The 93,033-nt window shown below is 69.4% G+C and carries 91 protein-coding genes and 13 pseudogenes; 55 read left to right on the top strand and 49 right to left on the bottom strand.

Features of this window, described 5'->3' with window-relative positions; translation table 11 throughout:
* Nucleotides 1-137 precede the first annotated feature (137 nt).
* Both PH203_RS45535 and PH203_RS45530 read right to left on the bottom strand, forming a co-directional pair.
* Nucleotides 138-395, bottom strand: coding sequence for a helix-turn-helix domain-containing protein (locus tag PH203_RS45535; protein ID WP_289928398.1), 258 nt, complete (start codon nucleotides 393-395; stop codon nucleotides 138-140).
* Nucleotides 396-438: 43 nt separating this feature from the next.
* Entirely contained in the window at nucleotides 439-702 is a 264-nt protein-coding gene (locus PH203_RS45530; RefSeq protein WP_289928397.1) for a GlsB/YeaQ/YmgE family stress response membrane protein, read from the bottom strand.
* A gap of 1,070 nt (nucleotides 703-1,772) precedes the next feature.
* Here PH203_RS45530 and PH203_RS45525 point away from each other — a divergent pair.
* Together PH203_RS45525 and PH203_RS45520 are read left to right on the top strand one after the other, a co-directional pair.
* On the top strand, nucleotides 1,773-2,126 hold the full coding sequence (locus PH203_RS45525) for a hypothetical protein (RefSeq protein WP_289928396.1): 354 nt from the start codon (nucleotides 1,773-1,775) through the stop codon (nucleotides 2,124-2,126).
* Entirely contained in the window at nucleotides 2,123-4,027 is a 1,905-nt protein-coding gene (locus tag PH203_RS45520; protein WP_289928395.1) for a hypothetical protein, read from the top strand. Before PH203_RS45525 ends, PH203_RS45520 begins: the two co-directional genes overlap by 4 nt.
* A gap of 145 nt (nucleotides 4,028-4,172) precedes the next feature.
* Here PH203_RS45520 and PH203_RS45515 read toward each other — a convergent pair whose 3' ends face one another.
* From PH203_RS45515 to PH203_RS45500, 4 genes are all read right to left on the bottom strand, one after another.
* Complete coding sequence (locus PH203_RS45515) at nucleotides 4,173-4,631, bottom strand: hypothetical protein (RefSeq protein WP_289928394.1); 459 nt, start codon at nucleotides 4,629-4,631, stop codon at nucleotides 4,173-4,175.
* 117 nt (nucleotides 4,632-4,748) lie between these two features.
* On the bottom strand, nucleotides 4,749-5,138 hold the full coding sequence (locus tag PH203_RS45510; RefSeq protein WP_289928405.1) for a RidA family protein: 390 nt from the start codon (nucleotides 5,136-5,138) through the stop codon (nucleotides 4,749-4,751).
* Nucleotides 5,139-5,158: 20 nt separating this feature from the next.
* On the bottom strand, nucleotides 5,159-5,326 hold the full coding sequence (locus PH203_RS45505) for a hypothetical protein (protein ID WP_289928393.1): 168 nt from the start codon (nucleotides 5,324-5,326) through the stop codon (nucleotides 5,159-5,161).
* A 460-nt stretch (nucleotides 5,327-5,786) separates the two neighbouring features.
* A protein-coding gene (locus PH203_RS45500) for an IS3 family transposase (protein WP_289928392.1) occupies nucleotides 5,787-6,967 on the bottom strand; the annotation gives its coding sequence in 2 pieces (ribosomal slippage) (nucleotides 5,787-6,703 and nucleotides 6,703-6,967; 1,182 coding nt in all).
* A 194-nt stretch (nucleotides 6,968-7,161) separates the two neighbouring features.
* On the opposite strand from PH203_RS45500, the gene PH203_RS45495 reads away from it, so the two are divergent.
* Nucleotides 7,162-7,635, top strand: coding sequence for a DUF6058 family natural product biosynthesis protein (locus tag PH203_RS45495; RefSeq protein WP_289928391.1), 474 nt, complete (start codon nucleotides 7,162-7,164; stop codon nucleotides 7,633-7,635).
* A 509-nt stretch (nucleotides 7,636-8,144) separates the two neighbouring features.
* Complete coding sequence (locus tag PH203_RS45490; RefSeq protein ID WP_289928390.1) at nucleotides 8,145-8,468, top strand: hypothetical protein; 324 nt, start codon at nucleotides 8,145-8,147, stop codon at nucleotides 8,466-8,468.
* A gap of 14 nt (nucleotides 8,469-8,482) precedes the next feature.
* Here PH203_RS45490 and PH203_RS45485 read toward each other — a convergent pair whose 3' ends face one another.
* Complete coding sequence (locus PH203_RS45485) at nucleotides 8,483-8,854, bottom strand: pyridoxamine 5'-phosphate oxidase family protein (RefSeq protein ID WP_289928388.1); 372 nt, start codon at nucleotides 8,852-8,854, stop codon at nucleotides 8,483-8,485.
* A 295-nt stretch (nucleotides 8,855-9,149) separates the two neighbouring features.
* On the opposite strand from PH203_RS45485, the gene PH203_RS45480 reads away from it, so the two are divergent.
* Both PH203_RS45480 and PH203_RS45475 read left to right on the top strand, forming a co-directional pair.
* Nucleotides 9,150-9,362, top strand: coding sequence for a hypothetical protein (locus PH203_RS45480; RefSeq protein ID WP_289928387.1), 213 nt, complete (start codon nucleotides 9,150-9,152; stop codon nucleotides 9,360-9,362).
* 282 nt (nucleotides 9,363-9,644) lie between these two features.
* A complete protein-coding gene (locus PH203_RS45475; protein ID WP_289928386.1) occupies nucleotides 9,645-10,022 on the top strand; it encodes an STAS domain-containing protein in 378 nt (125 codons plus the stop codon).
* A gap of 45 nt (nucleotides 10,023-10,067) precedes the next feature.
* Here the strand turns inward: PH203_RS45475 and PH203_RS45470 are convergent, their stop codons facing one another.
* The 3 genes from PH203_RS45470 to PH203_RS45460 form a co-directional block, all read right to left on the bottom strand.
* Nucleotides 10,068-10,484, bottom strand: coding sequence for an STAS domain-containing protein (locus tag PH203_RS45470; RefSeq protein ID WP_289928385.1), 417 nt, complete (start codon nucleotides 10,482-10,484; stop codon nucleotides 10,068-10,070).
* Nucleotides 10,485-10,608: 124 nt separating this feature from the next.
* On the bottom strand, nucleotides 10,609-11,037 hold the full coding sequence (locus tag PH203_RS45465; protein ID WP_289928383.1) for an Hsp20/alpha crystallin family protein: 429 nt from the start codon (nucleotides 11,035-11,037) through the stop codon (nucleotides 10,609-10,611).
* 285 nt (nucleotides 11,038-11,322) lie between these two features.
* A complete protein-coding gene (locus tag PH203_RS45460; protein WP_289928381.1) occupies nucleotides 11,323-11,679 on the bottom strand; it encodes a hypothetical protein in 357 nt (118 codons plus the stop codon).
* Between the two features lie 384 nt (nucleotides 11,680-12,063).
* On the opposite strand from PH203_RS45460, the pseudogene PH203_RS45455 reads away from it, so the two are divergent.
* A pseudogene (locus PH203_RS45455) lies at nucleotides 12,064-12,480 on the top strand (phosphoribosyltransferase); the annotation flags it as partial.
* Nucleotides 12,481-12,789: 309 nt separating this feature from the next.
* On the opposite strand, the gene PH203_RS45450 reads toward PH203_RS45455, so the two are convergent.
* The gene (locus tag PH203_RS45450) at nucleotides 12,790-13,368 is read right to left on the bottom strand and encodes a winged helix-turn-helix domain-containing protein (protein ID WP_289928379.1); all 579 of its coding nucleotides are present in this window, start codon (nucleotides 13,366-13,368) and stop codon (nucleotides 12,790-12,792) included.
* 733 nt (nucleotides 13,369-14,101) lie between these two features.
* Between PH203_RS45450 and PH203_RS45445 the strand changes: the two genes are divergently transcribed.
* Nucleotides 14,102-14,992 carry an ISAs1 family transposase gene (locus tag PH203_RS45445; RefSeq protein ID WP_289928378.1) on the top strand — a complete coding sequence of 297 codons (891 nt, stop codon included), beginning with the start codon at nucleotides 14,102-14,104 and terminating at the stop codon, nucleotides 14,990-14,992.
* A 190-nt stretch (nucleotides 14,993-15,182) separates the two neighbouring features.
* On the opposite strand, the gene PH203_RS45440 is transcribed toward PH203_RS45445, so the two are convergent.
* The gene (locus PH203_RS45440) at nucleotides 15,183-15,986 is read right to left on the bottom strand and encodes an SDR family oxidoreductase (protein ID WP_289928376.1); all 804 of its coding nucleotides are present in this window, start codon (nucleotides 15,984-15,986) and stop codon (nucleotides 15,183-15,185) included.
* An 82-nt stretch (nucleotides 15,987-16,068) separates the two neighbouring features.
* On the opposite strand from PH203_RS45440, the gene PH203_RS45435 reads away from it, so the two are divergent.
* From PH203_RS45435 to PH203_RS45390, 10 genes are all read left to right on the top strand, one after another.
* On the top strand, nucleotides 16,069-16,656 hold the full coding sequence (locus PH203_RS45435) for a TetR/AcrR family transcriptional regulator (RefSeq protein ID WP_289928375.1): 588 nt from the start codon (nucleotides 16,069-16,071) through the stop codon (nucleotides 16,654-16,656).
* Between the two features lie 141 nt (nucleotides 16,657-16,797).
* Nucleotides 16,798-18,195: an alpha/beta hydrolase gene (locus PH203_RS45430; RefSeq protein ID WP_289928374.1), complete on the top strand. Its 1,398-nt coding sequence runs from the start codon at nucleotides 16,798-16,800 to the stop codon at nucleotides 18,193-18,195.
* A gap of 6 nt (nucleotides 18,196-18,201) precedes the next feature.
* Nucleotides 18,202-18,942: a GAF and ANTAR domain-containing protein gene (locus tag PH203_RS45425; RefSeq protein WP_289928373.1), complete on the top strand. Its 741-nt coding sequence runs from the start codon at nucleotides 18,202-18,204 to the stop codon at nucleotides 18,940-18,942.
* 65 nt (nucleotides 18,943-19,007) lie between these two features.
* On the top strand, nucleotides 19,008-19,736 hold the full coding sequence (locus tag PH203_RS45420) for an ANTAR domain-containing protein (RefSeq protein WP_289928372.1): 729 nt from the start codon (nucleotides 19,008-19,010) through the stop codon (nucleotides 19,734-19,736).
* Between the two features lie 185 nt (nucleotides 19,737-19,921).
* Nucleotides 19,922-20,419 (top strand): hypothetical protein, encoded by a 498-nt coding sequence (locus PH203_RS45415; RefSeq protein ID WP_289928371.1) that lies wholly within the window; start codon nucleotides 19,922-19,924, stop codon nucleotides 20,417-20,419.
* Between the two features lie 158 nt (nucleotides 20,420-20,577).
* Entirely contained in the window at nucleotides 20,578-20,868 is a 291-nt protein-coding gene (locus tag PH203_RS45410) for a hypothetical protein (RefSeq protein WP_289928370.1), read from the top strand.
* Nucleotides 20,869-21,231: 363 nt separating this feature from the next.
* Entirely contained in the window at nucleotides 21,232-21,777 is a 546-nt protein-coding gene (locus PH203_RS45405) for a hypothetical protein (protein ID WP_289928369.1), read from the top strand.
* A 276-nt stretch (nucleotides 21,778-22,053) separates the two neighbouring features.
* Nucleotides 22,054-22,278 (top strand): DUF2180 family protein, encoded by a 225-nt coding sequence (locus tag PH203_RS45400; RefSeq protein WP_289928367.1) that lies wholly within the window; start codon nucleotides 22,054-22,056, stop codon nucleotides 22,276-22,278.
* A 92-nt stretch (nucleotides 22,279-22,370) separates the two neighbouring features.
* Nucleotides 22,371-23,513 (top strand): site-2 protease family protein, encoded by a 1,143-nt coding sequence (locus tag PH203_RS45395; protein WP_289928365.1) that lies wholly within the window; start codon nucleotides 22,371-22,373, stop codon nucleotides 23,511-23,513.
* A 17-nt stretch (nucleotides 23,514-23,530) separates the two neighbouring features.
* Nucleotides 23,531-23,992 carry an OsmC family protein gene (locus PH203_RS45390; protein WP_289928364.1) on the top strand — a complete coding sequence of 154 codons (462 nt, stop codon included), beginning with the start codon at nucleotides 23,531-23,533 and terminating at the stop codon, nucleotides 23,990-23,992.
* Nucleotides 23,993-24,150: 158 nt separating this feature from the next.
* Here the strand turns inward: PH203_RS45390 and PH203_RS45385 are convergent, their stop codons facing one another.
* Together PH203_RS45385 and PH203_RS45380 are read right to left on the bottom strand one after the other, a co-directional pair.
* Nucleotides 24,151-24,654 (bottom strand): sulfurtransferase TusA family protein, encoded by a 504-nt coding sequence (locus PH203_RS45385; RefSeq protein ID WP_289928363.1) that lies wholly within the window; start codon nucleotides 24,652-24,654, stop codon nucleotides 24,151-24,153.
* 195 nt (nucleotides 24,655-24,849) lie between these two features.
* Nucleotides 24,850-25,032, bottom strand: a pseudogene (locus PH203_RS45380) (DUF1918 domain-containing protein); the annotation flags it as partial.
* Between the two features lie 214 nt (nucleotides 25,033-25,246).
* Here PH203_RS45380 and PH203_RS45375 point away from each other — a divergent pair.
* Nucleotides 25,247-25,921 carry a CBS domain-containing protein gene (locus PH203_RS45375; protein WP_289928362.1) on the top strand — a complete coding sequence of 225 codons (675 nt, stop codon included), beginning with the start codon at nucleotides 25,247-25,249 and terminating at the stop codon, nucleotides 25,919-25,921.
* Between the two features lie 315 nt (nucleotides 25,922-26,236).
* Nucleotides 26,237-26,398: pseudogene (locus PH203_RS45370) on the top strand (RtcB family protein); the annotation flags it as partial.
* Nucleotides 26,399-26,596: 198 nt separating this feature from the next.
* Here PH203_RS45370 and PH203_RS45365 read toward each other — a convergent pair.
* Nucleotides 26,597-27,397, bottom strand: coding sequence for a trypsin-like peptidase domain-containing protein (locus PH203_RS45365; RefSeq protein ID WP_289928358.1), 801 nt, complete (start codon nucleotides 27,395-27,397; stop codon nucleotides 26,597-26,599).
* A gap of 1,228 nt (nucleotides 27,398-28,625) precedes the next feature.
* Here PH203_RS45365 and PH203_RS45360 point away from each other — a divergent pair.
* A complete protein-coding gene (locus PH203_RS45360) occupies nucleotides 28,626-29,042 on the top strand; it encodes a CBS domain-containing protein (RefSeq protein ID WP_289928357.1) in 417 nt (138 codons plus the stop codon).
* Nucleotides 29,043-29,574: 532 nt separating this feature from the next.
* On the opposite strand, the gene PH203_RS45355 is transcribed toward PH203_RS45360, so the two are convergent.
* Together PH203_RS45355 and PH203_RS45350 are read right to left on the bottom strand one after the other, a co-directional pair.
* The gene (locus PH203_RS45355; RefSeq protein WP_289928355.1) at nucleotides 29,575-30,450 is read right to left on the bottom strand and encodes a universal stress protein; all 876 of its coding nucleotides are present in this window, start codon (nucleotides 30,448-30,450) and stop codon (nucleotides 29,575-29,577) included.
* A 68-nt stretch (nucleotides 30,451-30,518) separates the two neighbouring features.
* Entirely contained in the window at nucleotides 30,519-31,064 is a 546-nt protein-coding gene (locus tag PH203_RS45350) for a hypothetical protein (protein WP_354671320.1), read from the bottom strand.
* Between PH203_RS45350 and PH203_RS45345 the strand changes: the two genes are divergently transcribed.
* Nucleotides 30,987-31,280, top strand: coding sequence for a hypothetical protein (locus PH203_RS45345; protein ID WP_289928352.1), 294 nt, complete (start codon nucleotides 30,987-30,989; stop codon nucleotides 31,278-31,280). The genes PH203_RS45350 and PH203_RS45345 overlap by 78 nt on opposite strands.
* A 78-nt stretch (nucleotides 31,281-31,358) precedes the next feature.
* Here the strand turns inward: PH203_RS45345 and PH203_RS45340 are convergent, their stop codons facing one another.
* On the bottom strand, nucleotides 31,359-32,696 hold the full coding sequence (locus PH203_RS45340) for a phosphoribosyltransferase (RefSeq protein ID WP_289928351.1): 1,338 nt from the start codon (nucleotides 32,694-32,696) through the stop codon (nucleotides 31,359-31,361).
* Nucleotides 32,697-33,281: 585 nt separating this feature from the next.
* On the opposite strand from PH203_RS45340, the gene PH203_RS45335 reads away from it, so the two are divergent.
* Entirely contained in the window at nucleotides 33,282-33,530 is a 249-nt protein-coding gene (locus PH203_RS45335; RefSeq protein ID WP_289928349.1) for a hypothetical protein, read from the top strand.
* A 29-nt stretch (nucleotides 33,531-33,559) separates the two neighbouring features.
* A complete protein-coding gene (locus PH203_RS45330; RefSeq protein ID WP_289928348.1) occupies nucleotides 33,560-34,549 on the top strand; it encodes a CapA family protein in 990 nt (329 codons plus the stop codon).
* A 72-nt stretch (nucleotides 34,550-34,621) separates the two neighbouring features.
* Here the strand turns inward: PH203_RS45330 and PH203_RS45325 are convergent, their stop codons facing one another.
* Both PH203_RS45325 and PH203_RS45320 read right to left on the bottom strand, forming a co-directional pair.
* Nucleotides 34,622-35,293, bottom strand: coding sequence for a phosphoribosyltransferase family protein (locus PH203_RS45325; RefSeq protein WP_289928347.1), 672 nt, complete (start codon nucleotides 35,291-35,293; stop codon nucleotides 34,622-34,624).
* A 210-nt stretch (nucleotides 35,294-35,503) separates the two neighbouring features.
* Complete coding sequence (locus PH203_RS45320; protein ID WP_289928346.1) at nucleotides 35,504-36,592, bottom strand: hypothetical protein; 1,089 nt, start codon at nucleotides 36,590-36,592, stop codon at nucleotides 35,504-35,506.
* 289 nt (nucleotides 36,593-36,881) lie between these two features.
* On the opposite strand from PH203_RS45320, the gene PH203_RS45315 reads away from it, so the two are divergent.
* Complete coding sequence (locus tag PH203_RS45315) at nucleotides 36,882-37,259, top strand: STAS domain-containing protein (RefSeq protein ID WP_289928345.1); 378 nt, start codon at nucleotides 36,882-36,884, stop codon at nucleotides 37,257-37,259.
* A gap of 329 nt (nucleotides 37,260-37,588) precedes the next feature.
* Nucleotides 37,589-37,879, top strand: a complete 291-nt coding sequence (locus tag PH203_RS45310) for a hypothetical protein (RefSeq protein ID WP_289928344.1) — start codon at nucleotides 37,589-37,591, stop codon at nucleotides 37,877-37,879.
* Between the two features lie 407 nt (nucleotides 37,880-38,286).
* Here the strand turns inward: PH203_RS45310 and PH203_RS45305 are convergent, their stop codons facing one another.
* From PH203_RS45305 to PH203_RS45290, 4 genes are all read right to left on the bottom strand, one after another.
* A complete protein-coding gene (locus PH203_RS45305) occupies nucleotides 38,287-39,123 on the bottom strand; it encodes an FAD/NAD(P)-binding protein (RefSeq protein WP_289928343.1) in 837 nt (278 codons plus the stop codon).
* Between the two features lie 132 nt (nucleotides 39,124-39,255).
* On the bottom strand, nucleotides 39,256-39,957 hold the full coding sequence (locus tag PH203_RS45300) for a CBS domain-containing protein (RefSeq protein ID WP_289928342.1): 702 nt from the start codon (nucleotides 39,955-39,957) through the stop codon (nucleotides 39,256-39,258).
* Complete coding sequence (locus tag PH203_RS45295) at nucleotides 39,954-40,943, bottom strand: universal stress protein (protein WP_289928340.1); 990 nt, start codon at nucleotides 40,941-40,943, stop codon at nucleotides 39,954-39,956. The genes PH203_RS45300 and PH203_RS45295 overlap by 4 nt, the downstream gene beginning before the upstream one ends.
* Nucleotides 40,940-42,436, bottom strand: a complete 1,497-nt coding sequence (locus PH203_RS45290; protein ID WP_354671319.1) for a GNAT family N-acetyltransferase — start codon at nucleotides 42,434-42,436, stop codon at nucleotides 40,940-40,942. Before PH203_RS45290 ends, PH203_RS45295 begins: the two co-directional genes overlap by 4 nt.
* A gap of 399 nt (nucleotides 42,437-42,835) precedes the next feature.
* On the opposite strand from PH203_RS45290, the gene PH203_RS45285 reads away from it, so the two are divergent.
* From PH203_RS45285 to PH203_RS45275, 3 genes are read left to right on the top strand one after another with little or no spacing between them, the layout of a single operon-like run.
* Nucleotides 42,836-44,146, top strand: coding sequence for an ABC transporter substrate-binding protein (locus tag PH203_RS45285; RefSeq protein WP_289928339.1), 1,311 nt, complete (start codon nucleotides 42,836-42,838; stop codon nucleotides 44,144-44,146).
* Entirely contained in the window at nucleotides 44,143-45,087 is a 945-nt protein-coding gene (locus PH203_RS45280; protein WP_289928338.1) for a sugar ABC transporter permease, read from the top strand. The genes PH203_RS45285 and PH203_RS45280 overlap by 4 nt, the downstream gene beginning before the upstream one ends.
* Before the next feature lie 11 nt (nucleotides 45,088-45,098).
* Nucleotides 45,099-45,920, top strand: a complete 822-nt coding sequence (locus PH203_RS45275; protein WP_289928337.1) for a carbohydrate ABC transporter permease — start codon at nucleotides 45,099-45,101, stop codon at nucleotides 45,918-45,920.
* Nucleotides 45,921-46,129: 209 nt separating this feature from the next.
* On the opposite strand, the gene PH203_RS45270 is transcribed toward PH203_RS45275, so the two are convergent.
* Nucleotides 46,130-46,459, bottom strand: a complete 330-nt coding sequence (locus PH203_RS45270) for a hypothetical protein (protein WP_289928336.1) — start codon at nucleotides 46,457-46,459, stop codon at nucleotides 46,130-46,132.
* Between the two features lie 1,141 nt (nucleotides 46,460-47,600).
* Nucleotides 47,601-48,764, bottom strand: coding sequence for a serine hydrolase domain-containing protein (locus PH203_RS45265; protein WP_289928334.1), 1,164 nt, complete (start codon nucleotides 48,762-48,764; stop codon nucleotides 47,601-47,603).
* A 120-nt stretch (nucleotides 48,765-48,884) separates the two neighbouring features.
* Between PH203_RS45265 and PH203_RS45260 the strand changes: the two genes are divergently transcribed.
* Together PH203_RS45260 and PH203_RS45255 are read left to right on the top strand one after the other, a co-directional pair.
* A complete protein-coding gene (locus PH203_RS45260; protein ID WP_289928333.1) occupies nucleotides 48,885-49,340 on the top strand; it encodes a hypothetical protein in 456 nt (151 codons plus the stop codon).
* A 108-nt stretch (nucleotides 49,341-49,448) separates the two neighbouring features.
* Nucleotides 49,449-49,727: a hypothetical protein gene (locus tag PH203_RS45255; protein ID WP_289928331.1), complete on the top strand. Its 279-nt coding sequence runs from the start codon at nucleotides 49,449-49,451 to the stop codon at nucleotides 49,725-49,727.
* 371 nt (nucleotides 49,728-50,098) lie between these two features.
* On the opposite strand, the gene PH203_RS45250 is transcribed toward PH203_RS45255, so the two are convergent.
* Together PH203_RS45250 and PH203_RS45245 are read right to left on the bottom strand one after the other, a co-directional pair.
* Nucleotides 50,099-50,320 (bottom strand): hypothetical protein, encoded by a 222-nt coding sequence (locus PH203_RS45250; RefSeq protein WP_289928329.1) that lies wholly within the window; start codon nucleotides 50,318-50,320, stop codon nucleotides 50,099-50,101.
* Between the two features lie 117 nt (nucleotides 50,321-50,437).
* The gene (locus PH203_RS45245; protein ID WP_289928328.1) at nucleotides 50,438-51,379 is read right to left on the bottom strand and encodes an aromatic alcohol reductase; all 942 of its coding nucleotides are present in this window, start codon (nucleotides 51,377-51,379) and stop codon (nucleotides 50,438-50,440) included.
* Between the two features lie 15 nt (nucleotides 51,380-51,394).
* Here PH203_RS45245 and PH203_RS45240 point away from each other — a divergent pair, with 15 nt between their 5' ends.
* From PH203_RS45240 to PH203_RS45220, 5 genes and pseudogenes are all read left to right on the top strand, one after another.
* Nucleotides 51,395-51,880, top strand: a complete 486-nt coding sequence (locus tag PH203_RS45240) for a MerR family transcriptional regulator (protein WP_289928327.1) — start codon at nucleotides 51,395-51,397, stop codon at nucleotides 51,878-51,880.
* Nucleotides 51,881-52,338: 458 nt separating this feature from the next.
* Complete coding sequence (locus PH203_RS45235; protein ID WP_289928326.1) at nucleotides 52,339-52,944, top strand: lytic polysaccharide monooxygenase; 606 nt, start codon at nucleotides 52,339-52,341, stop codon at nucleotides 52,942-52,944.
* A 635-nt stretch (nucleotides 52,945-53,579) separates the two neighbouring features.
* Nucleotides 53,580-54,351 (top strand): annotated as a pseudogene (locus PH203_RS45230) (sulfite exporter TauE/SafE family protein); the annotation flags it as partial.
* Between the two features lie 120 nt (nucleotides 54,352-54,471).
* A complete protein-coding gene (locus PH203_RS45225) occupies nucleotides 54,472-54,915 on the top strand; it encodes a MarR family transcriptional regulator (RefSeq protein ID WP_289928403.1) in 444 nt (147 codons plus the stop codon).
* Nucleotides 54,916-54,949: 34 nt separating this feature from the next.
* On the top strand, nucleotides 54,950-55,435 hold the full coding sequence (locus PH203_RS45220) for an aspartate carbamoyltransferase (RefSeq protein WP_289928325.1): 486 nt from the start codon (nucleotides 54,950-54,952) through the stop codon (nucleotides 55,433-55,435).
* Between the two features lie 189 nt (nucleotides 55,436-55,624).
* Here PH203_RS45220 and PH203_RS45215 read toward each other — a convergent pair whose 3' ends face one another.
* From PH203_RS45215 to PH203_RS45205, 3 genes and pseudogenes are all read right to left on the bottom strand, one after another.
* On the bottom strand, nucleotides 55,625-55,972 hold the full coding sequence (locus PH203_RS45215) for a hypothetical protein (RefSeq protein ID WP_289928324.1): 348 nt from the start codon (nucleotides 55,970-55,972) through the stop codon (nucleotides 55,625-55,627).
* A gap of 38 nt (nucleotides 55,973-56,010) precedes the next feature.
* Nucleotides 56,011-56,412 (bottom strand): annotated as a pseudogene (locus tag PH203_RS45210) (transposase); the annotation flags it as partial.
* 75 nt (nucleotides 56,413-56,487) lie between these two features.
* Entirely contained in the window at nucleotides 56,488-57,465 is a 978-nt protein-coding gene (locus PH203_RS45205; protein ID WP_289928323.1) for a pentalenene synthase, read from the bottom strand.
* Nucleotides 57,466-58,286: 821 nt separating this feature from the next.
* On the opposite strand from PH203_RS45205, the pseudogene PH203_RS45200 reads away from it, so the two are divergent.
* The 3 genes and pseudogenes from PH203_RS45200 to PH203_RS45190 all read left to right on the top strand — a co-directional run.
* Nucleotides 58,287-58,802: pseudogene (locus tag PH203_RS45200) on the top strand (transposase); the annotation flags it as partial.
* Nucleotides 58,803-58,854: 52 nt separating this feature from the next.
* Nucleotides 58,855-59,175 (top strand): hypothetical protein, encoded by a 321-nt coding sequence (locus tag PH203_RS45195; protein WP_043665274.1) that lies wholly within the window; start codon nucleotides 58,855-58,857, stop codon nucleotides 59,173-59,175.
* A 17-nt stretch (nucleotides 59,176-59,192) separates the two neighbouring features.
* Nucleotides 59,193-59,934 (top strand): annotated as a pseudogene (locus tag PH203_RS45190) (transposase).
* Between the two features lie 188 nt (nucleotides 59,935-60,122).
* Here PH203_RS45190 and PH203_RS45185 read toward each other — a convergent pair.
* Nucleotides 60,123-61,292 carry an AraC family transcriptional regulator gene (locus tag PH203_RS45185; protein WP_289928401.1) on the bottom strand — a complete coding sequence of 390 codons (1,170 nt, stop codon included), beginning with the start codon at nucleotides 61,290-61,292 and terminating at the stop codon, nucleotides 60,123-60,125.
* 13 nt (nucleotides 61,293-61,305) lie between these two features.
* Between PH203_RS45185 and PH203_RS45180 the strand changes: the two genes are divergently transcribed.
* Complete coding sequence (locus PH203_RS45180; protein WP_289928321.1) at nucleotides 61,306-61,698, top strand: ester cyclase; 393 nt, start codon at nucleotides 61,306-61,308, stop codon at nucleotides 61,696-61,698.
* Nucleotides 61,699-61,724: 26 nt separating this feature from the next.
* Here PH203_RS45180 and PH203_RS45175 read toward each other — a convergent pair.
* Nucleotides 61,725-61,888, bottom strand: a pseudogene (locus PH203_RS45175) (IS481 family transposase); the annotation flags it as partial.
* Nucleotides 61,889-62,228: 340 nt separating this feature from the next.
* Here PH203_RS45175 and PH203_RS45170 point away from each other — a divergent pair.
* Complete coding sequence (locus tag PH203_RS45170; RefSeq protein ID WP_289928319.1) at nucleotides 62,229-62,384, top strand: hypothetical protein; 156 nt, start codon at nucleotides 62,229-62,231, stop codon at nucleotides 62,382-62,384.
* A 121-nt stretch (nucleotides 62,385-62,505) separates the two neighbouring features.
* Here the strand turns inward: PH203_RS45170 and PH203_RS45165 are convergent, their stop codons facing one another.
* From PH203_RS45165 to PH203_RS45135, 6 genes and pseudogenes are all read right to left on the bottom strand, one after another.
* Nucleotides 62,506-63,345, bottom strand: a complete 840-nt coding sequence (locus PH203_RS45165; protein WP_289928317.1) for a helix-turn-helix transcriptional regulator — start codon at nucleotides 63,343-63,345, stop codon at nucleotides 62,506-62,508.
* A gap of 467 nt (nucleotides 63,346-63,812) precedes the next feature.
* A complete protein-coding gene (locus PH203_RS45160) occupies nucleotides 63,813-64,745 on the bottom strand; it encodes an SDR family oxidoreductase (RefSeq protein ID WP_289928316.1) in 933 nt (310 codons plus the stop codon).
* An 85-nt stretch (nucleotides 64,746-64,830) separates the two neighbouring features.
* A complete protein-coding gene (locus tag PH203_RS45155; protein ID WP_289928315.1) occupies nucleotides 64,831-65,352 on the bottom strand; it encodes a zinc-binding dehydrogenase in 522 nt (173 codons plus the stop codon).
* Nucleotides 65,280-65,753 (bottom strand): annotated as a pseudogene (locus PH203_RS45150) (carboxylesterase family protein); the annotation flags it as partial. The pseudogene PH203_RS45150 and the gene PH203_RS45155, both read right to left, overlap by 73 nt.
* 304 nt (nucleotides 65,754-66,057) lie before the next feature.
* Entirely contained in the window at nucleotides 66,058-67,470 is a 1,413-nt protein-coding gene (locus PH203_RS45140; protein ID WP_289928313.1) for an amidohydrolase family protein, read from the bottom strand.
* 216 nt (nucleotides 67,471-67,686) lie between these two features.
* Complete coding sequence (locus PH203_RS45135; protein WP_289928312.1) at nucleotides 67,687-69,939, bottom strand: xanthine dehydrogenase family protein molybdopterin-binding subunit; 2,253 nt, start codon at nucleotides 69,937-69,939, stop codon at nucleotides 67,687-67,689.
* A 161-nt stretch (nucleotides 69,940-70,100) separates the two neighbouring features.
* Here PH203_RS45135 and PH203_RS45130 point away from each other — a divergent pair, with 161 nt between their 5' ends.
* Nucleotides 70,101-71,309, top strand: a complete 1,209-nt coding sequence (locus PH203_RS45130) for an RNA-guided endonuclease TnpB family protein (RefSeq protein WP_289928311.1) — start codon at nucleotides 70,101-70,103, stop codon at nucleotides 71,307-71,309.
* Between the two features lie 14 nt (nucleotides 71,310-71,323).
* Here the strand turns inward: PH203_RS45130 and PH203_RS45125 are convergent, their stop codons facing one another.
* From PH203_RS45125 to PH203_RS45110, 4 genes are all read right to left on the bottom strand, one after another.
* Nucleotides 71,324-72,457, bottom strand: a complete 1,134-nt coding sequence (locus tag PH203_RS45125) for an XdhC family protein (RefSeq protein WP_289928310.1) — start codon at nucleotides 72,455-72,457, stop codon at nucleotides 71,324-71,326.
* A 51-nt stretch (nucleotides 72,458-72,508) separates the two neighbouring features.
* Complete coding sequence (locus PH203_RS45120; protein WP_289928308.1) at nucleotides 72,509-73,483, bottom strand: xanthine dehydrogenase family protein subunit M; 975 nt, start codon at nucleotides 73,481-73,483, stop codon at nucleotides 72,509-72,511.
* A complete protein-coding gene (locus PH203_RS45115) occupies nucleotides 73,483-74,100 on the bottom strand; it encodes a 2Fe-2S iron-sulfur cluster-binding protein (protein ID WP_289928305.1) in 618 nt (205 codons plus the stop codon). The genes PH203_RS45120 and PH203_RS45115 overlap by 1 nt, the downstream gene beginning before the upstream one ends.
* 375 nt (nucleotides 74,101-74,475) lie before the next feature.
* Nucleotides 74,476-75,393 carry a LysR family transcriptional regulator gene (locus PH203_RS45110; protein ID WP_289928304.1) on the bottom strand — a complete coding sequence of 306 codons (918 nt, stop codon included), beginning with the start codon at nucleotides 75,391-75,393 and terminating at the stop codon, nucleotides 74,476-74,478.
* A gap of 179 nt (nucleotides 75,394-75,572) precedes the next feature.
* On the opposite strand from PH203_RS45110, the gene PH203_RS45105 reads away from it, so the two are divergent.
* The 5 genes and pseudogenes from PH203_RS45105 to PH203_RS45085 all read left to right on the top strand — a co-directional run.
* Nucleotides 75,573-76,172 (top strand): 2Fe-2S iron-sulfur cluster-binding protein, encoded by a 600-nt coding sequence (locus PH203_RS45105; RefSeq protein WP_289928303.1) that lies wholly within the window; start codon nucleotides 75,573-75,575, stop codon nucleotides 76,170-76,172.
* Complete coding sequence (locus tag PH203_RS45100; RefSeq protein WP_289928302.1) at nucleotides 76,172-77,158, top strand: xanthine dehydrogenase family protein subunit M; 987 nt, start codon at nucleotides 76,172-76,174, stop codon at nucleotides 77,156-77,158. Before PH203_RS45105 ends, PH203_RS45100 begins: the two co-directional genes overlap by 1 nt.
* The gene (locus PH203_RS45095; RefSeq protein WP_289928301.1) at nucleotides 77,155-79,335 is read left to right on the top strand and encodes a xanthine dehydrogenase family protein molybdopterin-binding subunit; all 2,181 of its coding nucleotides are present in this window, start codon (nucleotides 77,155-77,157) and stop codon (nucleotides 79,333-79,335) included. The genes PH203_RS45100 and PH203_RS45095 overlap by 4 nt, the downstream gene beginning before the upstream one ends.
* Nucleotides 79,332-80,450 (top strand): XdhC family protein, encoded by a 1,119-nt coding sequence (locus PH203_RS45090; protein ID WP_289928299.1) that lies wholly within the window; start codon nucleotides 79,332-79,334, stop codon nucleotides 80,448-80,450. Before PH203_RS45095 ends, PH203_RS45090 begins: the two co-directional genes overlap by 4 nt.
* A 2-nt stretch (nucleotides 80,451-80,452) precedes the next feature.
* Nucleotides 80,453-80,749: pseudogene (locus PH203_RS45085) on the top strand (radical SAM protein); the annotation flags it as partial.
* Nucleotides 80,750-80,825: 76 nt separating this feature from the next.
* Here the strand turns inward: PH203_RS45085 and PH203_RS45080 are convergent.
* The gene (locus PH203_RS45080) at nucleotides 80,826-81,743 is read right to left on the bottom strand and encodes a cyclase family protein (RefSeq protein ID WP_289928298.1); all 918 of its coding nucleotides are present in this window, start codon (nucleotides 81,741-81,743) and stop codon (nucleotides 80,826-80,828) included.
* A gap of 90 nt (nucleotides 81,744-81,833) precedes the next feature.
* Nucleotides 81,834-82,115, bottom strand: coding sequence for a hypothetical protein (locus PH203_RS45075; RefSeq protein ID WP_289928296.1), 282 nt, complete (start codon nucleotides 82,113-82,115; stop codon nucleotides 81,834-81,836).
* Nucleotides 82,116-82,470: 355 nt separating this feature from the next.
* Between PH203_RS45075 and PH203_RS45070 the strand changes: the two genes are divergently transcribed.
* The gene (locus tag PH203_RS45070; RefSeq protein WP_289928294.1) at nucleotides 82,471-82,818 is read left to right on the top strand and encodes a hypothetical protein; all 348 of its coding nucleotides are present in this window, start codon (nucleotides 82,471-82,473) and stop codon (nucleotides 82,816-82,818) included.
* Nucleotides 82,819-83,351: 533 nt separating this feature from the next.
* Nucleotides 83,352-84,553: pseudogene (locus PH203_RS45065) on the top strand (IS110 family transposase).
* Here PH203_RS45065 and PH203_RS45060 read toward each other — a convergent pair.
* The 4 genes and pseudogenes from PH203_RS45060 to PH203_RS45045 form a co-directional block, all read right to left on the bottom strand.
* A complete protein-coding gene (locus PH203_RS45060) occupies nucleotides 84,546-85,037 on the bottom strand; it encodes a hypothetical protein (RefSeq protein WP_289928293.1) in 492 nt (163 codons plus the stop codon). The pseudogene PH203_RS45065 and the gene PH203_RS45060 sit on opposite strands and share 8 nt — an antisense overlap.
* Nucleotides 85,038-85,165: 128 nt before the next feature.
* Complete coding sequence (locus PH203_RS45055; RefSeq protein ID WP_289928292.1) at nucleotides 85,166-87,175, bottom strand: S9 family peptidase; 2,010 nt, start codon at nucleotides 87,173-87,175, stop codon at nucleotides 85,166-85,168.
* A 187-nt stretch (nucleotides 87,176-87,362) separates the two neighbouring features.
* Nucleotides 87,363-87,509 carry a hypothetical protein gene (locus PH203_RS45050; RefSeq protein ID WP_289928291.1) on the bottom strand — a complete coding sequence of 49 codons (147 nt, stop codon included), beginning with the start codon at nucleotides 87,507-87,509 and terminating at the stop codon, nucleotides 87,363-87,365.
* Nucleotides 87,510-87,572: 63 nt separating this feature from the next.
* A pseudogene (locus tag PH203_RS45045) lies at nucleotides 87,573-87,774 on the bottom strand (IS5/IS1182 family transposase); the annotation flags it as partial.
* 346 nt (nucleotides 87,775-88,120) lie between these two features.
* Here PH203_RS45045 and PH203_RS45040 point away from each other — a divergent pair.
* From PH203_RS45040 to PH203_RS45015, 6 genes and pseudogenes are all read left to right on the top strand, one after another.
* Nucleotides 88,121-88,744 carry a TetR/AcrR family transcriptional regulator gene (locus PH203_RS45040; RefSeq protein ID WP_289928290.1) on the top strand — a complete coding sequence of 208 codons (624 nt, stop codon included), beginning with the start codon at nucleotides 88,121-88,123 and terminating at the stop codon, nucleotides 88,742-88,744.
* An 82-nt stretch (nucleotides 88,745-88,826) separates the two neighbouring features.
* Nucleotides 88,827-90,164: an FAD-binding protein gene (locus PH203_RS45035; RefSeq protein ID WP_289928288.1), complete on the top strand. Its 1,338-nt coding sequence runs from the start codon at nucleotides 88,827-88,829 to the stop codon at nucleotides 90,162-90,164.
* 88 nt (nucleotides 90,165-90,252) lie between these two features.
* Nucleotides 90,253-91,650: a carotenoid oxygenase family protein gene (locus PH203_RS45030; protein WP_289928287.1), complete on the top strand. Its 1,398-nt coding sequence runs from the start codon at nucleotides 90,253-90,255 to the stop codon at nucleotides 91,648-91,650.
* A gap of 251 nt (nucleotides 91,651-91,901) precedes the next feature.
* Nucleotides 91,902-92,142, top strand: a pseudogene (locus PH203_RS45025) (IS110 family transposase); the annotation flags it as partial.
* A 55-nt stretch (nucleotides 92,143-92,197) separates the two neighbouring features.
* Entirely contained in the window at nucleotides 92,198-92,437 is a 240-nt protein-coding gene (locus PH203_RS45020) for a LysR substrate-binding domain-containing protein (protein WP_289928285.1), read from the top strand.
* A 66-nt stretch (nucleotides 92,438-92,503) separates the two neighbouring features.
* Complete coding sequence (locus PH203_RS45015) at nucleotides 92,504-92,746, top strand: hypothetical protein (RefSeq protein ID WP_289928283.1); 243 nt, start codon at nucleotides 92,504-92,506, stop codon at nucleotides 92,744-92,746.
* Nucleotides 92,747-93,033: the final 287 nt, after the last annotated feature.

Genomic DNA, 93,033 nt, shown 5'->3' with positions numbered 1-93,033 from the left:
CGAGGCCATCTCCTCAGGTGTCACACCATTTCCAACGACACTCACGCAGCATGAGACACGCATGCACGAGTGAAGATGACCAAGCCCTAATAGCCCCACGCAGGACCGGATCCGCGCCGAAGACCAGGGCGGATACCTCACCCAGGGAGGCCATCACTCCCTTGTCGGGGTCCTGAGCCCGCAGTTGTTCGGCGGTCCAGGACGTGCTCGTCGACCGCCGCGCGCAGCCCCTGCTTGGAGCCGAAGTGCCGGGTCACCAGCGCAGGTGAGAGCCCGGCCGCGGCGGCCACGGCCCGGGGCGAGGTCGCCTCGAAGCCGCGCTCGGCGAACAGTTCCAGCGCCGCCTGGCGCAGCCGCGCTCGTCCGGTCAGATCACTCTTCGCCACCGCCCGCATGGCCGCAGCGCATCCATGTCGCCCCGGAGCGGCCGACAGCGGATCAGCGGCGGGCCTTGACCCGGTCCAGCGCGGCCACCCCCACAGCCGCCAGTCCGATCTGGATAGCCATCTCGATCCAGTCGATGCCCCTGGTGTCGGCGACGTCGAACGCGGCTGCGATCCCCGTGCCCGCGAACGCGGCGGCGATGCCCACGAGGATCGTCCACAGCACGCCGATGCGCTGGCGCCCGGGTACGACGAGGCGGCCCAGCACCCCGATGACGATACCGATCACGATGGCGCTGATGATGCCCGAGATCTCCACGACGGCCTCCCCTTGCCGTATCCCTTTGCCTCAGGTGTGTCCAGGATAGGACGGTGCACGCGCTTCCGTCTCCCTCCGTCGGGGCGCGGGGAACTACTCCAGGCTCTCTTCGAGTTCGTCAAGGGCGCGGCGCGGCCAGGCGACACGGTCGCGCAGTCGCCGTTCGGTGTCGTCCGCCGCTCCGACCGCCACCAGGCCGGGCGTGCTGTTCTCCCGCTCGATGTGGCAGACCTCGTCGAGGGAGGTGATGTCCGATCTGGGCGGGTCATAACCGGCTCGGTCGGCTCCGCCACGGTCCAGGGGACTGCGTCACTGCCGTGCCGCTCGCCGAAGCCCCGCAGCAGCATGATATCGAGGCATTCCGCGCCGTCGAGGCGGTGGCCGACCGACGCGCTCGTACGCCAACTGCTCTCACGGCATGACCACCGGCGGACGGCGCCGAGGTACGCACCGCCTCAGCGGCGTCTGCGGCGCGGTGCCTTCAGTTCTTCGAATCGGGGTGTCCCCTTGCCGGACCCTTTGCCAGGCTCTGCGCCAGCTCCTCCCCGACTTGCCCTACTCCGGCTGTCCGGGGGGTCTCGGCGGGAAGTCATTCCCGGTCATGGCACCAGCGTGCGCCTATCTGGGCTCAGTCCGCATGGCGGACCGTCGCCCACCGGCAGGGTGCCCACGCCGAGGTGCAGGCGGGGCCAGGAAGCGATCCCGCGCAGCGGCTCCCCCCGCACTCTGTGACCGCAGCCAAGTCCGAACCCGCCCGCTGTGCACGCAAGACGTCCGGGCGAGACCGACTCCCTCAGCCGCAGCTGCCCTCGCCAGCATGATGCCGCTCGGCACCGCGTCTTCGGGAGCGTGGGCCCCAGAGGGTCCACCAGGCCAGGCGCTGTCCGCGGCTGCCTCGGCCCCACCGGTGAATTCGGCGGCTGACAAAGGCCGTTCGGCCCCTGCCGCTGTCGAGCGGCAGCTCCGATGCTGATGGACAGCCTCTGAACGCGGCACACATCGACGTACTGCGCTCATCGCGCCCGGCGGTGCAGGTCGGTCCCGGCGCAGCCCCTGGAGCTGATCGCGACATGGAACCCAACCGAGACACCGCCCTGCACCCCACAGACGCCGAGCAACGACTGATCGGCCACCTCAACAAGGGAGCAGAAGCCGATCTGGGCACGGGCCCCGCGGACAGTACGAACATGTCCCTGGGCACCGTGCGGGCAGAAGTCCTCAGGGCGCTGCTTGCCGGCGGCCGAGCGGAGTGGAAGGCCAGCCACGGTGTCTATGTCCGCGGTGCCCGCGTCGTCGGCAGGCTCGACCTGTCCGGCGTCCGGCTCGATCGCCCCATGCGCTTCTGCGGCTGTGTGTTCACCGACACCATCGTGCTGTCCACGCCCGCCTCGACCATCCGGTCGAGTTCCTCGACTGCCGGATGACCTCACTGCTCGCCGAGCGTATGGAGGCCCAGGCCGACGTCGTTCTTCGACACGTGCGCATGGACGGCGTGCTGAACCTCGGCGAGGCGGAGCTGGCACGGGACCTGCGGTGCACCGACACCGAGATCCAGCCGATCGCCGGAGTGGCGCTCGACGGCGTCGGCATGCAGGTCCGGGGCACGGTCTTCCTGGACGGGGGGTTCCGTGCTGAGGGAGAGGTCCGGTTCACATCGGCCCATGTGCACGGAAATCTCGACCTGCGCGGCGCCACGCTCCACCACCCGGAAGGGACCAGTCTTCAGGCCCGCCGCCTCCTGCTGGACGGCGATCTGCTGTGCGAAGGGGACTTCACCTCGCAGGGCGAGATCTGCGTCCAGTGGGCCCAGTTGCACACGTTGCGCGCGACCGGCGCCGCGTTCTCCAATCCCGACGGCCTGGCGCTGCGCGGCGACGCGGTGCGCTGCCGGGCGGGCCTCTACCTGGACCGGGGCTTTCGCTCCACGGGCCAGGTCCGGCTCGTCGGCGCGGAGATCGACGGCGAACTGTGCTGCACCAAGGGCGTCTTCGAGAACCCGGAGGGCCGGGCGCTCGACGCGACCCGCTTCCACGCGGACGACGCCTATCTCGACCGCGGCTTCACCGCCCACGGCGAGGTGCGCCTCGCAGGCGGCAAACTGGAGCGCCAACTGTGCTGCTCCCAGGGGGTCTTCGACAACCCCGGCGGCTACGCCCTGGACGCCGACGGGCTGATCTGCGACGGGGATGTCTTCCTCAACGACAAGTTCCACTCGACCGGCTCCGTGCGCCTGATCGGCGCCACCGTCAAACGCGAACTCAACTGCACCGGAGCGATCTTCGAGGACCGCGATGGAGGAGCCCTGAAAGCCAACGGACTGGCCGTCCACGGCAATGTGTACCTCGACCACGGATTCCGCGCGAGCGGCGAAGTCCGGCTGGTGCGCTGCGTCATCGACGGTGAACTCATGTGCAGCGGCAGCGCCTTCGACAATCCCGGTGCCCGGGCCCTGGACATCAGCAGCGGCACGATCCGCGGTGACGTCCTACTGGACCACGAGTTCCGCTCCGTGGGGCTGGTGCGCATGCGGGGCACCCAGATCAGCCGGAACCTCACCTTCGACGGCGGCCGACTGCATGGCATGTCGGATGCTCTGGACGCGTCCGGCATGCGCGTCGGCGGGCGTCTGCTCTGGCTGCCGGCAGGCAGGCCGAGCGGCGGAGTCGATCTCTCGTATGCCTGCGTCGAACGCCTCGTGGACCGGCCGGAGAGCTGGCCGAAGGAGGGCGTCCGGCTGACCGGATTCTCCTACCGCGCACTGGAGTCGGCCACGCCGGTCGACGAGCGCCTCGACTGGCTCGACCGCACCGACGAGTACTCCCCGCAGAGCTATCAGCAGCTTGCCGCCGCCTTACGTTCGTCCGGCAAGGAGATGGACGCCCGAGCGGTGGCGATCCACGCCGAGCGCGCGAAGCGGAAGCGCGGCAAGCTCTCCTGGCCGGCCCGCATCTGGAACGGGTTCCTGGAGTACTCGGTGGCCTACGGGTACAAGCTGCACCGGCCGCTCATCTGGCTGATCGTGATCGGCACGGCCAACTCCTTCATCTACAACTGGGCCGACGACAGAGGAATCATGGAACCCGTCGGCCGTGGCGAGGTGAGCGGCTCGTGCCCGGAGAACTACCCCTGCTTCAAGGCACCGGCATATGGGTTCGAGACCTTGCTCCCCGTGGTCAACCTCCGCCAGGTCGCCAACTGGCTGCCCAGGGCGGACTCGGGCTGGGGAACCACGCTCATGTTCTGGACCTGGATCTGCATCCTGATCGGCTGGGTCCTGGGCATTGCGTTCACCGCGGGCGTGGGCCGCCTGTTCACGAAGGACTGAGAATGTCCATGTCTCCCAGCCCCGTCAGGTCTCGGGCTGCTGGATGACCTGTGCAAGGTGGAGCGATTCGCTCAGCTCCTCGACCAGTCAGGGCGGACATGACGAAGAAGTTGAGGACGCCGAGAGCGCCGGAGACGGTCAGCAGTCAGGCACAGGCGGCGAGACCCCGGTCGCTCCCTCCGGCGTACCTTCCCCCCTCGTCCGGACTTCGGTGACCCGGGGCTTTCCGTCTCACTGATGTCCGGGATGGCCCACAGGTTCCCGCTGATCGATGGGTGGCTGCCGTGGCGCGGACGACGACGGCAGCCCGGGGCCGACGCGTCAAAGGGTCGTACGCCAGCAGCCGCACCTGGTGAGCGAGGGTCAGCAACGTGCCGACGGCCACCCGATCCCTCTCCGACAGCGGCGCGGGCACCATCTCCTGCGTGGGGGTCACCACGATCAGCTCCCGCACCGCCCGGCCGAACGCCACGGGCACCCCGGCGCCCGCGCACACCAGCCCCGGCGCCCTGCCGGGCGTCCGCTCCAGCTGTGCCCGCAGTTCGCCCTCCACCAGCTTCAGCGTCCTCGAAGTCAGGTCGGCATGGCCGACCGCCGTACTCATTTCTTCGTCCGCCTCCTCGCCGTACAGCGTTCTCGTCGTCCCGTCCCTCCTCGCGCTGGACGGTCCCGCCTGCTCCGCCCGTCAGCAGAACCGCTATGCCGAGCCCACGGACGGGGTTCAGGCGTGCAGGCGGGACCGCCGGGTCAGTGAAGCGAGTACGCCCGACCGGCGACAAGGGCCGAACGGCCCTGGCGCCGCGGTGTTCGGCGTACCCTCCACGGAGATCGTTGGGAGAAGGACCGCTGCGGTGTCGACGCTTTCAGCTGCACCGCGCGGCTCACGGCTGATCCGTAGGTGAGCGTGGGGGTGCCACGCCGCGGCGATGACCTCGTTTTCGACAAGCCAGTTGCTGTCCAGCGTGGAGACGACGATTGCGGTCGTCGGGACGCGTCGGTCACCGAGTGCGGCCGTGCGGGCAGCGGCCAACGCCGCTGCGTAGGCGGGGTCTCGCAGGTAGCTGGTCAGGCGCACGATGTTGTCCACGCTCATGTCGGCCGAGGCGAGGATTACGCGGATGTTCGCCCAGATCAGATCGAGTTGCTCTTCCAGGCCGGCCCCGGCTTCCTGGCCGGGTCGAGTCCCATGGTGCCGGCGACGAACAGCAGCCGTCCGGCGCCTCGGACCTCAATGGCGTGCACGTAGTCGTCAGTGGCTGTGTAGACGCCTTCAGTGAGGTTGTGGGACACGAGTTCCATCGGACGCCTCGCTCTGTGGACGAATGTCATGGCTGCGGACCGATCCTTGTCCACCCGAGGGCGCAGGGGAAGCGGATTACGAAGGACCTTACGGTTCATCAGATCGCTGCGGCCTGTTGTCCGTTGGCCAGGGCCGGACGAGACGGCAGGGGTCGGTGCCGATGATGATGCCGTTGCAGGGGAGCCCGGCCGACGCTCGCGGTGCACAGTCTCCGATCGGTGAACGTCTGGTCCGGCGTCCAGCCGTCCGGGGCTTCCGGAGGCGCCGACGATGCTGCCCATCCCGGCATGCCCAGAGTGTGGGGGTATCTCGGGCGTCCTGGTGCATTCGATGGTTCGGCGAGTGCCGAACCATCCGACCAAGGGCGTGCGGAATCTGTGCGAGAGAACCCCGCTCTCGTGACGCCGGAGGACCACTGAGGGGCCTCGCGTTTTCCGGACAGGCATCTGACTGCCTATTTCACGCGGCGATTCGCAACTTCTCGTACTCGGCGTGAACTTCGCGTGGAGGTCGGTAACCCACCGCCGAGTGAAGGCGTTTGCGATTGTACCAGAACTCGATGTAGCGAGTGATGTCTTGTCGCGCCGCCTCTCTGGTCAGGTAAGTCACCCTGGATACACGCTCATTCTTCAGGGCGCCGAAAAATGATTCGGCCATCGCATTGTCGAAACAGATTCCGGTCCGGCCGGCGGATCTTCGGAGCCCGACCCGTCCGAGTGTCTTCCCGAACTCGACTGACATGTAGTTACTTCCGCGGTCGGAATGAAATATCGCGCCCGTGGCGAGCTTCCTGTTCCGTGCCGCGTTACGTATGGCTCTGGAGATCAGAGGAGTCTGGTAATGGTCGTCCATCGCGTAACCGATCACTTCCTTCGTGCAGCAGTCGATGACCGTCGCGAGATACAGCCAGCCCTCCCCGGTCGCGATGTAAGTGATGTCGCCGACGAGCTTTTCGCCAGGCGCGTTTGCGGTGAAGTCGCGGCCCACGAGGTCTGACACCTGGGCGGCCGCCGCCCTGGTGAGGCCGAATCTCTTCGGTCGCGGCTGGCAGGGCTCAAGTTCCAGCTCGCGCATGAGACGGCGGACCAGTTCCACGCCGGCGCCGATGCCCCAGCGGTCCAGCTGGGCCTGGATACGCCGGTGCCCATAGGTGCTGTCGGACATCTCGAAGGCCTTCTTGATGAGCAGTTTCAGTTCCTCGCGCCGTTGCGCGGTCGCGGATTCCGGACGAGATCGCCAGTCGTAGTAGCCGGATTTGGAGACGCCGAGCCGGCTGCACATGAACTCGACGCTGTATGCGCACTCCGCAGTGTCGAGCCGCATCTCGTCGATGAACTCGTACTTGCTCGCTACCGGGGCTCCTTGGCGAAGTACGCTGCGGCTTTTTTCAGGAAGGTAACTTCCATCTCCAGCTCGCGGTTGCGTCGTTCGAGTTCTTTGAGGCGTGCCCGCTCGTTCACCGTCAGTTCCGTGTCGGGAGCTGGTTCCTGCTGCTTCTGATGCTTCTTCACCCAGCCGCGCAGCGTCTCCGGGTTCAGTTCGAGGTCCCGGGCAACCTCAGAGATCGTCTTGCTCGACCTCAACGCGATCTGGACGGCTTCCTCACGGAACTCCGGTGAGTACTTACTGGGTGGCGCCACTTCTCCCTCATTTCCTTCTCAGGACGACCCTATTGGGTCCCTGTCCGGAAACCTCTGGGCACCCCACCACCCCATGCCGGAGACAGACCTGAAGCAGCAGCTCGCAGGACGATTCCGCGAAGTCAACGGCGACCATCCGATGACCGATGCCGACGACGCGTACGTCAGCGCGCAGTCGTTGCCCTGGACGAACTGTGCACAAGGGCCGCGACAGCGATGCGGTCCGCCGGCTGATGCTGGGGCAGCAGCTGCCGCTTCCGGGATATCTGCGCTCCGACGGCGCTGAGATGGTTCCGGCCGACCTGTTCGCCCTCGCCGACGAAGCTGGCGGCGTGGACAGGCTCGAAGCGTGGTTCACCGCCCACTGGGCCGACCCGACCGCCGGGACGGCGGAGTGGAATGCATATCTCAGCGGGCAGTACGTATGTCTGCACTCAGTGACCCCGGCCGCCATTCAACGCCAGGATCACCTGACGACCGCGATCAGCGCCGCGGCGAACGAGCCGGATGCCGGTTCGGCGGAGTGGTTCGAGCCGCTACACGCCCTTGTCGACGAACTCGACGCGCTGGAACCGGCGTTCACCGCCTACGACCGTCTCCGGTTCGACGGGCCCACCTCCCGGGACACCTGCATCACTGCGATGCGTGCCCGCTTCCCACGCCCGTGACTTGCGCCATGGCCCATGGGCGCACACCGGCTGCGATCGTTCGCGCCACGCGGGCTTCGGGCGTTCGACGCGGTAGCCGTGCTCGAAGCGGGCTCCGACGCGGGCAAAGGCGACGCGGTGGAACACGTTCACGGCCCGCCTGCGGCGGCCACCTTGCCGGGCCGGTTCCGGACACGGCGGAGCTTCGACGGCCCGGCGATCGCCCCGGGTGGTCGGCAGGGCCTCCACGGCCTCGCGCCCTGCCGCGCTCTCGCCCCCGAGCACTTCACCAACCGCCTTGGCAAGGAACGTCGCCCGACGCCTGGTCTCCCAACTCGCGGCTCTCGGGACGGACTTCACCATCACCTCACGCAAGCCGACCACGTGAGCTGCACCGACGCACACCACCACAGGTGCTTTCAAGAGAGAGCCCCCGCACCGGGGTTACCGGCGCGGCCACGCGGAGAAGCTCGGGCAAGGAGGCAATACGCGCCTGGCTCGCTCGGGGGGCGGCAGTGGAGATCATGGTCGTGCGGACGCGTGTCCTCGCGGAGGATCCGGAGCGGGTGTGGCTGGCGGTCAGCGGAACGCTCGGCCCGACGACCGGGCCCCGCCTGCGCCAGGAGCTGCGCGCCCGCGCCGACGGGAAGCGCCGCGCGTTCTTCCTCGACCTGACAGAGCTCCGCTGTGGCGACGGACTCCAAGACGACGCCGTTCGGCAGCTGTTCACGCTCGGCCCCGAGGCGCGGTTTCATCTCATCGGCGCCGCCGACGAGATCCGCACGAGCGTCGCGAACGACCCACGTTTCACATTTCACTCCACCCTGGAGTCGGCTTGGGGCCTGTGGCGGTGACGTCCCCGACCGCTTCACCGGGGGTCGGCGGGTGGCGGCACGCGCCGTCCGGTGACGTGCTCGATGCGGATCACGATGAAGTGGCCGCGTATGGAGGGGACCCGCGACTGGGTGTCCGGCGCTGGGCCGAGGACGGCGAGCGGATCGTCGGTGAGGTGCGCGCGTCCGAGGGCCTGGACGGACCAGCCGGTGTGCCGGCGGGGGCCGATGTCGTCGGCCTCGAAGGCCACGACCGTGTCGCTGACCGCGGCCGCGAGGCCGTCTCCCGGTTCGACGCGGATGAACAGCCGGCCGTCCTGCAGGGCGAAGTTCACCGGCCGGATCGCGGGCAGCGCGCGATCGGTGTAGGCGATGCGGCCGACGCTGACCGTGGAGAGCGGAGGCACTCGCCACGCCGCAGCACCTGCGCCCTGGGGGTGTCCAGCTGCACCCCGTCGTCGAGGCCGCCGAGGTCGCCGAGGTTCATGGCATCCAGGCTGGACTGGGGTGTCCCGCAGCGGGAGGGGACACAGGGGTCCACGGCCATGGGCCCAACGTGCCCTCTTCCGGCAGCCCGCATGCGCCAGCCGGCTGGCCAGATCCCGTGGCGGTGCGTCGGAGTGCGCCCGCATTGAGCGACGGAGCCGGCGCCCCGGCACTGGGTCTGAGGGAGCGCGAGGGGCGGTCGAGGGAGGCTGGGCCATGGCGGTGCCGGACACGGGCGGACGGGACGAGGGCGCGCAGGTGCTGACGGGCTACGCCGAGGGTGAGGTGCTGGGGCAGCCGGTGTCGCTGCCGCACACCGAGGAGGACCGGGCGGCGGGGACGGTGGAGCGGGAGCTGGCCGTGGCGAGGGAGAGCGGCCGGTTCGAGGGCGAGGGGTGGCGGGTGCGCGCGGATGGCGAGCGGTTCTGACCTTCGCCGCCGTCGGCAACATCACCGGACGGGTCCTGCACCACGGCGAGACCTGCCACCTGCTCGACCGCCCGGGCACCATCGGCATTGCCAAGAAAGTACGTTGAAAACCATTCAAATGAGGGAATCGCCTCCGTAGAAATCACTTCACCGCAGCACGGGCGGCGCGCCGGGACCGTAGGCTTGTCGCCTGCCGCCACCCCAGTCCCCGGTGGCCCGCACCGTCGTCGCCGCTCCCCAGGGGGAAGCTTCAGGGAGCCCGGCTCATCAGGGGACACCGCCGTGCAGCAGGGGACCGCATGGCCCGTCGGGCACATCGAGACCCGCCAGGCTCACGCACTCACCGTGATCGAGTTCCACGGCGAAGTGGACATCGCCGCCGCCCTCCACATCCTGCCGGAACTGGACGACGCGACCGCGCCTCCCGGACAGACCGTGGTCATCGACCTCACTCCCGTGGAGTTCTTCGACTGCTCCGGGCTCAGGCTGCTGTGCCATGCCGAGCGACGGGTCACCGAGCGCGGCGGACGGCTGCGGCTGGTCTGCCCGCACCCGCTGATCCGGAGGATCCTGCGCGCGGGCGGCCTCCTCGGACGCTTCACTCCCCTCGCCACACTCGCGGACGCCCTGGCATCCGCCGAGCCGAAGACCGTCAACTGAGGCGGAGTCAAGAACTTCCCGGCGTACGGAACCGCTCCCAGCACCTCAAACCCGCCGTGTCAGTGAGGCGGGATGTGCCGCCCGCTGCACCACGCCCGTCGCCTCGCCGGCATAGTCCGGCATGGCGGTGTGCAGGGTGACGTTGCGGCCGAGACCGACGAGGTGGAGCAGGCGGCGTTGGAGAGGGTTGGTGACCACGATGGCCAGGGTGTGGCGGCAGGCGTCGAGCCGACCGGCCGTCCGCAGCAGGGCGTTCAGACCACTACCGTCGATGAACGTGACCGGGCGCAGGTCGACCACGACATCGGTCTCCGCGCCCGGACCGCCGCTGGTGTCGTCGAGGAAGTCGCTGCCGGGTGGCGCGGCGAGCACGTCGATCTCGCCGCCGAGTTCGATGAACTGCCGTCGGCCGTCCCAACGGCGGTGGATGGCGAAGGACGGGCAAGCCGTCTGCTCGGGCATCGTTCTCTCCGTTGCCTGGGGCCACTGGGGCTGTTGCCACAAGGCCATGCGAAAGCGCGGGCGCGGCCGACGCGCGGGGAGTAGGAGAAGGCCGCGCACCGGCGGTCGTTCGCACTGTTCGGGACTACTCGGCGCGGCTGACCTCGACGTGGGTGACCGGGGACTTCTCCGCGACGGTGAGGGGCACGGTGATGGTGAGGATGCCGTCCTTGTACTCGGCCTTGGCCTCGTTCTCCTTTGCGCCCTGCGGCAGACGGACGGAGCGGGCGAAAGAGCCGTAACGGAACTCACTGTGGTGCCGTTGCCTGGTCTCCTCGCTGCGCTCGGCGCGCAGGCTGAGCACACCGTGCTGGATGTCGATCTCAATGTCCTTGTCGACGTCCAGGCCGGGCAGCTCCGCGCGCAGGCAGTACGCCGCTTCGCTGAGCTGCTCCTCGACCCGGATGCCGTGCACCCCGATTCCCCGCCTGGCGGGGAATCGGGCCAGACCGGTCTCGAACCAGTCGACGAGGTCAGGGAACAACGGCGGGCGTCGTTCGAGTATGCCGGGCATGTCGACTCCCTTCCTGAACACGCCGCGTGGGTACCGCTTCGGCGCACCGGGCGGCGGGATCGCTGTGTGGACTCTGTCCTTCAAGTCCTGGCATATCGGGTACCGGGTGGCGTGCGGGAGGGGCCGATCGTCCCTGCCGCAGGACCGTCCAGGCGCTGGCGCGGATCAGCTCCGGTGCGGGTGATGGTGCGGGTGATGGTGCTGGTCCGGCGTCGTTCCGCATGCTCGCCTCCCGAAGTCACGCACTGGCAGCGGACGGATGCGGAACACCGTCCGCATCGGCGATCACAGCGGAATGTCCCGCCCCTCGGCCGACGGGCGGGAGATCGGGAGGACAGCGGCAGGGAACGGTCGGCCCTCGATGGCTTCATACGGGGCCGCTGCCGACCTCACGGTCAGCCGTCGTCCCTCGCCGGGAAGAGCCGGTGCAGGCAGAACGTCGCGTACGACGCCGAACGGCAGGCCGTGCCGGTCGGCGAGCATGCGCGCCAGGCGCAGCAAGCTGAGGCTGCCGGCGTCGAGGGCGGGGACGTGCCGCAGGTCGACCAGGACGGCCGTACCCTCCGGGCGGATTGCGGCGTGCAGCATACGGCCCAGGTGAGGTTCGGCGGCCGGGCCGATCTCCTGGCGTACCTCGATCATCAGGTACCCGGCGTAGCGGCGGACCGCAACCGGCGACGGATCCGGGCCGCGATCAGCAGCTCGGACCGCCCATGGCCGGGACAGCAGCACCTGCGGGCAGTAAGACCGCAACGCCGCCCACGGGCGAAGAGAAAAGGGAACGCTCCACGTCATGGTGCCCCCCTGAGCACGACCGGAGAAGTGAAACCGCCGTGGTGCGAACGTGAACACACAGTCTTCCCTCGTGCACGGTCGAGCGGCAGGGGCCGATGGTCCTGTCCCCAGGTTGAACACCCCTGCCGAAACTCCACACCGTGTGTTGCATTGGAGGAACAGGAGCGACTCTCTGCTGCGGTGCGGCAGGCAGGGCCACCGCACCATGGAGGTGTGTCGGGGAGGCGGCGGATGCGTTTCGACGACCGCAGGGCGGCCCGACGACGGCTGGCCTGGCGCGCGGAGTGCCTGCGCGGCCAGGACGTAGTAGTGCTGGGGCTGCCACGGGGCGCGGAGTGCCGGTGGCGTATGAAGTGGTCCAGGCGCTCAACGCACCGCTGGACGTGCTCGTGGTACGCAAGCTGGGCGTGCCCTGGCAGCCGGAGCTGGGCTTCGGTGCCATCGGCGAGGACGGGCTACGCGTCCTCAACGACGATGTGATCAAGGAAACCTCCCCTGGGCCCTGCCGAGTTGGCTGCCGTGGAGCAGCCCGAGCGGGCCGAACTCGACCGGCAAGGGGCCCGCTACCGTCAGGGGCGGGTTCGCGTCCCGGTCGCCGGGCGCACCGTGGTCGTCGTGTACGACGGACCGGCCACCGGTGCCACTGCAAGACGGGCCGGTTGGGTCCCCGCGGAAGGCCGCCCGGCCTCGGTCGTGGGGGTGGGCGGGCGGCATGCTGGAAGCAGAAGGACCAGGAGGCCGTCATGCCCGGGATCCCGCCCGATCCCGCCCTGCACGCCTGGCTGGACCGCTGGGTGGCGGCAGGGCTGCTCGATGCCGGTCAGGCGGAGCGGATCGAGGCCGCAGAACAGACGCATCCCCTGAAGCACCCCGAGCACGCCCAGGGTTCCGGCGTGCCGCCCTCGGAACGCGGACGCGTGTCGCTGGTCGTCGAGGCGCTGGCCTACCTGGGCGCGGTCATGGCGGTCGTCGCGGAATTCCTGGCCGTGCACCGGTTGTGGCCCAGCATCCCGGCCGGGGCGCAGGCCGCCTTCGCCGCGGTGGCCGCCGCGGCGCTCTTACCCGCGGCCAGACCTCCTTCTTCCACAGCTCGACTGCGTCGTCATCGCGCTCGGTCGCGCGACGCGCGGGCTGTTGCCACGACCAGCCGTGCCGCTTGAGCAGTCGCCACGCGCCCTCCACCGTGTACGAGATGTGGAAAAGCCGACCGATCAGCTTCTTGACCCGCGCCAAGGTCCACCGCTGGTCAGCCCAGCCGTGTGCGAGCGGTCCACGCTCCAACTCCCTTTCCAGCCTGGCGACCTGGACATCGCTGAGCCTCGGACGACCGGGCGACCCCTTCCAGGCGACACCAGCCGCCCCACCCTCACGCCACTGCCGCCGCCACCGCTCCACCGATCTTTCAGACACCCGCAGAGTGGCGGCGATGACCTGGTTCCTGTCCCCGGCTTCGAACCGAGCCACAGCGTCCAGCCGTACCCGCTCCCCGGCTGCCCTCTGTGCGTCGGTCAAGCCGCCGCCCTGCGCGTACCTCACAGTGACAGCAGTACAGCGCAGCGAGCTCAACGCTCAGCCGAACGACCCGACATCACCCAATCAAGTTCAGTAGCCTGATCCAGGGAGGGGCCGCTTCCCGCGACCCCTCCAATGGCCATTTCCAGGGGGCGCCGCGTCAGCTCGCGAGGAGCGAGTTGATTACACCAGCGACATAGGAGTGACCGGCGTCAGAAAGCAGTACATCATCGGTGCCGGCGGAGCCGGGAGCGGGAGAGTTTCCCAGTAGCTGAAGGAATTAGAGAAGATCCAGGAGTTACGTCCGAGATTCCAACAGATCGCCTGCCGCCGCGGCAACAAGATCGCCATGATCGCGATCGCCCGGAAACTCCTCACCCGCCCTGGCATCTGCTCATCCAACACGAAGCCGACCAGCAGGGCATCCGCCTCAGCCGGGAGCCAGCACCGAACCCATGACAGTCGCACTTCCGTCCCGAGGGGGTTGCCGACCCCGGGTGCGCTCGCGTCTACGCATGAGCCGGCCCCGCCGCGCTCGACAACCTGAATGAGCAGCCCGGCCCCCGGACCAGGGTCATGGCGCCAGCCCGACAGGCGGTGCACGGAGCCGAATGGGTGTGTGTGAGACCTTCACGCCCGACCTGTCTCCGGGGACTACCACCAACCCCACCGGTCAAAGCAGAACCAGCCACTGCCCGACACCAGCCTCAAGCACGCCGGGCCAGGCACTCGTCTGCCCTTGACAAGCCTGTCCCTCATGGCTGCGGAAACGACAGTACGGCGGCTGCTGGGCCGCATCGATGGTGACGCGTTGGACCAGGTGGTGGGCCGCTGGCTGGCCGACAGGCGCGCCAGCACCGACGGCCGATTGCGCGCAGTGGCGGTCGACGGCAAGAGCCTGCGCGGAGCGGCCAAGACCAAGGGGCGGAAGATCCACCTGCTCGCCGCCTGCGACCACGCCCGCGGCCTGGTCCTGGCCCGGCTCGACGTGGGCGAGAAGACCAACGAGATCACCGGCTTCCAGCCGCTGCTGGAGACCCTCGCCGACCTGACGGGCGTGGTCGTGACCAGTGACACGATGCACACCCAGCGCGAGCACGCGGCATACCTGCTCGGCCGCGATGCGCACTACATCGTGATCGTGAAAGGGAACCAGAAGAAGCTCCACAAGCAGCTCAAGTCTCTTCCGTGGAAGCAGATTCCGCTGCAGGAACGCACCCGCGACGCCGGGCACGGTCGGCGCGAGATCCGCCGGATCAAGGTGTGCGCGGTGAACAACCTGCTCTTCCCCGGGGCTCGCCAAGCCGTCCAGCTCAAGCGCCGCCGAGTGGACCGCAAGACCGGCAAGATCAGCATCAAGACCGTCTGCGCGGTCACCAGCCTCACTGCCGAGCAAGCCGCACCCGCCGACCTCGCGAGCTTGATCCGCGACCACTGGAGAGTCGAGGCGCTGCACCATGTCAGGGATGTCACGTTCGCCGAGGATGCTTCGCAGCTGCGGACGGGTGCCGCGCCTTGCGCCATGCCCACCTGGCGCAACCTCGCCGTCGGAACCCTCCTCCTGGCCGGCAGGACGAACATCGCCTCCGCGTTGCGGCACAACGCCCGCGACGCCCGCCGACCGCTCGCCCTGCTCGGGCTCACATGATCAGGAACTGGGCGTCACGACACTTGACCGAAGCCCTGGCCCGCGCGCGGGCGATCACTGATCGGCAATTCCCCCGGCTGTGCACACGGGGACGGATGTCGTTGTCGACGCGTTCGGGAAGCACTTCAGGGTCCCGCTTCGTGGTCAGTGTCGATGAGTTCGGGAGTCACTACGGCGTTCCCGTCCATCGTCATGCCCCCTCGGCGGTGAGCCGGCCGATGGCCCGGATGACCTGCCGCCGGGTGGCCAGGCGGCGGGCGAGGAAGGCCATCACCCGGTTCATGCGGCCTGCGATGACGCTGGGCGGCGGGTTCCTGCGGTCCAGGGCGGCCAGCGCGGTGCGGACGACGTCGACGGGCGAGGCGAGCCTGGTCCCTCCGGCGGCCTGCGTGGTGCCCACGACGTCGAAGAACTCGGTCCGGGTCGCGCCGGGGGACAGGGCCAGCACGCGCAGACCGGTACCGCGTGACTCCTCCCACAGAGCCTCGGTGAGGCTGAGCACGAACGCCTTGGTCGCCCCGTAGAGCGCCATGCGCGGGTTGGGCTGGTAGGCGGCCATGCTCGCCACGTTGACCAGTACCCCGCGGCCCGCCGCACGCAGTTGGTCGATGAAGGCGCGACTGATGTCGGCCACCGCGGTCACGTCGACCGCGATCTCCTGGCGCAGCCGTACCGGATCCGCCTGGTGGAAGGGGCCGAAGGTGGCGAACCCGGCATTGTTGATCACGCTCGTGACGTGCAGGCCGAGCCGGCCCACCTGCGTGGCCAGCGCCTGCCCGGGGTGGTCCGTGGCCAGGTCCATCTCCACCACGTGCACCTGGACTTGGTGCTGATCGCGCAGCTCGGTGGCCAGCTTCTCCAGGCGTTCCCTGCGGCGGGCGACCAGCACCAGGTCGGAGCCGCGGGCGGCGAGCTGGCGGGCGAACTCGGCGCCGAGGCCCGCGCTGGCACCGGTGATCAGTGTGGTCTGTGTGTGGTAGTCGACGGCTGGCATGATCGCCCTTCTTTCAGTCGCTGTCTTCCTGGCAGTTAATGCCAAGTGGGCGGTCGCTGTCCAGAGGGGTAGCCTGACGTCCATGACGACCTTGTGGGAGCGTTCGCGGCAGGTCGCCGTCCAGGCGATCCTCGATACGGCGGTTCGTCTGTTCGCCGAGCAGGGCTACGAGCAGACGACGATCGCGCAGATCGCGCGGGAGGCGGGGATCTCGCAGCGCTCCCTGTTCCGCTACTTCGGTACCAAGGAGGACCTGGTCTGCGGCGACCAGGAGGCGCTGGGCAAGCTGCTGAAACGGACCGTCGAGCAGCAACCGGCCGAGATGTCCGCCTGGGATGCCCTGCGCGCCGGATTCGAGGTCATTCTGACCGCCAACCACCCCCCTGAGCGGGCGCTGGAGCTGTCCCGCCTCATCTTCGACACCCCTTCACTGCATGCCCGCTACATCGAGAAGCGACTGCGCTGGCAGGCCGAACTCGTCCCCGTCATCCGGGCGCGGCTGGGCAACGGCCCCGGCCGCCCGGCCCCCGACACGCAGGCCAAGGCGATCGTCGCGACGGTCCTCGCCTGCGTCGACACGGCAACCGAACTCTGGGCCGGACATGACGGACGGCTCGACCTGGCAGACCTCTACGACCAGTGCCTCGCGGCGGTGCGGGGCCACGGCTGAGGCCGTATCCCCGGCACGCCTTCGGGCAGGGCCGAAGGCCTCTTGCGGCAGCCCGGTCGGCCTCTCAACGATGCGGTCACTTGCCCACTACCGTGCCTCACGAACCCCCTGGGCATGTCACCAGGAAGCGGAGGGGACGCCATGCACGCCGACACTGCCACCACGGTCACGACGGACGACGGCGCCCGCCTCCACACCATCACCGCCGGGGATCCGGACGCGCGCCTCACGGTGGTGCTGTGTCACGGCTACATGCTCGACCGCACGACCTGGCACCTCCAGCTCCCCGCCCTCGGCCAGGCCGCCCGGCTGGTGCTCTACGACCAGCGCGGCCACGGACGCTCCACCCTCGGCACCTCCCCGGTCACCACTGACCGCCTCGGTGAAGATCTCCACCAGGTCCTGGCGGCTACCGCCTCGCACGGTCCAGTGGTGCTCGTCGGCCACTCCATGGGCGGCATGGCCGTCATGGCCCTGGCCGCCACCCACCCTGACCTCTTCGGTACCCGCGTCACCGGAGCCGCCCTGCTGTCCACCTCCGCCGGACAGCTGAACGGCACCCCCATGGGGTTGCCGCCCGCCGCTGCCCGGCTCCTGCATCTCGCGCTCGCCGTCGGCCTGCCGCGGCTCGCCCGTCTGCCCCGGGCTGTGGACACGGTGCGCCGCCGCACCGGACCATTCGCCTTCCGCGTCACCCGCCCGCTGCTGTACCGGGCCCCGGTCGACCCGGCCGCCGCCCAGGTCACGATCCGGGCCATGTCCCGGGTACCGATCACGACGGTGGCCGCCTGCTATCCGGCCCTGATGGCCCACGACCAGCTCGCCGCCCTGCCCGCACTCGGCCGCTGCCCGGTCCTCGTAGCGGTCGGCACGAGCGACCAGATCACCCCCGTCGCCCACAGCGCCTCCCTCGCCAGCCGGATCCCCTCCGCCGAACTCGTCGTCGTGCCCCGGGCCTCGCATCTGCTGCCTCTGGAACGCCCGCACGAGGTCAACAAGCTGCTCCTGGCTCTCGTGTCCCGCAGCACGGCTGCGCTCACACCCGGCGCGGCGGCGCACACACGCTCCACTCCCGGAGACGCTCAGCCCCCGCCACCCGTACGCCGCCCAGGCCACGTATCCGCCGAAGAGCCGCACGTCACCGCACTCCCCCACCCCTACGCAGTCTGTCCGCTCTGGCTCCGCCCATCGTCGGACGACTGGGTTCCGCACTCTGGCGTGGTGCCCGTCCGTCCACGGGACGGGTCCTGTCCGGCATTCGCGGTATGCCGTTCTACGACTCTGTCGCCCCCCGTACTCACCCCGGGTGTGGTCGGCGCTGGTCACCGCAGGGTGCGGAGTTCCTCCGTCCGTTCGGTCTGGACCCTCGCAGGCACTAGGGTCCTGCCCGTGCGACGAACACGCAGTCCTGTGCACGGCGGCGGCCGAAATGCCTCCCCCAAAGATGCACAGGCCAGTCATCAGTGGGCAAGGTTCGCCTTGATCCCCTCATTCCGGCGGTCGGCCGCACGGCTGCCGGTCCCTCCCGAAGCGAGGTGAACCCCCATGCCCGAGCAGTCACGTGAGGACCGGCTGGCCGCCGCGTTCGTCGAGCTGGCCGACACTCTGGTCGGCGACTTCGACATCATCGCGTTCCTGCACACCCTCGCCGACCACTGTGTCGACCTGCTCGACGTCACCGCCGCCGGCGTCATGCTGGCCACCCCGCAGGGCGACATCCTCGACGCCGCCGCCTCCGACGAACGTACCCGCGCGCTGGAGACCGACAGCATCGACTGGAACGAAGGCCCCTGCCTGGACTGCTTCCGCACCGGAAAGGCGATCTCCGACATCCCCCTGACCCACCCGCACGCGCGCACCCACTGGCCCCGCTTCGCCCACAAGGCCCAGGAGCTCGGCTTCGCCTCCGTCGCCGCGGCTCCCCTGCGGCTGCGCGAGCAGACCATCGGCGCGCTCAACCTCTTCCGCGCCACCCCCGACCCTCTGGAACCCGCTCAGCTGCGCCTGGGCCAGGCACTGGCCGACATCGCCACCATCGGCATCCTGCAACAGCGCGCGGTGCACGAACAGACCGTCGTGTCGGGCCAGCTGCAGACCGCCTTGGACTCCCGGATCATCGTCGAGCAGGCCAAGGGCGCCCTCGCCCACATGCGCTCCATCAGCGCGGACGAAGCCTTCGATCAGCTTCGCCGGTACGCCCGCCACCACCGGCGCCGGTTGACCGACGTGGCCCGCGAGGTGATGGACGGCAGTACTGAGGCACCGCTGCCCGCGCCGGAACAGTGACCACCGCGGCGCCCACGCCGAGCACACTGACGAAAGCCCCCGGCGTGGGGAAGAGGGGAGGAATCATGGTCAGCTCGCAGATGTCCCAGCTCCTGCACGACCTCACCACCAAGCGTGACTCCGGGCTGACTCTGCCGTCCGCCCGGCTGCGGGCCTGCGCCATGGTGCTGGGGCTGGACGGCCTCGCCGTGTCCCTGACACAGCCGGGCGACTCCACCGAACTGCTGCGGCACACCGGAGAACGCGCCGCCCAGCTGGAGGACATCCAGTTCACCCAGGGCCAGGGTCCCGGCCTGGAGGCCGCCCGTACCGGCCTGCCGGTCACCGAACCCGACCTCACCACCAACCACTCCGCCCGCTGGCCCGGCCTCGTCCCCGAACTCCTCGCCCTGGGCGTACGCGCCGTCTTCGCCTACCCCCTCGCCCTGGGCACCGTCCGCCTGGGCGTCCTCACCGGCCACCGCACCACGGCCGGCGCCCTCTCCGGCGAACAGGACGCCGACGCCCGCGCCCTGGCCCAGAGACTGACCCTGATGCTCCTCGACAGGGCCGCCTCCCCCCACGACCCCACCGTCTGGCTGACCGAGACCAGCCACCTGCACCGCGCCGAGGTCCACCAGGCCACCGGCATGGTCGCCAAACAGCTCGACGTCAGCCCCGCCGAGGCCCTCGTCCGCATCCGCGCCCACTCCTTCCACACCGGCCGACCGCTGCTGGAGACCGCCCGCGCCATCCTCGCCCGCGAACTGTTCCTGACCGCCAACCACCCGCCCGCAGGCGACAACCGGCCCTGACCTTTTCTCCTGTAGGCGGCGCCTGCGCGAACCGCCGTTCCCTGCCCGCCGCATGTCCCTGTGGCCGCCGAACGGCCCTCTGAGCAGGGCTCGTTGGCCCGCCGTCGCGGCAACCCCGGTGTGATGTTCTGGATGGTGAGGGTATGTCCGCGTTCCCCTTCACGAAGGGAAGGAGGAAGAACGTCATGATCGCACCCCGTACCTTCCACCGGGTCACCATGATCTCCGCGGTGCTGTCCATCGGGCTGCTCGCACCAGCGACTCTGACCGGCGACACGGCGGACGCGACGTCCACCGCTACGACCGCCGCCGCTCCCGGCCGCAGCGGCAGCCCGACCTCCACCGTCGACCGGGTCGCCGATTTCTACGGCACCTACATCGACGTCCTGTACGACTCCGGCCACGGGCGGCTCACCAGCGCCTTGCGCGCCCATTACCTGACCACGGACCTGCAGCGCAGCCTGGCTCGCTGGGAGGCCGTCCATCACCGGGACGGTGTGCTGCGCGCAAAGGGCGTGCCGACCGCGTGGTCCGTCGTCTACAACGACAGCGGCATGGGCCACTGCTGGAGCCGGGTCACCCTGACCTGGCAGGACCCGGGCAACCGGACCCATCGCACGCACCTGATGGTCCAGTCCGACCTGGCGACCATGCTCATCTCCGGCATCAAGACCGACAAGTAACCGTTCCCCCGTCACCGGCCGGGCCGATCGGTCCGATGACAGTCCGGTCGGCCCCTGTCGTCACGTGCGCCGAGCGCGCACGATGACGACACGCCCCGTCGTGCGAGGGCACGGCGCTCCGCGTGTGCCTCAGGGAGGACGACCTGGAGGTGGTCATCGTGAGCACGGTTCCCTGGCGCCGGTCGCACAGGCGACCACTGACCGTTCTGGACCTGCCGTGTGCGGAGCGCACGGTGGGAGTGGAGGCGGCCCTGAAGCTGCCGACCGTGATGATGCTCGTGGTGGAGGACACCTGCACGCAGATCGCCCGCGAGGACTGGCGGCGGCGCGAACCACCCCGTTGGCGCCCGCAGGCGCGCCATCGGTGGCACGCCGAGGGACGGCGACTGCACGCCAAGACGGCCCGGCTGAAGGAACTCGCCGCGCAGTGCCTGGACACCCCGGACTGACCGAACCCCGGCCGGACTTGTCCGATACGCCCCCTGTCCATGCCGGTACGCTGCCTCTACGGAGCGGTGCCCCAGCCCCCGGCACTCACAGGGCCTGCCTCCGGGCACGCGGTGTGGCCGTGCACGGCTGGTCCACATGCCTTCCCTCCCTCGGTCGATGCCACAGGACCTGCGGCGCCGGGGAGCTGGGACGACAGCGCCTCAGGACCCGGCCGCTTCGCCGGTCGCAGTGGGGGGACAGACCCTTCTCGGATGCGGCGTGCAATCCCCCGTCGCGCCGCGCCCGGGGAGGCCGGCTCCCTCTTCTTCGGCATCACCGCTACCCCCGTGCGGAGGAGTTCCTCCCATGATCGTCCTCGTGGGATGCGCCAGCGCACACGGCTGCACCCGCGCGGCGCGGAACGCATCGCCGCCAAACTCACCGCACACGGCCTGGCCACCGACACCCAGGTCCTGCAACTGCGGCACGACCCCGCCGCCTACACCGCGTGCGTCCTCGGCAACGCCCTCCACCGCGCCGCCTGGCTGCTGCACGCCGACGTCCACGTCCGCCGCAACCTTGCCGCGCTCGCCCAGTATCCCCTGAGGCCGTTCGGCACCGGCATCGCCCACGTCACCGGCCGCACGTCCCGCGCGGGCGCCATCGAACCCCGCCGGCTTCCCCACTACCGCCAGACCCTCACCTCGCAGGACCACCACCTGCTCGCCGGCGCTGTCGGGCCCAGCCACTACGGGCCGGTCTCACGGCTCGTTTTCCGCGCACTGGACGGCCGGTATGGCGACTACCGGGACTGGAAGGACATCGACACCTGGGCCGAATCCATCGCCCAGCACCTGACAACCGCCCAGGGCGCCGCCCCGAACGAGCCCCACGAAGATCGCGGAGCGCCTCCGGGCGCGCCTGGATGACCCTGGCCCGACGGCACGCGCCACGCTGTCCATCGAGCACACGACAGCGCAACGGGAGCCCTGCCATGGGCTGATCCCCCGTCGGTCACTCCGACGACAGACAGGACGGCTGGGAGCCACCCGGCACTCAACAGCCTTGACGCTTCCGCGTGTTGTGCGCGCCATACCACGGCCGGTCGGCCCCGGGAAAGAGCCGAGTGGCCCTGCCCGGGCCGCGGCTCCGCATCCGACGATGACAGTGGAGGAGATTGCTGGACGCGTCGGGGGAGGCATGTCATGCACTGCTACGACTGCGCGCTTGAGGACACGGCGACGCCCGCGATCGCTGTATGCGCCCGTTGCGGATGCGGCGTGTGTCTGCGGCACGCAAGCGTCTTGGGGCAACTGGTGCGGCACAGCGTCGGCATGGGCCCGAGTTGCGGACGAAAGCCTGCACGGAGAGTGACGTGCCGGACGTGTCACGAGGCCGAGGCGTTCGACCATGTGCGACGCGTCGGTTGAGCCGAGAGCGATGTCGGCACAGAGGAGGGCGCCCGGCCAAGTCGTCGAGCCGGACTCCGACTTGGGCCGGGCGCTGCAAGGTGAGGTGTCCGGTGAAGGAGACGCTGCCCCTGGGGCGGATCGCAGGCATCCGTGTCGGCCTGCACTGGAGTGTGCTGGTCATCCTCGGCCCGATAGTCCTGATCGCCCTGCTCGTGAGCGGCCACTCTCCCCAGACTCCCCCCGACCATCCCTCTTGGGCCTACTGGGTCCTCGGACTGGTGGCGGCGGTGACGTACGTTGCCTCGCTGCTGGCCCATGAACTCGCCCACGCAGTCGTCGCACGCCGCAACGGCGTGAAGGTCGACGGCATCACCCTGTGGATGCTCGGCGGTGTCGCACGGCTGCACAGCGAGGCCCGCACGCCAGGAGCGGAGCTGCGCATCGCCGCGGTGGGGCCGCTGACCAGCGCGCTCGTCGGCGGGCTGTGCACCGGCCTGGCCCTGTGGCTGGACAGCCTGCACGCCACGGAGCTGATGGTCGAGGCGGTCGCCTGGCTGGCCGCCATCAACATCATGCTGACCGTGTTCAACGCCCTGCCCGCCGCTCCGCTGGACGGCGAACGGCTGCTGCGCGCCGTCCTGTGGCACCGTACCGGCGATCGGCTCCGCGCCACGCGCGGAGCCGCGGCCGCGGGCCGGGTCCTGGGATGGTTCCTGATCGTGACAGGGGTCGCGGTGATGATCGTCGCCGGTGAACTGTCCGGGCTGTGGCCCGCCCTGATCGGCTGGTTCCTGATCAACACCGCGACCGCCGAGGAACGCCGAGCCGAACTGCGCGGTGTCCTGGACGAGATCCCCGTCAGCCGCGTGATGACCCGCGCCCCGGTCACCGTCCCGGCCACGATGACGATCGCGTCCTTCCTCGCCGAGGGCCCCTTCGGCCACTACCACCACTCCGCCTTCCCCGTCCTGGCCCCGGACAGCACGGCTGCCGGTCTCGTCACCGTCCGCCACGTCAACCGCTCCCCCTTTCAGGCACGTTCCACCACCACGATCGGCGACGTGATGCGTCCGCTGCCGGACGTGACCACAGCAGGCCCCGACGACCTCGTCGTGGATCTGCTGCCGCGCCTGGAGGCGAGCCCGGACCGCCGGGCCCTGGTCCTCGACGACGGCCATCTCATGGGCATCGTCACCCTCGCCGACATCACCCGCACCCTGACCTGGCTCACCACCACCCGGCCCAAACCCTGACCCGCAGGAGGTACGACATGACAACGGCCTCGCCGGCTCGCATCCCCCGCACCCTGACTCCTGACCGAGCCATCGCCGAGCCACCCGGCCGGATCGAGGCCACCCACATCGCGGACCGGGCCTTCGCCCTCTTCGTCCGCGACCACGAGCTCACCGTCGACCAGCCCGTCGAGACCGGCGGCGACAACGACGGCCCCACACCGGTGGAACTGTTCGTCGCCTCCCTCACCGCCTGCGTCGCCTCCGACGCGACCCGCTTCCTCCAACTCCTCAACCAGCCGTACGAGCATCTGCGCGTCAAGGCCGACTTCGCCCTGGCCGACGAAACGGCACCCCGCATCACCACCATCCACATCCGCATCCTGCCGCCCGCGCCCCTCACCCCCGTCCTCCAACAGGGCCTGCACGCGGTGGTCGGTCGCTGCGCCGTCCACAACACCCTGCACATGCCGCCCGAGGTCACCGTCGAGTTCGGCTGACGAACGTCAGATGTCACGGGGACGCCCCCAGCGGTCGTACCCCGTGCGGCCCCTGGTAGAAGGGCTGTCCGGCCCTGTCGACAGAGCCGGACACACAGGAAGCTGGTGGAAAACGCGGTCAGGCAAGGGGTACGACGATGAGCCGCCGACACGGACTGCTACTCCCGCGGGGCCGCGAGCACGCGTCGAGCGGGTCGGCCCGACCACCGTGTATCCGGACCGTACGCACGCCGCGCGCAGGCCGAGAAGGGCCTGCTCCAGCCGGTCAGCGTGGGGGTGAATCGCCGGGTCAGCGCGCGCACGCCGGGACCCTGGAAGTAGACCGACACCCGGCCGCCCTCCAGTGCCGCGGCGAGCGCGAACCCCAAAGGCGAGAGCAACTCCTCCAGACCGTCCCGGGAGATGACCAGGGCCAGGCTGAAACCGGGCCGTGCGGTCCGGTGGCGCTGGAGCCGGTAGCGGACGGCGCCTTCGTCGCAGACCGAGGAGAGGATCTCGGTACCCGTCGAACGGCACCAGGCCCGCAGGTCGCGGTCGATGAACTCGGCGTCGTCCGTACGCAGTTCGAATACGTCGCCGTCCATCCGCTCCAGCGCGTCGGCGGTACGGCCGACGATGTATGTGGTGATGGTCTTGCCCCGTACATCGAGGCTCTGCGGCATGGGACACCTCCGCAACAGGCTACGGCTGTCACTGGCTCCACGTGCTGTTCGCGCGCCTGGTGACCTCCACCACCGATGGCGCGGGCATCTCGCGCCGGAGGTGGCCAGGGCACGCCGGGGATTTCACCCATGTCGATGGGCCTGGCTTTCTGTCACTTCTGTCGCCTCCGCGACCGGTCCCCCGTGCCCGTGTTCGACATGGCGGATATGTGCGTCGGGTCCAGGGAAGACGAGCGTCACCTCGTGCGTGTCCGACCAGCGCACGTCGTAGGGAGGCGTTCCGTCCTCGTGATGCAGTCTCACGATCTCCCCGTCGCGCTTGGTGACGCCCTTGGTCGGGCTTTCGACGATGAGTTGATCGCCCAGTTGAGCTCGTATGATCGCCGCCCTTCCCTAGGAGTGCTGCTGTACCCAACGTGGCATGCGCGGCGGACCGCCGCATGGGCTCGAGAATCCCGGTCCGAGGGCCGAACGGCCCCCTGTCCGTGGCAACCGGCCCCGAACAGGTCCTGAACGGCTCACTCGGAAGCGATCAGGCCTTGACACGCTTGCCATGTGACCACCATCGGCTGTCCTCGGAAGGGAGGTCGACATGCGCCACCGTACGATCGCGGACCTGATGACTCACGATGTGATCCGGGCCCGCCGCGACATGCCGTTCAAGGAGATCGTCAAGTTGCTGGCGGAAAACGACGTCACCGCCGTACCCGTGGTGGACGAGCTGGGCCATCCGCTGGGCGTGGTGTCCGAGGCCGACCTGCTGCGCAAGTGCTGCGCCCAGGCCGACCCGTCCGGGCACGCACCGATTCCTCACCTGGAGGCGTGGGAGCAGGCCAAGGCCGAGGGCACCAGGGCCGAGGAGCTGATGTCGTCTCCGGCCGTGTGCGCGCGTCCGGAGTGGACCGCGGCCGAGGCGGCTCGCCTCATGGCGGACCGGAACGTCAAGCGGCTGCCCGTGGTGGACGAGGCGGACCGGCTCCAGGGCATCGTCAGCCGCGCAGACCTGCTCCGGATCTTCCTGCGCCGGGACGACGCCATCCGCGACGAGATCCACCGGGACGTACTGCAACAGACGCTTGGCCTCGCTCCCGCGGAGGTGACGGCCGAGGTGCGTGAGGGACAGGTGACGCTCGGGGGATCCGTCGAGGCCAAGAGCCTGATCCCCGTCATCGAGCGGCTGTGCCGGGGTGTCGACGGCGTGGTCTCGGTCTCCGAGCACATCGCGTTCCGGGCCGCCGACGCCCGGAGTTCACACACCGAAACCTGAGCTTCGCGGTTCGGGGCGCCCTCGCCCGCCACATGGGCCGACCGCCGAGTGAGCGCGTCGCCCGGGCGCGGGCGCACTCATGTCCTCGATGTCACGCTCGGCGGCATCCACCAGCCGCCGGCCGAGGTCGGGCAGGACCCTGCCCGCCACGAGTTCCGCCCTGCCGCTTCGCCAGGGAGGCCGAGGAGCGGCCGCTGCGGATCGGATGAAGGGAGGTTGGAAGGGGAGAAAGTGCGTGGTGCCGACTGAGAACGACGGACGGCTACTTGCCGCCGTGCGTGAGGAGATCATGCACCGGGGGCACGTCCGTTCGGCCAGCTGGTGTTCATGCCCGGCACCATGGGCACCGCCTCGTACGTCATGACCGGCATCGCCAGCAGCACCGCCTTCGGCTCCCTCTGGCACAGTGCGGGCCGCCTCTGGAGCCGGCATCACGCGGTGCGCGAGGTCACCGTCCGGCAGTTGCAGGGGAGCTGACCTGCGCGGGCGTCGCGGTGCGTCGGCCAGCTGACACAGCGCCATCGAGGGCGCTCCGGAGGCGTACCAGGACGTCGACGCCGTCGTCCGGGCCGGCGAACACGACAACCTGGCAGCCCACCTGATTCCGCTGGGTGTGCTCACCGGCTGAAGGACAGCCAAAAGCCGTTACCCGGCTACCACTCCGCCCCGCCCCGGTTACTCGTTCATCAACCCCTGGGCGATGTGGAAGGCGTTGTCGATCGGGGTGGCGAAGCCGATGCCGATGCTCCCGGGCTGCTGGCCGATGTAGCCGCCGCCGGTGGTGGCGATCGCGGTGGCGATGCCGACCACCCGGCCCTGGCTGTCAGCGAGCGGGCCACCGGAGTTGCCCGGGTTGATCGCCGCGTCGGTCTGAATCGCGTCCTTGAGGGAGAGCCCCGGCTGCGCGGACTCGTCCTGGCCTGGCAGTTCCTCGGGCGACTTGTCACCGCTCATGTCGATGTCGCGGTGCAGGGCCGAGACCACGCCGGTGCTGACCGATCCGCGCAGCCCGAGCGGGCTGCCGACCGCCACCACCGCGTCCCCGACGTGCAGACTGTCGGCGGAGCCGAGCGCGGCCGGCCGCACCCCGAAGACACCGTCGGTCTTGACGACCGCGATGTCCGCGGCCACCGAACCTCCGAGAAAGCGCGCCATGCGGGTACGGTCGTTGTCGAACGTCACGCTGATCGTTCCGCCCTGCTCGGCCGCGTCCTCGACGACGTGGTTGCTGGTCATGATGGTGCCGTCCGCTGCCACGATCAGACCGGATCCGACCTCTGTTCCGCTGCTCGTGGCGACGGTGATCGACACCACGCTGGGCCTGATCGCCGCAGCGGCCTTGGCCAGCGGCTGCGTCGGTGTGCTCCTCGCCCCGGACGGGCTGGGCGCCGCCGGCACGGTGGCCTTGCCACCGTCGTCATCGAGGGCCAGGGCGAGCGCCGCACCCCCGCTGGCCGCCAGTACCAGCGCGCCCACCGCGCCCACGATCATGATCGCGCGGCGCCGACGGCCTGGTGAGGGGACGGCGACAGGCGACGGGACCTCACCTGTGGCCTGCGCCCTGCCATCCACCCCAATGCCGTGCGCGGCACCTTCCCACGCTGAAGGACCAGAGTGGATCGGTCGCTGCGGTGGCTCTTCCATGTCCGGCCTCCAGGGTGGTCGCCCGAAGCAAACAGATACCGGGCCCGCAGGCCGCACGCGGATCACCTGCGACGACGGTGCGCCGCCCGTCGGCCCGCCAGGACCCGGCACGGGGCGGGTGGCTGACCGACCCGCTCCCCTTCCCAAGAGGCCGCTTCGGTGGCCTGCGCCGGTCCCCCACGCCGACGCCGCCCGCGAGGCGTACCACGCCCATCCCGGCCGCCACGTTGTACGGCCAAGAAGGACATCGACGGCAAGGCCCTATGCGGGAGGAACCTCATCGCCGCTCGTCTCGCGGGCTCGCCTTCACCCTCGCACCATGGGTGGCGCCGCAGCAGAGGCCGAACGGCTCACTGGCCGATCCGAACGGCCCAACTCCCGCGCTGTCGTACGCCGGTTGACCGGCCTGGCCGCAGGCCACCTGTGCCAAAGGCCCGCCGCACTCCACCCGCACAGCTTCTGGCAGACCCTCGGCGGCAGAGAGCAACGTGGCGTTGATCAAGCATCCTTGATGAGGGAGAAGCCGACGAAGGCCAATTCCGTCAAGAGGGGTTCACACAGCGGGGCCCGAGGCGAGGACGGCTGGTGGGCTGCGGCGATCAACTCCACTCTGTGCCCTGTCAACCGTGTACGCCACCACCCCACCTCGTCGGCGACCAAGTCCCCTCCGCACGAGGGCCGTTCGCCCTCCGAAAGGGACCGAACGGCCCTGCCGGGCGACCACACCGCGCCGCATGGTTGACAGTGAACCCGCGAGGCGGCCGTACGAACCTCCGCGCTCTCACTCACAGTTCGCACGCGACACGCATCCGGTGGGCCCGTGGAAACACGACAGACCGGAACGTGACCTCCGCCTCGCGGGTCCGCGCCGAGGCTGCGCTCGGCGCGGACCGTCGTCATGGCGGTCAAGCGGGAGCAGGACGTCCCACCTGCTCGGCGCCGGGCTCCGCTCGACCGAGGGAAGGCGGCCGGCGAACACGCCCGTCGGCGGGGCCCGGCGCCTTCAAGGCGGCGGACCGTACATCTATGCCCGGGAGGGGTCATACAGGTCCGCCACGCCATGTCCTCGCCGCCCGTCATTGTGCCGGTGATGGCCTCGGCCCAGGAAGCGGCATCCACCATGCGGGAGTTGAACGTCGGGTCCGTCTGCGTCATCGCCGACGACCAGCTGGTGGGCGTGGTGACCGATCGCGACCTGGCGATCCGGATCCTCGCTCGCGGCAGGCCGGCACAGGTGCGTATCGACACGGTGATGACCACGAACCCCACGGCGGTCGATGCCGACGCCGACATCATGGCCGCCTACCGGATCATGCGCGACCAGCAGATCCGGCGCGTCCCCGTAGTCTCCGAAGGACGTCTGGTGGGCGTCGTCACATTCGACGACCTGTTCTGGCTGTCCACGCAGGGCCTGAGTAACCTGGTCGGCGTCATCGACCGCTCACGGGACCTCGTCGCGCCCTTCCGAGTCGATTGAGCAGCCCCGTCCGGGCCCGATCTCCCACACGCTCCCCGCCCCACGGCAACGACTCCGCGGACCCCGCAACCGCTGATCGCGGACGGCCGCGCAGCACTTGAGCCGACGTGAGCACGTACGCTCACCCTCACATGCCTGCCCGGCCGCAGCCGGACTGACCGGGTTCCTCGGTTCTTCCGGACCACGCTCAGGGCCCGTTCGGCCCCTGGTGGTCGAACGCCAGCCCATGTCCCCTGGCAAGAAAGAGGGGAGGATGCCATGAACTGGCCCACCGCCGTAGTCATCATCGCTGCGCTCTTCGCCTTCGCGGCCATCGTCAGCTCGTTCTTCGCCAGCCGAGCAAAGAAGTAGGAGGACCGGCGCACGCAGTATGACCAGGTGCCGGGCAGAGTACCGAACGCTATCTGTCGTCGCTTCCGGCAAGACCGGTATCCGGGCGCGGCCCGACCCGCCGCAGCCTCGGGCGCCCCGGAGCGTGTCCCGCACAGACCCCGAAGTCCGCGCGGTCCCGGTTATCCGCAAGCGGCAGGGATCAGCTCCGCGGAACGACGGCCACCGGGCAGTGGGCGTGCTGCACAACGGCGTGCGTGACTCGGCCCAGCGTACGGCCCACGTGGTGCGCGGGCCTGCGTACGCCCACCACGACGAGGTCGGCGTGCCTGGACGCCGCGACCAGTTCTCCGGCCGGCGACGGAACCCTCACTACCTCTTCGGACACCTCCAGGTCCGGGAACTCCTCCCGGACGGAGCCGAGCAGGCGGGTGCTCGCCGCGGCCTTCGCCTCCATGTTCCTGCGCACCACGTCCGGCATGGGCGCCATGGTCTCGAAGTACTGGAAGTAGGTCCACGCGCTGAGCAGCCGCAACGACGCCTTCCGCCGCCTGGCGGTCCGCCCGGCGAAACTCACCGCCCCGCGGTCTCCCTCGTCCCGCACGCCCACCACGACCACCCCGCCCGACGGCCGCCGCGTGCCCCGCACGACGACGACGGGGCATCCCGCCCGTCCGGCCACGGTCAGCCCGACCGAGCCCAACAACAGCGCGGAGAAACCACCCAGCCCCCGCGAGCCGACGACGATCGTCACCGCGGCGTCCTCGGCATGCGGTACCGCCGACACGGCCGCCCGCAGCAGGGCGTCGGCCGCGGGCTCCCGGCCGACCTCCGTGGTGACCGTCAGGCCGGGCGCCCCGCCGGAGGCCGTGGCCGCCGCCTCGGCCAGCAGGGCCCCGGCCGCCTCGCGGACCCGCCGCCTGGTGTCGGCCGACAGCCGCTCGGCCAGGTCGAGGTCGACGGCACACACGATATGCAAGGGCTGATTCCGCAAGGCGGCCTCCTGCGCCGCCCACAGCACCGCACCCGCCGCTCCGTCCGAGCCGTCCGTCCCCACCACCATCGGTCCCTCGGACATACCTCACCACCTCTTCCCGACATCGAGTGGAACCCACCGTCACAGTCCCGGCCCGGCAGCGGAAGGTCTCACGACGCCTCCGGGTCGGTGTACCGCAACAGCACCCCTACTCCGTCCTCCAGCGGCAGTTCCTCCCTCTCCACGACCACCAGCTCCGCGCCGGTGCGGACCAGGGCGCGGATCAAGGCAGCGCCGGGCGGTATCTCCTGGAAGCCGAGGACACCGAAGGACTCCAGGTCCGCGGCGGACAGGGCGATCTGGATCGGCTCCGGGCCGGCCCACGGCCGCACGGGGAGCTCGACGGGTGTGTTGAGCAGCAGCGCGCCGGCCTGGGCGCGCTGCAACGCGCCCACAACCGCTGCCATGCCCTCGCCCGCACCTGTGTGCCGGGCTCGCCAGGCCCGGAACGTCTCCACCTGAGCCTGATCCCACCCGCTCATCCGGCCCCGGAGGACATCGCTCAACTCCTGCTCCAGCAGCGCCCGGTGCGCCCGGTCCGCACCAACCTCGTGCCCGTCGTCCGCGACGGTGATCACGTGCTCGCACAACGGCTCGGGCAAGCGGTTCGCCAGGACGTTGCGCGCCCATGCCTCGGCACCGACGCGGTGGACCAGCTCCGCCAGCTCACGGGCGATCTCGACGGCAGCTCCTCCACCAGGACCAGCCGACCACGGCTCGCAATGATGGCCTGCGTTCGAACCATCTCGCGCCGCTCCTCCCACGCCTCTCCCCTCCAGCCGGTCGGGATCATCAGCGAGGTCGATCTCGCCCGGCATCTGCCCGGGGAGGAAATGGGGCGCTTCGACAAGATCGTCCTGACTGCCCCGTGACACGGTGGCAGGGGCACCGCCCGGGGGCTTCCGACGATGGAGCCCCCGGGCTGCGGGACCGGGTACTGGGAGTTGCTGTCACGGCGCCCGGAGCGGCGATGTGCCGACGGTGGGTCGGGCGAGGTGCACGGTGAACCAGTCGCGGGCCAGCTGGGCGGCTGTGGCAAGGGTGCCGGGCTCGGTGAAGAAGTGGGTGGCGCCGGGGACGATGGCGAGCTGGTGCTCGCAGCCCAGCCTGTCGGCGGCGAGCCGGTTGAGGCTGAGTACGGTGGTGTCCCGGCTACCCACGATGAGCAGCGTCGGCGCGTGCACCCGCGCCAGCGCGGCCGGGGAGGCCAGGTCGGGGCGCCCGCCACGGGAGACGACCGCGCGGATGTCGGCGTCGGGAGCGGAGGCGGCCTCCAGCGCGGCGGCCGCACCGGTGCTGGCCCCGAAGTAGGCCACCGGCAGGGCGGCTTCGTGGCACAGCCAGACGGCGGCGGCGTGCAGACGCCGGGCGAGCAGCAGCACATCGAAGACGTTCGCCCGGTCGCGCTCCTCGTCCTCGGTGAGCAGGTCGAGCAGCAGGGTGCCCAGCCCGGCTCGGTTCAACACGCCGGCGACGTACCGGTTGCAGGGGCTGTACCGACTGCTGCCGCTGCCGTGCGCGAACGCCACCACGGCCTGAGCCGTCTCGGGAAGCACAAGCCTTCCGGCCAGCCGCACTCCTGCGGCACTCACCTCGACCTCCCGGTTCACGGGCGGAGGATCGGCGGCAGTCGAAGACGGGGGCGCGGACTCGGGGTGGGCGGCCTGGGCCAGCAGGGCGGTCACCTCGGCGTCGGACGTCTGTGTGAAGTCGTCGTACCAGGAGCCGACCTCGCCGAAATAGCGGGGTGTCTCCGAGCAGACGACCTCGTCCGCCACGGTACGCATGAGGGGAATGACCTGCGGCGGTCCCACGGGCACGGCGAGGACGATCCGGGCCGCGCCCCGCTTGCGTGCCACCCGGCATGCCACCTCGGCGGTGGCTCCGGTGGCCAGCCCGTCATCCACGACCACCGCCGTGCGCCCGGCGATGGCGATCGGCGTACGTCCCTGGCGGTAGCCACGCACACGCCGGTCGAGTTCGGCCCGCTCGGCCTGTTCGACCGTGGCCTGCTCGACGGGGCTCAGACGAGCGCCCCGGATCACGTCGTCGTTCGATACGCGGACACCCTCCTCCCCGATCGCACCGAAGCCCAGCTCCGGCTGCCAGGGCACGCCCAGCTTGCGCACCACAAGCACGTCCAGCGGTACATCGAGTTCGCGGGCCACCTCGTACGCCACGGACACGCCGCCGCGCGGCAGCCCGAGTACCACCACGTCCTGGCCGCGGAGGAACTCCAGTCGCCGCGCCAACAGCCGTCCGGCCGTCCTGCGGTTGTCGAATCGCATACGCCGCCTCCTCGAGCATGCGCCGCTGCCCGGCGGCCCCCAACCGTCGCGCCGAAACGAGCTCGTCTCCCTCTCCTATTGCAGCGCGCTGCCCGGGCCGCAGCAGGGGCGACCGACCCCGGCTCGGGGCCATCGGGCCCAGCCCCGCGGCCGGCGCTGCCGCTGCCGGGAAGGTGCTTGTCAGCGTTCACGCACCAGCTCTGCCGCCCCTCCGGCCGCGCTCTGGTGACGCCTTGGCGTGGAAAGGTTCGTCTTGGCCTCCGTCCAGCGCGACGGCACGCCGCGCCCGCCGCTATCCGCCCGGCAAGCACCGCCGGCCCTGGTCGCCCGGGTCGGCGTTCGGCTCCGTCGGTCATGCTCCCCCCGTATCGGCCCCCGTCCGGCGCAGAAGCGGCCTCCGTCGGGCCGGACCACAGCGGGCTCGCCCGACGGTGTCACCAAGGGCCGACCGCCCCCGGCCACGGCCCTTTCGGCCCTTCCGACCCGTCCTCGGGCAAGGACGAGACTGGGATGGGGGCAGGAAGGTGCCGCGGACGGACGGCGCAGCGAGGCTGAACGCCGTCCGTGTGTCCCCGGGAGGCGATCATGCAGCACACCGACGAGCCTGTCGCGAACACCAACGCCGTTGCCGGGACCGGACAGACCCCGGACACGACGGAGCAGCTGGAACAGCGGGTGCACACCCTGGAGACGCAGGTGGACAGCCTGGTACTGGCCGTAAGGGCGCTCGTCGAGGGCCTGGAGCGTACGCCGGGGAACGAGACGGGCGACGTCGGCCGTAGCGCCCGCAGCGCCCGCCTGGCCCACGAGATCCTGCTGTCCCGGGGCCTTTAGCCGGGCAGAGCAGGCGAAGGAGGCAGACCATGGCCGCCACCATCGCCCTGGCGGGGGACACCATGCTGGGCCGCGGGGTCGCCGAGGCGCTGGCGCACCGGACGCCGCACCCCCTGTTCTCCGCCGCGGTGCGCAGGACCACCAGGGCCGCGGACCTGTTCCTGCTCAACCTGGAATGCAGCGTCTCGGCGCGCGGCAGCCGCATAGACCTGCCCGGCAAGATCTTCTACTTCCGCGCCCCGCCGAACGCCGCCGACGTGCTGGCCGACCTCGGTGTCAGCGCCGTCTCCCTGGCCAACAACCACGCCCTCGACTACGGCTCGGACGCACTGCTCGACACGGGCGCTCACCTCACCAGCGCGGGCATCCGGACCGTGGGGGCCGGGGCGACCGTCGAGGAGGCCCGCGCCCCGCTCGTTCTGGAGGCCGGCGGGCTGCGCATCGGGCTCGTCGCCGTCACCGACCACCCGGCCGAGTTCGCCGCGGACACCGACCGCCCCGGCGTGGCCTACGCCGACCTGTGGAACGAGGGCGTGCCCACCTGGCTCACCGACACCGTCCGCGCGCTCGCCCGCGACACGGAACTCGTCCTGGTCAGCGTGCACTGGGGGCCCAACATGACGGCCCGCCCGGTCTCGCACGTGCGGCGTGCCGCCCCTGCCCTCGTCGAGGCCGGGGCCGACCTCGTCATCGGGCACTCCGCGCACGTCTTCCATGGCTTCACCCGCGAAGTCCTCTTCGACCTGGGCGACTTCATCGACGACTACGCCGTCCATCCGGCCCTGCGCAACGACCTCGGACTGCTCTGGCTCATCACCTGCGACAAGCACGGTGTGCGGCGCACCGAAGCGGTCCCCCTCGCTCTGGACTACTGCCACACCCGTCTCGCCGACCGGGCAGAGTACGACTGGATCGCCGACCGACTCATCCGTGCCTGCGCCGAGCTGGGCACCGATGTCACCGACGAGGACGGCCGCCTCGCCGTCACCTGGTCCCGCCCAGTGGCCCGCGCGAGCTGACCACCGCGCCGGCGCCTGTTCGGCTGTTGTGGAAGCCCCCGTCCACAGCAATGCCGCGGGAGCAGACAGAGCTCATGCCGCGCACCGGGGGTCACGGGTTGTACGGGACGCCTTCAGCAGCTCGCCGATCTCCGTGTCAGGGATGGGACGGTGGTCCAGGTACCAGGCGCCGACGGTGTGGATGTCCCGTACGTCCGGGCAGACGGTCTCGTCGACCAGTGGCCGCAGCCGGTGGAGGGCTCGGGGCGCGGCGACGGGCACGGCCAGGACCATGCCGACCGCGCCACGGTGTCGCAACGAGGCGACCGCCGCGCGCATCGTCGCCCCGGTGACCATGCCGTCGTCCACCAGCACCACGTCGCCGACCGTCGGGTCCACGGGCGCGTGCCCGCCGCGCAGCAGTGACGCGCGCCGAGACAGCCAGTCCTCGGTCTCCCGGGCCAGTTCGGACAACCGCGGCCGTTGGGGGGCGAAGCGACTCAGGAACGTGTCGGCGGACACGACCGCACCGTCTTCGCTGACCGCGCCGATGGTCAGTTCGGGATTGCCGGGAGCGGTGATCCTCCGCACGAGGACGATGTCGAGGGGCACCTTGAGGTATCGCGCGACCTCGTAGGCGACCGGGATGCCTCCGCCGGGAATTCCGACCACCGCGCGGGGAGCCCGACTGCCGGTCCAGCCGGACAGACGGGCCACCTGCTCGCCCAGGAGGCGGCCGGCGTCGGAACGGGACTTGAACACCATGACGCACCACCGGCCAGACAAGACAGAACCTGCGAGGTGGGCTCCCTTCGCCGGCATGGTCCGGATCAGGTGCTGGAGGTCGCCGTCCGGTCTGATCGACCCTTCGGCCTCTCAGCCCGTCCGTCAGCCGTGCCTCCCAACAGGGGGTCAACCCCCTTGTCGTAGGCGGCCGTTCCGGACGGACTCCCTCGCTCGCCCCGCAGGCTGCTTTCAGCCTACGCTCGTCCGTTCCCCACGGGAGGGCCGAACGGGCCCCGGGGCAGGGCCGACCGGCCCGACTTCGCCCAGAGAGCGCGCCCGAGCGCCGAGTCCGTGGATGAGGACGTCGCTGACGGGGCGCCGGAGAGCCGGCAGCACGTCGTTGTCGTATCCAAGCCGCAGGATCATCTGCGGGCGCCGTCCGGCCGCGAGGGTCCTGCGGATCTGCCGGCGCAGTTCGGGCAGTTCCAGCGGCTGGGTGTGGAAGCCCGCCACCACGTGGTGGGCGGTGGCGTGCAGCAGCACATGCTGCAGGGCCTGTCCCGCCCGCAGCCAGTCGCTCAGGCTGTCCCGCCCGGTGTTGAGCAGGACGACCAGGCCCAGGGCGGGGAGGGTGAGATGCGCCGCGTGCTGGTTCGCGTGGCCCAGCCTGGCCTGGTCGGCGTAGTCGCGTCCGGCGAAGGAGGAGGTGTCGGGGTCACGCGGATAGGTGTGCGCGGGCAGCCCGTCGCGCCGGGCGCTGCCGGGTGGTGGTGTCCAGTTGGCCAGCTCGGTGGTGTGAGCAGTGCTCGATCGCCGTACGGTTTCGGCCGCGTGAATCGGTTGGGCGAGCCGTCGTAGGTCCTCCGTGCCGCTCATCAGGGACAGTTCGGCGCCTTCGCGGCGAGCCGCGCGCTGCAGCTCCCCGACCAGGGGCACGGGCAGCGGATCGGGTTGGAAGGGGCCGTAGTGGGTGTGCCGCCGGGGCAGCGCCGCGAACATCACCTCCTCATCAGGGGTGGTCCGGGCGTACCGCCCCCACCGCACGGTGGCCAGGAGCCAGGGCTGTTGCGGGTCGGGGCACAGGCGCACCTGGGGCGGGAAGCCGAGGTGCCGCATGGCCAGCCGCAGGTTGAACAGCGCCGCGCCGCAGCTGATCACCATCTCCCGGCCGTCCGGATCGGCGACCGCGAGGCGTCGGGAGAGGTCGGCGTGCAGCTCTATCTCGTCGTTCTGACTGATGAAGCGCCACGGCTGGGTGTTATAGACGGACGGTGCGGCAACGGCCGCGCGGACGAGGTAGTAGGCCGCGTGACGGGCCGGCGCGTGTGCGGCAACCATGACGGGCGCCTCCTTCCCCTGCTTCCATGACAGGACAGGGGTTGGTCCGGGGGAAGGGACGAACGGGGCGCACCTGGCGAGGGGAGCCCGCGGCTTCGGAGGATGGCCGATAACCGTTGTGTGACGGCACATGACAGCGGCAATAGTGTGGACACACGGCTGTCGCCTGCGGCAGCCGTCACACCTTCGGCTCGTGTGCAGCGTGTCCCCCGCGCGACCGGCGGCACGCACCCGACGGATTCCGCCGTCTTCCCGGTCAGCCCACGATGCGGTGAGGACTCAACGCCCGATGTCCCCCTGGCAGGACTTCTGTTCGATCGTGGAACGGCGCGAAGGCGCCGCTGTCGTCATCGAGCTCCACGGGGAGTTCGACATCTGCGCCGCGGCCCCGCTCAGGGCCTGTCTGCGGGAGCTCACCCGTGACCGGGACCAGGACGTGATCGTGGATCTGCGGTCCGCCACGTTCGTCGACGCCGCCATCCTGGGCGTACTGTGCGGGGCGAACAACCGGCTGCGGGGCAACGGTCACCGTCTGCAGGTGGTGGCCACTCGCCCCCTCATTGTGAAGATCCTCGAGCTGTGCCGGCTCGACCAGGTGCTGCACCTGGTGAACTCGCTTCCCGCGCACAGCGGATCCACCGTCAGCCGGTCCGCGCAGGGCGTGTAGAAGGACGGCAGGGGGCGCAGCTGCCGCACACGGCGTGGAAGGGCGCGCCACCAACTCTCGTGCGCTATCGACCACTCCGGCGAGCCCTCGAAAACCTCCAACACGGGAGCGACACCATGCGCTACAGCGATCGTGCCGCTGCGGGCAGGCAACTCGCCGCGTAGCTGCACCATGTGGAAGCGGACAAGCCCGTCATCCTCGGCTACCGCCCGGGGCCGCCCAGGTGGCCGAGCAGCTGAAGACCGCCCCTCGACATCGTCGTGGTGGAAGCACGGCAACGCACGGGACTGGAGCGACAGGTGCACCGCTGCCGTGCGGGACAGCCGCCTGTGCCGCTTGCCGCCAGGACCGCCGTGGTGGTGGACGACGCGATCGCCACTGGTTTCCGTGCCCGCGCGGCCCGCCGCGTCGTGCGCGCCCGGGGTGCCGCCCGGCTGGTGCTGGCCGTGCCCGTCGGAACAGCGGAAGAGGTGCCTGAACTGCCCCATGAGGTAGCTGAGTTGATCTGCCTGCACGCCACGGAGTCGGTTCCGACCGTGCGGCAGTGGTACGAGGACTTCGCCGAGCCCTCGGACGACCGTGTGGCCGCCCTGCTGGCGCGCGGCAGGCCGACGCACTGACCGCGGGGTGCAGCGCGACCCGCCATCCCCCGTCGGCGGTGTCGCCGCACCCACACCCACGGGCCCCGATAGCCATGTGAAGTACGGCCCTTCCCTTCATGAGTCCACGAGAACAGCCGGTCGCCCCAGGCCTGTTCACCATGGCGGCGAGGCGGCTCCCCCGGCGAATGATCTGGGCCTCGCTCACCTCCCGGCGCTTGTCACCCCGCGGTGATCGCCAGGTCCTCGGGGCGGCACCGACGTTCGTGCGCATCATGGGTCTCGACAACGCGCAGCGCCTGGCGGCCGTCTGTGAGCCGGCCGTGGCGTCGGTGCGCACGGGCCGTCTCCACCCGCGGACCGCCCCGCGCCCGGGGCAGGGCTGTGCCGCCGCTTGGAGAGGCAGGTGCAAAGCGATACGGCCAGGGTCACAACTCGGGGACGGCCAGCAGGGGTTGTGCCTGTTCCCAGGTGAGGACCGGGCCATCACGGCACAACAGGACCGGGCCGAGCTGGCAGTGACCGCACAGACCGGTGCCGCAGTGCATGGTGCGCTCCAGTGAGACCTGGATGCGTCGGGCAGGGACGCCACGGCGGACCAACTCCTCGGCGGCGGCGCGGATCATGGCTTCGGGTCCGCTGACGAAGGCTGCCGCGTCGGCCGGACGGGCGAGGGCGAACTCGGCGTGGTCGAGGAGGGTGGTGACGACTCCGACGTCGTCCTGCCAGTGCTCGTCGGGCCGGTCGACGGTGAGACCGACGCGGACGGCGGCGTGCAGGGCACGGATCTCGTCGCGGTAGAGCAGTTCGGCGGGGCTGCGCGCGCCGATGAGGACATCCAGTTCCTGATACCGCTCCTGATGGGCGAGGACGCCGCGGATGAGGGGGCGCAGCGGGGCGAGGCCGAGGCCTCCGGCGATGACGAGTACGTCGTGGCCGACCGCGTCCGCCGGCTTCCAGCCGGTACCGAACGGGCCACGCAGCCCCACGATCCGCCCTGGGCCGAGGGCGTGCAGAGCCGTGGAGACGGCTCCCGCGGCACGTACGGTGTGCGCCAGCCGGTCGCCGCGGAACGGGAGCCCGCTGAGGGAGAGCGGGATCTCCCCGACGCCAAACGCGTAGGCCATCGCGAACTGGCCGGGCCGGAAGCGGGGCAGCGCCTCGTGGACCGGTTCCAGTACGAGGGTCGCGGTGTCGGCGGTCTCCGTCCGACGACCCACGACCCGGTAGGGCGCGGGCACCGATGCCGACGGGGCCGGTCTCATCGTCGGCCGCCCACCGCACTCGCCGTACTCGTCGTTAGGGGGCTGCTCATGAGGGCTTCTCCCTTCATCCGCGCGGTCCTGCCGCAAGAGCACTGACCCGCGGCGTCCTTGGTCCCGTCGATGCGCCTTCCGCTACATGTGGCCGGAGGGTCCGCTGGAGGCAGGACCCCGGGCGCCCACCAGCCGGTGGGTGAGGCGGTCGGTGACCGTCACCACTCCGTCCACGTGACCGGCGATCCACGCCGCGAGCTCGGCGTCACTGCGGCGCTCCAGGTGCCCTCTCAGCGTCACCACTCCCGCCTCGACCGTGACGTCCACGATGTAGCGGGGAAGGCCGAGACCCGCGGTCACCTGTTCCGTCACGTCGCGGCGAATCTCCTCGTCCGTACGCAGGTAGACCCGCAGCAGGTCGCCCCGGGTGACGATGCCGACCAGACGGTCCTTGTCGTCCACCACAGGCAGCCGCTCCACACCGTGCTCGCGCATGGTCTGTGCGGCCTCCGTGACGTACTGCTCCGCGGTGGCGGTCACCGCCGGACGGGTCATGAGATGCTCCGCGGTCCCGGCATGAGCCTTGGCCGCGGTGATGCGGGCCGAGTGCGTCAGCTTCGGCAGGCGGGCATGCCTGCGCCCGTAGCCCTCGTCCTGTTGTGCCTGGTGCTGAAGCAGATCGGTCTCGGAGATCACGCCGACGACCTTCTCTCCGTCGTCGATGACGGGCAGCCCGCTGATGCGGTGCTCCGACAGCAGCCGGGCGACCTGCTTGAACGGCGTCTCACGGCCGGTGCGCACGACCTCGTGCGTCATGACGTCCTTGATCCTGCAGTACCTCATCGCTGTTCCTCCCCCTCCCTTTCGTCTCGGGGTGCTTGTCGCACTGCTAAGCCGACGGGTACGAGCACGACCGGGCAGTGCGCGTGGTGCAGCAGCGCGTGAGTAAACGGGCCCACGTGCGGGCCGGGCATCCGCCCGCGTCGGTGATGCGTTGTGACCACCACCAGGTCGGCCACGCGGGTGGCCTCCACCAGTGCCCGGGCCGCCCCGGACCACACGGTGTCGATCCGCACCCCGACGTCCGGGAACTTCTCCCGCAGTGCGGCGACCACCATCCGCGGCACGGCGGCCTCGCTGCGGAGCAGGGTCTTCAGATCCGTCTCCAGCCGTTCGGTGGGAGGGGCGCGCAGGCTGCCCGACAGCTCCGGCACGGCGGACACGTGCAGGACCCACACCTGCGCACCCCGTTGGTGCGCCTCTTCGAAGGCGAACAGCGCAGCACCGGCGTCGGTGTCGTCGGCCACACCCACCAGCACCGTGCCGTGTTCGGAATCGCCGCGGGCGCTCTCACCGCGCGTCACCAGCAGCGGGCTACCGCAGTGGGCGGCGACCCGCAGGCTCACCGAGCCGGCCAGCAGACCGGTGACCCGACCCAGACCCCGGCTGCCGACGACGGTCAGGGCGGCCCACTCACCGCGGCGCACCAGCTCGGTCGCGGCCGGTTCGGGGCTCAAGGTTTCCACCACGTCCAGTTCAGGGACGCGCTCATGCACCCGCGTGGCGGCGAGTTCCAGTACGCCGTGCGCCTTGTCGATGAGGGAGTTCATGTCCTTCGCGTCGGGTGGGGCGTCGGTGGCGCTGTGCCTGGCCCACGGCCAGGCGTGCAGGATCTCCAGCGTCGTCCAGCGGGCCTGTGCCTCGGCGGCCGCGTGGTCCAGCGCGTGGACGACATCCTCCGATCCGTCCACGCCGACCAGCACGTGCCCGCTCAGGGGCGGTCCGGGAGCGTAGGCGCCGTAGTCCCAGAGGTTCTTCTGCTCGTTCATCGCTGCCCTGCCTTTCGACAAGTGGCCCGTGGGAGTTGTTTCTGTGGGATGTTCGTGCTGGTCAGGTACTTGTAGACCTCGCGCGCGATGAAGCGCTTGAGGCAGCGGAAGATGTCCTTCTTCGGCGCCATTGTCTTCGGCCGTGCGTCGCGCGATGTAGAGCCGTGTGCGGGGGGTCGTGACGCATCCACACGAGGGCAATTGCGTGGAGGGCATGGCTGGCTTGGCGGTCGCAGCCGACCGGCCTCAAAACGGCCGACGTCCACGGTCAGCACCGGCATCGCCCTGGCCACCCGCTGCGTGATACGTGAGAACGCCCGCGGGCTTTGGAACGACTCCAGGTACAACAGCGCCAGCGTGATGCGTCCGTCGGTCTCCCACCACTGCAGCAAGTCGTTGCCGCAGATGTCGTACGCGTCACCGAGCGAGACGGACGTGGACGCGCCGATCCCCAGCCGGGACAGGCCGTCCGGCAGCGGGCGGCGCGCCGCGAAGGTGGCGTCCATCCGCACGGCCGGGTCGGCGTTGGCGATGCCCAGGCAGCTCGGCCCCACCAGCTGCATCCCGTATGCCCGGACAGCCAGCCGTGCGTTCGCCTCGGCGGCATCGAGGCCGGAGGCCACGACGACCACAGCCCGGATCCCGTTTCGGCCGCACTGCTCGGCGACCTCCGGCACGGCGGACGCGGGCACGGCCAGCACCGCCAGATCGGGCACGCCAGGCAGCGCCTCGACGGCGGGGTGACAGGGTATGTTGCCGATCCAGTCGGTCTGCGGGGCGACCGCGTACAGGCTGCCGGTGAAACCATCTGCTTGGAGGTTGTCCAGCACAGCCCAGCCCGCCGAACCCGTCCAACGCCCGGCGCCGACCACGGCGATGGACGTCGGGCACAGCAGCGGCCGCATGCCGGCCACGTCCGCGACCCGGCCCCGGGCCTCCACCACGGCCAGATAGCCCTCGCGTTGCTCCAGCTGCAACGTGCAGTGGATCTCCGTACCCTCCAGTCGGCGCGAAGCAGACAGGCCCAGATCGTTGAAGACCTGCAGCACCACGCCGTTCTCTGCAAGGGCGTCGGCCGTGAAGCGGCGGATGCCCGCCACCCGGGCCGCGCCCACCAAATGCTCGACGAGCAGCGTGCCGACCCCGCGGTCGTGCCAGTCGTCCGCCACAACGAGGGCGTTCTCCGCGCAGGTCGGCTCGGGCGAGGAGTCGACGGCGGTGTCGTACTCCGCGATCCCCACGACCCGCCCGCCGGTCTCGGCCACCAGCGCCAGGTAGCCGACGCGCGCCGGTGAGCACGCCTTGGCCGCCGCCTGCCGCGCCGAGCGCAGGCCGGCGGTGGAGAACCGCAGCCTCAGACTCTCCGGCGACAGGTCCTGGTACAGACGCAGCACCCGTGCCCGGTCGTCGGACAGGGCAGGCCTGATCGACACGGTGGTGCCGTCGGCCAGGAGCGCGTGAGTCCGCGGGGGCGCGGACAGCTTGCTCGCCATCGTCGTTCGGCTCTCTTCTCCTCCTCGCCCACATGACGCGTGGTCAAATCTCCGTCCACTGCCCACCCTTGATCGGCGCCTCGCACGGTGCATGGGCCTAACGGGACACACGACGTGCCAACCGGCCCATATTCCCTCCGGGGCCATGCGATGGTCAGCGCCGGGACTCCGCCGAGGTGAGCGACCGGACACCGACCCCGGGTACCTGGTGGCCCCGTCCCAGGGGCCGTTCAGACCCTGGGCAGAGCTTGTCCGAAAGCAGTCGGATAGAAGATGCGCGTTCAACTACGCCGTGGTGCAAGGCCGTTCGCCTCGCCGATGTCCGGCAGGCCCGGTGCGGGCGGTGCGCCGCGGCAGCTCCCAGTCCGGCGATGTGCGTCCGACGCACAAGGAGGAGACATGACCACGCAAATCCCGCAGTCCTCGGGGCCGAGCCGGCGAACGGTGCTGATCGCATCCGGTCTCACTGTCGCCGCCTCATGGTCCCTGGCCGCCTGTGGCGACGACGAGGCCGGTGAGGGCGAGGAGACCCAAGTGAAGGTCTTCTCCTGGTGGACCGGCGGCGGCGAAGCCGCCGGGCTCAAGGCGATGGTCGCCGACTTCGAGAAGCGGAACCCGGACATCTCCTTCAAGAACGAGGCCGTCGCGGGTGGCGCCGGCACCGCGGCCAAGCCGCAACTGGAAGCCAACCTCAAGGCGGGCAACCCCCCGGACTCCTTCCAAGGCCACGCCGGAGCCGAGCTCTTGGACTATGTCAAGGCCGGCTACATCGAAGACCTCACCTCCCTCTACGACCAGCAGGGCTGGACGAAGGTCTTCCCGGCCACCCTGCTCCCGCTCATCACCCAGGGCGGCAAGATCTACTCGGTGCCGGTCAACATCCACCGCGCCAATATGTTGTGGTCCAGCCCCGCGCTGCTGTCCGAGGCCGGCATCACGAGCGCGCCCCGGACCTGGGACGAGTTCCTCGGCTTCCTGGACAAGGTGAAGTCCAAGGGCAAGATCCCGCTCTCCCTCGGCGAGCAGTGGACCGCCAAGCACCTGCTGGAGACGGTCCTGCTGGGCGAGTTGGGCCGCGACGGCTACGAGGCGCTGTGGAAGTCCGGCGGCGACTGGGGCGGCGCGAAAGTGACGGGCGCACTCACCGCCTTCGGCGAGGTGCTGGCGTACACCAACTCCGACGCCCCCTCGCTGACCTGGCAGGACGCCAGCAAGCTCGTTGTGGACGGCAAGGCGGCGTACAACATCATGGGCGACTGGGCCGAAGGCTACTACCACACCGACCCGCCCGACGGTCTGGCCAAGAAGCCGAAGACCGACTACGACTGGGCCGCCGCGCCCGGCACCGACGGCCTGTACCAGTTCCTGTCGGACTCCTTCACCCTATGCAAGGGCGCGCCGCACCGCGACGCCGCGATCGCCTGGCTCAAGGAGTGCGGCAGCAAGGCCGGCCAGGACGCCTTCAACCCAAAGAAGGGCTCCATCCCCGCGCGCAGCGACGCCGACGCGTCCCTGTACGGCACCTACCTGCAGTGGGCGCTGGGCGAGTGGAAGAAGGACCAGATCGTTGGTTCGCTCACCCATGGCGTGGTGGCCAGCAACGCCTGGAACACCGCCATCGACAGCACGCTGGGCGTGTATCTGAAGGACAAGAAGGCGGCCCGGTTCCAGGACGCGCTGGGCGAGGCGGCGGGGAAGTACGCGGCGTGACCGCCACGTCCGCGGGGCCGACGGCAGCCAGGCGAGGTGGCGTTCGGCAGGGACGCCGCCGGCGCCGCGGCCCGGCTTGGCTGCCAGGCCTGCTGCTGCTCAGCCCGTCGATCCTGGCCATCGCCGTGTTCGTCTACGGCATGATCGGCTGGAACGTCCGGGTGTCACTGTCCAACTGGCACACCTCCGTCGAAGACATGTCCTGGGGCGGCTTCGGCACCTACCGGGGCCTGCTGGACGACCAGCGGTTCAGTGACGCCTGGCTGAACCTGTTCACCTTCACCCTCGCCTTCGTCGTGGGCACCCTGGTGATGGGCCTGGTCATGGCCCTGCTGCTGGAGAAGGGCGTGCGCGGGGAGGGCTTCTTCCGGGCCGTCTACCTCTTCCCGATGGCCGTCTCCTTCATCGCCTCCGGCATCGTATGGCGCTGGCTGATGAACCCCGCTCCCGGCGACCGGGCCGCCGGCCTCAACAAGCTCTTCGAGAGCATCGGCCTCGGCGGTCTGGCCAACCCCTGGTGGCAGGACCCGCACTGGGGCATGGCCGCGATGGCCCTGCCGGCCGTCTGGCAGATGTCCGGCTATGTGATGGCGCTGTTCCTGGCCGGATTCCGGGGCGTGCCCGAGGAGTTGCGCGAGGCGGCCCGGGTGGACGGCGCGAACGAGTTCCAGGTCTACCGGCACATCGTCTTCCCGCACCTGCGCCCGGTGACCCTCAGCGCGCTGATCATCATCGGTCACATCTCGTTGAAGGTCTTCGACCTGATCGTCGCCATCGCCAGCCGGCAGATCATCGCCGACGTCCCGGCCGTCTACATGTGGGACATCACCTTCTTCGGCCAGGACTACGCCAAGGGCGCCGCGATCGGCGTCGTCCTGCTGCTGTTCGTCGCGCTGCTGATCATCCCGTACCTGGTCCACACCTTCCGCCAGGAAAAGTGAGGGGAGAAGCGATGGTTGTCTCGACGGCTCTGCGGACCGCGAAGTACCTCAGCCTGTTCTTCCTCGTCCTGGTCGTGCTGCTGCCCGTGTACGTCCTGCTGGTCACCAGCTTCAAGCCGCTGTCCGAGGCCGACCCTACGCAGGCATGGAGGCTGCCGCAGCACTTCACTACGGAAGCCTGGTCCACGGCGTACAACACCCTGCGCGAACCGCTGCGCAACAGCGTGTTCCTGACCGTGCCCGGCTCGCTGATCTCGGCCACGCTCGGCTCGCTCAACGGCTACGTCCTGGCCAAGTGGCGCTTCCCGCACGCCGACCTGGTCTTTACCCTCATGCTGTTCGGGATGTTCATCCCCTACCAGTCGGTGATGATCCCCCTCGTCCAGCTGTGGACCAACCTCGGCCTCAGCGGCAGCGTCTCCGGCCTGATGCTCGCGCACATCGTCTACGGCATCCCCATCTGCACCCTGATCTTCCGCAACTACTACGCCTCCATCCCCACCGAACTCATCGAGGCGGCCCGCGTCGACGGCGCCGGCATGATCCGCGCCTACTCCTCCGTCGTCCTGCCCAACTCCGGTCCCGCCTTCGTGGTCGTCGTCATCTGGCAGTTCACCGCAATGTGGAACGACTTCCTCTTCGCCGTCTTCCTCAACGCCGGAGGCTCCCAGCCGGTGACCGTCGCCCTCAACAACCTGGCCGGCTCACAGGTCGTACCCTTCAACCAGCAGATGGCCGCGGCCCTGCTCGCCTCGCTGCCCACCCTCGTCGTCTACATCGTCCTCGGCAGGTTCTTCATGCGGGGCCTGATGGCGGGAGCGCTCAGGGACTGACAACCGAGCCGCCGGGACCACGCGCCGACGCCCTGTAGCGGTCAACGGACACCCATAGCGCGTGACGGCGGTTCTGCCTCCGAGCGGAGCCGATCCTCGTTCACGTGTCCTTCGATGACGGCTCTGGAGCACGGCGGTGTGGGGCCGGTGGTCACGGTGTCGAGGTCTTGATCAGAGCCGACGACGGCCGGTTCAGCGGAATCGGCCGATCAGCCCGCACACGGCGGCGCCTGCGCCTCGCTCGACTGGTCATGGCGGCAGGCGCCGCAGGCGAGGGCGGTCTCCGCGTCGTTTCCCGTCTGGCACAGCAGGACGAGGGTCCTGTCACGTGGCGGGGCGTTGGTGCTGTCGTGTTCGACGTGTCCGGTGGCTCCGTCGAAGGTGATGTCGTCGGCGAGGGCCAGCAGGACGGATTCGAGGTTGATGTTCGGGTAGCGTTGCCCGGTCTGGTGTGATGCAGCAGACCGCCCGCGGACTCGGCGAAGGTCAGGTGCGCCCGCAGCACCCGCAGCGCAGTCCGGCCCCGCTCCCCACGCCACGGTGTCGTCTCGATACGGTCGCGCAACGCGGCGAGAACCTCGTGCACCTGGTGACGGGACTCCAGCAGCCGGGTGCTGCCGACCGCTGCCTCGGCGCTGGCCCATACCCGGCGGATGTAGTCCAGGGCACGCGCCTGCCCGAAGCGCAGCGCGATACTGCGGGCGTGCCTGCCGCCCTCGTGCTCGGGATGCAGCAGCAGCCGGAGCAGTTCGTCGACGGTGCTGTCGGCGCGGGCGACGTGGCAGGCGAGGGCGGCCGTGATCCGATGCCCGTGCTCGGCCGCACCCTGACGGTCCCCACACCGGACCACGCTCCGGCCGTCGGAGCCGAGCCTGCTGTAACTGCCTGCCGCGTAGCGGCCGGTGAGATCGCCGAGCAGGAGGAGATCAGCTGCCGCCGCAGGGAGTCGATGGAGGCCCGGTCGGCCGTTCGGGAGAGAGGTCTGTCGCTGTGGTTCTGCCTGGTGGGTGTGGTGTGGCACGGTGGGGTCGTCTCGCAAGGACGTGGACGCCACCCAGGCCCGCTAAACCCACGGGTGGCATCCGGAACCGACCTCCAATCGGTGCCAGGGAAGCCTCCAGGACTGCCCGTCCTGGGGGGTCTTCTTATGTCCGGCGCCGTGCGGAGGCAGGCGTCCCCATCGCAGCTAGACCAAGGTCGGAGCGGAGAACCGTCGAGAGCACCACTCCTGATCGATACCCGTCGACTCGGGCCACTCGAAAGCGAGTTACATAGGGATCGCCTCTGACTGCCTCCGATCGCCTCTGCAACCCGTCGTAGCAGGCCACAGCCGTTTCGACTCCCATAAGCCCAGGTCAGATGGATGCTCCGAAATTACCAGCCGTCGTAAGGCGCGGCGTCCACAAGTTGGCACAGCCCGAAAGTGACAGCTCCGAGGACCAGCAGAACCAACCCGAAGCAGCGGCCTGGTTGCACAGGAGTCGTGCGTCTTTGCGTGACACACCACCAGCGAGCTGTTGCTGGCGACGGGGTGTCGGAGGGCTCGCCGGGGGTCCGGACCCGAACAAGAGTGAAGCTCCCGGCAGGAAGCGGCCAGTCAAGATCAAGTTCGGTCACGAGGCTTCTACCAACTACCAAAGGGTGAGGGGGATCGGCGACCGGAGCGGATGAGCCAATCAGTCAGTACCCCTCCGCGCGGACGCGCTCCGCAATGCCCAGTGTCAGCGCCTCCGCCTGGTCCTCGAGGTTCCATTTCCCGTCGCGGTAGGCATGGTTGCTGACCCAGAACACGAGGATGTCGTCGCGCAGGGAACGGCTCAGGAGCGCCAGGGACCAGTCGTTGCCGCCGTCGTGCCAGGCGAGAGGGCCGTCCGGGGTGTCGCGGATGCTCCAGCCGTATCCGTACGAGTTCTCTGATTCCGGCTCTGGTATGCGAGGTTCGAAGAGCTTCTCCCTGGCCCGCGCCGGAAGGATCTCGTCACCAAGGAGCGCACGGTGCCAACGGAGCATGTCCTGGGCGGTGGAGAGGATGCCGCCGTTGCCGCGCAGGTTCCAGTACGGCCCGTCGGCGGCCCAGGGGTGGTCGAATGGCCTGCCCTTGCTGCGCCCCTTGTTGTCGTACTCCACCGCGACCAGGTGCCGCGGCCAGCGGGGCAGAACGTATCCGGTCTGAGTCATCCCGGCCGGCGTGAACAGATGCCGGGCCAGGAACTGTTCGTACGTCTCCCCGGACGCCTCCTCCACGACCGCGGCGAGCAGGCTGTAGCCGGTGTTGGAGTAGTGGAACTCCTTGCCCGGGGTGGACCGCAGCTGAGACCGCAGGGCCCGGCGCACCAATTCCTCCCGCGACAAAGGGTCGTAGTCATCGCCGAGCCCCTCGACCAGCCCCGAGGTGTGGGTGAGCAGGTGCTCGATCGTGATGCCGCGCTTGTCCTCGGGCACGGTCTGCCCGCGTCCCAGGAACCGGCTGACCGGATCGCTCACCCGGAGCCGGCCCATCACCTCCAGCTTCACGATCGCAGCCGCGGTGAACTGTTTCGTGATCGACATGACGTCATACACGGTCCGGCAGCTCGCAGGGGTGCCGGCGGCGCGGTTGGCCGCCCCGAATCCGCCGCAGTACGCGAGCCGGTCGCCACGAGCAGCGATCACAGTGCCGCTGAGGCCGGCGGGCAGGGTACGGCGGAGGAAGTCGGCGACCGACTCTCCGTCGCGGATCTGGGACTTCGGGGCGCGCTCCGCCAACGCCCCGGCACCGGGCTCTTCGGTGCACCCGCCCAGCATCAGCGCAACACCGAGGACAGTCACGATGGCCGTGCGGCAGCGAGAGGCAGTCGTACGCATATGACCTCCAACATCGGTAATCCGCTCCGAAGTTGACCGTCGCTCTCGCCGTTCATCAAGGCATGATGGTGTTCGAGCTTGTGCGAGCCCGTGTACGTCCAGGTCAACAGGGGGACCACGATGACCACAGCACCGCCCACACCGCCGGACACCGACGCGGTCGCCTTCGTGGCGGCGCTGCGTCGTCTCAAGGCGTGGTCCGGCCTCAGCTACCGCCTACTGGAACGCCGCGCGACGGAAGCAGGCCATACCCTGCCCTACTCCACGGCGGCGACCATGCTCGGCAGGGACCGGCTACCCCGCGAGGAGTTGGTCGCCGCGTTCGTAGCGGCCTGCGGGATACGAGCAGACGAGGCGGAGGCGTGGCTGGACGCACGCATGACCATCGCGTGCGGTCGGCCTGCCGAGACCACGCGCATGACACGGAACAGGAGCTTTCGGCAGCCCCGTTGGGCGTTTTCGGGGGCCGTGGCGCTCGTCGCCGCGCTCCTCGGTGGGGTGTCGGCGGCCGGCGCCTTCACCGCCGACGTAGAGGTCGAGCAGACGCAGACGTCGCTTCACCTGCCACGCTCCTGACCAGCTGGCACGGTCGCTGGCAGAGGTTCGAGACAAGGAGATGTCGGCGCACGCGCAATTCAAAGTCAAGACCGGTATTCCCGTGTTCTTCGCCGATCCTCGCAGTCCATGGCGGCGCGGCACGAACGAGAGCGCCGCGCCCGCCGCCGTGGCCGCGGAGCCATCGAAGCCGCGGCCGAACGCCCCGCCTACCTGATCGTTTTCGACGTCCTGGAGCAAGGGGACACCGAGTTGCTCGCCCGGCCCTACCGAGAGCGGCGCACGATCCTGGAGGATCTTTTCGCCCGCGAGGTGTTGGCCACCCCGTTCACCCTGTGCCCAGCCACCAACGACCGGGCGACCGCGCTGGACTCTCGTCGGTCAAGAACTCCACTGGCATGGACCTGACGCTAACGACGCCGACAGCCGTGCAGGCGATCTTCCGCCGCACCCCGGTGCAAAGCCGATCGGCTGTGCTGGAAGCCCCTGATCACCGGCTTGGGGTTAACCGCTGTTCCGTTGTGCCCAAGGCCGTCCAACGCGGGCGCGCGTGTCTGAGTCGAAAGCTGAACCGTCACCTCCCGCCGGCGGACCGTGCGCCCGCAGGATCGCCCCTGATGAACTGGAGATCGTCCCGGAACGGAGGAAGGGCCCCAGGGCCGTCCGTGGATGACTCCGGGCCCCCCGTTGTGGTGCCCGTGGCGCTCTCAGCTCTCAGCGGCCTCCAGCACCACAGTGGGCCCCGTGGTGTCCACGCGTTCGTCGTGCTCGCGCAGCATTCACATGACGGTCGGCGGGGAAGGGTGCTGCCCCTTCTTGGCGCCCTTGGCGATGACGAGCCGGGCGGCGATCTCGCGCAGGCTCAGCTCCTGGTCCCGCAGGTGCAGCGCCATGCCGAGCATGTCGTCGTCGGTGACGCTCGCGCCGCCGATCCCCTTCTCCCGCAGACGAGGGGACTCGTGCCCCTCCAGCGTCCGGTCGCGGATGTACTCGCGCTCCATGCCCGACATCGCGGCGAGCACGGTGAAGGCGACGCCGCCCGGGTCATGGCTGCCCTGGAGGTCGCCGGTGAGGAACTGCAGGCCGATGCCGCCCGCGCGCGGGGGCTGGGGGATGCGTCAGCCCGCGAGGTTCTCCTTGGCCCACTGGCGGAGGTCAGTCACGGGGATCGCGTGGCGTGCGTTGTAGGTGTCGTCCTTCGCCCACGCGACGCCGCGGCCCTGCGCGAAGACCGCCCGGTACTTCCGCGTCATGTTGTCCGGGTCGGTGGCCAGCTCGTCGAGCAGCGACGGAACCGTCCACACCGCACGGCGGAACGGACGCTCCAGCACGGTCTCGAGCGTTTCGGCCAGCTCGCCGTAGGTGATGGTGTCACCGGCGAGGTAGACGATCTCGTCGCGGATGCGAGGTTCGGCGAAGAGGATGTCTGCGGTCAGGACGCCGATGTCTTCGGGCGTCGTCACGGTGACCGCCGTCTCGAGACTTCCCAGCGCGTTGACGGTGTCGCCTGGCAGGTCCACCATGCCCGAGCCAGGCTCGAAGAGGTAGTTCATGAACATGCCGGTGGAGATGATGACCCACTCGGTCTGGTCCTGGGACCGGAGCAGGTCACGGACGTCCAGCTGGGAGTCGAAGATGTCCTGCGGACTTCCTCGGCCGATGACGTCGAAGTCGACGCCGAACTGCCACGGGAAATACCGCGGGACCCTTGCCTGGAGGGCGGCCTGGGCGACCTTCATGGGGGTCTCGAGGCCGGCGGTGATGCCCGTGCACCCGATGACCGTGTCGTAGTCGGCGAAGATGGAGGCGAGCTCGTCGACGGTGTTCTTCACGAGGTCCCCTTCGACGATCTTCACGCCCAGGTTTTTGATCTCAGCGACGTCGCGCTGCTTGTCGGGTGCCGTGGACGCGATGGCGCCGGCGCGCAGGAGCACGCTGACGGACGAGCCCTCCACGTCCTTCGCTCGTCGGACGACGTTGCGGATGACGGGCATGCCGAGTTCCCCGGCTCCGATGATGAGGATGTCCCGGGAGGTGGGGATCGAGCTGTCGCTGGTCATCTGAAGGTCCCTCTCGTGTTCGTCTTTCCCCAGTGCGCTCCGGTCGCTGGGGTCTCGAGAGTCACCGTAGACTTTGACATCAGTGTCAAGGTCAAATCGTCGGCCGACGAGGAGGAGCAAGTGATGAAGATCAGTGAGGCCGCCCAAAAGGTAGGAGCCCCGGCTCGGATGCTCCGCTACTACGAGCAGCAGGGGCTTATCGAGGCGTCGCGGTCGACCAACGGTTACCGCGACTACTCCGAGGACCAGGTCGAGCATGCACGTCACGTCCGGGCGCTCGTCGAGGCTGGTCTGTCGACGAGGATGATCAAGATCGTGCTGGACATCGAGGCTCCCTCGACCCAGGACGCAGCAGGCGCGTGCACCCAGACCCTGGCAGAGGAGCTCGCTCGCGAGCTGCGCGTCGTCGAGAACAGGATCGTGTGCCTGGAGAAGAGTCGAGACGCGGTGATCGACTACCTCCGGCGAACGGGCCACGCAGACCTGCTGACCCCAGCGTGACTCGCAACCTCTCGCGATCGAAGCCGTCGCCGACCGCGCCCGCTACGGGCACCACGTCCTCTCTCCCCCGCCCTCGCCATCAGCCCCCTCGTCCCACAAACCGACACCGCACCAGCCGCCCACGACTGATACGCGAGAACGCGACGCGACATGAGCGCGAGCAACAGCCGCTCTCGTGACCGCCTGCCACATCCCCCCGCGCATCAGTCTCGGCCACACCCTCGCTCTCCGGTTTTTGGGAACGGTTCTGACTCCCGGCTCACGGCAGATTTCCAGCTCGCCGCCCGCCTCTGTAATCAACTCCGTTTACTTCATTGACATCTCGCTCAGAAGTCCTAGCGTTGGGAGCGCTCCCATGACAGCCTCGCAACTGGAAGGAGTCCCCCCACATGCGCAACCAAAGTCCGTTATCCGGGCGTTCGCCGTCGTCGCTCCGTCGGCCTCTCCAGGCGCTCGTCATGCTGTTCGCGGTGGTGGTCGGCGCCCTCACTTGGTCGGCCCCCGCCCAGGCTCACGGCACCGTCGTCGGCCCCGCGACCCGTGCGTACCAATGCTGGAAGACGTGGGGAAACAACCACACGAACCCCGCCATGCAGACCCAAGACCCCATGTGCTGGCAGGCCTTCCAGGCCAACGCCGACACCATGTGGAACTGGATGAGCGCGCTCCGCGACGGCCTCGGAGGCCAGTTCCAGGCACGGACCCCCGACGGAACGCTCTGCAGCAACAACCTCTCCAGGAACGCCAGCCTGGACAAGCCCGGGCAGTGGAAGACCACCACCGTCGGCAACAACTTCTCGGTCCAGCTGTACGACCAGGCGTCCCACGGTGCCGACTACTTCAAGGTTTACGTCAGCAAGCAGGGCTTCAACCCCACGACTCAGACCCTGGGCTGGGGCAACCTTGACTTCATCACGCAGACCGGCCGCTTCGCCCCGGCGCAGAACATCACGTTCCCCGTCCAGACCTCCGGCTACACCGGACACCACATCCTGTTCGTGATCTGGCAAGCCTCGCACCTTGATCAAGCCTACATGTGGTGCAGCGACGTGAACTTCGGCTGAGCCGGGAAACACCACACACGGCACCACCGGCCTCTGCTAGGCGCCGGTAACCCTCCACCCGCCCGACCGAGCTCCGTCGGGGCAAGGGTCTGATCACCCTGCCCCGTCGGGGCTTCCCGCGCTTCAGGCCAGAGCCGTTTCACGTCGATCTGCACGCGGTGGCCGCGCAGTTGCTTCTCGTAGCGCTTCCATCTGCGGTCGTGGCGCTGGGAGACCGGCAGGCGGCCCGTGTCGAGGCGGTTGAGGATGTGTCAGACACCCGGCTTGCTGATGGTGAGGCCGTGGTACCGCTTGAGGTACAAGCGATCTCCCCGGGCTCGAAGTGGTGGTTCTGGCGCAGATAGATGATCTTCCCGACCTCGACGTGGGTTGTGTTCGGTGGTAGGTCCCGGTTCTGATGGAGCCGGGTTGCTGGACAATTGACGTTCCAGCAGCCTTCGGAGGCCGTGATGCCCCGCAGCTACCGTTACCGGTAGTTCGGCCTGAGCCGTGACTTCTCTGTCAAGTCCAGTGTGTTGAGGCCGATCGCGGACCCGGGTGCTCCTGCTGCCCGTGAACATCTCGTTGCCGATACGTCCCGCCGATGTCCGGCGCGCGGATACTGGCCGGGCGGCAGTTGAGGCGCGGAGGGCAGGGTGGACTGGACGGCGTGGGCGGGCCTGGCTGTTGGCCTGCTGATTGCGATGGTGACCGCGCCGGTCGGAGCGTCCGGGACAGTTCCTCCTTCCAGTCCACTTGAGTGTCTTCGGCGTGCCCAGCCCGGCGGTTACGCCGACGAACTTGCTGTTCAATGTGGTGGCTGGGCCGGGAGCCCTGTGGCGGTACCGCCGTGACGGCGCTCTGCGCGGCGGCCTGGCCCGGCGCCTGGTAGTCGGCACGCTCCCCGGCGTTGTCCTTGGCGCCGCGATACGCGTCTTCGCTCTTCCCGGGCCAGGAGTCTTCCGGCTGCTGATCGCCGCCCTGCTCCTGCCGCTCGGGGTGTGGCTGTGCGTCCGTACCCTCGCCCCGGCCCGCGGCCGGGCGGTTGAGGCGGGACTGTTCCCGAGGGCGCTCACCACCCTTGCGGTGGTGGTGGGCGTGGTCGGCGGGATCTACGGCATCGGCGGCGGGTCCCTCCTCGGGCCGATCCTCGCCGCCTGGGGCTGCCCATGGGACGGGTGGCCGGCCGCGCTCGCCGCGACGTTCGTCACCTCGATCGTCGGTGCGGGTACCTATGCGCTGTTGTCCCCGATCAGTCCCGGTGATGTCGCACCCGACTGGTGGTTCGGACTCGCCTGTGGGCTGGGCGGGCTGGTCGGCGGCTACCTCGGCGCCCGCCTCCAGCCCTACCTGCCCGAGACCACGCTGCGCCTCCTCCTCGGCGGCCTGGCCGCCGCCCTCGGCACGCTCTACGCCGTGCAGACGCTGGCGCGAGGCCCACGATCCGCCGCAGCGTGGTCAGTTGCCCCCGCTCACGTCTTGAGCAGCGCCTCACCCCAAGCACGAATCTGGTTGTGCCATCGAACCTTCTGGTTGTACGGTCGAACCATGTCCAGAGATCAACGGGCTGACGACCCGGTCGTTCTCCAGGAAGCCCTGGGGAGCTTCGTCCGCGCCTTCGGGCTGCACCAGCCGGAAACAACCCCCTGCGGCCAGCCCGTGCCGGTCTCCGAGGCGCACGCTCTGGGCGAGCTGGCGCAGGAGGGCGAGCTGCGGCAGGTGGAGCTGACGCGCCGACTGCGACTGCAGAAGAGCACCGTGAGCCGGCTGGTCACGCAGCTTTCCTCACGTGGCTGGGTGGAGCGCGCCCCTGCCCCCGACGACGGACGCGGTGTCGTCCTGCGGCTCACCGCTTCGGGACGGCAAGCCGCACAGAACCTCGCTCAGGCGCGACGGGAGCGCTTCTCCCGGCTCCTTGAATCAATCCCGGCTCATGAGAGAGCGGGCGTGCTCCACGCCCTCGACGTGATGGTGGAGGCACTGGATGAGTAGCACCAGGCGAAGGGCCCTGTTGGCGGGCGCAGGTATGGCGCTCGCCGGCACGGTGACGGCTGTCGCCCTGGCCGCCGGCGGCTCGCAGCAGGATCCGAGCGAGAGGCAGAGCGAGCGGCAGAAGGCGGTGGCCGAGCGGGGCCGGAGCGTGATGCCCTTCGACCTCGAACAGACCACCCACCGCTTCACTCCCACCGCGTCGGGCGGTACCCAGGATGTGGTGGCTGACCGGCGCGGTGATGCGGAGCAGATCGATCTGATACGCGCCCATCTACGCAAGGAGGCAGAGGCGTTCGGCCGCGGGGATTTCGGGGATCCCGCACGCATCCATGGCGAGGACATGCCCGGCCTTGCCGCACTGCAAGAGGGTCACGATCGTATCGAGGTGCGCTTCAAGGAGCGGGCGGACGGCGCCAGGCTCACCTACACCACGAGGGAGCCCGCGCTGGTGGACGCCCTGCATGACTGGTTCGAGGCGCAGCTCGGCGACCACGGCGCGCACGCCGAGTCCAGCCGCTGAACCGACAGCGGGCTCAATGCCCGCCGGTTCGCAGCCGGTCTTGTGCTCACGCCTTCGAAGCCCGGTGCGGCATCCCTGTCCCCGCATCACGGCGCACCGCCGCGTACACGTCGCCCTTGGGCTTCGGTGGTGCCATCGCAGCCCTGTCCCGCAGGCATTTCGGTGTCTCTCTCACCAGCTGTTCGGGTGCTATCGGGACCTCTGGACATCGCCCTCCGGTGGAACCAAGCCGGTCAGCACTGATTGCACGGACTTCGTCACGACGTCGGCGGCGTCGCGTGCGGCCAGGCGTCCGGCGCGTACCTCCTCCGCCCCGCCGTCGAGGATGTAGTGGACGGCGCTGACCAGCCAGGCGGTGGGCAGGTCGGTGCGGAAGACGCCTTGTTCCTGGCCGCGGCGGATGAGTTGGTCCACGCGCCGGGCAGGTTCGCCGTGCAGTTCTCGCACCCGCCCCGCGGGGAGGACTTCTCCGGCGGCGCCCAGCAGGACCGCAGACTCGGCCGTGAGCTGCCAACTCGACGCCAGCAGGCGCGACATGGCCGCGCAGGCGTCTCCGGTCAGGTCGACGGCCGCCGCGCATAGACACTGACCGCGACCTGGCAGTTGGCCCGCTCGCCCAGGGCCCCACAGTACTGCGGAGCCACCCCGGCCGACATCCGGCCGTCCTTGGGCACCGACACGTCGTCAATCACCCAGGCCGTCGGAGTGATCCGCGCCAGCATCCGCTCAGCGAGCCGCCGTTGGACGGGCACCGGATCCCACGTCGACTGGTTCACGAACTGCTGCAGGTTCTGCTCATTGCCGTCCGGCAGCCGCGCAGCCATGGCCTGGATGGACTTGCGCTGCCCGTCCAGCATCAGCCCGCGCAGATAGCAGTCGCCCTTGGCTCGCTGATCCTTGCGTGGCACCGAGGCGAACACATCCGCCACGAACAACGCCAACATGGCCCGCATTCGGTTCACTTCATGTGCGTCCACACACCCAACATGCTCCTGAACAGGCCCAACGGAAAAACCTAACGGAGTCCTAGTAAGCGCTGTCCCGCAATTGATCTACGCCTCAGTGGTGCTGTCGGCGGCGGGGTCTGAGGAGTTGAGGGGGCCGTGGTAGCGGGTGGTGCGGGAGCACCAGTCGTAGTTGCCGCGGATGGCAGCCCGCATGCCCTGGGTGAACCGGGCCACAGCGGCGCGGGCGGAAGGGGGCATGCCGAGGGTGTCGTACAGGAGCGGCAGCTGTGCCTCCGCTGTCAGGAACTCCTGCATCCAGTCGTTGATCATGCGGTACGTGGTCTTCAGCGCATCTGGACGGCTGCAGGCTTCCTGCCGCTCCAGGACGAAGACGAGATTGTGGTGATCGCCGCGGGCTTCTTCCTTGGCCAGGGAGTACACATCGTTGACGATGTTGATGTTCTGGTTGGCGGCGTCCCGCATGACGTGCAGTAGGGGGCTGTCGTACGCCGCGGCGGGAACCTCGCAGCGCCAGATGCGTTCGACGGCGTCCCACAGGGGTGGCATGAACCCGCTGGCGTAACGCAGTTGCAGGTACTCCTCCACGCCGGGCTCGACATCGTCGCGGCGATGGACGGCTTCCTGGACTTGGGCCAGTAGATACTGGTCCCAGTGCCGTACCGCGCGAGAACGCCAGGTGGGAGACATCCCGTCCTGCTCGCGGGCCCACAGGTCGGCGAAGGCGACCGCGACGGGGGGCGCCCCGCGCAGCGTCATGCCAGGTGCCGAGTGCACCAGCTCCCGCAGGGTCTCGATGTGGGCCTGGACGGCTTGCGGGTCGCGGCCCAGCGTGCCGTCGAATTGGTCGTCGAAGGTGCAGAACCAGCCCACGAAACTGCATCCCAGGTCCAGGTCCGCGCTGCTGCAGGCGTGAAACCAGCGGGCGGCGACGTCTTCGGGGTGCCAGCTGCCGTAGCGCGCGACACTCGTTTCGCCAGCCAGCAGTCCGGTGTGGCGCATCCACGTGATGTGGCGTTCCAGGGCTGCGGCAGCCTCGGGATGGCGCTGGGGCGGGATCGGCATCCAGATCCCGTCATCCGTTCTTCGGCGTGTCTGCCGTGTGCGCTTCCCGGTCGGAGCCGCCCCGCCCTGGTCCTGTTGCGTGGGCAAGGGGTTCCTCCTGCGGGGCCGAAACCGCACGGAGGGCTCGCATGTGGCCAGGGTGCGCGGCGTGCCTGCGGGTTCGGCTGCGACCAGTAGACCAGGCCGCACGGTCGGCCAATAGGCACACCGGGGGCTCTCTGTGGTGAGCGCCAAATCTGGAGTGTTGAGCCAGTACCAACGGTTGGTACATCGTGCGCCATGGAGAGGTCGGGCGACCCTGGGGACTTCGGCGATGATCTCGTGGTGGCTGGTGTGATCACGGCATCGGAGCCGTCCCAATCCGGGGTAACGACAGCCCTGAGAGACGTACGCCCGGGCTGTTTCAGCAGATGTTGGTCGCGATGGCGGTCACGTGAGTGTCGGGCTGACGCCTTGAGTCGTCCGGGGACCTGATCCCTATATCCAGACCGGTGATGCCCGACGCTCTCGTGACTGCCACCATCGTCAACACCGCTCGCTTGATCACTCGTTGGTGTCTGTGGTGCGAGCCTGCTGCATGGTGACCCCTCATGACGCCCGAGCCGCTTCAGCTCCAAAGCAGACCGGGGCCCGTGCAGTGAGCTGGTGCCACGAACAGCTGCTGAGGTGGCGGACCGGCCTCAAGTCGAGTCCTTGGATTAGGTCGCTGCGTGGTTCCGCATGAGCTCGTGACCAGGACGAACACCCGAGCACGGGGAGGGGAAAGATCTTGATCTACTGCGGCATCGACTGGGCGGAGAAGACACACGACGTCGCCCTGGATGCTTGCTCTCCTGATGCAGCTGGAGGCTGCCTGCACCGCGGCCGACAACCTCGCCGAGGCGGTGGAGGAGGCGTTCCCTCAGCACCCGGACGCTGAGATCATCCTCAGCTTCCCCGGCCTCGGCACCCAGCTCGGCGCCCGGGTGCTCGCCGAGATCGGGGACGACCGACAGCGGTTCGCCGACGCCCGCGGCCTGAAGGCATACGCCGGCGTCTCGCCCATCACCCGGGCCTCCGGCAAGAAGTCCACTGTCACCCGACGCTGGGTGAAAAACGACCGCCTCAACCACGCCGGATACCTCTGGGCCTTCTCCGCGATCACCGCCTCACCCGGCGCCAAAGCCCATTACCGGCGCCGCCGCGACAGCCATGCGGACTGGCACGCTGCCGCCCAGCGCAACCTCTTCAACCGCATGATCGGCCAGCTCTACCACTGCCGCCAGCACGGCGAACGGTTCTACGAACTGGCCGCCTCCCCCTCACCGCCCTCGGCGACCGAGACAGCTGCCGCCTGACGTGCGGCATCGCGCCTTGCTCAGGTCGCCCACAGCGGTCGATCATTCGCAGATGAGACCCGAAGTTCAGACGTTTGTCGCCGACGGCCCCCTCCCCGACTGGGACGCCGACGAGGAGGAGATCGACCGGCGAGTCAAACAACTCGAAGCCATATCCGCACCCGTCACACGGAACGAGGCGCAGGCCCTGGCTGCCTGCTTCGGCCCCGACGACTGCTACGGCGTCGCCTGGTCGCTGCTGCACCTGATCGAGACCAGCCCAGGCCCGGTGCCGGCGGTCGCACCACCCGGACCCGATGCCGATGACTGGCACCACACGCTCTGGAACCGCTGGGGAAACCACGGGCTCACCGACGAGGACTTGACTCGTTAGAGCCCTGAGGTGTCTGGATAGCCCCGTTCAGCGGGCTGAGCCCGCGTCAGTCCGGCAGGCTGATCACGATGTTGCGGCGCGAGGGTGCAGACCCCGTCCGCAGGGCCAGCCGTGGAGCCTGCCGCTGGAGGACCACGTGCTGCTGGTCGCCGTGTACTGGCGGACAAACCTCACCCTGCGGCGGCCGGCGCCGCTGTTCGGGGTGTCGAAGTCGGCTGCGGACCGCATCATTGATCAGCTCGGTCCGGCGTTCGCGCTCCAGCAGCGCAAGCGGTTCCGCAAGGATGCCTGTTGATCGTGGACGGCACCCAACGACACCCTGGTCCCCACCCGTGACCACGCCATCGCCGAACAGTCGAAAAGCTATCGGTACTCCACCAACCACCAGGTCGTCATTGACGCCGACACTCCGCTCGTCGCCGCCGTCGGCCTGCCCCTGCCGAGGAACTGCAACGACTGCAGGGCATGGGAGCTGTCCGGCGCGAAGGACGCATCGGCAAGACCACGGTCATCGCGGACGGGGGCTACCGGGGCACCGGCCTGGTTATCCCCCACCGTCGCGAGAAGGGCCAGGCCGAACTCACGGTCTGGAAGGAGGAGCACAACACCTCACACCGCAAAGTCCGCGCCCGCGTGGAGCACGTCTTCGCCCGGATGAAGAGCTGGCAGATCCTTCGCGACTGCCGTCTGAAAGGCGACGGCGTTCACCACGCCATGCTCGGCATCGCCCGCTTGCACAACCTCACCCTCGCCGGGTGACGCAGAAACCAGCAGGCCACCGCCACGCCAAAGATCATTTACGGGACAGCGCTCAGCCCTGCACGGTGAGCCGGGCCTCGTCGAACCGGTGGGCGGCGAGGTCTTCGGAGCGGATGAGCCATGGATCCCGTGACTGTCGCAATCGGCCTGCCCCGAGGCCCCGCCTTCATGCGCGCACTGCCAGGAGATCACCCGACCGGGAACTCCGTCCGATCCACACGTTCCTTGATCGGTTGAGCTGCGGTTTCTGGATGAAAGCCCGAGGTTGGTGCTGATTGCTCTGGCTCTTGACAGGGAGTCGAATGATCTTCGTGTTCAGTGGAGGCGCTTGCAGCACGCCGTGCACCGTGGCGGAACTCCCGCGGCGAGACGCCTACGACGCGGCGAAACGCCGTGCTGAACGCGCTCTCCGACTCATATCCGGTCGCAAAGGCCAGTTCGGAGATGGAACGCGTGTCACGGCGAAGCGCGTCACGGGCGAGGCTCATCCTCCACTGGATCAGATATTCCAGGGGCGCAACGCCGACCTCTTTCTTGAACTTGGCTGCGAAAGCGGATCGAGAAAGATGGCTGATGGCCGCGAGCTCACGAAGGGTCCAGCGATGGGCGACGTCGGCATGCATGGCGCGCAGCGCTGCGCCGATTCCGTCATCGCTGAGTGCTCCTAGCCATCCGGCGGGCTGGTCGGTTTGCGCGACGTGTGCCCTGAGTACCTGAACGAACATGATCTGTGCGAGATGATCCAGGACGAGGGACCGTCCTACAGCTCTGTTCTCGACCTCGATCCCCAACAGTTCGGTTACGTAGGCGACTTGGCGCATCAGGGGATTCGTCGCCGGCAAGTGCACAAGCGGGGGAAGGATCTCCAGCAGGAGCGGAGCATTGGCCTCGTCGAACCAAAGAGACGCCATGCACACGTAGTTGGTCTCGTCGGCCTCGGCGCCAAGCCGTGCGACGCCTTGCGAGGCGCTCTCAAACAATGCTCGGCCAGGTCGGGGTGTCGCGGTCAGCGAACTGGCGAGGGTGTGGGGGCCGGGTGACTTCAGGAGGTAGAAATCGCCCTCCTCCAGGTACAGCGGCTCACGCCCTTCCACTACCAGCCAGCACGCGCCGCGAACCGCGCACCCGATCTCGACAAAGTCGAAGGCGTCGAACTGCACCGCCCAAGGCGCTGCGGCATGCAGGCCGGGGTGGGCCTCGGTCCGAGGTCGCAAGAGGCCGATCGTGTCGGCCACGGGATCGGAGGGCGCTGCGGTCGGCGCGCTGGACGATCGATAAAGAACCCTGGACGACATGTTATGGATCGTAACATCGGGCTGGGTGAAGCTGGTGTGACCAGCAAGGTGCTGGATCACCACCAAGCGAGGAACCATGTCAGACACTGACCTGCGCGCCTTCTACACGCGCTACATCGAGACCCTCAACGCTCACGACTTCGCCGGCATTCGTGAGTTCCTCGGCGACGACCTCACATACTTCGGCGACGCCGTTACGGCTGATCTCATCGTTTCGGCGCTCACTGATCTTGGGAACACGGTTCCGGACCTGCACTGGGAGATTCAGGAGCTTTCCGTGAACGGCGACCACCTGGCTGCACGGCTGCTGAACACCGGCACGCCCGCCAAAGAATGGCTGGGTGCGGCGCCCAACGGCGCCTCCTTCGAGATCGTTGAGTTCGCCGTCTACCACGTCCGTGACGGCCGGTTCGTGCACATGACGAACGTCCACGACGCGAAGGCCTTGCACCGGCAGCTGGCCGCCTGAGACAGGACCACAACATGAAGAGCTCCGTAGCAGCAGCCGTTGTCCGTCAGGGCCCGTTTGACGGTGATGCCGTGGGCAGTGAAGAAGGCGTTCACTCGCTGCCAGAAGCGGCGGTTTCCTTGCGCTCGTCGGTGACGATCTCGCTGTGGGCCAGGCGGGAGTGGTCGTCGACAGCGGAGTGGATGAACGATCCCGATCACCGGCCGACAGCTGCGGCTGCGGTCGGTGCCGGCGGCGAGCTTGTTGTCTTTCGCCCGCCGCGGCACAGCCTGGGCGACTTACGTCCGCTTCGAGGACGAAGCCGGACAGCGGCTGAGGCCGCCGAAGGGACGAACCTGGGCACCACGCGGAGCACGCCCCACGGTGCGGGTCCGCAGCAGACGCAACGGCCGGGTCCACATCGTCCGCGCCGTCTGCTACCGCCCCGGTGAACCACCGCACTTCGTGAGTACCGGGACCTGATCCTCGCTGTCCACCAACAACTCACCATCTTCGCCGAGGCACACACGCACTGGTTGCGAATCTTCCAGATGCCCTCCTATCCACCCGAGTTGAATCCTGCGGAGGGCATCTGGTCGCTCCTGAAGCGCCCCATTGCCAACTTCGTGGCGACCGACCTGAACGCCCTCGTTCGCGTCGTCAAGCGCAGGCTGAGAAGATCCGGCCTGGTCATCGAGCCCTGGTGATCGCACCGACAGGCTCTACGAGTTCAGCGTGAGTAACGCCAGACGGTCGAAGTTCGAATCGATGCCGACGTCGAACGTCGTCATGACGGCATCCGGCCGAGTAGGTCTTCGGGCCGCCGGTTCAGGGCAGCGTCTGTGCGCCGATCACGGACAGGACCTCCAGCTTCTCGTAGCTCTCCGTGCCGGGGACGGCGGTGTAGACCATCAGGGAATGGGCTTGGTCCGGGTCGATCAGGCGCTGGCAGGTCAGCTCCAGGGCACCGACCTCCGGGTGAACGAAGTGCTTGACCTCGCGCGGGCGGATCCCGATCTCGTGCTCGTCCCACACCCGCTGGAACTCTTCGTTGGAGTCCAGGAGCAGATCCGCGAGATATGCGGCTCGGGAGTCGGGACCCCTGAGGGTGACGATCCCGCGCAGGCCTGCGGCGTACATCCGGGTCATGAACGCGTGCTGCTCCGGAGCGTACAGGTCTCGGGCGCGCGGGTCGGTGAACCACCGGTAGCCGGAGCTTCGAGCAGGACCGGTGTACTGCGTCGTATCGCCGGTGAGGGCGACGCCCATCGGTGTCTGCCGCAAGGTCTCGCCGAGTTCGGTGACGATCTCCGCGGGCGTGTCCTGCAGTCGGTCAAGAACGCGCAGCAGCCCGGGACTGATGTGCTCACTGGAGCTGCCACGCGGCGGCGGGTTGTGCCCGGCCAGCCGGAACAGATGGTCACGCTCGTCTATGGACAGGTGGAGCCCCTGGGCGATCGAGGCGAGCATCTGCGGTGACGGCTGCGGACCACGCTCGCGCTCCAGACGGGCGTAATAGTCGGCTGACATGTTGCACAGCGCCGCGACCTCCTCCCGCCGTAGCCCGCTGGTTCTGCGACGCCGTCCCCGAGGCATGCCGACGTCCTCCGGCTGCAGTGCCTCGCGACGGTTACGGAGAAAGCCGGCCAGCCCTGTGCGATCGATCACGGCGCTCCCCCCTTCTGAACGTTGCTCTCTTCTCCGTGCTGCTTCACTTCTATCGCCCGTGCATTCGCGGATCCACGGCCTGTCGATCCCCCCTTACGACGCGCGTCGCCACGTCAGCGCACGGTCGAGGGCCGTCCCGCGCGGGGTCGCATCGGTGTTGCAGCAGGCAAGCAGGGGCGCGAGGCTGCTGCCCCGAGCCGCGCGCCATCAGTGCACGAGGCGTTCGATCAGTGTCTGCCAGGCGTGACCGAGGAAACCGTTGGTCTTCGATGCTGCCCCAGCATCGGGCGCCGGACACGACCGGACCAGCAGGAGAGGCCCTTCCAAGGCTGCGGCCGGCTGGACCACAACGCCGTCCAGGCTCCGCGTCGGCGCATATTGGCGCAGCAGCATCCCGAGGTGGAGCTGAGCCAGCGCTAGGTCGCCGATCTGGCGGGCAGCCCGTCGACTGCGATGGCGCCGGGACCTCAGGCGGGGAATCGCGCACCGATCAGCCGCTCGGATGCCTCCCAGATCTTGCGGGCCTCGGCCAAGTCGCGCAGCGGGGGCCACAGTGTCTGCTCGGCGGGGGCGCCGCCGACGTCGGCTCGGTTGGGGCCGTAGAACTGGCCGCCCCGCGCGTCGGGGCTGGTGGCGGCCAGTAGTGCGGGGAGGGCGGCGGTGGCCGGGGTGCCGAGGACGCCGACGCGGGAGAGCACGCGGATCATCCGGATGGCGCCGGTGTCCTTCTGCCGTCCCATGCCGGGCTGGGCGGAGAGGAGGTTGGTGGGGGAGACGCCGGGGTGGGAGAGGTTGCTGGTGATGCCCCAGCCGGCCGCGGCGCTGCGGACGTCGAGTTCGCGGGAGAACAGGCCGACGGCGATCTTGGACTGGCGGTAGGCCTTCGTGACGTCGTAGTCGCGGTCCCAGTTGAGGTCGTCCCAGTTGATCGCGCCGCTGCGGGCGGCGATGCTCGTCTGGTGGGTGACCCGGGCCCTGCCCTCGATGAGCAGGGGCAACAGGCCCTGGGTGAGGGCGAAGTGGCCGAGGTGGTTGGTGCCGAACTGCAACTCGAACCCGTCCTGGGTGGTCAGGCGGCTCGGGGGTTGCATCACGCCGGCGTTGTTGATGAGCAGGTTGATCGGGCGGCCCTCGCCCACGAGCTGCTTGATGAGGGCGGTCACGGAGTCGAGCGAGGCCAGGTCCAGGGCCCGGGTGGTGACCCTCGCGCCCGGGACGAGGTCACGGATGCGGTCGGCGGCCTGCTCGCCCTTGGTTGGGTTACGGACCGGCATGATCACCTCCGCGCCCGCTTGGGCGAGGCGGGAGGCCATGATGAACCCGAGCCCGTCGCTCGCCCCGGTGACGAGTGCGAGCTTCCCGGCCAGGTCGGGGATGGTGATGTCGATGTTCCGAGCCATCAGTGGTCTCTTTCGTTCAGCGACGCGTCAGCCGCGGTCGGTCTGTGCGTCCATGCTGGGCGCTCGTCAGCCACGCATCCAGGACTCACCGATCCACGGCTCGCCGATCCATCCCTCGCGCGCTCGGTGGTGCTCGATTCCGCTTTTGGTCGGTATAGGTGCTGGTGACGGGCATCGCACGAGGGATGATCTTGAAAGCGCCATGGAAACGCGGGAGATCCCGAAGTGACTTCCTGCGCATGCCGCTTGCTTCGAGGCGGCGGTGCGCTTCCGCGATGTCCGACTTCGAAAAGACGGTGTCCACCGCGGGGCGGACGCTTCCCGTCCAGGCCGGTCTGGTGAGTTCGGTGATCCGCTCGATGGACGCGAGGGGACGGCCGTGGTCGAAGGCCAGCGCGACCATGCGGCCCATGCGGATGAGCCGTGCCCCGTAGGCGCCCAGGCGCGTGTCCACAACGTCGAGGGCCACATCGAAACGGTCGAGGTCCTCCGGCCGAGTCGTGCGGTAGTCCAAGGCTTCGTCAGCGCCCATTTCTACGATCCAGCCGAGGTTGCGGGCACCGGCGAGTGCGGTGACGTGGGCGCCGAGAGCCTTGCCCAACTGCACGTGACGCTTTCCACGCCTCCCGTGGCCCCACGGACCAAGAGCCGCTCACCGCTGACGAAGCCGGCCTTCTCGGTCAGGGCGGTCACGACGGTGGTGCCCGACGTCGGTAGCACGGCGCTTCCAGCGGAGTCAGGTTCTCCGGAGCCCGGGCGAGCCGCTGCTCGGGAGCGGCAACGTACTCGGCAACGACACCGAAGACGAGGTGTGGCATCAGCCCCCACACCCGGTCCCCCACGCGCCAGTCGCGCATCATCGTCGAGGAAGAGAGAACCCTCCGCGGCGAACCGGTAGTTGATCGTCACGCAGACCACGCCGCTACGCGCGAAGGCCGACCCGTCGTACGCCGCCACGGAATTGGAGCCGTTGGCGAACGAGCCGCCATGGATCCACCCCAGCACCGGGAGGCCGCCTGCCTTGAGGTCGGGCGTCCATACGTTGGGGTTGAGGCACCCCTCCCCCCTCGCTCCCCACCTCGCGGAAAAGCCTCCGGATGGAAGGCGGGTAGTCCCCCTTCAATCACCGGCTGCGGGGGCCGCATCCTGTTCGCCCCGAAAGGTGGCGCGGCGTACGGGACTCCCAGGAAGGAGACGACACCCTAAGCGCGAACGGCCTTCCACGGTGCCGCCCTCGACAGTCACCCTGGCGCCATGCACGCCGCTCGACACCGGAAACTCCTGCGCAACGTTTACATCAAATGGTGATCGATTAGATGAGACGGCCGGAGCTGATGACGGCCCGGCGGTGCCGCGGATCGATCAGGTGGGAGATGTCCGCGAGCGGGTCGGCGTCCAGGAGCAGAGCGTCAGCAACGGCGCCCACCGTCACGGTGCCCACGACGTCCCGCTTCCCGATCTTTTCCGCGGCGCGACCGGTGGCCGTGGCGATGATCTCGGACAGGGGCAGTCCGGCCTTGGTGAACAGTTGCAACTCACGCAGCAGGGCGCTGCCGGGCGTGGGCATGGCCATCGCGATGTCGCTTCCGGCGACGAGCTTGACCCCGGCCTCATGGAAGAGGGGCAGCGTGCGCATGGCGTAGTCGAACCGGGTCTGTGATTCGTCGGCCGGGTGGTGTGGGAACGGCATGCCCCAGAAGGGCCGAGCCGCGATCGCGGCCGCGTCCTCGGCCGAGGAGATGCCGTCAGCGACGAGTTCGTCCAGGTAGGCAGGATCCCCGCTGCGGCCCAGCTGCTCCCAGGTGACAAGCGTTGGGCAGTAGAGCGTTCCCGTCTCGGCCAGCAGGGCAGCGATCTGCTCCGCTTCGCTGGCATCGGCGGGATCCTCCGGGACGAAGGAGTGCTCGATGCAGTCGGCTCCGGCCGTGACCGCCTCTCGCAGGTCCGTGCCTGTTGCCACATGGACCAGTACCTTCCTGCCCGCGCCGTGCGCGGCCTGGATGATCGCCTCGAGCGCGGCCAGGGGAAGCCGCTCGCCACCCCTGGGCTTTCCGTCAAAGATGCACTTGACGAAGTCGACCTGGTCGAGCAGTTTCTCGACCTGCCGATGTGCCTCGTCGACATCGCCCACTTCGACGGCCATGGAACGCTCGCCGTGGAATGACAGGGGCCAGCCTTGGACACTGGTGAAGACCGGGCCGGCGAAGAACAGCGATGCCGCGGTGCCGCCGACCCGCCCGGCCTCGCGGATCGTGCGGCTCTGCGTGACCGAGCCCCCGAGATCACACACCGACGTGATGCCGGAGGCCAGATAGCCGGCCATGGCCCTCTGGATGTGCGGCAGCCGCTCGGCTTCCGGCAGGGACATGGCGAACCCGGTCAGATGAGTATGGCTCTCCCACAGACCTGGCAGCAGGTAGCCGCCGCCTCCATCCAGAACCACTTCGCCGTCGTCGCCGCTCGGCGCCCTGGCAGGGTCCGCGGCGGAGGGACGGATGTCCTCGAACCGCCCGTCGGCGATGCGGACGTCCATGGCGGGCAGGTCAGCACCGCCGGTGCCGTCGATGACGGTCACGTTCTTGATGATCACGTTCGGTTCCCTTCGATGGTGTTGATCGAGGCCTGTGCTCGTCGGCGGGACAACAGAGGTCAGGTGAGCCGTTCGCGACCAGGCTCCCACCTGCAAAGTTGCGCCGGGACACACCCGAACCGGCGTCTCCCCCACCGTTCCCTTCGTTCATCAAGTGCCTTCTGCCTGGTCACAAGGTCGAGCAGAGGAGGCCTGGCGCCGCGACCGTCGCACGACCTCACCGATCAACACTGGCTACCGCTCCTCCGGTCCGGCGTTGCCGAGGGGCCGCGACGCGCTTCGCCTCCTCGATCGCGGGAGCTCGGTCATGGTGGGGGCTCGGCGCGGTTGCCGAGGCCACCGCCCAGACCGCTACAGCAGTTTGTCGAGGGTGATGGGGAGCTTGCGTATCCGGATGCCGGTGGCGTTGAAGACGGCATTGCCGACGGCGGCGGCCGAGCCGACGGTGCCGATCTCCCCGAGGCCGCGGGCGCCGAGGCTTCGGGTCCCGACCTCCCCGCCGTCCTGGCCGAGCGGCCCGGTGAGGTGCGGGTCGGGCCGGTCGAGGAGGTGCACGTCGATGTCGGGGATGTCGGCGTTCACGGGTACCAGGTAGTCGGCGAGCGTGCTGGCGGCCAGCCGCCCCGTGTCGCGTTCGAGGTGGTTCTCCTCCAGCAGGGCGCCCGAGATGCCGAAGATGACACCGCCGACGATCTGACTCCGGGCGGCCCGGGCGTTGATGATTCGCCCGGCATCCACGACGGTGGTGAACCGGGTGACGCGGATCTCGCGGGTGAACCGGTTGACCCGCACCTCGCAGAAGTGGGCGCCGAAGGTATGGAACGTGTACCCGGAGGGAGCGCCGGCGGGCTCGGAGGCGGTGGCGTCCACTCCCCGCTCCCCGAGGGCCCTGAGCAGTTCGCCGAAGGTCATCGAGCGATCGTTCCCGTGCAGTCGGCCCTGCTTGTAGCGCAGGTCCTTGGCGTTCGCTCCGTGCCACGGCGAGCCGGAACGGGTCACCGCGAGCTGCTTGAGCGCGTCGATGGTGTCACGGGCGGCCGCCACGACCACCGGGACCGTGCTGTGCGTGGCGCCGGAGCCCACGGCGGGTGCGCCCGGGGGCAGCGCCGAGTCACCGATCTCGGGGGTCACCCGGTCAAGCGGGAGCCCGAGGGCATCGGCGCCGGCGACCGCCACCATCGTCCACGCGCCGGTGCCCAGGTCCGAGGTCCCGGTCGACACCACCGCGGTGTCATCGTCGAGCAGCCGGATCCTGACGCTCGCGGCCTGGCGGGCCGCCGGGTACGCCGCGCTGGACATTCCGGTGCCCAACAGCCACTCCCCGTCGACGCGCGCGCGGGGCGTGGCGCTGCGGGCCGACCAGCCGAAGCGTCGTGCGCCGTCGCGGTAGCACTCATCGAGGTGCTTGCTCGACCACGGCCGGCCCGTGGAGGGCCTGACGGTGGCGTAGTTGCGCAGTCGCAGCTCGACGGGGTCGACACCGGTGGCGACGGCCAGTTCGTCCATCGCCGTCTCCAAGGCGAACGCCCCGGGAGCCTCGTCGGGCGCCCGCATCGCCCAGCTGCCCGGCATGTCGAGGATGACCCACTCCGGCTTGATGCGCAGGTTCGGCGTGTTGTAGAGCGTGTCCGAGGTGGACTCGCCCGGGAGCATGTTCCAGCCACCAGCAGCCGGCCTCTCGGCTACGCTCTCGTGGCTGATGGCGCTGAGGACTCCATTGCGGGAGGCACCCAGCCTGACCCTCTGGGTGAGGTGCGGGCGGTGGCCGACCAGGGTGAACATCTGCTCCCTGGTGAGGGTGAGCTTGACGGGACGGCCGAGCTCCCGGGCCGCCGCGGCGGCGACCTGGGCCTCGCTCCACACGATGACCCGGGCCCCGAAACCGCCGCCGACGTACCTACCGATCAGCCGGACCTGCTGTGGGAGGACGCCGAGCCGCTGGCCCAGCAGGATCGTGAACGGCGTTGGCATCTGCGCACCGGCGTGGACGGTCACCCGGTCGCCGTCCCACTCGGCGAGGACCGTGTGGGGTTCCATCGCGGCGTGGTGCTGCACCGGCTGCTCGAAGTCGGCCTCCACGACGACTTCGCTGGCGGCGAGCGCCTCGTCGATCGACTCGACGCCGGAGGCGAGGACCGTGACGCTGCTCGGCTCCCCGCTGGACGTGGGGCCGGATGGCTCGCGAGGCCCGTCCGCGAGGGAGGCGCGCGGCGGCTGCGCGTCGTAGGTGACGGTGATCAGCGCCGCGGCATCGCGCGCCTGCTCGACGCTCTCGGCAACGACCACGGCGATGATCTGGCCGTGGTAACGAACGGTCGTGTCCTGCAAGGGCATGTAGTTCTCGCCGAAGAAACGGTACTCGGGTGCGAGCGGGTACAGCCTCAGGCGCCCGTCCCCCGCGACGTACACGCGCAGGACTCCGGGAGCGGCCAGCGCGGCGGCGGTGTCGACGGAGCGGATCGTGCCTCTCGCGACCGTGCTGGTGACGACGTGGGCGTAGGACATGTTGGTGGCCCGGTAGTCACCGGAGTACCGTGCGGCTCCGGTGACCTTCAATCGGCCGTCGACGCGGGCGACTTCACGCCCGACTGGAGAGACGGTCATCGGGGCCTTCCTTCGTGGATACCTGGGCCTTCAGGCCGGGGAGGAAATGAAGTTCCTGCGGAGCAGGGCGGGAGAAGTCGGTTCGCCGCCAGGGCTGACCGACGTCCACCGCTCACCGGCCAACACCCGCCGCTCACATGGGAGTTGGTAGAGTGTGAGGTATGGCGCGGCAGGTCAAGCGGGCATTCAAGTACCGGTTCTACCCCACGGACGAGCAGGCAGAGGAGCTGTCGCGCACGTTCGGCTGTGTCCGCCTGGTGTACAACAAGGCGCTGGAGGAGCGCGCCCGGGCCTGGTACGGCGAGCAGCGCCGGATCTCCTACGTGCAGTCCTCCGCCGCGCTCACCCAGTGGAAGAAGACCGAGGAACTCGCCTTCCTGAGCGAGGTGTCGTCGGTTCCGCTGCAGCAGGCGCTGCGCCACCTTCAGACGGCATTCGCCAACTTTTTCGCCAAGCGCTCGCAGTACCCGCGCTTCAAGTCGCGGAAGAAGTCCCGGGCGTCGGCCGAGTACACCCGCAGCGCCTTCACTTGGCGCGAGGGACAGCTCACGCTCGCCAAGATGGCACAGCCCCTGGACGTCCGCTGGTCGCGTCCGCTGCCGGAAGGCGCGGAGCCGACCACGGTGAGCGTGTCCCGCGACGCGGCGGGCCGCTGGTTCGTGTCCCTGCTGTGCGAGGACAGCATCATCCCGGCCCCCGCCACGCAGGCGGCGGTCGGTCTGGACGCCGGGATCACCTCTCTGGTGACGCTGTCCACCGGGGAAAAGATCGCCAACCCCCGGCACGAACGCCAGGACCGCGCCCGCCTCGCCCGCGCGCAGCGGGAGTTGTCCCGCAAGGTGAAGGGCTCCGCGAACCGGGAGAAAGCCCGTCGTCGCGTCGCCAGGGTCCATGCGCGGATCGCCGACCGGCGCCGCGACTTTCTGCACAAGCTGTCGACTCGGCTCGTCCGTGAGAACCAAACGGTCGTGATCGAGGACCTCACCGTCCGCAACCTGCTGAAGAACGGGCACCTGGCGCGCGCCATCTCGGATGCCGCCTGGACGGACCTGCGCTCCATGCTGGAGTACAAGTGTGCCTGGCACGGGCGTGAACTCGTCGTGATCGACCGCTTCTTCCCCAGCTCGAAGCTGTGCGGAAGCTGCGGCACGGTCGGCGGGAAGCTGCCGCTGCACGTCCGTGAGTGGACGTGTGCCTGCGGCGTGGTGCATGACCGCGACGTGAACGCGGCACGCAACATTCTGGCCGCCGGGCTGGCGGCGTCTGCCTGTGGAGACGGTGTAAGACCTCAACGGGAGTCCTCCCGGACGGGGCGGTCGTCGGTGAAGCAGGAACCCCAGCGGGCGACCGCTGGAATCCCCCGCCTTTAGGCGGGGGAGGAACGTCAACCTGACTCCTGACTGCTGGGAACGGCGCCGGGGCGGTGGATGGGCACCCCGGTGCGCAGGGCTGCTCCGGTGCCGCCGTGCCGGTGGGCGACGATCTCGGCCGCGATCGACAGCGCGGTCTCCTGGGGGGTGCGAGCGCCGAGGTCGAGTCCGATCGGTGAACGCAACCGGTCGAGTTCGTGGTCGGTGAGGCCGGCCTCACGCAGCCGCGTGAGATGCTCCTCGTGGGTGCGGCGCGACCCCATGGCCCCGACGTAGGCCACCGGCAGTCGCAGTGCGGCGGTGAGCAGCGGCACGTCGAACTTCGGGTCGTGGGTGAGCACGCAGACGACCGTCCGGCCGTCGAGGCGCTGCGACTCCAGATAGCGGTGCGGCCAGTCGACCACGACCTCGTCGGCGTGCGGGAACCTGGCCGGGGTGGCGAAGGTGGCCCGCGCGTCGCAGACGGTGACCCGGTAGCCCAGGAAGGTGCCGAGTTGGGCCAGCGCCGCCGCGTGGTCGATGGCGCCGAAGACGAGCATCCGCGGTGCGGGGGCGTTGCTCTCCACCAGCAGGGCCATCGGCTCCCGGCAGTAGCTGTCGGCCACGCCGAGCTCGATGGTGCCGGTCCGCCCAGCATGCAGGGCGGCGGTCGCGTGGGCGGCGGCCACCCGGTCGAGTCGTTCGTCGCCGAGTGTCCCCTCGTGGGGCTGCTCGGGGCGCACGACGATCGCCTTCCCGAGGTGGGCGTCCGGCCCACGGACAATCGTGGCCACGGCGACCGGCTTGTCCTGCGCCGCGTCGGTGAACGCCTGCCCGAGGTGCGGCTCGGCGTCGGGACCGTGGTGGCGCAATATGAGCTCGATGGTGCCGCCGCAGGTGAGGCCGACGCCGAGCGCGTCGGCATCGGTGTAGCCGAACCGCACGACCCTCGGCCGGTGGTCCCCGGCCAGCATCTCCTGGCAGGCCTCGTGGACAGCGGCGTCGACGCAGCCTCCGGACACGTTTCCGAGCACGGCGCCGCCCGCGTCCACGACGAGTGACGCGCCGGGCCGGCGGGGGGCGCTGCCGGCCACGTTCGTGACCGTGGCGGCCACGAACGGGGTTCGGCCGCGGACGCGTTCGAGGAGATCGGTAGCGAGTTCAAGCATGACCGCCACCTCCCCCTGTCGTGAGGCACACGGCCGTGCCGGGCTGGTCGGTCACTGCTCCTCCAGGGCGGTGAGCGCCCGGACCAGGGTGCGTCGCAGCAGCGCGGGCTTGAACGCGTTGTGCTCCAACGTCTTGGAGCCGGACGCGGCGTGGCGGACCGCCGCCTCATAGGTGGCTTGGGTGGCGCGGTGGCCGGTCAGGGCTCGTTCGACGGCGGGCAGGCGCCACGGCCTGGTGCCCATTCCGCCGACGGCGATCCTGGCCTTCGCGATGATGTCGCCGCGCATCTCGAGCGCGACGGCCGCCGAGGCGAGGGCGAACTCGTAGGACTGCCGGTCGCGGATCTTCAGGTAGGTCGAGTGCGCCGCCCACGCCGAGCGGGGGATGGTGATGCCGGTGATCAGCTCGCCGGGGCGCAGCACGTTCTCGACGTGCGCAGTGGTGCCGGGGAGGGTGTAGAACCCGTCGAGCGGCACGGTCCGGGTGCCCCGCGCCGAGGCCAGGTGCACGTCGGTGCCCAGCGCCACCAGGGCGACGGCCAGATCGCTGGGATGCGTGGCGGCGCAGTCGTCGCTGGTGCCGAGGATCGCGTGGCCACGGTTCCATCCGGTCAGGGCCGAGCAGCCGCTGCCGGGCTCCCGCTTGTTGCAGGCGGTCGTGACGTCGCGGAAGTAGCCGCACCGGGTGCGCTGCAGCAGGTTTCCCCCGATGCTCGCCATGTTGCGCAGCTGCGCCGAGGCGCTGAGGTCAAGCGCCTGAGCGATGACCGGATAGTGCGCGCGTACGGTGCGGTCGGCTGCGACGTCACTCATCCGCTCCAATGCGCCCACGTGCAGCCCCCTGCGGTCGAGGGTGACGCCGCGCAGCGGAAGCGCGTTGATGTCCACCACGTGGGCCGGGGCCATCACGTCGAGCTTCATCAGGTCGACCAGGGTGGTGCCGCCCGCGAGGAACGCGGTGTCCGCCCCGGCGCGCGCGTGGGCTTCGCGAACCGATCGCGCCTGGGTGAAGGTGTAGGCCCGCATCAGCGCATCGCCTCCTGGCCGTCCCGTACGGCGTCGACGATGAACGGATAGGCGCTGCACCGGCAGATGTTGCCGGACATGCGTTCGCGGATCTCGTCGTCGGTGCTCGCGGGGCCCTCGTCGACCATGGCGACGGCCGACATGATCTGCCCGGGAGTGCAGAAGCCGCACTGGAAGCCGTCGTGGTCGATGAAGGCCTGCTGCATCGGGTGCAGCTGCTCCCCTTCGGCGAGGCCCTCGATCGTGGTGACCTCATGGCCGTTGGTCGTGGCCGCCAGCGTCAGGCACGACAGCACGCGCCGGCCGTCGACATGCACGGTGCACGCCCCGCACTGGCCACGGTCGCAGCCCTTCTTCGTCCCGGTGAGCTCCAGCTTCTCGCGGAGCGTGTCGAGCAGCGTGACCCGCGGGTCGACTCGCACCGCGTGCCGGTCACCGTTGACCGTGACCCGTACCGCCACGAGCCCGTCGCCCTCCGCGGCCGGCGAGGCGTCCGCCGCGGTCGCCACCAGCGGTGCCGCGGCTGCTGCGGCTGCTGTTGCGACGGCACCGGCGCCCAGGAACCCTCGCCGGGACACGCCCGACCGACCCTGGCCCGCGTCATTGTCTGGATTCATGCGTTTCTCCTGGGTGTGCGGCAGAAGGCACCTCGACGGTCGGCGAACTTCGGCACGACCGAGCGCTTGAGGTGCTGCTCCCAGGTTGACCAAGCCGGTCGACGGCAGCCAGGACCCGCCGATCCGAGGCTGGGCGATCCGGGCTTACCTCGACCCGGCCGGCCCGGGCTCCGACACCTACGACGCACTTCTGGTCGCCGTCGCCGCCTCCTGCGGGGCGCCCCGTTCGCCGTCATCAAGGAGTGCATCAGCGGAGACCCGTGCACACGCACACGTCAGGGGAATGTCAAGAAGCGCTGTCTCCCAGGCGTGAACGCCCGGAGTTCCGCGCCAGATCATGCTGAAGGAACCATCGCCCCTGAGGGCGGGCATTCATCAGTCAGCCCGATGTCCGGTCACCTGCGCGGTGGTATCCCGCACGACCTGCCGCAGCCACCGGTGCGCAGGGTCACTGTCGACGCGGGGGTGCCAGGCGATGCCGTAGGGGAAGGACGGAAGCTCCTCGGGGGCCGCGGCGACGCGGTAGGCGGGGTCGTCGGCGTACGCAAGGGCGGCGCGCCGCGGGAGGGTGGCGATGAGCTCAGTGCCGGGCACGGCTGCCGCCGCCGCGGAGAAATACGGTACGCGCAGGCCCGTGGCGCGGCGTAGCCCGTGCTCGTCCAGGCGGCGTTCGACCATGGTCTGGCCGCCGGCAAGGACGGTGATGACGACGTGCGGGTACGCGGTGAAGTCGTCCAGGGTCAGCCGCTCGGCGGTGACGGGGTGGTCGTGGGACAGCAGGCAGACGAATTCCTCCTCGAACAACGTCGCCCAGTGCAGCGAACGGGGCGCCACGACGCCGGAGACGACCAGGTCCGCGCGGCCCTGCTCGACATCGGTGAAGGACTCGTCCCCCAGTGGTGCCACGCTCAGTGAGATGCCGGGCGCCTCACGGAAGAGGCGGCGGAAGAGCGTCGGGCCGAGCAGGGATGTGGCGTAGTCGGTGCAGTGGATGCGGAAGTGACCGCTCGCCGTCGCGGGGTCGAAGGCATCGCCGCGCAGCAGCGTCTCCAGGCGGGGCAGGAGGTCGGCGAGCTCCGACTGGATCTGCTGCCCGCGCGGGGTCGGCTCGTATCCGCGTTGCGTGCGCACCAGGAGCTCGTCGCCGAACGTCTCCCTGAGCCGTTGCAGGACGCGGCTCATCGCGGACTGGCTCAGATGGAAACGATCGGCGGCCCGTGTCACGTGTCGCTCTTCGAGCAGAACTGCCAGCGCTTCGAGCAGATTCAGGTCCGCGTTCCGCAGATGCGACATGGGCATACCGTACGCCGACTTCATGCAGGCCAAGCATGAAGGCCCAGATCCCGACCGCACACGTCGTCATGCATCCAGCGCATAAGAGGCATTCACATTGTGCGTTGGACGAATGGCCACGTCGACGTCAGGCTCATTCCCATCTCGCCGTATCGGGGTAGACGAGGAGTTGCTCACCCATGGCACAGCACAGGAGGCGCGACGTACTGAAGTCGGGGGGTGTCGCGGCGGCCGCCGTGATGGCCCCCTTCGCGGGAACCGGACCGGCCGCCGCGGCGCCGGACGCTCCGCAAGCGGCACAGCCCCGGACGGTCGCCGACCTCACGTTGTCAGTCAACGGGACCCGGCACCGCCTTCCGGGAGTCGAGGCCCGCGTCACCCTGCTCGACGCGCTGCGCGAGCAGGCCGGGCTCACCGGTACCAAGAAGGGCTGCGACCGGGGCGAGTGCGGCGCCTGTACCGTCCTCGTCGACGGGCGGCGCGTCAAGTCGTGCCTGACTCTGGCCGTGATGCAGGAGGGCCGCTCCATCACCACCATCGAAGGACTTGCCCGGAACGAGGAACTGCACCCCGTTCAGGAGGCGTTCGTCCGCCGGGACGCCTTCCAGTGCGGCATCTGCACACCAGGACAGATCATGTCGGCGGTGGCCTGCATCGAGGAGGGCCATACCGGCTCCGAGGACGAGATCCGGGAGTGGATGAGCGGCAACCTGTGTCGGTGCGGCTGCTACCCGAACATCGTCGATGCGGTGGCCGACGCGGCGAAGGCGGTGCGGTGATGAGGGACTTCGCCTACGCCCGCGCAGGCCGGGCCGCGGAAGCCGTGCAGCTCGTGGCCCGCAGCGCCGACGCGGCTTTCATCGCCGGCGGCACGGACCTGCTGAACCTGATGAAGGACGGCGCCGAGGACCACGACCTGGTCATCGACATCAACCACCTGCCCCTTGCCGGCATCGAGGAGTCCGAGGGCAGGCTGCGCATCGGCGCCTTGGCCAGGATGGCCGACGTAGCCGTGCACCCAGTGGTGCGCAGGCGGCTGCCCGTGCTGTCCCAGGCACTGCTCGCCAGCGCTTCCCCGCAGGTCCGCCACATGGCCTCGATCGGCGGCAACCTGCTTCAGCGCACCCGCTGCTGGTACTTCCGGGGCGAGGACTTCGCCTGCAACAAGCGCGAGCCGGGAACCGGCTGTGCCGCGCTGGAGGGCCGCAGCCGCTGGCACGCCGTCCTCGGCGGCAGCGACCACTGCATCGCCGTCCACCCCTCCGACCTCGCGGTCGCCCTGCGCGCCCTGGACGCCACGGTCCACACGCTCGGCCCGGGCGGCGCCCGGACCATTGCCATGGCCGACTTCCACCGGGAACCCGGGAACACCCCGCACCTCGAGAACGCCCTGCGGCACGGCGAGCTGATCACCGCGGTCGAGGTGGCGCTGCCGGCACCGGACACCCGTCAGCGCTATCTGAAGCTGCGGGACCGCGCCACCTTCGAGTTCGCGGTCGTCTCTGCCGCCGCCGTGCTGCGCATGAACGGCCGAACCGTCGAGGAGGCCCGCCTCGCCTTCGGCGGCATCGCCACCCGCCCCTGGCGCTCGCTCGAGGCCGAAACCGCCTTGCGGGGCAGGCCATTGACGGAGCGGAACATCGCGGCGGCCGGACGCCTCCTGGTCCAGGACGCCCAGCCGCGCGAGGACAACGAGTTCAAGGTCGAGCTGGTACAGCGCGCGCTCCAGGACGTGCTCGGCCGTTTCTCCGGAGGTTCCCGATGAGCACCGACGTCGTCGGCCACCCCCTGTCCCGCGTCGAGTCCCGGCTGAAGGTGACAGGCGGGGCCGAGTACACCACCGACGTACAACTTCCCCGCCTGGTCCATGCGTTCATGGCGATGAGCACCGTCGCCCGCGGCCGGATCACCCGGATCGACACCCGGGCCGCCGAAGCCGTGCGCGGCGTCATCGCCGTCTATACGCACGCGACCATGCCGCGTCTGCGGCAACCCACCTACCGGCCGTTCTTCAAGCCGTACATCCCCATACAGACCCCGGACATCCACCACGCGGGCCAGCCCATCGCCTTCGTCGTCGCCCAGACCTTGGAGCAGGCGCAGCGAGCGGCAGAACTGATCGAAGTCGACTACGAGGAACCCGGCGAGCCCCAGGGCGAGTTGGCCCTGGGTGAGGCGTTCCTACCGCCCGACGGACCGGACGGCCCCAACACCCTCACACGGGGTGACGTGGCGGCCGGCATGACCCGGGCGGACGTCCGGATCAAGGCCGAGTACGCCATCCCCATGCACCACCACAACCCGATCGAGCCGCACGCCACCACGGCCGTGTGGGAGGGCTCGAAGGTGACGGTGTACGAGACCACGCAGGGTCTGGGCAACACCCAGCACGTCGTCAGCGAGGCCCTGGAGGTCCCGCTCGCCGACGTCCGCGTCGTCTGCCGCTACCTCGGCGGCGGTTTCGGCTCCAAGGGCCCGGTCTGGCCGCACACCGTGCTGACTTGCGCCGCTGCCCGTGCGTTGGGCCGCCCCGTCAAGCTCGTGCTGTCCCGTGCGCACATGTACACCTCCAACGGCCACCGCGCACAGACCCATCAGACGATCGAGCTCGGCGCCCGCCGCGACGGCCGGATCACCGCGCTGGACCACGTCATCACCCAGCAGATCACCCGGGACGACGTCGTGCTGTTCAACAGCAGCGAGCCGATCCGCATGCTGTACGACATCCCCAACCTGTCCAACGAGCAGCATGCCATGCGACTGGACCTGCCCACCCAGAGCTTCATGCGCTCCCCGGAGGCGTGCACCAGCCACGCCCAGGAAGCGGCGCTCGACGAACTCGCCCACGCCCTGACCATGGACCCGGTCGAGCTGCGAAAACGCAATTGGAGCAGCCGGAACATGGAGAACGGTCAGGAATGGGGCAGCAACCACCTGCGCGAATGCTACGACCGCGCCGCGTCGATGTTCGGCTGGTCCCGACGCGACCCGCGCCCCGGCTCCATGCGCGACGGCGATGAACTCGTCGGCTGGGGCATGGCCACGTCCGCCCACACCGCCGGCGGCCGGCCTGGTTCCGGCGCCCGTATGACCGTCGGTACCGACGGCAAGGTGCTCGTCCAGGTCGGCACCCAGGACATCGGCACCGGCACATACACGATCATGACGCAGATCGCCGGTGAGGTCCTCGGGATGCCCCTCTCCGACATCACGTTCGAACTCGGGGACAGCACCTTCCCGCAGAGCTACACCTCCGGCGCCTCCACCACCGCACCCGGCGTCGGCAGCGCCGTCAATCGCGTGTGCTCCGCCGCGCGCAAGGCCGTCATCGACATGGCCGTTGCCCAGCCAGGCTCGCCCCTGCGCGGCGTTCCCGCCGAGCGCGTGGACACCGCGGACGGCTACCTGTACGACACGGCCAACCGGCACGCCCGAGTGAGCTACCGCTCGGTCGTCGGCCACGGCGGCAAGCCCCTCGACTTCACGGTAGGACCCACCAACACACCGCTCGGCTACTCGGTCGGCGCCGTCTTCGTCGAAGTCCGCGTCGACCCGCTGCTCGGCCGGGTCCGGGTGACCCGCGTGGTCGGCTGCTACGACCCGGGCACCGTGCTCAACCGCAAGACCGCCCGCAGCCAGGTCCTCGGCGGTGTGATCTGGGGCATCGGCTTCACCCTCTTCGAGCACACCCTCGTCGACCCCGCGACGGCCAGGATCGTCAACCCCAATCTGTCCGGCTACCTGATGCCCGTCAACGCGGACGTCCCCAACATCCAGGTGCAGTTCATCGACAGGCCCGACCCGGCCAGCGACGCCCTCGGAGCCCGCGGCTTCGGCGAAACCCCGATGACCGGCGTCACCGCGGCCATCGCCAACGCGGTCTTCCACGCCACCGGCAAGCGCGTGCGCGACCTGCCCATCACCCAGGACAAGCTGCTGTGACCGGCCACAACGACGTCTGGAACGCCCTGTACGAGGCATGGTCGACCGGTGAGACCTCGGGGCTGGCCACCGTCGTGAGAACCTTCGGCTCGGCCCCGCGGCTCGCCGGCTCGTCGATGCTGGTCACCACTGAAGGGCGTGTGGTGGGCTCGGTATCGGGCGGCTGCGTCGAGGGCGACGTCCTCGAGCGGGCCCGCGAGACGATCCTGAACGGCACGCCCCAGCGGGCGACGTACGGCATCAGCGACGACGACGCCTTCGGCGTGGGCCTGACCTGCGGCGGCACCCTGGAGGTCTTCGTCGAACCCGTCAGCACCCGGACCTTCCCCGAACTGGCCGAGGTGATCGAGTCCGCGCGGGCCGGCATCCCCGTAGCCGTCGCCACCGTGCTGGACCATCCCCGGCCGGAGGCCGTCGGCGCCCATGTGGTCGTGCGCGCCGACGGCCACCACTGCAGCCTGCACCCGTCGGACGCCCCGCCCGGCCTCATGGACGGCGCGCGGGAACTGCTACGGAGGGGCGCCCACGGACTGCTCGCCTACGACACTGAGGACGTGCGGGTCTTCGTCCGCCCGCTGGTACCGCCGCCGCGGATGCTGCTGTTCGGCGCCGGCGACTTCGCCGCGGCACTCGCCGCGATCGGCCGGACCATGGACTACCGGGTCACCGTCTGCGACGCCCGGCCACTGTTCACCACGGCCGACCGCTTCCCGGACGCCGACGAAGTCGTCGTGGCTCGCCCGGACCAATACCTGGCCCGGGAAGCGGCTGCCGGACGGGTCGACACGCGGACGGTCATCGTGTCCTTCAGCCACGACCCCAAGTTCGACATCCCGTTGCTGGAGACGGCACTGGGGCTCGATGCGGCGTATGTGGGCGCAATGGGCTCACGCCGCACCCACATGCACCGCGTCCGAGCACTGCGCGAGGCCGGCGTGCCCGTGCACGCCCTGACACGGCTGTCCTCCCCCGTCGGTCTCGACCTGGGCGGCCACTCACCCGCGGAGACGGCCGTCTCGATCGCCGCCGAAATCATCGCGACCCGCTACGGCGGCCGAGGCGAGCCGCTGTCCCACCGCGCCGGCCCGGTCCACACACTGCGCGCGGCGGGATGACCATGCTGGTCGGCAGTTACTGTAAAGGCCGGGCCACGACCGATCTGCGGGTGTCGTTGACCCACCGGTGCAATCTTGGCTGCACGTACTGCATGCCGGCTTTAGGCACCGGGCCGGCTCGCCAAGCCCGAACCGCTTCCCGACGACATGATCGTGCACCGGGCCGGGACGGCCGCGAGCGAACTCGGCATCACCGAAGTCCGCTTCACCGGAGGCGAACCCCTGCTGCCCCGGACCTGGTGAGCAACATCGAGCGTTGCGCCCAGCTCACTCCGAGGCCACGGCTCCCCCTCACCACCGGCAGGTCATCGAGACTCGCCCCGGCCGCACGGCGGGAGTGCCCGAGGATCTCCAAGGGCGCTGATGATCGTTCGGTCAGAACATCGCGATGGGGTTGACCGGTACGCCGGTCAGGCCGTGGATGCGGGGCGGGGCGACGGTGAGCAGGAAGCTGTAGCGCTTCAGCCGCGCGCACAACGCCGCGAGGTCATCCAATTGGGGCACGTCGATCAGAGGCATCGCCATCCGGCCGAGCGCTACCCCGTGCAGCGGGGAGGGCTCGTCCGGGTTCAGGGGAGGATGCGCGTCACCCATGTCCGGGGCGACGATGGCAACTCCTCGGCGGTGCATCCACCGCACCGCGTCCATGCTGATTCCCGGGCTCGGTGTGTCGAGAGGCGCGCGTCCCGTCCAGCCGAGTCGGACCACCAGTGCGTCCCCAGAGCCCACCTGGGCTCCCTGCCGCTTCTCGGCCTGTTCGAAGTCGTGTGACGTCACCGCATACCCGGGGGGAAGTGGTCCTTCGATGGCCAGATCGAGCAGGACCCCACGTGTCACTATCCCGGCGGCGAAAGCAGCCGTCGATGCGTGCGTGATCCCGACGGGGGTGACGACCTGCTCCCTCGGCCAGCCCGGATAAACCTGGCCGGCAGTCGACCAGTGTGCGAGCGCGTCGAGGTGCGTCGACTTCCAGTGGTGGTTGTAGACCACCGCCAGATCGGCTGCCACTGGCCCACCGGTGTGGGACACCATCTGCTGCACCGGCGATGCGTCGACCGTCTCGGGCGATGACGGGCTGAAGAACATCGCGCTCGGTGTGATCGGCTGTGCCAGTGACACCCACTGGCCGGTCCGCGCCTCCGAGGCGGCCCTGGCGCGTACCTCGTCGGTAATCAGGTTGAGGGTGCCGAGTTCGTCGTCCGCTCCCCATCGGCCCCAGTTGTCTGGCAGGTCCGTCTCACTGGTATCGGCCATGCTGGTTGCCCCTTTCGTCATGATGTGCTCAGACCGCAAGGCAAGGGCGGATGGTCAACTCCTCCGCTGTCATCCTTGCGCCCAGGCACGGCTGGTAGCTGCTAGCTGGTAACGCTCGGTTTCACGCGATCACCGCTCGCCGATCGGGCAGCGGCGCAGTTCGGTACGTTCGGCCGACGGCGGCACGTACGCCTGGCCGAGAGTGCCGACACCGACTCCGGGTGGGGCAATCTGGTCGATCTGGTCCAGAACGTCGTCGGACAAGACAGTGTTCAGTCCCGTGAGAAGGCAGTCGAGCTGCTCCATGGTGCGAGGGTCGAGCAGTGCACCGGTGAATCCGGGGTGCGCGATCGCGAACACCATGGCGAGGTGGGGCACCGACAGCCCTGCCTGGTTGACCGCCGCGTCCAACGCTTTGTGGCGGCTATCCCCAGACCCATGGCGTCGCTGGCGCCGGTAACGACGGCGAGCTTTCCCGACAGGTCGGGGATGGTGATGTCGATGGGTGTGTGACATGGGTCCGCTCCTGGAGGTCAGGTCCTCGGTTCAACTGTCGCGGAAGTGGACTGGGTTATTCAGGGCCTGACGATCCACCCTTAAACACACCGCCTGCGGCGAGCCCGAAGACAGACCGGATGCCAGCGGACGAGCCAGGCACAAGATGAACTACCCCGGTTCGAAGGGAGAATCCGGACTGCCCCGAGTTGGGTGGAGTCGAGTCATGGCACGACCGTCCCGTTACCCGCTTGAGCTCCGCCCTCGCGCGGTGCGCATGGTCGCCGCGGTGCGCGGCGACCACCCGGACGAGACGTCCGCCTTGCAGGCGGTGGCAGAGAAGCTCGACATCGGCTCCCGCGAGACGCGGCGCAACCGGGTGAAGCAGTACGAGATCGACGCGGGGCGCCGTCCGGCGACGACAACGGAGGCGTCAGCCCACCTCGAGGCGTTGAAGGAGAACGCCGAACTCAAGCGGGCCAACGAGACCCTGAAGGCTGCGACGAGCTTGTTCGCGTCAGCTCGACCGGCCACACACACGCTCGTAGCGTGTCGGCGTACACGTGAACGTGGCGCTGACAAGATTTTCGTGAAGCGGGGGTGTGCCACCTTGCGCTGATGACGCTCCGTCACGTGTAGCGGCAGTGTCGGCGAGCGTGATGACCGTCGGGGCCAGTCCCGAAGGGGTCCCGCCCCGAGGAACAGCATGAGCACGTCCTGACCGTCGCCCGCCCCGCTCCCGCACCGGCGACAGCGGCTGCCAGGGACGGCGGTTCGCCTACCCAACGCCCTTTCCCTGAGCGCCAGTTGACCCACAGATGCATGTACTCCACGTCACCCTGCGCCCAGAGGAGAAGTGGCCCCTGTCGCGCCGTCAACCTTGCATGCCCATGCGCACTTGCTGACAGGTGATAACCATCGGGCACTGTCACGAGGACAGCCGCGCCGCCCGATCACGCCCACGCCCCTCTCGTACCCGCTCACCGGAATAGCGCCATGCCGCTGCGCCGTTCCTTCCCGAGGCACACCCCCTGCCACCGCTCCCGAGCACTCACGCGTGCACAAGCTCAAAGCGCATGCCCTGGTTTCGGCCCTGTCGACGATCACCGTCGCGACTGCCGGACGAAAGCGTGATGGAGGGGCCTGCACGGGATCGACACCGGCGACATCGACGTCTTCCTCGGCCTGGATGTCGGCAAGGGCGAACACCACGTCCCCGCCGTGATCCCAGCCGGGAAGAAGGCGTTCGACACGCGCCTGCCCAACACCGAACCAAAGCTCCGCGAGTTGCTCGCGAAGCTCCAGGCCAAGCAGGGGACCGTACTTGTCGTGGTGGACCAACCGGACTCGATCGGGGCTCTGCCGCCGGCGGTGGCGAGGGACATGCGCTGCCCGGTTATCCATCTGCCGGGGCTGACGATGCGGCGGATCGCCGACCTCTACCCCGGCCAAGCCAAGACCGACGCGAGGGACACGTTCATCATCGCCGACGCCGCTCGCGCGATGCCTCACACGCTGCGGGCGATCGACGGAGAGGACGAGACGATCACCGAGCTGGAGATGATCGTGGGCTTCGACGACGGCCTGGTCGGCGAGGCGACCAGGGTCGCCAACCGGCTGCACGGCCTGCTGACCCAGATCCACCCCTCGCTGGAACGGGTGCCGGGGCCGCGGCTGCAGCACCCGGCCGTCCTCATGCTGTTGGAACGGTTCGGATCTCCGGCCCAGACCCGCAAGGCCGGCCGTCGGCGATTGGTCACCCTGCTGCGGCCAAAGGCACCGCGGATGGCCGAGCGGCCGGCCGAGGACATCTTCGCCGCGTTGGACGAGCAGACCATGACAGTCCCGGGGACCGAGGCTGCCGCGCTGATCGTCCCGAGCCCGGCCGCCTCATTGACGGCCGTCCTCGACCAGCGCAGGCTGCCGGCCGGCCGAATCGAGGAACTGCTGGAGACCCACCCTCTTTCGAAAGTCCTGACGTCGATGCCAGAGGTCGGCGTCAGGACCGGAGCCCGGATCCTGATCGAGGCCGGCGACGGCAGCACCTTCCCGATCGCCGGCCATCTCGCCGCCTACGCGGATCTCGCCCCGGCAACCCGCAGCTCGGGCTCCTCGATCCGCGGCGAACAGCACTCCCGACGAGGACACAAGCAGCTCAAACGGGCCTTCTTCCGCTCCGCATCGCCGCTCCGAGCGACCCAGCCTCCCGGGCCTACGACGACAAGAAGATCGCCCGGGGAAAGCATCACACCCAGGCATCGCTCTGCCTCGCGCGACGCCGGGCCGACGTCCTGTTCGCCATGCTCCGCGACGGCATCCTCTACGCAGTACGCCTGGCCGCAACAATCAGCTGACCTGCGGCTTCGCCAGCAATACCACCTCGTCGGACTCGACATCGAACCCAAGCACCGGGCGGCTTCGCTCCCAGTCACCCTCGGGCGTCATCACCACTGGCTTGCCCAGTCGACGCCCGATCGCACGAAGAAATCCACACAGCGCGTCCAGCCGCTCCTGCCCCTGCAACTCCCGCAGATCCACGTCGAAACCGATCTCGTCAGCCGACTCCAGCCGAAAGATCGCCAACACATCCGGAACCGGCCAGACCCGCAGATCCGCGCACTCGGCATCAGCAGGCCGCGACAGCACCTCTTCAGCACGCGGCAGCGGCATGACCACACCGCCCTCGGAATACTCACTCCGCCAGCCACTCTCACCGATCAGATCGAGGACCGCCTGCCAATCCTCAACCAGAGTCCCAGCGACCCACACATCCGGAAGACACCCCTCCCACTCAAGGTCGAAGAAGTCCTTCACGTCATCCCACAGCAGTTCAGACACCAAGCAATGCTGACCCCACCGGCAACACAACGCACCCTGATTTCCTTGACGAAGCCCATAGGAGCATCCGCACCACCGGTCACACGGCACCGGGTCAGAGGCAGGCCCACGGTCGGGCCCCGGCCGGGTCAGAGCAGGCCGGGCTGCTGCCATTCGTTGCCGAGGACGTGGTGGTCGAGGAAGTTGAGGGACGTCTCGTACCACAGGCGCGTGTGGTTCGGCTTGAGGATCCAGTGGTTCTCGTCCGGGAAGTAGAGGTACTTCGCGGGGACTTCGTGCCGCTGGAGCTCCTGGAAGAGCGCGGCGCCCTGCCCGACGGGCACGCGGTAGTCCTTCGCGCCATGGATGACCAGCATCGGGGTGCGGATCTTCGCGACATCCAGGTGCGGGGAGTCGGCCTCGTACCGCTCGGGGCGCGTCAGCGGGTCGCCGAAGATCCGCTGGAAGTACCAGGGCACATCGGTGTCGCCCTGAAACGCCCGCAAATCCCACAGACCCGCATGGTTGATGATCGCCTTGAACCGGCCCGTGGTGGTGGCGACCCGGTTCGCCATGTATCCGCCGTACGAGCCGCCTGCGAGCGCGGTACGTGAGGCATCGATGTCGTTGCGGGCCTCGGTCGCGTCGGTCAGGGCGATCACATCCGTGTGCGGGCGCCCGCCCCACTGCCCCCAGCCACGCCGGTGGTTGATCTGCCCGTAGCCGGTCGACAGGGCCGGATCCGGCAGCAGCACCGCATAGCCGCGCGCGGCGAAGGGCCACGGGTTCCACCGCCAGGTCCAGCCGTTCCAGCTGGACTGCGGTCCGCCGTGGACGGCGACGAGCAGCGGAGCGGGCCGCTCGGCGCACGCCCCCTCGGGCATGACGAGCCAGCCGCGCAGCATGAACCCGTCGTCCGCCTCCGCGTGCACCTCGGTGAGTGTGCCGGGCAGCTGGCCGACGCCGCCCGGGGCGGGCAGTACGGCAGGAATCTGGTCGGCGACGCCGGCGTCGATCCGGACGGGTGTCGGCGGCGCGTCGACCGCGTGGCGCAGGGCGTAGAGCGTCCGTCCGTCGGGGGCCACGGTCAGCGAGCCGTACGCACCCGAAGCGGTGAGGCGTGTCACGCCACCGTGCGGGTCGCGCCTGAAGACGGGTGCGTGCCCCTGCTCGTCGGACGTGAAGAAGAGCGTGTCGTCCACCGGTGAACAGACCACGCCACCGGGCCAGTTGTCGAACCCGGGCAGCAGGTCCCGCACCGTGCCGTCGGCCAGGTCGATCCGGACAAGAGTGGCATCCCAGGGGTCGTCGTACGTCGGATAGCGCATCCGGCAGCACACGACGGCCGAGCCGTCATGGGTGAACCGCGGCGCCTCGTAGAGGTGTTCCAGATCACCGACGACGTGGATCTCCTCACCGCTGACCGCGTCGGCCACGACCACGGCGGTCCGATGCTCGTCCGGGACCCGCCCGGGCACGAACCGGCGGTACGCGACCCTCGTGCCGTCCGGCGACAACGACGTGTCCCCCGGATCCTCCAGACCGATCCCCTGCCCACCGGCGACAACCGGCTCCGCCTCGACACCGGCGCGGACAAAGGTGTGCGGCTCCTCCGGGCCCAGGTCGTGGTCCCAGGCACGGGTCGGCCCAGCCTCATACAGGATCGCGGTGACCTTCGCGTCCTTTCGCGCCGCACGCAGCTTGCCGTGCGCCTCGGCATCGGCAGCACCCGGCAGCAGCCCCGCAGTGTGGCACAGCGCGCCGGAATCCCGGGCGACGGTGACCGCGGCGATCCCTCCTGGGTGCCGGGCCACAACGACGGCCTCCCCGCGCGGCGGCAGCGCCCACAGCGCGGATCCCCCGTCCTCGTCGCCGTCTGCAGCGGCCCGTCCGGACAGAAAGTACAGCGTCCCGTCCGGGCCGAACACCGGCCCCGACTCGCCCTTGTCGGACCGGGTCAGCCGCAGCGCGTCACGCTCCCCGGCTGGATCGATCTCCCACAGAGCGGACACGAACCGCGTCCTGTCCCCGGACAGCGACTGCACGGCGGCGACGAGACGAGTGCCATCAACGGACAGGGCAAGGGAGTTGACGCGAGGGCAGGCGACGAAGGCGGACAGGTCACGGAAGGTGGATGAACCACCAGAGGACTCGATCATGCGGTTGATTGTTCCCCGCACGCCACACGGACCGCCAGAGAGCACGACGCAGAGCTCCCGTCTGCCGGCATCCCATCCAGCACACTCGCACATCCATGAATGCAACGCCGTACGTTGACACCGGATCTGACCTGCGGCAGGCCTTGAGGCTGGTCGAGTCTTCAGGGCGGCTCAAGCAGCACGGACCTCACCTCTGCTCGGCCGTTTGGCCGGCGCCGATGAGGTCCTCGCCCCTGAGAGCCACCGCTGTGAGCCGGCCGCGCTGCAGACGGGCCGCGTCCATCAACTGGTAGGCGAGGGTACGCAGGTCGTCGTTGTGCGCGGACGGCGCCACCGGACGCCGCGTCTTCTACCAGCCAGAGCTCCCGGCGAAGGTGAGAGGGAGCGTCTGCGCGCGGGCGTTCTCGCGCGCCGACGCGGCCGCCACGACCACCGCGATCACCAGCCCCGGAACGTCAACGGCAAGTCCGCGCTTGCGGTCCGGTGCCTTTTGCCGCATCGCGCCCCGTCGACTCAGCGGGCGCTCCGGCCGCCGCGTGCACGCTCTGGGTATCGAGCACCACCAGGCTCGGGTCCGCCTTCCGACGCGCCATTTCCCGCTCGTCCCTCACGTCGGTCTTGCAGGGCTTGCGCTCGCTCACGGCGACCAGCCCAATATCCCCATGGCCGCCGACTGGCCGGGATGCCGCACCGCCACACATTCAGGTAATGACAAAACGCCTGTGCACTCTCATTCCGCCCTCTGATGGCCGCGCTTCTTCGCGAGATCACCCGAAGGCACCGGCCCGCTCGATGAGCTGTGTCTCCACACTGTCTCCGCGGCGCGATCACCGCGATCACAGAAACGTGATCATGCGTGCACTTCAGCGTCATCACGCATACACCTTGACAGGCGGGTAACGCTGTCGCAGATTGACAACAGCGTTACCTAGAGAAGGCCGGGGTATGTCCACAAAGGTCACAGCATACGAGCGCGCCTTGCGCAGCGGGCAGGGCGCGTTGCGGCAGGCGTTCCTCGATGCGACCAGGCATCTGCTGGTCGAGGAGGGGCCTGGAGCGCTGACGCTGCGCCGCATCGCCGGCGAGGTGGGCTGCACCACCAAAGTGGTGTACACGATGTTCGGCGGCAAGGACGGCCTGGCGGAGGCGCTCTACCTGGACGGTTTCGCACGGTTCCGGGAGTTGCTGCTCGGCATCCCCGTTCAGGACGACCCAGTCGCCCATCTCCGCGCGCTGGGGGCCGCGTACCGGCAAAACGCACTGGCTGTGCCCGATTACTACCGTGTGATGTTCGAGCAGGCCATCCCCGGGTTCGTTCCGAGCCAGCAGGCCAAGAAAAGCAGCCGCGCCGTCTTCGAGATCCTGGTGAGCGCCGCAGACGCCTGCGTGGCGGCCGGGCGGTTCGCCGCCGACAGCGAAGCCGAGCAGGTGGCCCACATGCTCTGGGCCAGCCAGCACGGCGTGGTCAGCCTTGAACTCGCGGGGCACCTGACCCACGAGGTCGCCGAGAGGCAGCATGCCGCGCTGCTCGACGCGGTGATCGAGGCCCACGCGACCCACACTCGCTGACGGCGGGGCCGGGAGACCCGTGATTCGTTCGCACAACCGGACGGTAACGCCGTTACCGCCGAGATCCTGGAGGAAGCCGACCATGTCAGAGGAAACCAGCGTGACCCTGCTGACGGACAAGGAGTCCACCGCCGCGGCGGCCGACGACTTCGGAAGGGTCGCCCCGACGCAGCCGCCGTATGCCGTGGTACGTCCTACCGGCGCGCCGGACGTGGCCGAGGCCCTCCGGCTCGCCGCCGCACGCGCGCTGCCCGTCGCCGTGCGCGGCCGCGGCCGGTCGGTGCACGGCCGGACCCTCGTCGCCGACGGCATCGTGATCGACATGTCCGCCCTGTCGACCGTCCACGAAGTGGGCGAGGACCGGGTCACCGTGGACGCGGGCGCCCCCTGGTCCGCCGTGGTGGACGCGACCCTGGAACACGGCCTGACTCCCGCTGTGCTCACCGACTTCCTGAGTGTCTCCGTGGGCGGCACCCTTTCGTTCGCCGGCCTCGGCAGTGCCTCGCACCGCCACGGCGCGCAGACCGACCAGGTGCTGGAGCTCGAAGTGGTCACCGGGGACGGCCGGACACTCATCTGTTCCCGCGACCGTGAGCCTGAGCTGTTCCACGCGGTGCTGGGCGGCCTCGGCCAGGTCGGGGTCGTCACCAAGGTCACCCTGCGGCTGATTCCCGCCCCGCAGCGGGTCCGCCTGTACCAGACGGCGTTCGACTCGGCGGACGACCTCGTCACCGAGCAGGGGCGGCTCCTGCGCACCGGGGCCTTCGATCATCTGGAGGGATGGGTCCCGCCGGGGCCCGACGGCTGGCTGTACGCCGTCGACGCGGCGGTCCAGTACGACCCCGCACGCCGACGCCCCGACGACGAGGCCCTGCTGGCCCTCCTGAACCGTCCTCGCGAGACCGTGCGGATCACCGACACGACCTACCGGAAGTTCCTCTACCGCTTGGGCACGGAAGACGCCTTCCCGTGCGTCACCACCGACACACCGCACGCGCACCCCTGGTTCGCCGTCTTCCTGAGCCCGGGAGCCGTCACCGAGTACGTCGAACGACTCACGGCGGAAGTCCCGCCGAGCGACATGGGCGCCATGGGCACGATCGAGGTGTACCCCCTCTCCACCGAGCGGTTGACCACTCCCCTGTTCCGGGTGCCCGAGGGGGAACCGGTGGTGTTCATGGTCGCGTTCTTCCCCTGCGGCCCCGAAGACGATCCGGACTGGGCCCGGAGGATGGCCACCGCCAACCGCACCCGATCCGAGCGGGCCCGCGCCCTGGGCGGAACCGCCGACCCGGTCGGCGCCGTCGCCCGCACCGCCGAGGACTGGTCCGCCCATTTCGGCCCGCAGTGGCCGCGGCTGACCGCCGCCATGCGCCGGTACGACCCGGACGGAGTGCTCAGGCGTCTGCCCGTGTCCTGACCGGCGTCCAGAACCGACCGATCACACCCGAGGGGTAACAGTGTTACCGCCCTCGGGGTCCACCGGAACACGCCAAGGAGTCACCTTCATGAACGATCCCGCAGCCGGCCCCAACCGTTTTCTGCGCGGCGATTTCACCGCCGTGCGCGAAGAGGTCACGGCATTCGACCTCCCGGTCACCGGCACCATCCCGGCCGAACTGAACGGCCGCTATCTGCGCAACGGCCCGAACCCGATCGCCGTCGACGACGCCCGCTACCACTTGTTCCTCGGTGACGGCATGGTGCACGGCGTGCGCCTGCGCGACGGCCGGGCGGAGTGGTACCGCAACCGCTGGGTGCGCCAGAGCGCGGTCAACCGCATGCTCGGTGAACCACCGCGCAAGGCCACGGTCTACGGGGGCGTGGAGGTGGCCGCCAACACCCACGTCATCGGCCACGCGGGCAGGACGCTGGCCCTGGTCGAGGGCGGCACCCTGCCCTACGAACTCGGCCATGACCTCTCCACTCTGTCGACCTGTGACTTCGAGGGCACCCTGCCCGGCGGATTCACCGCCCACCCCAAGCTCGAACGCGCCACCGGCGAACTCCACGCCGTGGCCTACATGTCGGGCCTGCCCTACGTCACCTACCACGTGGTCGGCCCCGAGGGCCGGGTCACCCGCTCCGAGAACATCTCCGTGCCGTCAGGCGCGATGATGCACGACTTCGCCCTGACCCAGAACCACGTCCTCGTCTACGACCTGCCGGTCACCTTCAACGGCGAGGCCGCCCTGCGCGGCGCACTGATTCCCTACGAGTGGAACGACGCGCACCAGGCCCGCATAGGGGTGATGCCGCGGGCGGGAACCGCGGCCGACGTGCGGTGGGTCGATGTGGATCCCGTATGGATCTTCCACACGCTGAACGCCTACGACGACGGGGAGCGCGTGGTTCTGGACGTGGTCACCCACCCGAGGATGATGTCCAACGCCACCGGCTCCATCGAAGGCCACGGCACGCCCGCCCTGGACCGCTACACCCTCGACCCGGCCGCGGGGAAGGCCACCGTGCAGCGCCTCGACGACCGGCCGCAGGAGTTCCCCCGGATCAACGACCGGCTGATCTCGCTGCCGTACCGCTACGGCTACACAGCGGCCACCACCGATCTGATGGAGTCCTTCGCCGGCACCCTTGAACTCGAGCAGCTCCCTGACGACGCGTTCTCCAACCGGCTGATCAAGCACGATCTGCACCGCGGGACCCAGGAGATCCGCACGTTCGGCAGGGCCGCGACGCTCGCCGAGCCGGTCTTCGTGCCCGCGGCGGCCGGTGGCGCCGAGGACGACGGGTATCTGTTGGTGTTCGTCCATGACCCCGAGCGCTCCGCCACCGACCTGGTGATCCTGGCGGCCCAGGACGTGACCGCGGCCCCCGTGGCCACCGTCCATCTGCCGGCCCGAGTGCCCCTCGGCTTCCACGGAAGTTGGCTTCCGGACTTCGGCTGACCGGATTCGGGCCGGGCGTCTGTCGCCCGGCCCATCCTCAGCTTCTCCGTTACCCCTTTGGCTTCCCGGGCAGCCACGTCCGCACGAGCACAACAGGGCTATGCCATGAAGGAGTTGAGAGAAGACCGCGACGACGGAACGGTCGCGCGGGTCGCGGCGATCGACATCGGCAAGGCGTCCGGCACGGTCTGCCTGCGCGTCCCGACGACACCATCGAAGGTCGGCGCGTCCAGAAGATCTGGACGGTCGCCTCGATGACCAATGCGATCCTGGGGCTCGGCGACGCGCTGGTCTGCCAAGGCGTCGAGCGGGTGGTCAGGGAGGCGACGGACTCGTATTGGCGTCCGTTCTTCTATCTGCTGGAAGCCCGCGGTCTGGCTGGCCAAGCTCGCCGAACGCGGCATGGTCCGGGCCTCCTTCGTCCCGCCGAAGGTCGTGAGGCAACTGCGGGACCTCACCCGTACCCGTACCGTCTTCGTCCAGGAACGCACCCTACGACCAGATCACCGCCCTCTGCCGGGACGCGGGCGGCTTCGAGCCGAGGGCGGTGCAGGAGGCGGTGCAGATGCAGACGATCGTCGGACTGGTGGCGGCCGGCTGCGGCGTCAGCATCGTCCCGGGCTCGGTGGCAGCCCTGACCGGCCTGGGCGCGGTATTCGCCGAACTGATCCCCACCACGTCACCGGTCGAACTCGCCCTGGCCATCCCGCGCCACGGCGTCTCACCCGCCGCCACGCACTTCGTGGCCGTCGCACGAGATGTCACGCACGTCCCGAAGACCGGCTGAACACCCCAGCGGGCCACACCGAAGTCGGCCGCGGACCGAGTGGGGCTGAGCGGCACGCTCGCAGCCGTGCTGCCGGTCGGTGCCGGGGACGGCCGGCACGAGCGTGCGGCGATCGTCGTCCAGCTTGCGGCAGCCCTCCCGCCCGGCGCGGCGAACCTGAGCGCGGCCGAACAACCCGGCCTGCGTCACCGGAGTCTGTCCGGGCCTGCCGCATCGGACTCCACCACCCGCCGCACCCTGACCGCCCTGGACGAGCCGGCGCCGACGCGGATGGCGAAGGCCCGGCGGACGGTGCGCCAGCACGTGTGATCCCTGCTGCACCTGCGGCCCGGCGGATTCCCCTGGCCGACCGTGGCCGGGCGGAGGTTGAAGGGCTGGACCGTGGTCGACATGGACGCCACAGTCGTCACCACGGCCTCGAAGAAGGAACAAGCGGCGGCCACTTTCAAGGGCCCGCTTCGGCATTGGATGTAGCTGTCCTCCCGTGAGATCGCCCCGGACCTCTGACGCGTAAATAGGTGCAGGTCAGGGTGGGTATGGGCAGGATTTGGTGCCCGGTGGCCGTCGAGGGCCGCTGGGTGTCTGGGGTGTGATGG

It is taken from the genome of Streptomyces sp. S.PB5 (assembly GCF_030403745.1).
Taxonomy (GTDB): domain Bacteria; phylum Actinomycetota; class Actinomycetes; order Streptomycetales; family Streptomycetaceae; genus Streptomyces.
Note: the sequence above shows the minus strand (reverse complement) of the source record. Positions and strands in the feature narration are given on the sequence as shown.

Coding starts and splice junctions, on each gene's coding strand:
- PH203_RS45460 (WP_289928381.1), bottom strand. CDS start 11,679: ATGATCGAGGTACGCCAGGAGATCGGCCCGGCCGCCGAACCTCACCTG.
- PH203_RS45360 (WP_289928357.1), top strand. CDS start 28,626: ATGTCCTCGCCGCCCGTCATTGTGCCGGTGATGGCCTCGGCCCAGGAA.
- PH203_RS45170 (WP_289928319.1), top strand. CDS start 62,229: ATGCCCTCCTATCCACCCGAGTTGAATCCTGCGGAGGGCATCTGGTCG.
- PH203_RS45255 (WP_289928331.1), top strand. CDS start 49,449: ATGGCGGCGCGGCACGAACGAGAGCGCCGCGCCCGCCGCCGTGGCCGC.
- PH203_RS45245 (WP_289928328.1), bottom strand. CDS start 51,379: ATGACCAGCGACAGCTCGATCCCCACCTCCCGGGACATCCTCATCATC.
- PH203_RS45220 (WP_289928325.1), top strand. CDS start 54,950: ATGGCGCTCGCCGGCACGGTGACGGCTGTCGCCCTGGCCGCCGGCGGC.
- PH203_RS45100 (WP_289928302.1), top strand. CDS start 76,172: ATGAGGGACTTCGCCTACGCCCGCGCAGGCCGGGCCGCGGAAGCCGTG.
- PH203_RS45465 (WP_289928383.1), bottom strand. CDS start 11,037: ATGCCCGGCATACTCGAACGACGCCCGCCGTTGTTCCCTGACCTCGTC.
- PH203_RS45275 (WP_289928337.1), top strand. CDS start 45,099: ATGGTTGTCTCGACGGCTCTGCGGACCGCGAAGTACCTCAGCCTGTTC.
- PH203_RS45265 (WP_289928334.1), bottom strand. CDS start 48,764: ATGCGTACGACTGCCTCTCGCTGCCGCACGGCCATCGTGACTGTCCTC.
- PH203_RS45330 (WP_289928348.1), top strand. CDS start 33,560: ATGGCCGCCACCATCGCCCTGGCGGGGGACACCATGCTGGGCCGCGGG.
- PH203_RS45315 (WP_289928345.1), top strand. CDS start 36,882: ATGTCCCCCTGGCAGGACTTCTGTTCGATCGTGGAACGGCGCGAAGGC.
- PH203_RS45405 (WP_289928369.1), top strand. CDS start 21,232: ATGCGCCAGCGCACACGGCTGCACCCGCGCGGCGCGGAACGCATCGCC.
- PH203_RS45445 (WP_289928378.1), top strand. CDS start 14,102: ATGGCTGCGGAAACGACAGTACGGCGGCTGCTGGGCCGCATCGATGGT.
- PH203_RS45105 (WP_289928303.1), top strand. CDS start 75,573: ATGGCACAGCACAGGAGGCGCGACGTACTGAAGTCGGGGGGTGTCGCG.
- PH203_RS45160 (WP_289928316.1), bottom strand. CDS start 64,745: ATGGCTCGGAACATCGACATCACCATCCCCGACCTGGCCGGGAAGCTC.
- PH203_RS45375 (WP_289928362.1), top strand. CDS start 25,247: ATGCGCCACCGTACGATCGCGGACCTGATGACTCACGATGTGATCCGG.
- PH203_RS45030 (WP_289928287.1), top strand. CDS start 90,253: ATGAACGATCCCGCAGCCGGCCCCAACCGTTTTCTGCGCGGCGATTTC.
- PH203_RS45325 (WP_289928347.1), bottom strand. CDS start 35,293: ATGGTGTTCAAGTCCCGTTCCGACGCCGGCCGCCTCCTGGGCGAGCAG.
- PH203_RS45340 (WP_289928351.1), bottom strand. CDS start 32,696: ATGCGATTCGACAACCGCAGGACGGCCGGACGGCTGTTGGCGCGGCGA.
- PH203_RS45415 (WP_289928371.1), top strand. CDS start 19,922: ATGATCGCACCCCGTACCTTCCACCGGGTCACCATGATCTCCGCGGTG.
- PH203_RS45040 (WP_289928290.1), top strand. CDS start 88,121: ATGTCCACAAAGGTCACAGCATACGAGCGCGCCTTGCGCAGCGGGCAG.
- PH203_RS45420 (WP_289928372.1), top strand. CDS start 19,008: ATGGTCAGCTCGCAGATGTCCCAGCTCCTGCACGACCTCACCACCAAG.
- PH203_RS45260 (WP_289928333.1), top strand. CDS start 48,885: ATGACCACAGCACCGCCCACACCGCCGGACACCGACGCGGTCGCCTTC.
- PH203_RS45470 (WP_289928385.1), bottom strand. CDS start 10,484: ATGCCCGAGCAGACGGCTTGCCCGTCCTTCGCCATCCACCGCCGTTGG.
- PH203_RS45515 (WP_289928394.1), bottom strand. CDS start 4,631: ATGAGTACGGCGGTCGGCCATGCCGACCTGACTTCGAGGACGCTGAAG.
- PH203_RS45400 (WP_289928367.1), top strand. CDS start 22,054: ATGCACTGCTACGACTGCGCGCTTGAGGACACGGCGACGCCCGCGATC.
- PH203_RS45250 (WP_289928329.1), bottom strand. CDS start 50,320: ATGGAGCGCGAGTACATCCGCGACCGGACGCTGGAGGGGCACGAGTCC.
- PH203_RS45205 (WP_289928323.1), bottom strand. CDS start 57,465: ATGCCGATCCCGCCCCAGCGCCATCCCGAGGCTGCCGCAGCCCTGGAA.
- PH203_RS45505 (WP_289928393.1), bottom strand. CDS start 5,326: ATGGAACTCGTGTCCCACAACCTCACTGAAGGCGTCTACACAGCCACT.
- PH203_RS45390 (WP_289928364.1), top strand. CDS start 23,531: ATGACAACGGCCTCGCCGGCTCGCATCCCCCGCACCCTGACTCCTGAC.
- PH203_RS45425 (WP_289928373.1), top strand. CDS start 18,202: ATGCCCGAGCAGTCACGTGAGGACCGGCTGGCCGCCGCGTTCGTCGAG.
- PH203_RS45095 (WP_289928301.1), top strand. CDS start 77,155: ATGAGCACCGACGTCGTCGGCCACCCCCTGTCCCGCGTCGAGTCCCGG.
- PH203_RS45440 (WP_289928376.1), bottom strand. CDS start 15,986: ATGCCAGCCGTCGACTACCACACACAGACCACACTGATCACCGGTGCC.
- PH203_RS45115 (WP_289928305.1), bottom strand. CDS start 74,100: ATGAATCCAGACAATGACGCGGGCCAGGGTCGGTCGGGCGTGTCCCGG.
- PH203_RS45130 (WP_289928311.1), top strand. CDS start 70,101: ATGGCGCGGCAGGTCAAGCGGGCATTCAAGTACCGGTTCTACCCCACG.
- PH203_RS45290 (WP_354671319.1), bottom strand. CDS start 42,436: ATGGCGAGCAAGCTGTCCGCGCCCCCGCGGACTCACGCGCTCCTGGCC.
- PH203_RS45480 (WP_289928387.1), top strand. CDS start 9,150: ATGGCGGTGCCGGACACGGGCGGACGGGACGAGGGCGCGCAGGTGCTG.
- PH203_RS45195 (WP_043665274.1), top strand. CDS start 58,855: ATGAGACCCGAAGTTCAGACGTTTGTCGCCGACGGCCCCCTCCCCGAC.
- PH203_RS45125 (WP_289928310.1), bottom strand. CDS start 72,457: ATGCTTGAACTCGCTACCGATCTCCTCGAACGCGTCCGCGGCCGAACC.
- PH203_RS45305 (WP_289928343.1), bottom strand. CDS start 39,123: ATGAGACCGGCCCCGTCGGCATCGGTGCCCGCGCCCTACCGGGTCGTG.
- PH203_RS45180 (WP_289928321.1), top strand. CDS start 61,306: ATGTCAGACACTGACCTGCGCGCCTTCTACACGCGCTACATCGAGACC.
- PH203_RS45225 (WP_289928403.1), top strand. CDS start 54,472: ATGTCCAGAGATCAACGGGCTGACGACCCGGTCGTTCTCCAGGAAGCC.
- PH203_RS45055 (WP_289928292.1), bottom strand. CDS start 87,175: ATGATCGAGTCCTCTGGTGGTTCATCCACCTTCCGTGACCTGTCCGCC.
- PH203_RS45355 (WP_289928355.1), bottom strand. CDS start 30,450: ATGTCCGAGGGACCGATGGTGGTGGGGACGGACGGCTCGGACGGAGCG.
- PH203_RS45120 (WP_289928308.1), bottom strand. CDS start 73,483: ATGCGGGCCTACACCTTCACCCAGGCGCGATCGGTTCGCGAAGCCCAC.
- PH203_RS45215 (WP_289928324.1), bottom strand. CDS start 55,972: ATGTCGCGCCTGCTGGCGTCGAGTTGGCAGCTCACGGCCGAGTCTGCG.
- PH203_RS45035 (WP_289928288.1), top strand. CDS start 88,827: ATGTCAGAGGAAACCAGCGTGACCCTGCTGACGGACAAGGAGTCCACC.
- PH203_RS45300 (WP_289928342.1), bottom strand. CDS start 39,957: ATGAGGTACTGCAGGATCAAGGACGTCATGACGCACGAGGTCGTGCGC.
- PH203_RS45335 (WP_289928349.1), top strand. CDS start 33,282: ATGCAGCACACCGACGAGCCTGTCGCGAACACCAACGCCGTTGCCGGG.
- PH203_RS45110 (WP_289928304.1), bottom strand. CDS start 75,393: ATGTCGCATCTGCGGAACGCGGACCTGAATCTGCTCGAAGCGCTGGCA.
- PH203_RS45535 (WP_289928398.1), bottom strand. CDS start 395: ATGCGGGCGGTGGCGAAGAGTGATCTGACCGGACGAGCGCGGCTGCGC.
- PH203_RS45435 (WP_289928375.1), top strand. CDS start 16,069: ATGACGACCTTGTGGGAGCGTTCGCGGCAGGTCGCCGTCCAGGCGATC.
- PH203_RS45320 (WP_289928346.1), bottom strand. CDS start 36,592: ATGGTTGCCGCACACGCGCCGGCCCGTCACGCGGCCTACTACCTCGTC.
- PH203_RS45235 (WP_289928326.1), top strand. CDS start 52,339: ATGCTGTTCGCGGTGGTGGTCGGCGCCCTCACTTGGTCGGCCCCCGCC.
- PH203_RS45525 (WP_289928396.1), top strand. CDS start 1,773: ATGGAACCCAACCGAGACACCGCCCTGCACCCCACAGACGCCGAGCAA.
- PH203_RS45285 (WP_289928339.1), top strand. CDS start 42,836: ATGACCACGCAAATCCCGCAGTCCTCGGGGCCGAGCCGGCGAACGGTG.
- PH203_RS45520 (WP_289928395.1), top strand. CDS start 2,123: ATGACCTCACTGCTCGCCGAGCGTATGGAGGCCCAGGCCGACGTCGTT.
- PH203_RS45430 (WP_289928374.1), top strand. CDS start 16,798: ATGCACGCCGACACTGCCACCACGGTCACGACGGACGACGGCGCCCGC.
- PH203_RS45295 (WP_289928340.1), bottom strand. CDS start 40,943: ATGAACGAGCAGAAGAACCTCTGGGACTACGGCGCCTACGCTCCCGGA.
- PH203_RS45135 (WP_289928312.1), bottom strand. CDS start 69,939: ATGACCGTCTCTCCAGTCGGGCGTGAAGTCGCCCGCGTCGACGGCCGA.
- PH203_RS45385 (WP_289928363.1), bottom strand. CDS start 24,654: ATGCCGCAGAGCCTCGATGTACGGGGCAAGACCATCACCACATACATC.